Below are 115,343 nucleotides of genomic sequence, written 5' to 3'. Positions count from 1 at the left end.
CCGAGTACGCCCGGCAGATGGCAGAGCTTCTCCTCCAGGTCGACTTGATGGCGGACGACCTCGCGGCGCAGCTCGATTCACAGACGGCCGTCGCGAAGGGCGCCGTCGTCGAACCGGTCCCGAGGGACTCGGCCATCATCTCTGCTCGAGTCACCCGTACCGGTCCGAGGTATGCGTTGGCCGTCGGACCGGACGGTCGCCGGGGACTCATCCCCGCGCGTTCGGTCAAGGCGGTGATCGGCGCCAAGGACCGCATTGCCGTCGACGACTATCTCGAAGTCGGTGACGTCGTGGAGGTCGTCGTGGAGGACACCGCCGACGCTCTGTACTACCACTTGTCCTCTCAACCCCCGTCGAATCGTCCGCGCAAACGGCGAGTGTGACCGAACGACCGTGCCCGAGCGCTGTCACCTGCACTTCTCAGGTTGATCCAAGAAATGTCGGGTAGACAGCATTTCCTGTGACTGCAACCGAGATCTCCCCGCCCACTGCGGCCGAATCGGTCGAGGAACCCCGGGACACGCGAATCCGGCGTGCACGGCCCACAGCCGACGTCGTCGTCCCGGTGACGGCGTTCGCGGTACTCGCGACGCTGTACTCGCTGTTGTCCGTGCTCGGCCACCGACAGCTCCGCACGTCCGGATTCGATCTCGGAATCTTCGTGCAACAGATCTCGTCGTACGCCGAGTTTCGGGCGCCGACGTCCGATCTCCTGGGCACCGGTTACAACACCCTGGGCGACCACTTCTCCCCGATCACCGCACTGCTGGCACCGGTCTATCGCCTGTTCCCGTCGCCGGAGACGTTGCTGATCGCGCAGGCGGTTCTGTTCGCGCTGGCAGTCGTTCCGCTGTCCAGGTGGGCGGTCCGTGAGTTCGGCACGGCGACAGGCATCGCGGTGGCGTTCGCCTACGGCCTGTCCTGGGGTGTGCAGGCCGCCCTGAACTTCGACTTCCACGAAATCGCGTTCGCCGTGCCACTGATGGCCATGTCTCTCGTCGCCCTGGGCAATCGTCGATGGCTACCGGCCTTGGCGTGGGCGCTCCCGCTGGTGTTCGTCAAGGAGGACATGGGTCTGACGGTTGCCGTCATCGGCAGTCTGGTCGCATTCTGGACCACCGGACGCACCCGCGCGCTCGGAGCTCTCACAGCCGTCTGGGGCCTCGGCTGGGTCGTCCTCGCCGTCAAGGTGATCATCCCGCTGCTCAGTGCCGACGACTCGTACGGTCAGGGATCGAAGTTGCCTCCCCTCGGGTCGGGCATTGCCGATACCGCCCACGGTGTCGTCGCAGGTGACTCACGCGCAGCGACTGCCTTCCTCCTCCTTGCCGTGACCGCGTTCGTTGCGCTGCGCTCGCCGCTCCTGCTGGTCGCGGTCCCCACCGTCGCGTGGCGATTCCTCAGCGACAACACCAACTTCTGGAAGCCGATATTCCATTACAACGCGATCCTGATGGTCGTCGTCTTCGCGGCCCTGATCGACGCCGTCGTGCGGTGCCGCAGGCACGAGCAACTCACCGAGCGCGGGCAACGCACGATCTTCACGGCCGTGGCTGCGTTCGCGATCGTCGCCCTTCCGTTTCTTCCCATGGCTCGCCTGGCGACAGCCGACGGGTGGTCGACCGATCCACAGGTGACCGCGTCCCACGCCATCTCCGACGCCATTCCCGCAGATCGGACGATCGCGGCGTCGAACAATCTGGTTCCACAGTTCGTCGCCACGCACGACGTCTCCGTGTTTCCGCAACGCGCGACGAACACCGAGGCACCGGACTGGATCGTCGTCAACCGCAGCGATCCTGCCGGATGGCCGACGGACGGTGCGGGCGACGACAAGGCGGTCGCCGACGCGGTGGCGTCGGGCTACGTGCTTCGATTCGTCGACGCCGGAATCGAAGCGTTCGAGCGGCCGTGATGATCGAGCTGTCCAGGCGAATTGACAAAGGCTAGCCTTATCTTAGTAGTCTGACCTCTCCGGGTGCCGCTTCATCGAAGCAGCGACGCCCTGCCCTGACGGCGTCACGCCGTCGATTCTGCGCACGGCGGATCCGACTCTTCGCCCGCCTGCGCCCGGACAGGGAGAGGGTCGATAGATGCACGAGAAGTCCATCGGTCTGTACGATCCGTCGCTGGATTCCGACAGCTGCGGGGTCGGCTTCATCACGCGCAAGGACGGCGTTCAGTCCCACGACGTGCTGATCAAGGCCCGTGAGGCGCTGTGCTCGGTGCCGCACCGAGGTGGCATGTCCGCCGAGGGTGTCGGCGACGGTGGCGGTGTGTCCCTCGACTTGTCCGTCGACTTCTTTCGACGCGTCACCGACCGTCCGACTCTCGAACTCGGCCGATTCGCTGTGGGCAACTTCTTTCTCCCCGACGACGAGTCGCAGCATGCACGAGCGGTCGAACTGATCCACCGCGCCATGATCGATCGCGGATTCACCCCGCTCACTGTCCGCGATGTTCCGGTGAACAACGACGCCATTCGTCCCGCGGCCGTGAAATATCAACGCCCCGTTCGTCAGTGGATCTGGGAGGTACCTCGGCCCCGGCCCGAACCCGCAGCCATCGATCGGCTGATTCACGAGGCACTGCTGCACATCGAATCGATCGCGTACACCACCCCGACACTGGCCGGGCTGTATCCGCTGTCGCTCAGCGCCCGGACGCAGGTACTCAAAGGTCGGCTGAACTCCGACGAGGTCATTCCTTATTTCTGCGACCTCGTCGACCCGGAGCATTCGGTCCACACGATCTTCTTCCACACCCGGTTCTCCACCAACACCGATCCACATCCGACCATGGCGCAGCCGTTCCGGTTCATGGCGCACAACGGAGAGTTGAACACCGACAAGAAGAATCGCCTCGCGGAAGCAGCGGTGGCAAGCGCCAAGCGTCGCGCCATCGTGCGCCCGCCCGGCCAGTCCGACAGTTGCCGCCTGGACCAGACCGTGCAGGCCCGCGTCGTCGAGGACAACGTGGAACTGGTCACGGCCGTCGTGTCGATGATGCCTCCGGCGTGGGAGAACGACTACACGCTCTCGCCTCGGGTCCGAGCGATGTTCGAGTACTTCTCGCTGTACGAGGAGAAGAACGACGGACCGGCTGCGGTGGTGTTCGGCGACGGCACGGTGATCGGCGCACGTCTGGACCGCTTGGGACTTCGTCCCCTCCGGACGGTGGAAACGAACGACTACCTGTGCGCCTTCTCCGAAGCCGGCCAGGTTCGGTTCCCACCCGAGACCATCACGCATCGTGGTCGCGTCGAAGCCGGCGGAATGATCTACTTCGATCACCGCGACAAGCACACCTACTACACCCGCGAAGCCTTCGAAAAGCTCGCTGCCGATCGCGATTACACCGCCCTGCTCGCAGCCGCGCGCGTCGGCATCGACGATCTGGACGCCGCCGACTCCGTCGCCGACGCCTATGCGGGCGATCTGGAACGTCATCAGCGTTACGTCGCGTATTCGCTGGATCAGGAAAGCTTCAAGTTCCTGATGGATCCGATGCTGGCGAGCGGCGTCGAACGCGTCTCGGCGATGGGATACGGCAACGCGATCAACGCTCTCACCGACCGCGAAGGCGGGATGGCGAAGTACTTCTCGCAGCGATTCGCGCAGGTGACCAACCCTCCGCTCGACAGCATTCGCGAGGCCGACGGAATGACGCTTCGGGTGTCGCTGGGGCCGAAACCTAATGTCGGCGGCCCCGTTTCCCGCCAGGTCGTCGTGCCCAGTCCCCTGCTCTCGCACACGGATCTGCGCCGGATCACCGAACAGCCGCACACCCCGGTCGCACGGTTCGACCTGACGTACCGGTCGATCGACACCGACAGCGAGGCCAACGAACGCGCGCTCGTGGAGGCCGTGAACTCGCTGGCCGATTCGGTCGTTCGGTTCGCCCGTGACGGCGGTATCGCCGTGCTCAGCGACCGAGACATCACTCGGGACAACGCTGCACTCCCGGTGATTGCCGTCGTGGCGTTCGTCAACGAACGGTTGATCGCAGCGGGTGTCCGATTACGGGTGTCGCTGGTGGTGGAGAGCGGCCAGATCTCCTCGTCTCACCATGTCGCACTCGTGCTGGGGTTCGGCGCTGCCGCGGTTCATCCACTGACGGTGCGGTTGCGAGCCGAGGACAAGTTCGGTGCCGACCCGGACGTGGCGTTCGCCAAGTTCGTGAAGGCGGCCGAGAAGTCGTTGATGAAGACGATGGGACGCGTCGGACTGTGCACCGTGGAGAGCTACATCGGCGGTGAGTTCTTCGAACCGAACTTCCTCGACACATCGGATCCCGTTCTGTCGCAGTGGTTCCCGAACATGAAGTCCCCGGTGGGCGGCGTCGGGTTCCGCGCGATCGCCGCGGGTGTCGCGCACTGGCATGCCCACGCCCGTAGCGCGGCGAGCGAGAGCGACCTGCCGAACCTGGGGTTGTTCAAGGAACGCGCCGACGGCGCAGGCCATTCGTTCGGGGCCACGTCGGTTCGTGGGTTCGTCGACATGACCAAGGAGAAGATCGCCTTCGCCGGTACCGAAGCCGATGCGACGCAGACCGATGCACTGCGGCTGCTGACCATCACCAGGCTGGGTGACGCGTTCGGTCTCGGCGCCGAGGCGTACGCGTCGACGAGTTTCGACCGGTTGACCGACGAACAGATCGACGCGTTCGAGGTGACGGGCGACTACCGGTCGTTCGTACGGTCGATGCACGACGAGCGCTCGCGTCGACCGGCAGCACTGCGCGACGTGTTGGCCACGCCGGCCGACGTGTCGGACTGTTCGTCGGCGCAGGAGTTCGCGCTCGAGCTCGGCCGCTTCGACATCGAGGGCAACACGGGCATTGCCGTCCGCGGCCTGCAGGTCGACGCCGTGTCGGACACCGAGTTCGCACTGACGCTGCGGACCGACCCTGCGTGCACCGACCCTGCGCGTGCGCATCTGCTCGGTGATGGTCTCGGTCTTCTCTTCGGCGACGAGGCCACGAGTCGCATCGACGGGGACACGGTGATCGTGACCTCCCGCGGCCGAGCGTCGCTGTTCCTCGGAAAACTGGGTGCGGCGCCTGCGTCGATCCCCTTGTCCGAGGTGCAGAAGGCAAGTGCGATCACACCGTTGCTCGCGTCGGGCGCGATGAGTCACGGGGCTCTCAACGCCAATGCGCACGAAGCCGTCGCGCACGGAACCAACATGGTCGGCGCGATGTCCAACAGCGGCGAAGGCGGAGAGCATCTGTCGCGCTACGGGACCGTCCGCGCCTCTCGCATCAAACAATTCGCCTCGGGACGCTTCGGCATCTGGGCCGGCTATCTGGCCGATCCGATGCTCGAGGAAATCGAGATCAAGATCGGTCAGGGCGCCAAACCCGGCGAGGGCGGACAGCTGCCTGCCCCCAAGGTCACCGTCGACATCGCCGCGGCCCGCAGCGGCACACCCGGCGTCGAACTTGTGTCTCCCCCACCGCATCACGACACGTATTCGATCGAGGACCTCGCGCAGTTGATCCACGACTGCAAGGCCGCGCGCGTACGCGTGATCGTGAAGCTCGTCTCGTCCGAGGGGATCGGCACCATCGCCGTCGGCGTGGCGAAAGCAGGTGCGGACGTCATCAACATCGCCGGCAACACCGGCGGAACCGGGGCGGCATCCGTCACGAGCCTGAAGTACGCCGGACGCGCCGCGGAGATCGGCCTCGCGGAAGTGCACCAGGCTCTGTGCGCCAACGGACTTCGCCAGAAAGTGATCCTCCGATGTTCGGGAGCCCACCAGACCGGTCGTGACGTCGTCACCTCGGCGCTGCTCGGTGGCGACAGCTTCGAGTTCGGCACCACGGCGCTGATGATGATGGGCTGCGTCATGGCGAAGAATTGCAACGTCAAGTGCCCAGCAGGATTGACGACCAATCCCGAGGTGTTCGACGGTGACCCTCGATCGATGGCGCAGTACCTGCTCAACATCGCGCACGAAGTCCGAGAGTTGCTCGCCGAGCTGGGTATGCCGTCGTTGCGGCACGCCCGCGGCCGCACCGATCTTCTGCACCTCGTCGACCATGCGGCAACGGTGGGTGAGCTGGACCTGCACTCGATGCTGACCGTCGTTCCCGAATCCGTCGTCACCGACCCCGTCTACCTCGAACGCGAATACGGCATCGACGACATGCTGATGGCCGAAGTCCGCACCGCCCTGATCGACGACCGCGCACGCACGGTCGCGCCCGGCGGCCGAACGCACCTGGGCAACCTGAACAAGAGCGTCGGCGGGCAACTGTCCATCGACATCGAACGCCTTCTCAACCACGAACTCCCGACGTCGGTGACCGACGCCATGCCGTCGGTGCTCGTCGACGACCGCGGCCGGCGATACCTGGCGCCGGGCACGGCCCTGGTGTCCACGTACGGCGCGGCGGGCCTCTCCTTCGCCGCCTTCTGCAACGACGGAGTCGTCATGGATCACACCGGCACCTGCAACGACGGAGTCGGCAAGTCCATGAACGGCGGCACGGTGATCGTCCGCTCGCCCGGCGGCGGATCACCCGAAGCGGGCGGCAACGTTCTCATCGGAAACTTCGCGCTCTTCGGCGCGACCGGTGGACGCGCATTCGTGGAAGGTGAATCGGGCGACCGCTTCGGCGTGCGGAACTCCGGAGCCACCGCCGTCGTCGAAGGCGTGGGTGACTTCGCGGCCGAGTACATGACCGGCGGCGCCATTCTGAATCTCGGCGGGTTCGGCAAGGGTGTCTGCAACGGCATGAGCGGCGGATTCTTCTATCAGTACGACCCGAACCGTCTGTTGCCTCTCCGTGCGAGTGCCGACTCGGTGATCCTCGGATCCATCACGGCGGACGACGAGCAGGCAGCCATTCACACCGTCGCCGTTCGAATGCTGCTCGAGTGGCACGTCGAGGCCACCGGGTCGGCTTCCGCGACACGGTTGCTGCAGAACTGGGAGGTGGAGCAGCATCGCTTCGTCTACGCGATGCCGCGGGCGCTGTTGCTCTACCAGGACAGCGACGCGATCCTTGCCGCGAAAACCCGGAAGGAGCTGCTCGACGAGCTCGCGGGCTCGCTGGCAACCCAGCAGGTCCGGTCCTACAAGCTCAGCCTGCGAGAGGGCACTCCGGTGCTCGGCGGATCGGTGCCGGGATACGGCGAAACCGATACCGACACCGTGTACGCGCTGTTGAACCAGTACACGGTGATGCACTACGCGCACGAGGTCGCGCTCACCCGAGTGCCCGGTTCCAGCGCGATCGACGACCCGGCCGTGCACAAGGCAGCACGAAACCTCGTGCTGACCGAGGACTTCGCGCTCGTTCACCGGCTGACCGCCTACGCGAAGGACGTGCTGGGTGGGTACGAGGACGAGCAGTTGGCTGCCCTCGTCGGTCACAAGCGCGTCGACGACTACAAGCAGGCCCTGACCGCGAGAAACGTGCGCGGTTCCGACAGCCCGGCCACCTACGGCTGGATCATCTACCAGGACGCCAAGAACCGCGCCAAGCTCGGATCGCTACCGAACTTCGACGAATTGTTCGCCGTGCGATCCGTCCCCGACCTGGTGTCCTGACGAGAGAGACGGAAAGTTCAGTGCTCATTCCCTACATTCCCGAGGACGCGCCGTTCACCGGAGATCAGCGCGCCTGGTTGTCCGGTTTTCTGGCGGGACTCCACTCACGACTGGCGATGCCCACCGGTTCCGCCGTGCAGCCGGACACTGGCTCGGTAGCCGCTGCGGTCCCGCTGCAGATTCTGTACGGCAGCCAGACCGGAAACGCCGAAGCGCTCGCTCAGGACGCCGCCGACCTGGCCCGACAGCACGGGCTCGACCCTCATGTCGCGTCGCTGGACGCGGTGGACATGAACGCGTTGGCGGCCATGCGTCGCCTGATCGTTGTGACATCTACATACGGCGAAGGCGAGATGCCGGACAACGCCCAGCTATTCTGGGATGCTGTTGCCGCCGACAGTGCACCTAGACTGGAAGGGCTGTACTTCGCGGTCCTCGCACTGGGCGACACGAGCTACGACGGATACTGTAAGGCGGGACGAGACATCGACTCACGACTGGAAGCACTCGGGGCGACCCGGACGGCCGACCGTCTGGATTGCGACGTCGACTACGAGGACGCGGCCGCAGCATGGCTGGCCGGCGCAGTCCCCTCCATCGCATCGGTCGACGGCGGCGGAGCTCCTGCATCTGCACCGCCCGAAGCACCTGCAGCGAAGCCCGCGAAAAGTGCCTCCAAGCGGTCACCGTGGAACCGGAAGAACCCGTACCGCGCCACCGTCCTCGCCAATCGCGTTCTCTCCGGGCCGCAGTCGTCGAAGGAAGTCCGTCACTACGCGTTCTCGTTGGGTGACAGCGGCCTGACGTACGAGGCAGGCGACGGACTGGGCGTCAAGCCGGTCAACCACCCGGAACTCGTCGACGCACTGATCGGGCGGCTCAGCGTGGACCCGGACACGACGGTCACGGTCAAGGGCTCCGAGCAGCGTCTCGACGAACTCTTGACGCATTCCTACGAGATCGGCGTGCCGTCGATGGACCTCATCGAGGCCATCGCCGAACGATCGGGCGACGACGAACTCCAGCACGTCCTCCAGACGGGTGACCGCGAGTCTCTCGACGCCTGGACCTGGGGCAAAGATGTCCTCGACGTTCTCGCGCTCGATCCGGCGCTGACGATCGAGCCCGCCGAGCTGCTCGAACTGCTCCGCCCGTTGCAGCATCGTGTCTACTCGATCTCGTCGTCGCCGCTGGCGCACGAGGGCACCGTCCACCTGACGGTCGCCAGCGTTCGGTACCGCTCCGCAGAACGTGACCGCGGCGGTGTGTGCTCGACGTTCCTCGCGGACCGTGTCGGAGAGGGCGACGGCGCGGGGGTGTTTCTCTCTGCGAACAAATCGTTCCGGCTACCGTCGGACGACGACGCGCCGGTCATCATGGTCGGACCCGGTACCGGTATCGCGCCGTTCCGTGCGTTCCTTCACGAACGGCGCGCGCGCAACGCATCGGGCCGCAACTGGCTCTTCTTCGGTGATCAGCACCGCGCGTCGGATTTCATCTACGAGGACGAATTGAACGCGCTGTCTCGCGACGGCGTGTTGTCCCGTCTCGACCTGGCTTTCTCGCGCGATCAGACCGAGAAGGTCTACGTGCAGAACCGCATGCGAGAGAACGGCAAGGAGCTGTACGCGTGGCTGGAGGAGGGCGGTCACTTCTACGTGTGCGGTGACGCCACTCGTATGGCCAAGGACGTCGACGCCGCGCTGCACGACGTCATTGCCGAACACGGGGGACGCTCCGCGGATCAGGCCGAGGACTACGTGTCCGAGCTCAAGCGCGCCAAGCGCTACCTGCGCGACGTCTACTGACCCCTCGCGGGCCGAAAAAATCGTCACAGCAGTACTTCCTCAGGAGTATCACCATGTCCGCGCCATCCAGTTCGGATGGGGATCGGTCCGACGATCCCACATCCACCCCCGGCCCGCCGGCTCTGCCAAGCGGCTCACGCAGACCCTGCGGCCGCCACAGTGAATGCCGTTGCGCGGCTGCAGCACCCACCGACGCGGGTGACTCGGCCGCCATCAGTGACCTTGACGCACTGCTGACCAAGCCGGACTTCTCGGGCGAGCAGATCGGCGGCGGCGCCGCAGGAGTTGCCGAGTTCTTGCCCCTGCTCGACGAGACCGTGGCCATCACGGTCTCGGGACCGGCGGTGATGAACGACGTCGGTCATTACGACGTCCCCACCGAGATCGGCGGACCGATCCGAACTGCGAAAAATCGAATCTCGCTGCGTATGAACATGTCTCGCCTCCACGCCGCGGTTGCCACCGACCCCGATCAGTACCTCCCTCCGACCTTGAGGATGTTCGACACCACCGGGTTCGCGGCGCACGCAAGCTATCTGACGCCCCGATCGGACAGGTTGGCGTTCGAGGCACTGAGATCGGTGCGCACGCGGCCGTCGTACGCGGTGGTGCCACGACCCCGCACCCCTGTCTCCGACGCGGACGCTCTCGCCGAGTGGGAGGGCGCCGACCAGATTCAACAGTTCGACTCGATCCTCGCCGACGGCGGCGTGGCTCGGCAGGCTGCGCTTCCGGCGTTGGCCTCGCTCGGCACGCGGCAGATCGATCCGACGGCAATCGCGGGCGCGCTCGAGCACCTCGCCTACCTCGAACTTCCCATGACGATGGTCACCGCGGGCGCGGGATGCATGCAGATACATCACGATCATCTCATCGCCGCACGCATGACCGGCGGCAACCTGACACTCGCGTCCGGACTGTGCCGCATGATGGTGGACCTGACCCACGTCACCGAATGCTGGGCCACCGTCACCTCCGGCGTACGCGGCCCGACAGCGTCCATCGAACTCTACGACCGACGAGGCCACTGCCCCGTGCTGTTCACCCAGACCGGCGCGACGGACTCCGTGGTAGCAGGCGTGTGGCAGGAGATCGTTCACTCTCTCTGACTCGTGCCTCACCAACTTTGTCGGACCCAGCCGATATCTTTCGAGGGCGGCGGTTACAGCCGGGTGAAACTTCGAGAATCCGGTTCGACGAAGGAGCGCATGTGTCTACCGAGCAGGGTGGTATCGAGCACGGTCCGTTCGATGCCGGTGCTTTCGATGCCGGGGTGTTCGATGCCTGGGTGTTCGATGCCGATGTCGCGGGTGCGTGGCAGCGGTTCGAGAAGAACCTCACCGCTCATGTCGCGGCGATGCCCACGGGAAGCTACGTCACCATCACCTCGGCCCAGGCATCTCATGGACAACGAGGCCAGCGGCCGTATGTGGACCTCGTGGCGATCGACGGAGACGTCATCGTCGGCGTCGCGTCGTTGCCGTCCTACCTGTACCCCGACGACGTCGACATGACGGCCGCCGATCGGCGCCTGCACGGTCTCGGCTGGTCGGAGGCCGGGAAGCCGATGCTCGACGGCACGGTGATGGACTTCACCGTCGACGGACCGCGGGACGAGGCGGATCTGCTCGCCACGGTCGCGGTTGCCACGTTCCGCGAAGTGTGGGACGTGCCCCATCCGTCGTTCCTCAGTGCGTGGACGGTCGGTCTGGCCGACGGCGCCGGCGGACCGGTAGCGCTTGCTCACGAGCCACACCCCGTCGCGGCAGCATCCACCGAACGGCAGGCGTCCACCGAAGTGCCAGAGGGCCTCCGATCACTGCACACGTTCTGCGAGCTCGCCGGCGGTCCGTTGGACAGTGTGACGGTGGCGTCCCTCTGCGGCGCCGACCGGTTGGACGAACTGGCTGCCACTGCGGGCGTGCACGCCGACCGGGCAACCGCTCGGGCGTTCGAGCTCCGTCGCCGGGGTACGCCGGCTCGGGCGCGCGTCTGGGAACAACAGGCGCGGTCGTGGTCGGACACCGCAGTCAGTCTGCGTCGCCACCTCGGCTCCGCGTCGTCACTCGACGATCGTCCGGCGAAGTCCGCTGGCTCGTAGCACCTGACGTTCCACGCCGGCGCGCAATGCGTCCTCGGTACCGATGATCCGCACATGTTTCCGTGCTCGCGTGATGGCCGTGTACAGCAGTTCACGCGTCAGCAGTGACGAGGCTTCCGCGGGCAACAGCACGGACACGGTGTCGTACTGGCTGCCCTGGCTGCGGTGAATGGTCATCGCGTACACCGTTTGCACCGACGACAGCACATTCGGATGCACCAACAGAGGCGTGCGTCCCCGCTGGAACGCGGCCATCAACGCGCCCCCTCCGGTATCGATCACCACTCCCGTGTCGCCGTTGTAGATGCGTGCGTCGTGGTCGTTCGCGGTGACGAGCAACGGCTGGCCCGGGTACCAGCGCGAAGGATCGAGAAAGGTGCCGGACGACTCGCCCACCCAGTCCATTGCTCGGCGCGCCCACGTCTGCACCCCGTACGGGCCCTGACGGTGTGCGCACAGAAGCCGATGCGATTCCAGCTCCGCCAAGGCCGTGGATGCGTCACCGGCGCGGACTGCGTCCGTCACCGACGCGGCGGTGGACAGAACATCCGCCTGAAGTTCGGACAGCTCCGACGGTGAATGAAAGGAGAGCTCGTCCGGTCTGTCCTTCAGCAACGCGATTGCGTCGTCCGCTCGCCCGTCGCGAACAGCGACGGCAAGTTCCGCGATGGCACCGCCGAACCGTCGGCCTCGGCTCAACCGCACGACCCCGCCTGCCAGACGGGCCCGTTCCTTCGCCGACAACGCGGCCTCGTGCGGATCGCTGACGGCGTCGAGGTCGTCCTCGATCAACGCGGTCAGCGGCGAGGCGTGCCGTCCGTCCGAATGTCCGCCGTCGGCAGCAGCAATGCTTCGGATCGGACGCGCCACCAGGTCCGCGAGGACGGCACCGGCATCGACGGACGTCAGCTGATCCGGGTCACCGACGAGCACGAGCCGGGTCTCCGGACGAACGGCTTCGAGCAGCCTGCACATCATGGTCAGCGACACCATCGACGTCTCGTCGACGACGATGACGTCGTACGGCAGGCGATTGGTTGCGTTGTGACGAAACCTGCTCTTGCTCCCCCGCTGCCAACCCAGCAACCGGTGCACCGTCATGGCAGTGATTCCCGGCGGAAGCCCGAGGGCTGCAGACTGTTCGGTCACCGATTCCTGGAGCCGCGCCGCCGCTTTGCCGGTGGGAGCAGCGAGGCCGATCCGAATCCCCGGACCGAACTGTCGAGAGAACATCGCCAGCACCCGGGCCACCGTGTGCGTCTTGCCCGTGCCGGGGCCACCCGCGATGACTGTTGTCCACTGTGTGGCAGCCAGTGCCGCCGCGATCCTCTGCCGATCCGGGGCCATCGTCGGCTGCCCGTTCTCGTCGAGGAACAGCTCGTGCAGCAGCGACCTCACCTCGTCGACGTCCACATCGGGCCTCGACGATTCGCGTGTCTCCAGAACCGTCCGAATCGTGCGCTCCTGCAGGTGATACCGATCCAGGTACAGCAGTTCACCGTCGTCGGTGTCGACGAGACGCAGTGGGACCAACGGCCCGCGATCTCCTCCCGTCACCAACGGACTGGCCCGCAACGCAGCCAACACATCCCCGAGCTCCGGCCACGGCAACGAACCGAGGTCGACGTCGGACTCCTCGTCGACGGTCACGTCCCTCAACCTCCGCAGATCCAGACACACCGACCCCGACCGCACAGCCCGGACCGCAAGAGCAGCGGCGAACAGAACATTCGGATCGGATTCTCCGCCGAGCGCACCGAGCCGGAGGGCGACGTGAACATCGGCCGGAGCCAGAACGCCGACCTCGTTGAACGTCTTCAGCAGCCCGTCCGCTCGCTTCACCAACGACGCATCGGTCACGACGAACCTCCTGTTCGACCTGGTCGCTCCGCCGGCTCCGCTCCTGCCCCATCTGGTCGACCGGATCTCGAATCGTGTCCCGCGAGGAGATCGGACACGTCGGTGACCAGTGCCGGTGGCGGGTACCAGTCGAAGACTCCGCAGCCGGCCGGTGTGTGCGGGCCTGCCATGCCGCGCACGAAAAGATACTGCACACCGCCGAGGTGGGTGCGGGGGTCGTAGTTCGGTTGACGCCAGCGCAAATACCGGTGCAGCGCAACGGCATACAACAATGCCTGCAGCGGGTAGTGCGAGCGCATCATCTCCTGGGCCATGCGCTCGCGAGTGAAGTGTTCGACGGTGAGGTCACCACTGGTGATTCTGTTTGTCTTGTAGTCGACGACGACGTAGCGCGTCCGGCCTGCTTCGTGAACACGCAGGACCGAGTCGATGCTTCCGGTCAGATACCCCCGCAGCGGCGGTGATTCGAGGGCTTCGAGACGGTCGGCATACGAGGCCAGGACGTCGTCCGCGGGCAGATGGCTGCGAAGAAGCCGAGCGATGCCCCGGATGGTCACGACCTGCGCGGTCGGGTTGTCACCGCCCGCGAGAGGAAGTTCGAAGTTCAGCTCCGCCAAGTGATCCGACGGTGCGATGTCCTCCAGCGTTCCGAACCCCAGGGGCGTGCGCAGCACCGGTAGCAACGCGCCGGCCAGCGCCTGCGGCTCGATGTCCGCAACGTTCTCCTCGATCGCGTCGGTGCATCGGCTCAGCAGCTCGGCCTCCACGTCATCGGCGGACGTGTCCAGGTGCTCGAGAATCTCGTGCACCAGGGTTCCGAACGCCGCTCCGGCGGGCAAACCGTTCATCGGGGACGGGATGCTCTGCATGTCGTCGTCGGGTCCGACCACCGGACCCGACGCAGGCTCGTCGGGTTCGTCTTCGATCCCCGGTTGCTCGGGCTCGCTGCGCACTCCTGGCCCCTCGTGGGCCGCCGCGGTCATGGCGGAGTAGGACGTACGACGCCAGAGCATGTCGAGCGAGCGTCCGAAGACCGCCGCGCCGAGCGCCGGCTGCACACGGGGCGTCGAGTCGACCGGCGCACGCGCATCGCGGCGTTCGGCCGGTTCGACCGCGACTGTCCCGTTCGCGGCCCCTGCCCATGATTCCAGCCTGTTCACGGAGGCAGCGTCGTCGAGCACCTTCGGTCTCGGCTCCAGTTCCGCCGTACCCGGCATCCGGCCGAACAGCACTCGGTGCAGCGGTGACCCGGCCGTCGTGATCGCAGGCGCCCACCACAGGACGACTCGGCACTGGGCTCTCGTGAGCGCCACGTACAGCAGGCGTAGCTCCTCGCCTGCCTGTTCCTTGTCGGACAGTGCTTTTCTCGCACCCCACCCCTGACCGCGCCCACCACCGACGTCGAGGATTCGTCTGTGTTCGTCGTCGTGGTAGACCAGCGTCGCGGGCTTCTGCGGCGATGTCGCGTGCCACGCGAACGGCAGGTACACGACCGGAAACTCCAGTCCCTTGGTCGCGTGGATCGTTGCGATCTGCACTGCTGCAGCCTCGCTGTCCAGTCGGCGGCTGCGTTCTCCGGTGTTCACCGCATGCGGATGGCTGATGCGCTCGGTCAGCCACCGGACGAGTTCGGTTGCGCCGAGCAGGTCTTCGACGGCCGCCTTGTTCAACAGCTGTGCGACGTGGCGAATGTCGGTCAGCGCGCGCTCCCCCGAATCGAGTGCCAGGAGGCGCGCCTCCAATGCCGTGTCTCCGCTCAGCTTCTCGAACATGGCCGCGAATCCCGCTCGACCGAAGAGGTTTCCGTATTCTCGCAAGCTGCTGCTCAGCCCGGCGACGATGTCGTCGGCACCGGCGTCGAGCTGCTCTGCCGTACGACCCAGCAACGGTGTGAGCGCAGCCATCCGGACGCGATCGGCTCGGTGAGGTTGTTCCATCGCTTGAAGCAGCCACAGCCACTGCGTTGCCGCGGGCGTTTCGAACACCGAGGATCCCCCGGTCAGCACCGACGGAACGCCTACCCGATCGAGAGCGTCACGAACGAGCGGAACTTGCGCGTTGTATCGGACGAGGACCGCGATGTCTCCTGGTTCGACCTGCCGTTCCACGCCGTTCAGTCGAATGGTCGTGCCGCCGGCGATCAACTCGGCGATGTCCGCGGCGAGATCGGCGGCGACGATGCCTCGCACTCTGTCGACAGCAGGGAATCCGGACCGGTTCAACGGGCCCGCACCCGTGCGTGGGAGGTACCTCACCTGGAGCGGCTCGCCGTGGCTGAGCCTGGAGTACTCGTGCGTGGCGCCGACCCGGTGAGCGACGATGCCCTCGTGGCCCAGCGCAGCGCCGCCGTACACGTGTTCCAGTGCCGCGAGCAGGCCCGCGTCGCTTCGCCAGTTGGTGGTCAGCTTGAGCCGGTGATCGGCAACGGACACCGCGTCCAGGTAACTGAACACCTCGGCGCCGCGGAACGCATAGATCGCTTGTTTCGGGTCTCCGACGAGAAGCAGCGTCGAGTTTCCGTGGAAGGCGCGGGCCAGGATTCCCCACTGCCACGGGTCGGTGTCCTGGAATTCGTCCACGAGGACGACCTGAAACTGTTCACGGACACGTGCGCACGCGAATTCGCCGAGCTCAGGATCCGCCAAGACCCCGTGCAGTAGCTCCAGCAGATCGTCGAAGTCTCGGATTCCTGCGATCCGCTTGCGTCGGCCGACCTCGGTGCGTACCTCCTCGGCGAACGACACTCGATGTCCGACGGCAGGATCGACATCCGTCTCGGGTGCCAGGACAGACTGCCTGTCGGCGATGGCCTTTCGCGCAAGCTCGCGTGCCTCCGTGAGCGTCATCGGCGGATCACGGTCCGCGACCTTGGCGTAGCGACGAAGGAAGGTGTCGTCGACGACCTCCATCGTCAGGTCCTCGACGTTCTCCACCAGCACGGCGTCCGGCTCGTTCTCCCCCGCGATGCCCAGACTGTCGAGCATCCGCTGGCAGAAGCTGTGCGTCGTCGCAATGGTGCCGGAGTCGAACTCGGACAGTGCCTGCAGCAGACGCTGCCGTCTCGCCAGAACTTCCTCGTCGGTGGTGTCGGCCAGAAAGGCCACCAGGCCGTCGTCGTGCGGACCGGGCAACGCGAGTTGTGCTGCCACCGAGGCGAACCGCGCGCGGGTTCGATCACGCAGTTCCCGCGTGGCGGCTCGGGAGAACGTGACGAGTAGCAGTTGCGAGATGTCGCACAAGCCCTCGGCGACGTAGCGCGTGGCCAATCCGACTATCGCGTAGGTCTTTCCGGTGCCCGCACTGGCTTCCAGCACTGTGGTGCCGGTGGGGAGCGGACCGTAGAGGTCGAAGTCCGTCATGGTCGCCGTACCTCCTCGTTCGCCAGCAGTGGGCGCCAGACCACCCCGGCGAGCGATTCGAACACCGTCTTCTCGGCACCTGCTCCGGAGGGGAACTCGTTCCAGTGGCCTCGGGTCAGAGCCGCGAGGGGCGCGGAGGGGCCCAGTACGTACGCGATACTGCGGTCGGTGTGGTCACCGAACCTGTCGGACCATTTGTCGCTCGCGTCCTTCCACGCGTCCTCGGCAGGCAGTCCCGCCGTTCTCCTCTCCGCGTAGACCGACGACGCGATGGGCCCGATCGGCAGTGGTGCGTCGAGGCCCGTGTCGCGCAGCGCAACCAACTCCGCCAACACCGCGAGAGCGTCGGTCGGCGCGTTCATCGTCGATCGCATCGGGTGATATCCCATCCCGCGGCCTGTCGTCACGGCCAGCCAGGGACGCGAACCGTCCTGCGCAGCAACGGCCAGAAGTCTGATCCACGCAGCGATCCGGTGCTTGGGAGCGAGCTTGGAGTACGACGTGCGCGCGATGACGTCACCGTGAATTCCGGTGACCGTCCCGGTGAGCCTGCGTCCACCGCCGAGGTCCACCGAGATGTCCACCACGCGGGGAGGAACGAGGTGTATCTCTCGCGAGGCCTCGTAGAGAGTGTCGACGCCGGTGACGATGTCTCTCAGGGACCGGGCTCCGAATTCGAAGGGCGGCAACGTTCCACGACGCATTTCCGCCGCACGGAAGTCGTCCAGCTCGGTACCGGAGAGCATCTCGTTCAACATCCGGTCCCCGACTTCCCACCGCTGAAGGCCGTCGAGGGTGATGTCGAGCGAATCGGCGATGTCGTCGTCGGTCTCGGGAATCCGCACACCGAGGCGTTGCTTCAGGAAACCCGCAATCGGGTTCTCGAAGAACGACACCAGGTCGGCGAGCGCGACATCGGTCGGCGTGCGGGCCGGCAGGCGACTCGGCAGGAACTCGTCGGCGGGGACGCTGTCCTTCTGGGCGGCGAGCGCACCCTTCAACGACACGGCGTCGAAGCTGAACGGATTCTCGGCATCGAAGTTTCGCGCATCGAACGGCTGCAACGGATGTCGGCGGACCACGTCGGCGCCTGCGGTGGTGCGTACGACGTCGAGCAGCTCGCTCAGCGGTATCGCCGGAGGTTTGGTGGATCCGTTCACGGGGTCGGCGCCGGTGTAGAACAGCAACAATTTCTGCCCGGCGGACATCACCGCGTCGAGCAGCAACTGACGGTCCTCGCTGCGGACGTCCCGTTCACCAGGTGCTGGATCCCTGGCGAGCACGTCGTCCCCGTCCATGCCGCCCGTGCGGGGGAACACTTCGTCGTCGAGGCCGAGAAGTACTACCACCCGATGCGGAACCGAACGCATCGGAACCATGGTGCACACCGTCAGCTCGCCCGTCCTGAAATTCGTTCGAGACGGGCGGCCTGCGAGCGCTCGGGCGAGCATGGCCCGGACGTCGGCGAGCCGGAGCGGTGCCGCATCGCCGTGACGTGTGGCGGCCGCAATCTCACGCAGTGCCTGCGCTCGCTGCCACGCGTCGGCCGGTGCCACGTCGGCGAGGAGGTCGAGTGCTCGAACCAGGGCACGACGCCACTCGGACGTGGTGGAGGTTCCCTGCATGTCGCGTACGACGCTGGCAAGGCGGTCGATGAATTCCGCCAGACGCCCGGTCAGATCGATGTCGCTGCCGTCGACGTCGTCGACGGGCAGGGCACGTCCGAGCCAGTGGTGCGCGGTTTCGTCGGCCGATACTCCCAGAAGCAGTCGATCGACGGCGGCGAAGAACGTGTTCTCGGTGAAGTCGTCCAAGCCGACATCGCGTCGCTGCCGGGAGTTCAGGCCCCAACGTGCGCCAGCCACCTGCGTCCACTCGCGGAGTCGTTCCAGATCGTCGTCGGTGAGCGAGAACTGCCGTCGAACGGGTTCGGCGGCAAGCAAGTCGAGAACTTCGCTCGCGGTGATCCGCCCGACGGCGAGATCGAGCACTGTCGCCACGACGGACAGCATCGGGTTGGTCTGACGGAGACTGCGGTCGGCGAGGCGCACCCTGAGCGAGTGCCCGGGATGATCCAGCGAACCCAGTCCGAAAGTCGCTCTGATCAACGGTGCGTAGGTCTCGACGTCCGGACACATCACCACCACGTCACGCGGTTCGAGAGTCGGATCCTCCTCGAAGGTGTGGAGCAACACCTCGCGGAGGACCTCCACCTGCCGGGCCGCGCCATGGCACGCGTGCACGGCGATGGTTCCGTCGGGTGTCGCCGAATGCACCGGCGCGCGTGCAGCTTCGATATCGGCTTGGACACGTCCGAGCAGGGTGGGTACTTCGAAGGATTCTTCCTCGGCGCGATCGACGATCCTGGCGTCCAGAGCAAGGAGTCTCGACTGGAGCTCTCGGACGTCCCGGGACAGGCTGGCGAGCAGCGGGTGATCGATCGTCAGGATCGATCGGTCGTCCGCACGCTTGACGATGGAATTCGACCGCGCCCTCTCGTCCCACAGCGCACGGCTGGGATGCGGAAGCCAGAAGTGCACGTCTCGATGCTCGGAAATGGCTGCGACCACCTGCAGTTGATCGGTCGTCAGACGAGTAGCGCCGAAGATCGACAATCGGTCCGGAAGCCGGAGAAGATCGGGACGGCGCCGCACGACGTCACAGCTTTCCGAGAGCCGTTCCGCCGGACTCGGCGTGCCGATACGTTCACGGACCGCGCGCCACAGCTCGGCTTGCCAGCGCAGATCCTCCGGCAGGTCGCCACCGAGTCCGTCACTGTCGACGCCGCGCTGCCAGTCGACGAGCATGAGCGGCCGGTCCGCTCCGTAGGTGCGAAACAGACCCGCCAGATGGGCCGCCGTGGACCACCGACGTCCGGCGCGATGGTCCTCGGCACCGTGCCCGAGGTGGTGCGCCACCACCGCGCACCACGGCTGGTCCAGCGACTCGTCGAGGACCGCGAGGGTCGCCCAGAGAACTCGATCCGTCGACCACGCGTCGTCCACCGGGTCGAAGCCCGCAGCATCTGCCAGGGCTTCGTCGACGAGCTTTGCCGGAGAGGGGAACTCGATGTTGGCGGCAACGCCGTCGCCCCCGTCACCGCCGAGGGAAACCGACAGCCGCTGCGTCAACCACCGCTCGACACCACGTGCGGGGACGGAAACGACCTCGGCCGCGAACGGATCCGACAACGGCGTGGCCAGAACATCGGCCAGAGCGGACGCGAGAACACTCGTGCGTGTCGCACGATGGATCAGCAGCGTCAACGTCACTCCCCTTGCTCGTCGCCGGCGGCGGAAATCTGACTTGACCCTACTCGAGCGACCGACATACTCTCGCGACTACGAATCGCACATTATGTGCGTTTATCGCACGGCTGAGGGAGCTTCATGATCGACGCGGAGACTGCTACTGCGATACAACTTCTCTACGGCCGCCAAAGTCATGCGATCGACTCGGGACGCGCGGACGAATGGGCGCGCACGTTCACCCAGGACGGGGTATTCGATTCACCGAGCTACCCGCAGCCCGCAGTCGGCACGGCCGCGCTGACGGCGTTTGCGGAGCAGTTCTTCGCCGATGCCACTGCCGCACGGGAAAAGCGCCGCCATGTGATCACGAATCTCTCCGTCGACGATCGCCAGGACGGCTCACTGGACGTGGACTGCTATCTGCAGATCATGGCGACTCCTCGAGGTGGCGCCACTCGACTCGTACGCTTCACCGTGGTCCACGACCGAGTAGTCCACGAGAACGGCAGTTGGCGTGTCGCCTGCCGAACGGTGTCCCGCGACGATATTTGATACATACATTTATTTTCTAGCACGGTCGTTAGGGTTACTGACGTGACCGATTCCGACGAACCCGACTTCTGGTCGTTCATCGCCGCAGCCAACTCCAAGCTCGCGGGCGAGTACGGCTTCGAACATCAACTGGCAACCGAAGTACTCCTGACGCTCAACCGCGCGTCGAACATCGTCACCTACGACCTCGAATCCTCGATCCATCGGCCGCGCGGCTGGTCGTGGTCCTCGTTCCGCCTGCTCTTCGTCACCTGGCTCGCCGGACCGATCGAACCGAAGCGCGCGGCCGAACTGAGCGGAATGAGCCGAGCCGCGGTATCCAACCTGTCCAAGACACTCATTGCCGACGGGTTGCTCGTCAGGACACCCGACCAGGTCGACGGCCGATCGGTCCGACTCGCCCTCACCGACGACGGACACACCCGCATGGTCGAGTCCTTCGCCGAACAGAACGAGCGCGAACAGGCGTGGGCAAGCGTCCTCACCGAACCCGAGCAGCGGATTCTCGTCATGCTGCTGAACAAGCTGATCACCAACCGCAGCCAGTTCGACGTTCGCGGGCGCAATTGACGGCCAGGGTTGCACAGATCACTCCAAACTAGTTAATGTGTTTACTATCAGCTAAGGACACATCTAGGAGATCTCGTGGCCTACTACCGGCAACTCGGCTCGGTACCGCCGAAGCGTCACACTCAGCACCGGACACCCGACGGAGGCTTGTACTACGAAGAGTTGATGGGCGAGGAGGGCTTCTCCTCGGATTCGTCGCTGCTCTATCACCGCCACATCCCATCGGCGATCGTCGACGCGACCGTCTGGGAGTTACCCGACCAGTCGACGACGCCGAATCACCCACTAAAACCACGACACCTGAAGCTGCACGATCTGTTCCCGCCGGACGTCGTCGCAGAGACCGACGTGGTCGACGGCCGCCGACTGATCCTCGGAAACGGTGACGTCCGAATCTCGTACGTCGTCGCCACGAAGCCGTCGCCGCTGTACCGTAATTCGACCGGCGACGAGATGGTCTATGTCGAATCCGGCAGCGCTACAGTCGAAACCGTGTTCGGCGCACTGCAGGCACGCCAAGGCGACTACGTACTGATCCCCCGCGCGACGACGCATCGCTGGGTCCCCGACGGCGAGATACGCGCTTACGCGATGGAGGCGAACAGCCACATCGTCCCGCCCAAGCGGTACCTGTCGAAGTTCGGCCAGCTCCTGGAGAACGCACCGTTCTGCGAGCGTGACCTTCACGGTCCGGCCGCCCCTTTGCTTGCCGAGGGCACAGATGTCGAGGTCCTCGTCAAACACCGTGGATCCACTGGAATCGTCGGCACCCGCTACGTGTATCCGAACCACCCGTTCGACGTCGTCGGCTGGGACGGATGCCTGTATCCGTACACGTTCAACATCTCCGACTACGAACCCATCACCGGTCGTGTGCACCAGCCCCCGCCTGCGCATCAGGCGTTCGAGGGCGACAATTTCGTCATCTGCAGCTTCGTGCCGCGCAAGGTCGACTACCACCCGCTGTCGATTCCGGTGCCGTACTACCACTCCAATGTCGACTCCGACGAGATCATGTTCTACGTCGGCGGCGACTACGAAGCCCGTAAGGGCTCGGGCATCGGGCAGGGCTCGATCTCCATCCATCCTGGCGGACATGCTCATGGTCCCCAGCCCGGCGCGTACGAACGTAGTATCGGCGCCGAGTTCTTCGACGAACTCGCCGTCATGGTCGACACGTTCCGCCCCCTCGAACTCGGCGAGGGCGCGCTCGCCTGCGAAGACCCGGCTTATGCCTGGAGCTGGGCTGGGCGAGGACCTGCGTCGTGACCGCATCCTCGATACCGGAGCTCTTCCACGGACTGTGCGACGACGCAGCCCTGTTCCCGCCCGGCAACGCACCTCTGGGCCACGCGGTGCCGCAGCACCTCGGCTACCGCGACGCAGCCTACGCACATCTCGTCGGGCCGTTCGTCTTCCCGATCCCGCGACTACATGAGCTGACGCCCACGAAGATCGACCTGTCGTTGACCGCTCCTGGAGGCCCGTCGAGCGTCGCTGCAGGACTCGAAGCAGCGCAGTCGATCCCAGGCGTTTCGGTCGTAGCCGTCGAGGTCGCAATTCCGGACGGCACCGACCTGACGGCACTGCGCGCCGTCGGCGACAACGTCGACGTCTACGTCGAGATCCCCCGCGACGATCGCCGACACGACATCTTCGACGCCGTCGAGCGGCGCGGTTACCGGGCGAAGTTCCGCACGGGAGGCGTCACAGCGGACCTGTATCCGGACGAGGCGGAACTGGCGGCGGGCATTGCCGAGGCCTCCCGTCGCGGTGTTCGGTTCAAAGCCACCGCAGGGCTTCATCACGCGATCCGGAACACCGCCGCGGACAACGGTTTCGAGCAGCACGGCTATCTGAATGTGCTGCTTGCAGCTCAGGCCGCGGCCGACGGTAGTTCAGTTCGTGATCTCGAACGCATCCTCGCGATCCGGGATCCCGATGTCGTGGCGAAAGAAGTCGCCGCGATCGACACCGACCGCGCATTCCTGTCGTTCGGGACCTGCAGTATCAGTGAACCGCTCGACGACCTGATTTCGCTAGGACTCATCAACCCCTTGTGAGTAGAAATGTGCACCAGGGTGCACATTTCTGCTCACAGCTCCGAAGGAGCCCCACGTGACACATATCGACGTCCCTTTCAATTCCGAGTTCGGGATCGACAACCTCCCGTACGGCATCTTTTCGACCGGTACGACCGACAAGCGCGTCGGAGTCCGGCTCGGCAACAACGTCGTCGACCTCGTGCAAGCTTTGCACGACGACGTGTTCGACCACGCGTCTCTCAACCCCTTCATGGCTCAGGGCCGCGCGCGCTGGATCGAGGTCCGCACCACGCTCACCGAGGCCGTCACGACAGACTCCGTCCCAACCGACGCAATTCACCCGCTCGACACCGTCACGATGCACATGCCGTTCGACGTGGCCGATTACGTGGACTTCTACGCCTCGGAACATCACGCCACCAATCTCGGTCGTCTGTTTCGTCCCGACGCAGAACCGTTGCTGCCCAACTGGAAACACCTTCCGGTCGGATACCACGGTCGCTCAGGTACCGTCGTCGTCTCCGGAACGGACATCGCGCGACCGAACGGTCAACGCAAGGCGCCCGATCAGGCGATGCCGTCCTTCGGGCCGAGCACTCGACTCGACATCGAGGCAGAGATGGGCTTCGTCGTCGGAATCCCGTCGAACGACCCGATCACACCGGACCGATTCGCAGAACACGTTTTCGGTGCCGTAGTCGTCAACGACTGGTCGGCCCGCGACATCCAAGCCTGGGAATACGTGCCCCTCGGCCCCAATCTCGGCAAGAGCTTCGCGACGTCGATCTCGCCGTGGGTAGTGCCGCTGCTCGCCCTCGAGTCAGCGCGAACCATCACCCCGATCCAAGAGCCGCAACCCCTCGAATATCTGCGTGAAACTCAGTCCTGGGCACTCGATATCGACCTGACCGTCTCCTGGAACGGCCACGACGTCTCGTACCCGCCGTACCGCGAGATGTACTGGTCACCCGCTCAGATGCTCGCTCACCAGACCATCAACGGAGCCACCTCGCGCACCGGTGATCTGTTCGCGTCGGGAACGATCTCCGGGCCGGAGAAGCACCAGCGCGGGGCGTTCATCGAACTGACCTGGGGCGGAACGGAACCCGCGATACTGGGCGACGAGACTCGAACTTTCCTCGAAGACGGCGATGAGGTAGTCATCGCTGCCAACGCACCAGGACCGAACGGCACCCGCATCGGTTTCGGCGACGTCCGCGGCCGCATCGTCCCGGCAAAGAACGACTAACGCAACAGCCGACCCAATTGTGCCGCCGCGGCGACCACCGCTGCGCCGAGGCGCTTTTCGTCGTCGATCTCGAAGACCGACGCGCCGAGACTTGCCAGCGCATCACCGCGGCGGCCTGGAATCACCGCTGACACACCACCTACAGACGGAATGACCTCACCCTGGGTGACCGCATAGCCGACGGCGCGGGCCCGGGTCACTTCTGCGCGCTCGCCTTCCACCTCGGGCAGAGCGGCGAGCATTGCAAGTCCGGCGGATCCGCGGTCGATAGGATCCACCTGTCCGCCGCGAAAGGCGACGTGTACCTTCGCGCCGCGGGGTTCGACGACCATCAAAGCTCGCACCTCGTGGTCGTTCTCGCGTACGACGAGATGCACCGTCGCACCCAGCTGATCAGCGAGCTCCTCCAACACCGGACGCGCCACGGTTCGGAGATCTTGCTCGACGGGCTCGGCAAGCGCTACGAGTCCTGCCCCGAGTGCAATTCGTTTGAAGTCGTCCCGACGGCACAGGTGATGCGCCTCCAGGGTCCGCACCAGTCGGTGCGCGACAGTGCGATGCACGCCGATGCCTTCGGCGATCTCGGTTATGGACAGTCCGTTCGGACACTCGGCCAGAAGCTCCAGAACCACCAGGCCGTGATGAAGGGTTTTCGACATGCCCGAATCGAGCTGAACAGCATCTTTACTCGAGAAACCATGAGTCACTTGTCGCCCCTGTTGACGTTTGTGAGGTGGACCACCTACAGTTCGATATGTATCGCACACTGCGTGCGATTATCGCACATCTCCCGGGCCACCGCAAGCTCTGCTCCGGTCAGCCCGATCGAGAGACTTTTTCGCAAGGAGAGATTTCATGACCACCACCAATCCTGGACGCGTCGTAGACCGCACGATGACCGCGGTCTACCCGGAACTCGCGGGCAAGGTCGCCGTCATCACCGGTGCCGCGCGCGGAATGGGCTCGGTGTTCGCCAAAGGTCTTGCGGCTCGCGGTGTGAACGTCATCGGCGCCGACATCAACGACGCGCAGATGAAGGAAACAGCCGAGCAGCTGAACCGCGAGCTGGCCACCGACAAGCTCGTCGCCCAGCCCGGAAAGGTCGTCGGCGCGCGCATCGACGTCACCGTCGCCGACGATCACGAAGCCCTGGCGCAGACCGCTCTTTCAGAGTTCGGCCGAATCGACTTCTGGATCAACAACGCGGGCATCTTCCCGTTCGCCCTTGCTGCCGACATCACGCCGGAGCAGATCAATGCGACGCTGAGCGTCAACGTAGAGGGAGTCCTGTTCGGTTCTCAGGCGGCAGGCAGGCACATGAGCGAGGGCGGCGCCATCGTCAACATGTCCTCGGTGTCCGCACTGCGTGTCCGCAAGGGCCGTGGCGCCTACTGCACCTCGAAGGCGGCCGTCGCACATCTGACGGAGTCCCTCGCTGTGGAATTCGGCGACATCGGCATTCGCGTCAACTCCATCGCACCCGGCTACATCGACACCGAGATGACCCGTTGGGTCCAAGAAGACCCCGAAGCCCTCGCAAAGGCGCTCGACGCCGTACCGCTGCACCGCCTCGGCGCACCCGAGGAGGTCTTCGGTCCACTCCTGTTCCTGTTGTCGGACAGCGCACGCTACGTGACCGGGCACAGCATCGCCGTCGACGGTGGCTCGCGCCATGTCTGACAACGATTACGACGTCGTGGTGATCGGTGGTGGCGGTGCAGGACTCGCGGCAGCTGTAACCGCAGCCGAGAACGGCGCGTCGGTGATTCTGTTCGAGGCGTTGAAGGAACTCGGCGGTTCGACGGCTCTGTCCGCCGGCCTGTTCACTGCGGCGGGGACGTCCGTCCAGCGCGGTCTCGGCATCGAGGACAGCGCCGAGAAGTACTTCCAGCACTACATGGACCTGAACCAGTGGATGCTGGAGCCCGGACTCGTTCGCGCGTTCTGCGAGAACGCCGGACCGACACTCGAATGGCTCATCGAGCTCGGTGTCGAGATTCCCGTCAGGATCTCCGGCAACGCTCATCAGCCGGGGCTGAGTCAGGCGGGAGTCGAAGACGTATGGCGCGGACACGTACCGAAGGATCAGGGATACGGACTGGTGCAGGTTCTCGACGCCGCTCGCCGTAAGCACGGCATCGACGTCGTCCTCGATACCCGCGTTCAGTCCCTGCTCTCCGAGAACGGACGCGTCGTCGGTGTCGTCGCCGACGACGTCGAGCTCAGTGCAGGCGCTGTCGTCGTCGCGTCGGGAGGCTTCGCTCAGGACCCGACGTTCGTCGATCGCCACTATCCCGTCGCGAACAAGGCAGGCGACTCGCTGTTCGTCGTTGCCGCCGAAGGCAGTCGCGGTGACCATCTTCGCTTCGCCGAGGCGGTGGACGCGTCGATCGCCGGTGACGGATGGGGCCTGATGCTTCCCACTGTCTACTTCCAGCGGTACCACCACTGGCAGTCCGGATTCCCGCCGAAGTCACGCATCTACGTCAACGCCGCAGGACGACGATTCATGGACGAGGACGCTTCCTACGCCGTCTCTACCGGCATCATCGATCACCAGGGCGGTTCGGCGTGGATCGTCTTCGACGAGAACGCACGGGTGAATCTGCCCGTGGGGTATGCGGATTGGGCAGCCGATCGTGTCACCGAGGAGGCCGACGCCGGCCGCACCCTGCGGGCCGACACCCTCGATCAGCTTGCCGACCTGATGCAGGTCCCCGTGACGGCCTTGAACGCTACCGTCGCGCGATGGAATGCGAACCTGCCGCGCGGCGAGGACCCCGACTTCCTGCGTCATCGGACGTTGTCGAACAAGGGGAGCACCGAGAATCCCGACCCGGTCGACCAGGGCCCGTTCTACGCAGCACGGATCCTCCCCGCGGAACTGGTCTGCACACACGCAGGACTGCAGATCGACCGGAACTCGGCCGTACTGAACACCGACGGCGTTCCGATTCCCGGACTCTATGCCGCCGGTGAGGCAGGTGCCGGTGTTCTCGGCCTGCGCTACGTGGGCGGCGGTAACGCAGTAGCCAACGCGTTGACGATGGGTCGCATCGCCGGCCGAAACGCCGCGCACGCAACAGCGAGCGCCGAGGCGCTGGCGATCTGACCTCTCCACTCCCCTACCCTTGACCACTGAGGAACAATGATGACTACCAACGAGAGCGCCGTGCACTCCGAGCCCGGCCGCGAGGCCGATGAGTCGACCACGGTGAAGCAATCCCCCTTGACGGTGATACGCGCCGCCGTCGTCGGAACCGTCGTCGAGTACTACGATTTCGGCATCTACGGCTACATGGCCACGACCATTGCAGCCCTGTTCTTCGTATCGGAAGATCCGACCGCCGCGTTGCTCGGAACCTTCGCGGCATTCGCTGTTGCCTTCTTCCTTCGCGTTCCCGGTGGAATCTTCTTCGGACACATCGGTGACAAGTACGGACGAAAGAACGCGCTGTCCTGGACCATCCTGCTGATGGTCATCGCGACAGCCGGAATCGGACTGCTGCCGACGTACGTCACCCTCGGAGTGTGGGCGACCTCGGTCCTGGTGCTGTGTCGATGCCTTCAAGGATTCGCCGCAGGCGGCGAACTCGGCGGAGCGAACGCCTTCGTCTCGGAATCCGCACCGACTCGGTGGCGTGCGACTCAGACCTCGATGGTCAACACCGGCACCTACATCGGTTCGTTGTTGGCGTCACTGTGCGCACTGGCGTTGAACACCGTCTTCACCGAGGACCAGGTCCTGTCGTGGGCGTGGCGAATCCCATTCCTGCTCAGCCTCGTCATCGGCGGAGTCGGCATCTGGATCCGTAGCAAGCTCGACGACACACCGGAGTTCAAGGAGCTCGAGGACAAGGGCGAGACCAAGAAGCTGCCCATCTCGGAGCTCCTGAGCACCTCCCGCGGAAGCGTCGTCAAGATCATTTTTCTCGGCGCACTCATCACCGGCGGCTACTACATCGCTTCGGTCTACGCGGCGACGTACCTCAGGACCGAAGGCGGCCAGACTGCCCAGGCAGCATTCCTCTCCACCTCCCTGGCCCTGGTCCTGGGCGTCATCACCCTTCCGATCGCGGGCTACATGGCCGACAAGTACGGTCGCAAGCCGGTGCTGTTCGGCGGCAGCTTCGCATCCATCGTCCTCGGCGTGCCGATGTTCATGATGATGGCGGGCGGCAGTTTGTGGCAGGCCGTCGTCGGCCAGTCCGTCCTGTTCATCGCGGTCTCGGTGGTCAACGGCGCTTCGTACGTCACCTACGTCGAGATGCTCAAGACATCGGTGCGCTACAGCGGTCTCGCACTCGGAAACAACACCACCAACATGCTCCTCGGTGGTACCGCGCCGTTCATCGCGACGTGGCTGATCTCGATGACCGGCAACGCACTGGCTCCGGCCGGTTACTTCGTGTTCTGCGCCATCCTCACGTTCGTCACGGTCTTCTTCGTCGCCGAGACCAAGGGCACCGAGCTGAAGACCGGATAGGGAACGCAGACATGAGTTTTCAAGGAAAAGTCGTTCTCGTGACCGGCGCGGGCAGCGGTATGGGCAAAGTCGAATCGCAGTTGCTCGCGCAGCGCGGCGCGAAGGTGTGGGTCACCGACATCTCGTCCACCTCGGCCCAACAGGTGGCGGGAGAGATCGTCGCCGACGGTGGCCTCGCAGAGTTTCACGCTCTCGATGTGACGTCGCCGGACTCCTGGCAGCAACTCGTGGAACGCATCGAAGACGTGGACAACGGCTTGGACGGACTCGTCAACAATGCAGGCGTCAGCCACCGAGCGGGGATCGTCGAGACGACCGTCGAAGATTGGCACCGCGTCATGGACATCAATCTGAGTTCGGTGTTCTACGGCATGAAGTTCTGCGCGCCCTTGCTCGTGCGAGGAGGTGGGTCCATCGTCAACGTCTCGTCCATCGCCGGCATGCTCGGCTACTTCGCGGCCGGATACGGCGCCAGCAAGTGGGGAGTACGTGGTCTGTCGAAGGTCGGTGCACTCGAATTCGCCGAGCACGATGTCCGCGTCAATTCGATCCATCCCGGCCTTGTCGACACCCCACTGCTGCACTCGGGCTCTTCGGAGTTCGTCGACACCAGCCTGAAGTCCGTTCCAGCAGGTCGTGTCGCCGACTCGGAGGAGATCGCCGAGTCCGTCGCATTCCTGTTGTCCGACGCCGCTCGCTACATCACCGGGACCGAGATAGTCGTCGACGGTGGCTTGACGTCCGGCGGGATCTACCACCGAATCACCCGCGAGCTGAAGGGATGATCGTCGCAGTCATCCGCCAAGCATGAGATCGATCCGAGTATGGGCCGCAGCATGTCGCTGCGGCCCATACTCGTCCTCGTTCGATCATGCGACGGAGGTGGCGTACACGTGAGTGCAGATGTGCTGATTGCCGGAGCGGGACCGATCGGGCTGACCGCGGCGATAGAGCTGCGTAGGCGAGGTATCGACTGCCGCATCGTCGATTCCGCGTCGACTCCGCCGCAGTACGCGAAAGCCGTTGGTATTCAGCCGCGCACGCTGGAGGTGTTCGAGAACATGGGCGTTTCCGGTGCGATCCTCGATGCTTCGGTGCCGATGCGGGGTCAGATCGCGTTCGACGGAGGTGTCGAGGTCGGCCGAATCGAGCTGACGTTGCCGCCGGATGTTCCGTACTGGTTCGCCGGACTCCCCCAGTACGAAACCGAACGCATTCTCGCCGAGCATCTCGCCGGGCTGGGGACTGTGGTCGAGCGGGGCGTCGGGCTGGCGTCGTTCGAGCAGGACGAGCAGCGCGTCGCTGCGACCCTGACCGACGGATCGACGGCGGACGTGCAGTACTTGATCGGCTGCGACGGGGCCCACAGCGCGGTGCGCAAGCAGCTGGGACTGACGTTCGAGGGTGGGGCGTTCGCGGAGGGCTACATGCTGGGCGACATCGAGGTCGACTGGTCGCTACCACCGGGATACGGGGTCAGGAGCTCACACCGGACCGAGGACGGAACCGTCGACGATCTGCTGGTGGCGATCCCACTTCCCGGCCACGGTCGTTACCGGATGTCGATGTTCGTGCCGGAGGAGCTCACGGCCGCGCCCAGTGCCGGCGACGGCATCGTGCACGGCTTCACCGGTGGGCCGGCGCCCGAACTCCACCACATCCAGGCGGTGTTGGACCGGTTGTCACCAGAACCGACGACGGCACGGAATCTGCGGTGGTCTTCCGTGTTCAAGATCAGCCACCGCATCGTCGACGTGTACGGCAGGGGACGCGTCTTCGTCGCCGGGGACGCTGCGCACATTCACCCTCCGACCGGCGCTCAGGGCATGAACACCGGCATACAGGACGCGCACAATCTGGCGTGGAAGGTGGCCCTCTCGGTGCGGGGCATCGCCGCGGACGGCCTGACGGACACCTACGACGCGGAGCGCAGGCCTGTCGGTGAGGACGTCGTCGGGATGACCGTCCGCAGCGCCCGCGAGGGCATCGGCGCCGGTGAGAACTCCTTCGAGACGGCGATGCGTCGGCAAGCGCAGTTGTTGATCTCCTACCCGCCGGGTCCTCTCGTGTCGGCAGTCGACGACGCGTCGACCGCGGTGCAACCGGGAGAACGCGCTCCGGATGCTCGGGAGTTGCGTCGGGACATCGTCGCGTTCTCCTTCCGGTTGTTCGATCTGTTCGCCGGGGTGTCGCACACGCTGCTGCTGTGGTCGGACGTCTCGGGGGGCTCGGGGGGCTCGGGGGGCTCGGGGGGCTGGGTGGCGGAGTACGAGGAACTGGCAGCTGACGCCGTCTCTGCGGCACACGGCCTGCTCGACGCCTACCTGGTGGTCGCCGAGCGGGTCGACTCGACGTTGCCGGTGATCGTCGACGCGCAGGGGCAGTTTCGCGACGCGTATTCGATTGCCGGTCCCGAGGTGTTCGTCGTGCGGCCCGACGGGTACCTGGGCCACCGGGGATCTCCCGATACCGCGGCGGTCGTCGGCTATCTGAAAGGCACCTTCGCCTGAGATCGATGACTTCGCACGCCGGCGCGGGTCTTCATAGGTGTACGAAGCACAGTTCTCCTGACGAACGGACACCTCATGGCCATCGAACACGTACTCGCCGTCGTACCGGTGACGGACATCGACGCAGCCGAAACGTGGTACTCGTCGTTCTTCGGGGCGCCTGCCACCAACAACCCGATGCCGACCCTCGTCGAATGGAAGGTGACCGATGTCGGGTGGGTGCAGGTCACCGTCGACGACGTACGCGCAGGCACCGGTCTGCTGAATTTCGGGATCGACGATCTCGACGCTCACCGCGCGGAACTCGCATCCCGAGGTATCGACGCCGGTGACGTCGTCGACGCGAACAAAGGCGTTCGGTTGTCGACGGTTCTCGACCCCGACGGCAACACCATCACCCTCATCGGCGGGTTCCGGGTCGACTACTGAACCTGGGCGCACGTTCGAGGTCGAATCAACTGGGAGTAATCTCCAGTAAGTGATGCCGCTCCTGACCAGTCGACGCTACGTCGACCTGCGCCTACAAGCGAGCTCTCTCTGTCTGTGACCGAGTCGTCTCGGCGTCGCATTCTCTGATTCGAAGGGCTTCTCCGCCCTCACCTCTTTTCCTGTCGAAAGGCATCTTCATGTCTGCGCCCAGTACTACGCGCGCGTCCCGCATACCCACGTGGGCAAAATCCTTCGGGCCTCAGATCGTCGCCGGGTTGATCCTCGGCGTCGTTCTCGGTCTCATCGCACGATCGATGCCCGACGCGGCCGACGGTAACGAGAACTGGCTGGTCGGCACCGTCGCCACCATCGGGTCGAGTTACGTCAAGCTGCTCACCGTCGCAGTCGTGCCGCTGGTGTTCACCGCCATCGTGTCCTCGATCGCGAATCTTCGCCAGGTAGCCAACGCTGCCCGGTTGGCGGTCCAGACTTTGTTGTGGTTCGCGATCACCGCGTTCATCGCCGTGATCATCGGAATCGTCATCGGTCTGGTCGCTCAACCGGGTTCACGCACCGGCGTCGAAGCGACGTCCGCGAAGGACCCGAGCAGTGTCGGTTCCTGGTGGTCGTTTCTGACCGGGCTGGTACCGAACAACTTCTTCGCGCTCGGGTCGAAGACATCGGTCACCACCGAAGCTGCCGGTGACGGAATCGCCAGCACAGCAACCACTTCGCTGAGCTTCAACATTCTCCAGCTTCTCGTGATCGCAGTCGCCATCGGCATCGCGGCGTTGAAGATCGGCGAGAAAGCGGAGCCGTTCCTGAACTTCAACGCATCGTTGCTCGCGATCGTGCAGAAGGTGTTGTGGTGGATCATCCGGCTCGCCCCAATCGGCACGGCCGCACTCATCGCGAACGCGGTCGCGACCTACGGGTGGGATGCGATCGGTTCCCTCGGCGTGTTCACCGTCGCCATCTACGTCGGCCTGGCCATCGTCTTCTTCGTCGTGTACCCCGTCATCGTTCGTGCGCACGGACTTTCGGTTCGCCAGTTCTTCTCCGGCGTGTGGCCCGCCACGCAGCTGGGCTTCGTCTCGCGCTCGTCGATCGGCACGCTGCCCCTCACCGAGCGCGTCACCGAACGCAATCTCGGTGTGCCGCGTGAGTACGCATCCTTCGCAGTACCGCTGGGCGCCACCACCAAGATGGACGGTTGCGCGGCAATCTATCCCGCCATCGCCGCCATCTTCGTCGCCCAGTTCTACGGCGTCTCCCTCACGTTCACCGATTACCTGTTGATCGTCGTGGTCTCCGTCATCGGATCCGCCGCGACCGCGGGAACCACCGGTGCGACGGTGATGTTGACTCTGACACTGTCGACGCTCGGATTGCCACTCGCCGGCGTCGGATTGCTGCTGGCGGTCGAGCCGATCGTCGACATGGGCCGCACGGCCGTCAACGTGACCGGACAGGCGCTCGTCCCGGCGATCGTCGCCAAGCGCGAGGGCATCCTCGACGAAGCCCGGTACAACAGCCCGCGTAACGGCGACCCGTTCAGCGACGACGACGTCACGCCGCCGACGGACCGCCAGCCGCAGCTGTCGTCCTAGTGACAATGGCTGCGGCGGTGCGCCGAGCGCGCCGTCGCAGCCATTAAACTAGGCGCTCATGGGATCCAAAGGACCGGCAAGCCGGGGGCAGAAGCGCGCAGCGAAAACGAAGGCGCGTGCCCGACGGCAACAATCCGCAGGCTCCGCTGCCCGCACATCCACGATCTCCCATGCCCTGCTGGAACATTTCCACTCCTGGCTCACCGATCGCGACATGGGTGAGCACGCCGACCGCGTGGTCAGCCTGGTGAAGACGACGCTGGGTCAGGTCGACCGGGCCAACCCGGGATTCGTCGTGACCTCCTGGACTCCGAACGACGCCCACTTCATCGTCGACGCCGTCGAGCGGATCGAGGACTCCGATCCGGACAACGGTGCTGCCGCAGCAACGAACATCGTCGTGACGCTGCTCGAATTCCTCACCTTCCTCGACGAGACCGACGCATGGACCGGTAGCGACGAGGACTTCGCGCACTGCATGGAAGACCTCACCGACTTCATCGACAACGATCCGGACGTCCTCGCCCCGGACGACATCGAGTTGCCGCTCGTCGCGCCGGCCGACGAGTCGGCAGCGCTGGCCGCACTTCCCGTCGTGGCCGGTGTCGCAGCCTTGGTCGACCGGGTGGGATCCGGCGCCTCGGTGAACGACATTCCCGAACTGTCGACGGCGCTGTCCGAGGAAGGCGAGCACGACCACTCGGACCACGAACCGCAGCCCGAGAACATCACGGCCCTCGACCACTGGGCAGTCGCCTTCGCCACCGACATTCTGGAGACGGACGGCACCCGAGTCGTGCCGGGCTCGGCGGTGGACAGTTTCTCCTCGCGATCCGTCGACGTGCTTCGAGACGTCCTCACCCAGCACATCCGCCACCAACTCAGCATGAGCGAGACCGACGTCTCGATGTCCCTGTCGAACACCTTTGCCATCCAGACCTTGCTCGCGGCTATGACCGAGGACCTGCCCCTCGACAACGCGGACGAGGACTACGAGGGCCTCGAAGGCGAGGACCTGCGGACGGCGCAGTTGATCGACTACCGGATCCGCGCCTTGCAGGAGCAAACCGTACTGGTCTCCGCCGACGACGCATTGACGGTTCCCGAGGCACTGCGACCTGCCGTTCTTGCGGGTGTGTCGCTGGCGGAACCGTTCGGAGATCAGGATCCGGACGACCTGTAACGAACTACGCGGTACGTACGACATGGTGCTCGGAATACAGCACACGGCCCCGTGAAACAGTCCGCGGCAGCCGGATTCTCGCTTCGAGCCCCACCGTCGTACGACAAAGCGATCCGTCGACATGATCGATCGGCCGTCTCGACTGGTCACGGTGCTCACGCGCCACTTCTCCATCACTCGAGGACTCCCCCCATGACCGATCCTTTCTCCCAGCCCTACGTCTTCCCCGGCGCTGAACGACCCGAGCGACCCCGACCGTTGATCGGCCGGATCATCGCGTGGTGCGCCGCAGTACTCGGCGCGCTGGTCCTCCTCGCGTCCATCGCGGACTTCTCGCTCCCCGGCATCGTGTTCGGACTGTGTGTCGCCGCGGCTGGTGCGCTGTACTTGATCGTCAAGCCCTCCCATGGCCGAGTCGTCTGGGCAACTCCTGCCTTGGCAGCCATTCCCGCGCTCGTCGCCGTCGGCATCGTTGCTCCCACAGCACACTCCGAGGACGTACCCGCCCCGGCGGCGTTCGCTGCACCGGCTATCGCCGAGGTGTCCCCGACGACGACCCGCCCGACGACCACACGACCGACGACGACCACTTCCACGGCAACGGTCGCGCCGACTACCACCGCACCGACGACCACCCTCGCGCCGGCTCCCGAGACCGTCACCGTCTATGCCCCTCCGCCCACCACTACCGTGCCGTACGTTCCCGAGCCCGCACCGGTCTACATCGCCGAGCCCGAGCCGGAGTACGTGCCACCGGCCCCCGCGGCAGCGGCGGTTCCGTCGTACGTCTCCTACGCCAACTGCGCCGCGGTTCGGGCTGCCGGTGCCGCACCGATCTACGCAGGCGATCCCGGCTACAGCTCCAAACTCGATCGTGACGGCGACGGCGTCGGCTGCGAGAACTGAGCTCGCCGAACTTGTCGGACCCCACCGATACAGTTCTTGTCGCAGGCCGATTCGGCTGCCGCGCAAGCAATGACGTCAGTGGCAAGGGGTGCGCAGTGAACGACAGAAACTTCGATCTCATCGACTTCATCGAGGGTGCGTGGCGCACCTACCAGGCGGATCTCGCCGCGTTCGTCGCGGAGATGCCCGACGGTGAGGAACTGACGTTGAGTGCGGAGTCTGGGGTGGACCGGACAGGCGGGGACTCGCCGTGGATCCGAGTGTCCTCGGGTCCGGATGGAGAGATTCTGTCGGACGCTGCGCTAGGAAGCTACCTCTACGACGGGATCGAGCCGCCGGTGGGCGACGACGAGAAGCTCGGCGAACTGGGGTGGACCACGCCGGGTGAACGTGACGTCTTCGGAGTGAAAAGCTGCTCCCTGCAGTGCAACCGCACCGACGCGGCTGATCTCGCGGAGCGAATCGTCACTGCGTTCCGGTCCGTCTGGCACGTCACCCACCCGGCGTTCCTGTCCGCAGACGCGGAGGGCGGCAGCGGACGCCAGTTTCGCACCGCCGCCGATCCTCGCCGCACCGATTCCACCGCACTGGTACCGCTGGACATCGATCATCTTCGCGCTCTGATGATCGACACCCTTCGCGCAGCCGGTATCGACATCTCACAGGAAGACAACGGCGACATAGCAATCGGTGGATTCGCATTACCGGTCCACGTGTGTCTCGGTCCGGATGCCACGGCCGTCCGACTGCACGCTCCTCTCGTGACCGGTATTCGGCACTCCACTGCTCTGTCACGCAAGATGGCCTGGCTCGGCACACGGTGGAAGGAGATCAACTTCGTCGTTGCGGGTGGGCAGTTGTTCGCAGGTGTCGACGTCACGACGCGCACCTTCGTCCCTCGGCACCTCACTGCCGCCATCTATTCGCTCGGTCTGTTCGCGGACCGCATCGACACCGGGTTCGCGTCCGAGCTGGGCGGCACCGTGTTCGATCCGGACCACACACATCCCGATGCTCTTGCACAGGTCACGTGGTCCGACGACAGTGGAACGCTCGGCACTCTGCGGGCCGCGTGCGAGCTGACGGGCGGTCCCGTGGACGCGGCGACTGTCGATGCGTTGTGCCGTCGCCAGGACCTGGCCGAACTCACCGAGCGCGCACTGTGGTCGGCCGAGCGCTTTCGTGGGCACGCCCACCGGCTGGGCGACGAACGCCGTCTCCGAGCCGCGGTCCTGTGCGACAAATTCGCGGCAGCCTGGGAGGACGTCGCTGCGAGCCTGAAGCGCGCCGCCCGGCCTGCACCTGCGCCGGTTCCCCGCGGCGAACAGACCCAGCTGTTCCTCCAGTTCGACCAGCCCTCGTTGTTCGATGTCCGAGTGGATAACTCACCAGCGCGCTAACAGCAGTGGGTGCGCTAACATCGACGAATGACCGAGGGCGCGGGCACGACACTGACGGATTACCCACGTCCGTCGGTAGCCGTCGACGTCGCAGTGCTGACCGTGCACGAGTCCGCCTTGTTCGTGGTCACCGTCGACTCACCTCGTGGCCTTGCACTGCCCGGTACCTTCCTTCATCCCGGTGAACGCCTGTCCGATGCAGCGCATCGAGTGCTGCAATCGAAGGCCGGTATCGCGGCACTGCAGTTTCACCAGATCGGCATGTTCGACGCCCCCGACCGCGACGACCGCGGTTGGGTCCTGTCGATGGCGCACGGCGCTGCAGTTCCGTACGGCTCGCTACCCATCGGTGTGGAAGTGGTTCGCGTCGAGGATGATCGGCCATCACAGCCGTTGGCGTTCGACCACAGCGACATGGTCGTTCTCGCCGTCGAGGACCTGCGCCGGCGGTATGCGTCGAACATCGATCCGTCGCTTCTGCTCGGTGAGGAGTTCACGCTGCTCGAGCTGAAGCAGTTGTACGAGGTGGTGTTCGGGAATCGATTCCCGAAGGACACGTTCAGACGCCACGTGTCACCGGCCCTCGACGGGACCGGTGCGACGTCCGTCGCGGCGGGTGGCCGTCCGGCAGAACTGTATCGACGGAAGGTCGGCGCGGTCCTGCCGGAAACGGCGTCCGCGCTGTTGCGGTCCTAGCCGCAGGATGCGGCCTGTCCGCTGAATCAGCCCAGCAGACGCGTCGTCGTTCGCGCAATGCTGTCGCTGAAGGCGACGAGCGTCACCACGTCCACGGACGTTCGAGCGCCCGTGACGGCGGCGACCTGCTGCGCTACTGCATCGTCCACCGGCCATCCGTACGACCCGCCCGACACGAGCGGAAACGCCACCGTCGACGCGCCGAGCGAATCTGCGACGGCCAAACTGCGCACGTATGCCGATCGCAGGATTGCCGATCGATCCTCGTGTGCCGAATACCGTGGTCCGACAGTGTGAATCACCCACCGAGACGGCAATCGGCCTCCGGTGGTCGCGACGGCAGCGCCCGCGGCCAAGCCGTCGGGCAGGCTCGTGCGGCGCAGCTCCTTGCACGCTGCGAGGATGTCGGGCCCTCCTGCTCGGTGGATCGCGCCGTCGACACCCCCTCCTCCCAGAAGCGTCGAATTGGCCGCGTTGACGATCGCGTCGACCCGTAGCGTGGTGATGTCGCCGCGAACGACGTCGATGATGGCCATGTCAGACCCCTCCTGTTAGTTCGGCGGCAAGCGTGTGGAGATCCCCGCCCGTCAGGTTCGGGTACCCGTGCAGCATCATCTGCCACTTCTCCGGAACAGCCGATGCACCCCAACGGGCTCCGACGAGTCCTCCGGCGATCGCCGCAGTGGTGTCGGTGTCACCGCCCGCGAGAACACAGAGCTCGAGCGTTCTCACCAGGTGTTTCGGTCCTACCTGCTCGGCTTTCGTTACTGCCCACCATGCCGTCTGCAGCGCGTGGACGACCCACCCGTTGTTCGGGAAGTCCGTCGGGCTCCCGTTCTCGGCCTCGTCGAGCAGTGGCGCCCAGAAGTCGGCCGCGTGTCCGGCGACGTCCAGCCATCCGCGCACGCCGTCGAAGTCTCCGTGCCGGACGGCGTGTGCGATCGCGAACGTCCAGAGCTGGCACGCCTCGCCTGCCCGCGGATCGGAATGCGTGAGTTCACTGATCGATCGGGCTGCGTTCATCAGGTCGTCGGTGGTGTCGTTCAGGTACGCGAGCGCGACGGGGGCCGTGCGCATCAGCGAACCGTTTCCTCCCGTGCGGCCGGTGAGAGCTCCCGCTCGACGTGTCATGTCCGCGGCGGATTCGCTTCGGTACCCGAGTACCGACCGCGTCTGATGTCCGATGTCGGCCGGATCGGTGTCGTACCAGGCGACGAAGTTGGCGGCCACGGCATCGAGTCCGGCGCCCTCTCCTGGTTTCGCATCGCGGGCTGCGAGGGCCACTGCAACAGCCATGGATGTGTCGTCGGTCCACTCACCTGGTGCCCAGTCGAACGGGCCGCCGCCGATCATGTCGACGACTGTGCCCGGTGCTGGATGGGTGAACTCGTAGCCGGCACCGAGGGCATCCCCCGTTGCCGTACCGATTAGCACTCCGGCTGCGCGATCGCTTCGACCGGTATTCGATGTCACTGCCGAATCTCCTTAGCTCGTTTGTGCGCTTAGATTAGCGCATATTTGAGCTAAACTGCAACAGCTCACCCGATCCTCGCGAGACCACCCGCCAGCAGGTCCCGCGCTCTCGTCCACCGACGAGCAGTTGCGCACGAACCAGCCAACGACGACGCGCGCGAGATCCGGTACGCCCGGCGGCGTCGAGCAGCGTCGTACCTACGCAGAGCGCCGGCGACCGTCTCCTCCTCGACGAGGGAAGAGGCCAGAGCGACCGCATCCAGCAGGGACTCACACGCACCACGGCCCAGATTGGGCGCCATTGCGTGCGCGGCGTCACCGACGAGCGCGACATTCCCACGCACCCACGACTTCATCGACGGGATCATCGCGAGCTCACGGAAATCGCTGCGCTGCTGATCGATTCGCGCAACCACGCCGGACACACCGCCGTGCCACGACGCGAAATGCTCCGCCATCGACTCACCCTCGCCCAGCTCCGTTCGCCTCACAGACGCGAACCAATTCGTGCGACGGCTGTCGTGGGGCGTCGTTCCGAACAGCTTGCCTCGGCCCCACGTCTCCGTCATGGACACACATGGGCCGTCGACGGTCCCCCGCCACGCAACAGCGCCCAACGGAATCGGCGCCCCCTCGGGCCCGAAGACTTCCGACCGGATGGCGCTGTTGATCCCGTCGGCGGCGATGATCACGTCGCACTCGGACACGTCGGACAACGCCTCGACCCGGCGGCCGAACTCCACGACACCTGTCGGACTCGCCGCAGCCAACGCCTCCAGCAGATCCGGTCGAGGAACGAGACGAGCTGAATGCTTCGCGCCCAGACGAGCGATGCACGAACCGTCAGGGCGTAGAAATCGCGCGCCGGTCACTTCGACCGACGCGGATCGAACAGCGTCGCCGACCCCGACTGCATCCAGGGCCCGCAGCGCTTCCGGCCACATCCCCAGAGCCGTACCACCCGCGGACACCTCGTCCGACTTCTCGAGCACACGGACATCCCACCCCGCACCGACCAGAATCGGCGCGGCGGCGAGTCCTGCAATTCCACCCCCGACGATCACCGCTGACTTCATCTTCCGGACACTACTACGATCGTAGTGCCATGGCACTACTTTTATAGTGAGCCATGACCACCCAGCGTCGACACACCGCCGCAGCAGCTCTCGTACAGGTAGGCGAACACGGGCTCCACGGCCTCACGCATCGCAAGGTCGACGCTCGCGCAGGCGTGCCGGCGGGGACCACCTCGAACTACTTCCGCACTCGGTCCGCCTTGATCGCAGGCGTGCTCGAACATCTCGAAGAACTCGACCGGGAGGCGTGGGAGAACGCGTCCGCCACACCCCGACCTCGGTCTCGCGGGGAACTGACGGCAGCGCTGGTCGCATTCGTGGACGACGCGATCGGCCCGCGGCGAACGCATACGACCGCGCGATTCGCACTCTTCGCCGCAGCGGCCGCGGATCCCGAGTTGGCGACAAGGCTCGGCGCGATCCGCGCCCGGATCGTCGAGTGGGCAGAGAGCGTTCTGATCCACATCTCGACCGAGGACACGGCGTCGTGCGCCCGCGCGCTGTGCCACTACCTGGACGGCCTGATCCTTCACAAAATCGCCACTGCGACAAGTTCGAGCACCCTGTCACACACAGATTCCGTGGATATCGGCGTGGCCGTCGACCGAATAACTGCAGGTCGAACCCGTTCTTGAAAGTTACTCGCTAGTAAACTGGATTTTGCTGATACTACGAGTTACATTAAAAACACGTTCGCACCATGTAGGAGGAAGCGATGACACTGACGTCAGAAGACGGCACGATCTCGATCGACCCGGACGCAGAGACCGAGAAGTACAACGAGACTCTGCGCCTTCTGTCCGAGGGCTCGGTGCACAAGCATTTCGACCCGTACGTGGACATCGACTGGGAGTCCCCCGAGTTCGCGGTGACCGAGAACGATCGCCGGTGGATTCTCCCGACCAAGACCGACCCGATCGGTGGGCACGCCTGGTACCAGGCTCTGCCGGAGGACAAGAAGATCGCGATCGGCATGTGGCGCCAAGCCAACGTGGCCAAGGTCGGACTGCAGTTCGAGAACATCCTCATTCGCGGGATGATGCAGTACGTCTTCTCCCTGCCCAACGGTTCGGCCGAGGCGCGGTACTGCACTCACGAGTCGATCGAAGAGTGCAACCACACGCTGATGTTCCAGGAAATGGTCAACCGGGTCGACAACGACGCACCCGGCATGAGTCGGCCGATGAAGATGCTGTCGCCGATCATCCCGTTGTTCGCGTCGATCGCCCCCGAACTGTTCTTCGTCGGCGTCCTCGCAGGCGAGGAGCCGATCGACCACATCCAGAAGAGCGTGCTGCGGTCGGGCGAGGAAATCCACCCGATCATGCAGGGCGTCATGGCCATTCACGTTGCCGAGGAAGCACGCCACATCTCCTTCGCGCACCAGCTGCTGCGTCGTCGCGTACCCAAGATGTCCAAGGTGGGTCGCTTCTTCCTGTCGCTCGCTTTCCCGATCGTCATGCGGGTGCTGTGCGACGCGATCGTCATTCCCCCGAAGCGGTTCTGGAAGAAGTTCGACATCCCGGCGTCGGTCAAGAAGGACCTGTTCTGGGAGAGCGAGGAAGCCCAGCACACGCTGCAGGACTACTTCGGTGACGTGCGCATGCTCGCCAAGGACACCAAGATGATGAGCCGCCCGGCCAAGCTCATGTGGAAGCTGTGCGGAATCGACGGCAAGGCCTCGCGTTTCCGCAGCGAGCCGGACCGTAGCTCCAGCCAGTTCGCCGCCTGATTCTCCCCGTCCTTCACAGCGCCAGTTCTCTCCACAGCAGCGCCTGCCGTCAGGAATACTCATGCCCCACGTTGTCACCCAATCGTGTTGCAGCGACGCATCGTGCGTCTACGCATGCCCCGTCAACTGCATTCACCCGACACCCGACGAGCCTGATTTCCTGACGGCAGAGATGCTGCACATCGACCCGGCGTCGTGCGTCGACTGCGGGGCGTGCGTGTCGGCGTGCCCCGTCGACGCGATCGTTCCCAAGTCGAAGCTCACCGAGAGTCAGCTTCCGTTCCTCACGATCAACTCCGATTTCTACAAGCAGGAACGGCCGCCGCGTCCGATCCTCGCCCCGGTATCGCCTGCACCAGCAGTCACCAAGGAACGCGAGCCGCTCCGTGTGGCGATCGTCGGCTCCGGCCCGTCGGCCATGTACGCGGCAGACGAGTTGCTGACGCAGCCCGGCGTGAAGGTCGACGTGTACGACAGACTCCCCCAGCCCCACGGTCTCGCTCGCCTCGGCGTGGCACCCGATCACGAGAAGACCCGTCAGGTGTCGCGTCTGTTCGACCAGATTGCCGCGCAGTCCGGTTTCGAGTTCCACCTCGATACCGAGATCGGCAAGGACATCACCCACGACCAGCTGCTCGAGACTCACCACGCGGTGATCTACGCCGTGGGCGCCTCACGCGACCGCGAGTTGACGATCGACGGCGCGAACCTCCCGGGACGGACGTCCGCTACCGACTTCGTCGCCTGGTACAACGGGCACCCGGACCACTCGCACCGCCGGTACGACCTGTCGCACAAGCGCGCCGTCATCGTCGGCAACGGCAACGTCGCTCTCGACGTCGCGCGCATTCTCACCATCGATCCCGAGCGACTCGTGGGCACCAACGTGCCGGATCACGTGGTCAAGACCCTGCGCGAGTCCAAGATCGAGGAAGTGCTCGTCGTGGGCCGACGCGGTGTCGCTCAGTCGGCGTTCACCGTTCCCGAGTTCGCCGGCCTCCTCTCGACCCCGGGCATCGACATCTCGCTGCACCACGACGAGATCCAACTCGATGCCACCACGGCCGCGCTGGCCGACGCCGACGACCTTCCCCACGCCGTCGCGCAGAAGCTGCAGTTGCTGCGTCGCGTCGAGGACACCCCCGGCGGCGACAACAGGCGCATCGTGCTGCGCTACCTGCTCTCCCCTACCCGCATCCTCGGCGAAACCTCGGTCACCGGAGTCGAATTCGATCGGATGACGCTCGAGACGGACGACGACGGAGGCGTGCGCAGCGTAGCGACGGGCGAGAAGGAAACCGTCGACGCCGGACTCGTGCTCACCTCGATCGGCTACCGAGGCGTCGCGCTTCCCGGTGTGCCCTTCGACGACCGTCGCGGAATCATCCCCAACGACGACGGCCGGGTGCTCGACTCCCCCGATGGTGAGGTCGTTCCCGGAACCTACGTGACCGGCTGGATCAAGCGCGGCCCGTCGGGATTCATCGGAACCAACAAGTCCTGCGCGCAAGGGACCGTTCTGAACCTGGTCGAGGACTTCAACAACGGACTGCTCCCCGATCTCGGCGTCGCAGCCCCACCCCGCCGACAGTGGCGACTCCGTCGCACGTGAGTGGATTCGATGTCGTAGTGCCCTGATAGAACTTTCGTCGACAGCGTTGCCAGCCCCTCACTGGCGTCGACGACTCTTTCGACGAGGGGAACATTCATGGGCACTTCGGATCTGACTCGCGCCCCGCAGTGGTGGCTCGGGCACAGCAACATCGATATCGACATTCACACTCTGATGACCGCCGGAATCGATCTGGCGTCGAGTCTGCTGACCGACGAGACGGCACTGCACGCCTTCGTCGGTCGGCTCATGGACATCGAGAATCGGCTTTCGGCGGCCCGGTTGTGCATCGAGAGCTCGGTGTTCTCCGCGTCGCTGCTGGAGACGGCGTTCGAGCGTGGGTGGATGCCTGCAGAACTCGTGCACGTCATCGGCCAGGGCGCGGACAAGGCAGCCGCACCGATGCTGGTGGTCCTTCTCGGCGAGCACGCACGGCGCAGTCATGCGTTCTCGCGTGCTCCCCAGGAGTGGATCGGGCAATTGCGCACGCTCGGTGTCGATCCGGGTGCGGAGCTCGCCGGCCTCCGCACCAACCGCCGAGTCACGCCGCGTGCATTCTGGACCACCTTCCTGCACCTGAATGCCACCGTCCGCAGGTTGCCCATCATGGAAATGACCGGGCCACCGCCGTCTCGTTGGGGTGAGAAGTCGCCATCCGGTCGCGTCAGGTCGGACGAGAAAGTGCTCAACAAGATTCGCGGATTGTTGGCCAAGGCGGAATCGTCGTCGTTCTCGGGAGAACGAGAATCGTTCTCCGCCAAGGCGCAGGAACTGATGACGCGCTACGCGATCGATACCGCCATGGTCGACGCGCGGTCGAGCGACCCCATCGACACCCGTGTCGCCGTCAGAAGATTCACCGTCGACAACCCTTACGTCGATGCGAAGATGCGGTTGTTCTCCTCCGTCGCTCGTCCCAACGGCGTCAGAACCGTTCACTACCGGAGTTTTCAGCTCGTCGCCGCGGTAGGCATGCCCGTCGATATCGACTTGTGCGACTTGCTCTACACGTCGTTGTTGGTGCAGTCATCGATGGAACTGGACGCGGTGGGTGTGGATCCGAGCAAGCGCGGCAGAGGTTTTCGCCGGTCGTTCCTGTTCGCCTATGCCCAGCGAGTCGAGGAGCGCATCACCGAGGCATTCCTCCGAGCTCGCACCGAGGCCGGCGAACACTACGGCACCGCCCTGGTCCCGGTCTTCGCCGAACGCGACCGAGCCGTCACGGCGCTGTTCGACGAGATGTTCCCGAAGCTGAAGTCGAGGAAGACCAGCTTTTCCAATCACAGTGGCTGGCAACATGGTCGGGTTGCTGCCGACCGCGCCGATATCACCGGAGGGCGAGAGAAGATCGAGGACTGACCCTCAGTACGCCGAGCCCGGACCGGTCGCCGTGATGCCGTGGTGGATCTCGGCGACATCCGGGTGGGCTCGTGTTCGCGACTTCCATGCGTTCTCGCCGTAGGTCGCGAAGATGGGATTGGTGGGATCGTCCTCGACGCCCCGGCTTCGAGCGGCGAGTTCGTCCGGCAGTTCGACAATGGGAATCACGGCGTCGAGGGCTGGATTGAGGAAGAACGGAATGGATACTCGGTCGGTGCCCTCGCTGGGCGCGACGACGCGGTGGCGGGTGGCACGCAGATATCCCTGCGTTGCCACTTCGAGGAGCTCTCCGATGTTGACGATGAACGCGTCCTGGACGGGCGGAACGTCGATCCACTTGTCCGGCGAGAGCTCCACCTGTAGGCCTCGGGAGTCCGGCTCGACGAGCAGCAACGTCAACACTCCCGAATCCTTGTGCGCACCCACTCCCTGCGGATTCTCGGAGCTTCCGGGGTACCGCACCACCTTGATCAGGGTTGCCGGGTTGTGTGCGAATGCGTCGTCGAACACGCCGGGTTCGGCACCGAGGGCCGTTGCCCATTGTCGTAGCAGCCGCAGGCCTACGTCGGACAGTTCCTGTTCCCATGCTTCGAACGCGGGACGCAGTTTCGGCAGCGCCGACGGCCAGAGGTTCGGACCTTGCAAGTGCCAGTACCCTTCTGCCCCGTCGACGAGGGCACGTTCGGGGCCGATGTCGATCTGTTCGCGCCAGTCGGTTCGTCCGTTGGTGAGCTCTCCACCGAGACGCGAGTATCCACGGAACTGCGGACTTTTCAGTTGCGAGATCTCGTCCTTGGCGCCGTCGTCCAGGGCGAAGAACTCCCGTGCCAGGCGCAACACCTCTGCGATTCGGGATCCGGACACCCCGTGGCCGGTCAGGTAGAAGAACCCGGATTCGTGGGCGGCGGCGAGCAGATCGGCGCGAAAGCGCACCGGGTCGGAGTCCGCGTGTGTGAGGTCGAGAACCGGAAGCATGCTGTCCAGTATCGAACTCCGCATCGACATCCGCTAATGGTTAGCCCTTGCGCTAACCATTAGGCGTTGATAGTTTGCCTTATGGCTCAGTTTTCGCCGACGCTCGATCTCGTCTTCCACGCACTGTCCGATCCCACCCGACGGGCCGTTCTCGCACGCCTCGGACGAGGGCCGGCAAGCGTCGGAGAGTTGGCCGAGCCGTTCTCCATGGCCCTACCGTCCTTCCTGAAACACATCCGCCTGCTGGAGGACAGCGGGTGCATTCTGACCCACAAGACCGGGCGAACACGTATCTGCACGCTCGTCGCGGATCCATTCTCCGCGGTCGAAATGTGGCTCGAGAAGCAGCGTTCCACCTGGGAAGCGCACACCGACCGTCTCGAACAGTTCGTCACCGAAACACAGGAGCCGTCATGACACACACGCAATCCGACCTCGATCTGACCGTCTCTCGGATCATTCGCGCACCACGCACACGAGTGTGGGAAGCCTGGACGACACCCTCCCAGCTGGAACAGTGGTGGGTGCCGAAGCCCGCTACGGCACGTGTCGTCGACCTCGACCTGCGACCGGGTGGATCGTTCGTCACCGAGATCAGTGAGACAGAAGAGACGTTCGGGCCGCACATCGCGGGATGCTTCCTCGACGTCGTCGACGGGGAACGATTGGTGTTCACGAATGCACTCACTGCAGGCTGGCGACCGGCTACCGACCCGTTCATCACTGCCGTCATCACGTTCGCCGACCACCCGGACGGGACCGAGTATCTCGCGACGGTCATGCACAAGGATGCAGCCACGGCTGCGCAGCACGTCGAGCTCGGTTTTCACGACGGGTGGGGAACCGTCACCCGGCAGCTCGCCGAACTGACCGAGGCCTGACAGGAAGTCCTCGACCCTTGACCGATGCCGACCGACCGCCTAACGTACAACCAAATGGTTGTAGATGAAGTGAGCGATGCCGATCTCGACCGCCTCTTCCAGGCGTTCGCGGACACCACTCGGCGCGACATCGTGTCCAGGCTTCTACGGAACGAGCATTCGGTGTCCTCGCTCGCCGCTCACTACTCCATGAGTTTCGCGGCCGTGCAGAAGCACGTTGCGATTTTGGAACGCGCTTCGGTCGTGAGCAAAGAGAAGCGCGGACGGGAGCAGATCGTGCGAATTCATTTGGTAGGCATCGAAAGAGCACGAGCACTGCTGGCCGAGTACGAAACGATCTGGCGCCGACGCGTCGACCGGATCGCCGATATCCTCGCCGAAGACCAGGGAGAACCCTCATGAGCGTCATCAGCACAACACAGAACCCCGACCGACTGAACTTCACGATCGTCGCCGAGTTCGACGCGACAGTCGACCGGGTGTGGCAGATCTGGGCCGACCCTCGTCAGCTCGAACGCTGGTGGGGCCCACCGACCTGGCCCGCGACCTTCGACACCCACGAGTTCGTCGAAGGTGGCAAGGCGCTCTATTACATGACCGGTCCCGACGGCGAGAAGGCCCGCGGTTGGTGGCGCATCACGTCACTGGACGCTCCGTCGAGCCTGTCGTTCGACGACGGTTTCGCCGACGACGACTGGAACCCCATCGACAACTTGGGCGTCACGAAGACCGCCGTCACGCTCGAGGACGTCGACGGACGTACCCGCATGACGACGGTCGCGACCTTCGTGAGTGCCGAGCAGATGAACACGCTCATCGAGATGGGCATGGAGGAAGGCATGAGCCTCGCCATGGGGCAGATCGACGCCGTGCTTGCTGGGTAGCGGCCGGAAACTACTGCGCCGCCCAGATTCCCAGTTCGTTTCCGCTCGGGTCGGTGAAGTGAAAGCGTCGACCTCCGGGGAATTCGTACGGCCCGTTGACCACTTCACCGCCGGCTGCGGTCACTGCGTCCAGTGACGCTTCCAGGTCGTCGGAGTAGAGCAGAACGAACGGGCCACCGGTCGGGCGTGGTTCGGTGGAGAGCGCGAGACCACCGACCTCGTCCCCGTCGGCGCCTTGGATTCCGGCGTACTCGGGCCCGTAATTGTTGAACCCCCAGCCGAATGCGCCGGAATAGAAGGCCTGAGCTGCGGCCAGGTCTGTCACTGTCAGTTCGATGTAGTTCAGTCGATGGTGCATGTTCTCGGCCATGTCGGCAGCCTACTTTCCATCACGAACCTGCGATGTTGACCAGCCAGTTGATGCCGAATCTGTCGGTGAGCATGCCGAAGGTGTCACCCCACGGGGCCTTGTTCAGACCCATCGTGTTCTGTGCCCCGTCGGCCAGTGTGTTCCAGTATCCGGTCAATTCGGCCTCGTCTTCGCCACTGAGCGAGACGGAGATGTTGTCGCCGACGTTCAGGTTCATGCTCGACGGCGTGTCCGCACCCATCAGAGTCAGACCGCTGGGCGAGACGAGTTGGCCGTGCATGATCTGGTCTTTCTCGGCCGGGTCGTCGCTCGCACCGAAGTCTGCGAACGTGTTGAGAGTGAGCTCGCCTCCGAACACGGAGTGGTAGAACTGCAGTGCCTCACGGGCGTCGCCGCGAAAGTTGAGATACGGATTCAGGCGGGTCGTCATGATGTCTCCTCGCGCTCGGTGCCGGCCACTTCGGGGTTCGACGACAATCCTAGGAGCCTGACCGCCGGCGGGGGCGTGTTCGGATATGTGCGGCATTCACGGGTTACGCGGCTCACCCAGCTTGACCACGATGACTCCGATCAGGATGAGAACGCCGCCCGAGATCTGAACGAGCCGTGGCGTTTCACCGAGAAGCAGCCAGGCGAAGAGCAGAGCCGACACCACTTCCGTGAGCCCGACGAACGACGCGAGTCTCGACCCCAGCCTGCGAATGGCGGCAATTCCGCAGACGTAGGCCAGCGCTGCCGTCACGATTCCCAGCCCGAGGACAGACCCCCACCAGGGCATGGTCGCGCCGGCGAGGACGACATCGTCGGTGTTCGCCGCGAAGGGAACCACTCCGAGCGCGCCTGCGACGAGCAGAATCGTTCCGCCGCACAGCAATCCGGCAGCGGCCAGCGTCAACGGGGGCAGCCCGTTTCCCTCGTCGGCGGACATGATCCAGTACACGGCCGCGCCCGCCATTGCTGCCAGCGCCCACAGGACCCCGAGGAGATCCAACGAAGCACCGGACACGAGATCGAGCACCAGGAACAGGCCGACGGCGGCGACGGCAGCGCCACCGACCGTCACCAGCGTCGGGCGCTGCCCTCGCCGCAACCACATCCACCCGATGACTGCCACCGGAGAGGTGAATTCGATGAGCAGCGCCACCCCGACCGGCATGTAGTTCACCGCGTTGAAGAATGCCAACTGGCAACCGGCGACGGCGAACACGCCGTAGGCGAGGATGGTGCGCAGATTCTTCGACAGCAGTGCCCACCGTCCCCGTAGCGCGAACATGCCGGGAACCAGAAGGACGGCGGCAGCGATCATGATCCTGGCCGTGACGGCGGACCCAGCCGTCCACCCGGCGTCGAGCAGGCTCTTCGCCAGCGGCCCGGACAGCCCGAACGCAGCCGATGAGACAACCGCCAATCCCAGACCCGAGGCCAGCCTGGATGGAGTGGCTGCCATCCCACCCAAAGGAGTTCCGTCATTGGTCAACGCCGTCATGGCTCATTACAGTAGGAACCGATTGGTAAGGTGTCAACATGGTCTTCACCGATGACACCGCAGGTGCGCTGGTGTCCGCCGTAGCCTTGGCCAACTCGGGCGAGGATCCCGACACACTCGTGACCCGGGACCAGCTGAAGGAGTTCTTCGCCCGACACCACTACACGGGACGTTTCGACGGCGACGCAGCCGAGCTCGATGCCGTCCGCGCCCTACGTCCGTCGTTGCGGACCTTGCTGACGAGCGACCGTGACACTGCGGTGGAGCTCGTCAACACGATCCTGGCCGACGCCTGCGCCTTGCCCCGACTGGTCCGCCACGGCGAGACCGACTGGCACCTGCACGCGGTCAGCGACGACAGTCCCCTTGCGCGACGCATCGCCGTCGAGACCGCGATGGCGATGATCGACGTCATCCGCGCCGACGAACTCTCTCGTCTGACCATCTGTGCAGCCGACTGCGAGGGCATCGTGCTCGACCTCTCGCGTAATCGATCGCGCAAGTTCTGCAGCACAGCGTGCGGTAACCGCACCGCCGTCGCGGCGTACCGGACGAGGCAGGCCGGAACTTAACGCTCGCGCGCCCTGTTCGCCGACGCCGCCCGAACCCAGAGGGCCAGCGAGATGAGCGCCAGCACCTCGGCGACCACCAGGGCGCGCTCGGCGTAACCCAGCGTGACGACCCGGTACCAGGGAGTCGTCGTGGTCGCGCCGACGACGAGCGCGTACAGGATGGGGAGCAACGTGGCCACCGACAGGAATGCCAGGCCGAGCGTCGACCGCGCTCGAACACCCCACCGCCCGTCGCGTAACCACGGCAGAGCGAAGGCGATCACGGCAATCGGCACGCTCACGAACGCCATTGCCGCACCGGCCCGGTGGATGGCACCGCCGAGCCCGAGTGTGGCGTCGTTGCTCCAATCCTGTTTGGGGACGGCGACAACGGCGACGAGGCCGACGGTCCACAGCGTCAGGGCGACCGCCGCTGTCGATCGTGGCCTGACCAACCCGGTGCGAACCGCAGCCACCAGCGTCGCGGCGGATCCCAGCGCAAGAAGCAGCACTCCTGCGGTGAAGACCCACTGCTGGGCGCCGAGGCCGTACTCACTGATGGTTCGACGCAGGTGGCTGGCATTGCTCGCCGCGGTGTGAATGTCCAGCACGAGCACGAGGATGGAACCGAGGATGATGGCGACGGCACCGGCCGAGGCGGGTCGCACGAGGCGCGGTATATCGATCGTCACCCGATCCACTGTGCCCGAAGAATCCGACTTCAGGCTCGTCACCGACGTGGAAGTCACAGAACCGCGCAGGCCGCTTCAGCGAAGCACGCGGTACCAGTTCTCGACTTCACCGGGGATGCGTTCGAGGGTCACCCGTTCACCACCGGGGCGGTCGAAGAGACGCACACCGTCGCCGAGGAGAACCGGCGCCGTGAAGACCAGGATCTCGTCGAGCAGCCCTTCGTCGATGCACTGCCGGGCGACATCGGCACCCAGCACGTTGACATACTGCTCCCCCGCCGCAGCGGCAGCGCGTTCGACGGCTGCGTGCAGGTCGGTGGCGACCGAGACCCCGGGAATGGGATTCACCGGAGGTCGATGCGTCAGCAGCACGGTGGGGCCGTCGTACTGGCCACCGAACGCACCCTCGGCATCCGTGCCTCGATTGGGGTCGTCGCCGAAGAAGGTGACGGCTCCACACAGAATGGCCCCGATTCGGGACAGCAATCGATCCGCAGCCTCGTTCGGCTCCCCCACGTACTCGCTCAGCCAGGACATGTCCCCGCCTCTACCTGCGATGAATCCGTCGAGCGACATCGTCGCCGAATACAGCAGAGTTGCCATGACGTCGTACCTCTCTGGTCGGTTACATGGTGAGACTCGCCCCGAGCGGCGAAATCATCGGCCGGTCTCGACCGGAAATCCTCGGGCGCGCATCTCGTCGACCAGCTTCTCGCGCGAGGACAGGAAGTCGCGATTCATCACTGTGTCGTTCGTCCGGAACAGCGAGGGCAGGAACGTCTCACCGGTGTCGTTACGAAGACCGGCGTCGGCTCCGGCTTTCACGAGCCGCAGGCACATGTCGACGTTGTTCACGGCCGCCGCCGAGAACAACGGAGTCTGGCGACTCTCAGTCTGACGGGTGTCGAGTGACGCCCCCGCGTCGATCATCACGTCGAGCATGTCCTCGCGGCCGTACAGCGCGATGCCGTGAACGGCGTTGCCGCCGAAGCGGTCCGGTGAGTCGACGAGGGTTGCGTCCCAGTTCAGCAGCGCCTCCACGGATTCGATGTTGTCTCGCAGCACTGCATAGTTGAGGGCGTTGTAGCCACCGACGGTCTGGGCGCGGGCGTCGGCTCCGGCCTCCAGGAGAGTGGTCACCGTCGACGCCGAACCGAACTCGACCGCCCACAGCAAAGGTGTGATCGCTGCGCGTTTGGGGTCGTGGTCGTTGCTCGGCGACTCGATGTCTACGCCGTCCTCGACGAGGGAACGCACCTCGTCCAGGTTTCCCTTCTGCGCGGCGTCCAGCAGTGCGATGACCCGCGGATCGTCGAAGTACTTGTCCGCGTCCGCTCCGAAGAACCTGGACAGCGGCTCGAACGCACAACCGGAGAGGCAGAGAGCCACCAGCAGCGGGAGCGCCCATTTCGTGACCTTCGGCATGACCGGTCCTTTCGTTCGATGTCGAACGACTGTATGCGCGAGGGAACAGTGGGCGGATCGGTGAAACTACTCGAGTCCGGTACTATGACGCGCAGCATAGAACCGCCGATCAGAGCAGGGGAACGATGTCCGACGATCATCAGTTCGACGAGGCGCTTGCGCTCGAGAGCATCAGTCCCGGGGTGTTCCTGGGCCGCACCTCGGCGCCATACAACAACATGGTCGGCCCGTTCGGTGGCGTGACGGCAGCAGCCTTCGTGCGCGCTGTCCGTCTGCATCCGGATCGTCTCGGCGACCCGATCTCGCTCACGATCAACTTCGCCGGCCCCATCGCCGAGGGCGAATTCGAGATCTCGACGCGCGCAATGCGCACCAATCGATCGAACCAGCACTGGTACCTGGAATTGACCCAGGACGGCGTCGTTGCGACGACGGCAACCGCCGTCTTCGGCACTCGACGCGACACATGGGACGACGACGAAGCGACTCCCCCGGCCGTGCCTGCGCCGTCGGAGCTCGAGTCCGGCGGTTTCCCGGAGTTCATCGCGTGGGCGCGAAACTACGAAATGCGCTTCGCCGCAGGACCGTTGAGCGAGAACGAAGCCGCGGACTCCGCCATCGCCCTGTGGGTGAGGGACACCCCGGCACGCGCATTGGATTTCGAGTCACTGACGTCCATGTGCGACGTGTTCTACCCTCGAGTCTTCCAGCGCCGCGGCAAGTACGTGCCCGCCGGCACCATCTCGCTCACCATCCACTACTTCGCGACGGCCGACGATCTTGCTGTGCAGTCGGATTCGTTCGTTCTCGCCAACGCCGCAGCCCGACGGTTCCACAAGGGGTACTTCGATCAGTCGGCCGAACTGTGGAGCAGCGACGAGAAGCTACTGGCGACAAGCCATCAGGTGGTCTACTACAAGGACTGAGCGCCTATTCTCGAATGGAGCTGACGGTGAAGGGCTCCACCGGATCTCCTCCCCGCTTGTCGAACTGACTGTTCACCACGAGCAGGCGATCGTCCGTGGCAGCGACGGTCGTCGGGTAGGCGAAGGATCCGTCGGTGATCTCTCCGACGACTCGGCCGGACCTACCGTCGTCGGACAGATCCACCCGTGAGATGAGTCCGTCGCGATTGCGGACGACGTAGAGCGTGTCGTCGTCGAGCTCGAGTCCGTCGGCGTTCACGAGAGTCCGACCGCCGAGATCGACCTGGGTGACTTCCTTCGACCGTCCGTCGACTCGGTACAGGTTTCCGGTGGACGACTGCGCGACGACCAGCGCGCCGTCGTCGACCTCCACAATGCCGTTGGCGTTGAAACCCTCGCCGTACTGGAACGGGGTGCCGTCGAAGTCGACGAAGGTTTCGAGCGGACCGTCCTGAGCTCCGTCGCGCACCTGCACTGCCGGAATGCGGAACAGCGCGGGGCTGCGCGAATCGGTGACGAACACGTCGCCGTTGTCGGCGATCGCGACGTCGTTCAAGAATGTCGCGTCCTCGCCGAGGCCGTTGGTGAACGTGCCGACGAGGGCACCGGACACACTGTCGTAGACCCAGACCTTGCCGGTGGGTCCCCCTGCGATGACGAGCCGGTTCACGTCGTCGACGTCGTTGTCGTTGTTGTTGTTGTCGTCGTCGCCGTCGGAGACGTCGAGGCCCGCCGCGGCGGTTCGCCCGTCTGCACCGCCGGGCAGGAACACCTGCAGCTCAGGGGTGCCGAGCGTTCCCCGGAACACCGTTCCGTCACCCGTCGACGTCACGTAGAACGTCTCGTCGTCGGCGGCGATGCCTTCGGGAAACACATCCGTTCCCGGCAGGGTGTAGATATCGGCGTTCGACGGAGAAGGTGTCGATGCCGACGACGCCGGCGCCTGAGACGAGGACGTGGTGTCAGGCGCTGCGGCCGGTGTCGGATCGGAGGATCCGCAAGCCGCCGCAAGCGCGGTGACGGCAGCAAGGGCAGGAATCACGAAGGGGGCGCGTTTCACCCTCCCGAGTGTTCCATATGTCCGAAATATTGGCTGCCGTCCCACGTCACAGCGGCATCTGCACCCCGGCAGTTTCGGCGACGCCGCCCTGGCCGTCGAAGGACAGTTGCCGCACGGCCACTTTTTCGACGAAGAACCGGTCGTGGCTGACGAGGATCACGGCGCCGGGGAAGGCGATGAGGGCGCGTTCGAGCACCTGTGTACTGGCCAGGTCCAGGTGGTTGGTGGGCTCGTCGAGGACGATGACGCCTGCTCCGAACAACAGGCACTGCGCCAAAGCGACACGTGCTTTCTGCCCGCCGGACAGGACGCCGATGCGCGTCTTGAGATCGAGTTCCGAGAATTGGAGCAAGGTCAGGAAGCGATTGACTTCCTTCTTCGTGGCGGTGAATGCCAGGCTGCCGGGCATGGCGTTCACTGCGTGCGTGACGGTGTCGTCGGGGTCCAGGTCCGCGAGTACCTTGTTGTAGTAGATGAACGACGGCGCTTTGGTCTTCCACTTGACCTTGCCGGCGTCGGGTTGCTGTGCGCCGGTGAGGATGTCGACGAGAGTTGTCTTTCCGCATCCGTTGGGGCCGGTGATCGCGATCCGGTCTCCTCGGTGAATCTCGAAGGACACGTCGGAGAAAAGATCCTGATCACCATGGCTTTTGGAGATCCCGGTTATTTCCGCCAGGTTGTCGTGGACGTGCAGGCCCCCGTAGATGGCGGTGACCACGGTGTCGACGGGTCGAGGATTCTTGGCCTTCTTGATGTTCGCGAGCCTGCGCTTGAGGACGCCGCTCGGGTTCTTCAGTGCTTCTTTTCTATCGGAGATGGCTTCCTGCTCGTACGCCAGCAACTGCTGTTCGCTACTGAATTCTCGTTCGAGGTTCTTCAGCCGGAACTGCTTCTGCACAACGTATTCCGAGTACGAACCGTCGTACGTCTGCAGGTGATGATTCTCGATCTCGACGATGCTGGTGACCACCTGCTCGAGAAAGTGCCGGTCGTGCGACACCACGAGCAGGGCTCCGCGGAAGTCTCGCAGCCAGCGTTCGAGCCACGCGATGCCTGCGACGTCGAGGAAGTTGGTGGGCTCGTCGAGCAACAGTACGTCCGGCGCTTCGAGCAGAATCTTCGCGAGCGCGGCGCGGTTTCTCCAGCCGCCGGACAACTTGCCGACGGGAAGATCTCGACGGTCGGCGTTGAACCCGAGCATGGACAGCACGGTGTCGATCTGTTGGTGGTAGGTCCAGCCGCCGCTGCTGTCCATCGCCTCGAGCAACTCGGCCTGGCGATCGACCAGCTTGTACATCTGCTTCTCGTCCAGATCGCCACCCAACGCTGCCTCGACCTCGGCGAGGTCGGATTCGATCGCATGCACTGCCGTGAAGAGCGACTCCAGCTCGGCTTGGATGCTGCGCTCACCGTCGAGTTCCGAGAACTGGGAGAAGTACCCGATGCGGGCACCGTCGGTGACGTCGACGATTCCGGAATCCGGCTGCTCACGCCCCAACAGCAGCTGCAGCAGGGTCGTCTTGCCGGTGCCGTTGCGTCCGATCAGGCCGATCCTGTCGCCGTCGGCGAGCTTGAAGAACACCTCGCGAAGCATCACCTTGCCGTCGTATCCCTTGGCGACGTCGTTCATGCGGATCCAACTCAAACGAAACAGCTCCTACTAGGGATGTGACCGGGTACCGCCGACAACTGTAGGCCAGGTTGCGGCGATCCCCGTCCACGCTCATCCCACGAGAGCCGGCAGCACCAGGTCGCGGTAGCGCTGTTTCATCGTGTCGACGACCAGGTCGCAGTCGGTGTCCCAGACTGCGGTGTTGAAGATCTCGACTTCGACGTCGCCGCGATAGCCTGCCTCGCGTACCCAGGTGCCGATGGTCGTGAAGTCGATGACGCCGTCCCCCATCATTCCGCGGGAGAGCAGTGGGTCGGCTTCCATCGGAACCAGCCAGTCGCACACCTGGTAGGAGCTGATGCGGCCGCGTCGTCCCGCGGTGCGGATCAGCTCTTCCAGGTTTGGATCCCACCAGATGTGGAAGGTGTCGACGACGACGCCGACGGTCTCGGCCGGGTGGGGTTCGGCCATAAACAGTGCCTGTCCCAGAGTGGAGATGACGGCGCGGTCGGCAACGTACATCGGATGCAGCGGTTCGAGTGCGATTCGTACTCCCCGCTCGCGGGCGTAGGGAACCAACTGGGCCAAGCGATCTTCGACGCGGGCGCGGGCGCCGATCAGGTCCTTGTCCGGGATTCCTCCCATCACCATGACCAGTTCCGGCGCTCCGAGTTCTGCAGCCTCGTCGAGTGCACGGCGGTTGTCGTCGAGCCCGTCGTCGTCGAGGGCGGTCAGAAATCCGCCTCGGCACAGGCTCGATACGCGCAGGCCTGCGTCGGACACCAGCTTTGCAGCCTGCGCCACACCGACTTCGTGTACGCGGTCTCGCCATGGGCCGACGGCGCCGAGCCCGGCGCGGGCGGCGCCGTCGACTGCTTCCTTCAAGGTCCACCTGTTGACCGTCTTGGTGTTCAACGACAATGCAGCGTAGGGGTTGTCGAGGTCGTAGCAGGCAAGCGTCACGACGTGACTCCGTTCAGTTCCAGGAACAGCTCCATTCGGTGCACGGCCAACGAGGGATCGTCGAGCAGACCTGCTCTGTCGGCCAGGACGAACAACTGCGTCAGATGTTCGACGCTTCGGCCCGACGCCAAGCCCCCGACCATCGAGAACCCCGGTTGTTTTCCGCGCAGCCAGGACAGGAAGGCGATACCGGTCTTGTAGTAATAGGTGGGCGCGGAGAAGATGTGGCGTCCCAGCTCTTGCGTCGAGCGCAGGATCTCCTCTGCACGTACGGTATTGCCGCGGTCGAGTTCCTGCAGGGCCGTCGACGCCGCGGGGTAGATGCCGGCGAAGATGCCGAGCAAAGCGTCGGAGTGGCCGTGCTCGTCGCCGATGATCAACTCCGGGTAGTTGAAGTCGTCTCCGGTGTACAACCGCACGCCCGACGGTAGTGCTCGGCGCAAGGCGATCTCGTGCTGTGCGTCGAGCAGGGAGACCTTGACGCCGTCGACCTTGTCCGCGTGCTCGTCGACGAGTCCGCGGAACACCGAGGTGGCCTCGTCGATGTCGGTGCTTCCCCAGTAACCGGCGAGTGCCGGGTCGAACATGGTGCCCAGCCAGTGCAGGATGACGGGCCGATCGACTTCGCGAAGCAACGTCGAGTAGACGTAGCGGTAGTCGTCCGGTGACGCCGCGACCTTGGCGAGAGCGCGCGAGGCCATGACGATGACGTCGGCACCTGCTTCGGTGACGACGGCGATTTGCTCACGGTAGGCGCCCAGGACTATCTCGAGCCCGGCTGGACCCGTCGGGACGGCGTCGAGGTCCAGTTGGTCCGTTCCGGCACCACAGGCCAGCAGTCCCCCGACCTGTGCTGCTTCCGCACCCGAACGCCTGATCAGCTCCGCGGTCGCGGCCCAGTCCAACCCCATCCCGCGCTGGGCTGTGTCCATGGCGTCGGCGACGCCGAGGCCGTAGGACCAGAGTTCGCGACGGTAGGCAAGCGTTGCGTCCCAGTCGATGTCCGCGAGTGCGCCGGGCGTGTTGTCTCCGGTCGCACGCGGGACGACGTGCGCGGCGGCGTAGACGATGCGCGAGGTGATCGGGCTCGTCGGCCGTGTCCACTCCCCTGGCTCTCCCAGCGTGTGAATGCCTCTGCCCGGCAATGCTATCGCCACACGCTGATCGACCGCGGTCACAGCGTGATCTCCGGAACGTCGAGTCGGCGGCCTTCGGCAGAGCTGCGGAGACCGAGCTCGGCCAGTTGCACTCCCCGAGCGGCGGAGAGCAATCCGTACCGGTGTGGTCGCTCGGCGATCACGTCACGGAGGAATTCTTCCCACTGCAGCTTGAAGCCGTTGTCGAGCTCCGCGTTCGCGGGTACGTCGAGCCACTGCTCGCGGAACGGTTCCGTCACCGGGAGATCCGGGTTCCACACGGGCTTCGGTGTGTGGGATCGGTGCTGGGCGACGCATGTGCGCAGCCCGGCGACTGCGGATCCGTGCGTGCCGTCGACCTGGAATTCGACGAGTTCGTCGCGGAACACCCGCACCGCCCACGACGAATTGATCTGGGCGACGACGCCGTTCTCGAGCTCGAAGATGCCGTAGGCGGAATCGTCGGCGGTGGCCGTGTATTCGCGCCCCTGCTCGTCCCAGCGTGTCGGGATGTGGGTCGACGCTTTGGCGGTGACGGTCTCGACCTTGCCGAGGATGCCTTCGAGAACGTAGTTCCAGTGGCAGAACATGTCGATGATGATGCCGCCGCCGTCCTCGGAGCGGTAGTTCCAGCTGGGACGCTGCGCCGGCTGACCGTCGCCTTCGAAGACCCAGTAGCCGAATTCGCCTCGCAGCGAGAGAATTCGACCGAAGAATCCCTCGTCGACCAGTCTCTTGAGCTTCACCAACCCTGGCAGGTAGAGCTTGTCGTGCACGACTCCTGCGGTGACGGAGGCGTTCTCGGCGATGCGGGCCAGTTCGATCGCTTCGGTGAGGGTCTCTGCGGTCGGCTTCTCGGTGAAGATGTGCTTGCCCGCCTTCATCGCCGACGCCAGTGCTTCGGCCCGTCGCGAGGTCACCTGGGCGTCGAAGTAGATGTCGATGCTCTGGTCGTCGATGACGGATGCGGCGTCGGTGCTGTATTCCGTGATGCCGTGCAGTGCGGCGAGTTCCTGCAGCTTGGCTTCGTTGCGACCGACGAGGATCGGCTCGACCTGGACGCGTGAGCCGTCGGCGAGAAGGACGCCGCCTTCCTCGCGAATGGGGAGGATCGAACGCAGGAGGTGCTGACGGTAACCCATGCGGCCGGTGACACCGTTCATGGCGATACGCAGGGTACGAGTGGGGTTGGGCATAGCAGTTGCCTGTTCTTCAGGAGGGACGTCGAGGTGTTCACGGACGTTCAGGGCTGGGGACGGGCTGAGCCGTCGGGAAGGGTTCCAGAAACGGTGTGGCGGAAAGTTCCACACGCGTCGAGCGAACAAGTCAGCTTCGGAATGCGCTTTCCAAGCTATGCTGTCCACGTCGGTTGGTCAAGCGGCAACTCGAGGAGAATCGATCATGGCGGCAGTCAGACTGCAGGACGTGGCCGCGGCGGCCGGGGTTTCCCAGGCCACTGCGTCGAGAGTCCTCAACGGTTCCTCGCGAATCCCGGGAGAAGGCGTCGCAGACCGGGTTCGCGCAGCCGCGGCAGACCTCGGCTATGTGGCGAATGCCCAGGCCCAGGCGCTCGCGCGGTCCTCCACCGGCCTGATCGGGCTGGTGGTCCACGACGTCGCGGATCCGTACTTCTCCTCGATCGTGCGCGGAGTGCAGAACGAGGCGCGCGCAGCCGGCAAGCTGGTCCTCCTGGCCAGCACCGAGCGCGATTTCGACATCGAACGCCAGTCGGTCAGCACCTTCATCTCGCACCGCGCCGACGCCATCATTCTGGCCGGCTCGCGTCAGAGCGGTGACCTGGATCGAGATCTGGAGAAGGAGTTCGCTGCGTATCGGAAGAACGACGGAAAAGTGGTGGTCATCGGGCAACCTCTACCGTTCGGCGCGGCCGTCGAACCGGAGAACTTCGTGGCGTCGGCGGCACTCGCCGAGGCATTGATCGGCGAGGGTCACCGACGGTTCGCGATCATCGGCGGGCCCGGCAACATCCGCACGTCGGTGGACCGGCGAAACGGTTTCGTCGACGCCCTGGCCAGGCACGGCTTTGCCCCGGAAATCGAAGTGGCGGGCGACTTCTCACGGGACGGCGGATTCAGCGCTGCCCGACGCCTCGCCGCGGCGCTGGAACTGCATCCCGGCTCCGAGACCGCGCCACCCTGCGTCTTTGCCGTCACGGACGTGATGGCGATCGGCGCCATTGCGGCGTGGCGCAGCCAGGGCCTTCGCGTGCCCGACGATATCTGCATCGCGGGTTTCGACGACATCCCGACGCTGCGGGATCACTTTCCGAGCCTGACGACCGTCGCCCTGTCACTCGTGGAGATCGGTGAGCGTGCGGTGAAGCTCGCTCTCGACGGGGAGCAGGACACGCACGAGTACGCCCCCGGCACCGTCGTGTTGCGTGCGAGCAGCGCTCTGACCAGGTGAACTTTAAGAACTCTTGACAGTGTGGGCGCGGTCACACTACATTCGCTTCAGCTTCGGAAAGCGCATTCCAGCGGGAGCGTCGTAGCCCGCCCACTACTAGCTCGAGGACTTCTCATGGCGGTAACAACGTCGGTCGAGATCCGTTCCGCTGAGCCGTCGGCAACACACCCTGCGCCGACGGATCATCGACGGAGCTTCAAGAACATTCTGCCCTCCTTCCGAAACACGTGGTCCGGACTGTGGCGCCCGCTCGCGCTCGTGGCCGTACTGGTAGCAGCATGGTGGGCGGTGACCGAGTCGGAACTCGTCGCGCCCTACATCCTCCCGTCGCCCAGCGACACCTGGTCGACGATGGCGGACAACGCCTCGTACCTCGCCGGGCACACCTGGGTCACCACGTACGAGACCATCGCCGGATTCGTGATCGCCGCGCTCGTCGGCGAAGCTGTTGCGGTGCTGATGATCTACTCGTCGAGCATCGAGAAGACGATGTATCCACTCATCCTCTTCGCTCAGGTCATTCCCAAGATCGCCATCGCACCACTGTTCGTCGTGTGGCTCGGATTCGGAGCCAGCCCCAAGATCCTCGTCGCCGTGTTGATGGCGTTCTTCCCCATCGTCATCGCCGGGATGGCCGGACTGCGTTCGGTGGACCCCGAGATCCTCGAACTCACCTCCACGATGGGCGCCAGCAAATGGAAGACCTTCGCCAAGGTCCGGTTCCCGGCGTCGTTGCCGCAGTTGATGTCCGGACTGAAGATCGCCGCGACACTCGCCGTCACCGGAGCGGTCGTCGGTGAATTCGTCGGAGCCAACGAAGGACTCGGCTACGTCATCCTCCAGGCGAACGGAAACATCGACACCGCAATGTTGTTCGCGGCGCTGATCATCATGTCCGCCCTCGGCATCATCCTCTTCATGATCATCGAGATCGCAGAGAAGTTCCTCATCCCCTGGCACGCGTCGCGTCGATCCACTGCATCCGCGTCCGCCGTCTGACACATCGGAGAAATCGAATGAAACTCGGAAAACTCGTCATCGCGGCGGCCGCCGCATCGTCCCTCGTACTCGCCGGTTGCAGCGGAGGCGGCGCCGAGGAGAAGGCTCCCGGCACCGACGGTGAAACCACGGCGACATCACTGATGCTCAACTGGTACCCCTACGGCGAGCACGCCCCGTTCTACTACGGCGTCCAGGAGGGGATCTTCGCCAAGCACGGCATCGATCTGACCATCACCGCCGGCCAGGGCTCGACCAAGACCGCGCAGGCAGCGGGATCCAACCAGACCGACTTCGGCTGGGCCGACTCCGCGGCCGTCCTGTCCAACATCGACAAGGGTGTACAGATCAAGAGCGTGGGCGTCTTCCTGCAGACCACCCCCTCGGCCGTCCAGGTCTACGCCGACGGCCCCATCCAGACCACGGCCGACCTCGCCGGCAAGACCATCGCAGTCTCCGCGGGCGATGCGCCGACGACCACGTTCCCCATCTATCTCGATGCCGTCGGCGTCGAGGAGAGTTCGGTGTCCCAGCAGAGCCTCGACTCCGCAGGCAAGGTTGCCGCCATGTTGTCCGGCCAGGTGGACGGTTTGATCGGCTTCGCACACGATCAGGGCCCCAACATCGCGAACAAGAGTGGCCGCGAGATGCGGTACCTGAAGTACTCCGACGCGGGCCTGAACTTCTTCAGCAACGGTCTCATCGCCAACGAGTCGACCATCGAACGCTCCCCTGAGTTGGTCCAGGCCATGGTCGACGCCACCACCGAGTCCTTCGAAGCCGCCATCGCCAACCCCGAGGCGGCAGTGGCCTCCATGGTCGGCAAGGACCCGCAGACCCCGCCCGAGTCGGTATTGCTGCAGCAGTGGCAGGAAACCATCCCGCTGCTCACCACCCCCAACACCGAAGGCAACGCGCCGGGCGTCAACTCCGAAGAGGACTGGCTGTCCACGATCACCGTTCTCTCCGACGCCGGCCTCCTCGAGAGCGCCGACGAGCCGTCGAAGTACTGGGATTCCACCTTCACCACGACCACCGAGCAGTGAGGTAAGGACATGACCGCCACATTCGATCGACCGAAAACCGTCCTGACCGACACCGCAGTGGCCGTCGACGACCTGAGCGTCCGCTTCTCCTCCAAACGAGGTGACGTGACAGCGCTCAGCGATGTCGACCTCACGGTAGGAGAAGGAGAGTTCGTCTCCATCGCCGGACCGTCGGGATGCGGCAAATCGACGCTGCTCAAAGTTGTTGCCGGACTGACCAATGCGAGTTCCGGCAGTGCGAGCCTGCGCGGCAAGCAGGTGAAGGGGCCGCAGCGGGGCATCGGTTACGTGTTCCAGCGCGCCGCACTTCTGGAATGGCGGACCGTCCGCAAGAACATCCTGCTGCAGGGCGAGATGCGCGGCATGAACCGCAAGCAGACAGCCGCGAAAGCCGACCAGCTGATCGAGATGACCGGCCTCAGTGGTTTCGAGAACGCACTCCCCCACGAACTGTCCGGCGGTATGCAGCAACGAGTCTCGCTGTGCCGCGCCCTGCTGCACGAGCCCGAAGTGTTGCTGATGGACGAACCGTTCGGCGCTCTCGACGCTCTCACCCGAGAGAAGATGAACGTCGAGTTGCATCGCATCTGGCGCGAAACCGGAACGACGGTGATGCTGGTGACGCACTCCGTGGCCGAGGCCGTGTACCTGGCCAATCGGGTCGTCGTGATGAGCCCGCGACCCGGCCGGATCGTCGAAATCCTCGACGTCGACCTCCCTGTCGAGCGAGATTACAGCTCCACCATGGAACAGCCGGAGTTCATCACCGTCGCCAATCGGGTTCGCGACCTCCTGGGCGCGACGACGAACGCCGACTGACCCTAGGTGAGTGGAAATGTGTCCTGGAGGACACATTTCCACTCACACAAGGCGCTAGCGGCGAGGATCGACCAAGACCTTCGCGTGGGTGCTCTGTCCCGAATCCAGCTCGACGAACATGTCGGTCAACTCCCCGAGCCCGATCGTGCCGGTGTGCAGAGACGCGACATCGAGTCGCTTCTCGGCGATCGCGGTCATCGACCCGACGAAGTCCTCGTGGGAGTACGCCAGCGATCCGATGACCGTGAGCTCGCGACTCTGCCAGTCGCCGTAGCTCACCTGCGAGTCCGTTCCCGGGTAGCCCAGCAGCGACAGCACTCCACCCCGACGAACCAACTGTGCCGACGGCTGGAGAAGACTTGCCACTCCGGTGCATTCGAAGAGAACGTCGGCACCGAGTCCGTTGGTTGCTCCGCGCAGCACGCGATCGAGGTCGGCCGGTTCCACCACGTCGGTGAACCCGAGCCGCGTCGCCTGCTCGCGGCGATGCGGTGACGGTTCGGAGACGATCACCCGGCCGGCACCGGCGTTGCGGGCGTGCTGCGCCGTGAGCAAGCCGATGGGCCCGGCTCCCTGCACCACCACGGTCGATCCGAGCGTCATGGCGGTCCGCTTCACTGCATGGAAAGTCACGGTCGCCGGTTCCACGAGTGCGGCTTCCTCGTCCGTGAGCGCGTCGGGCACCGCGACCACGCGACGGGCCGAGACGGTCAGCGTGGTGCCGAATCCGCCGTGCACCGGTGCGTCGTCGGTGATTCCGTTGGCCTCGGCGAACGCCAAATCACAGTGCGCTGCGTGTCCTGCCGTGCACTGAGGGCACCGCCCGCATGCTGGGCCCACTCCGCCGACGACCCGCTGCCCGACAGCAACGGTCGTGACGTCCTTGCCGATCGCGGAGACCGTTCCGGTCCACTCGTGGCCGAACACAGCCGGGGGCAGGGCAGCCGACGAGTACCCGTGGGTGTCGGTCGCGCAGATCCCGCAGTACCTGATGTCCACGACCACGCCGTCGTCCGCCGGCTCGGGTGCGCGTGCCTCGTCCACGGTCTCCGCTTGGTGCGGAGCAACGACATGGACGTAACGCTGGGCTTCCAACACGGACATGATGGTTACTTCCTTTGTAGATACTTCATAAAGTATCTACAACCATACGCTCCAGCTCACCCAGGTGAGTGGGTGTGCCAGTCCGTCGCCGCCTGATAGCGCGAACCCATGTCGAACAGCTGCTGTTCGTGGTGGGCGGCGGCGGTGAGTTGCATTCCCACCGGCATACCCGAGCCGGAGTGGAATCCGACGGGAACAGCAAGAGTGGGACCGTCGTGCAGTGACCAGGGGTAACTGAACTGACCCATCCGGCGAGACTGGGCGACGACGTCGTCTCCCCCGTCGATGCGGGGAACGTCCACCGGCATCGTGGGGGTGAGCACCACGTCCACGTCCGTGAACACCTTCTTCAGTCCGGTGCGATACTCCGTTCGACCGCGGACGGCTGCCGCCCGTTGGGCATCGGAGATGCTCAGCCCGAGGGAGATTCTTTCGAGAGTTGCGGGCTGGAACAGTTCCGGTTGTCGGTCCACGCGGATTCGGTGCCGGTGCGCCAGGTCCGAGTAGACGATGGTGTAGACGATGTCCTGAGCGTCGGCGACGCCCGGGATCTCGATCGGCACGATGTCGTAGCCGAGGGTTTCCAGTACTCGGGTTGCAACGTGGACGGCGTCGGCGACACCGTTGTCGACGTCGTCGGTGAAGAACGTAGTGGGAACACCTATCCGCCGGGTTGTCGGTGCAGCCGATCCCGGGTGGTCGGCAAGGACGGTGAACAGTCGGGCAACACCGTCGACCGTCCGTGCCATCGGCCCGACTGTGTCGAACTCCTCGCTGACCGGGAACACACCGTCGTTGCTGATCGCTCCCCAGGTCGGCCGGAGTCCGACGACACCGCACGCCGACGCCGGCAGCCGGACCGAACCTCCGGTGTCGGTTCCCAGTGATGCGTCGACGAGTCCCGCGGATACCGCGGATCCCGATCCCCCGCTGGAGCCACCGGGTACCCGGCTCGTGTCCCACGGATTTCGAGGGACGGCGGCCGCGGTGTTCTGCGAAGTGACGCCGACCGCGAACTCGGCCATGTTCAGCTTCGCAGTGATCCGAGCGCCCGCGTCGAGCAGTCGAGTGACGACCTCCGCGTCGCGATTCGCCACGTGCCCGTCGAAGAATCTCGATGCACACGTGGTGGCCACACCGTCGACGTCGATGTTGTCCTTGACGCCGATTCTCATCCCGGCCACGGGGCCGGTGCCTGACCCGGCGCGGTCACACCAGGTGATGACCGCGCCGAGATCGGTCAGGCCACGCTCCCGGCGCGCAGGCCCGCAGTTGCTTCCTCGTCGACGGTCCAGTCCTCGGTGTTCACGACCACACCGTAGTCACGTCGCGCGTCTTCCTCGGTCAGGTACTCGTCCCACACGTCGCTGAGCACCTGGAACGGGTCACGCTCGAAGGGATTTCCGAAACCGCCGCCCGACGGAAGTTTGATCTCCAGGGTGTCGCCGGCCCGGATGGTTTCCTGAGTGACCTTGGAGTACAGCACTTCCTCGCGATCGGTCCCGGCGTTGCGGGTGAAGGATCCGGACACACCGTTGTGCCCGCCCAGCGCGCCGGCCGGGGCGTCGGAGCGATTGTCTGCTTCCGAGCCGAGGAACGTGTCGGTCTCCATGAGCCACTTGCGTACGCTGCCGATGCCGCCGCGCCACTGCCCGGGAGCGGGGGCCTCGTCACGCAGTTCGTATCGCAGAGCCCGCATCGCGTGATTGAGCTCGAGTTCCTCGATCGGATTGTTTCGGGTGTTGGCCATCAACGCGTCGACGGCATCCATCCCGTCCTTGCCGTTCCGGCCGCCGTAGGATCCCTCGTTGATTTCGATGTAGACCCAATAGGATTCGCCGTCCGGCGCGATCCCGGAGTACGCGATCGCGCACAGCGCGGCGGACGAACCGGCGACGGCGTGATCGGGAAGTACTGGTGCAAGCGCCAGGTTGATCGAGTCGAACACTCGATTGACCTGGGAGAAACGAGCGAAGCACGACGCTGGGAAGTCCGGGTTGAAGATGGTTCCCTCGGGTGCGTATGCCTTGACGGGCCGGAAGCACCCGTCGTTCTGCGGCACGAATTCCTCGGTGACGTCCTCGTCGAGCAGAATCGTGCGGATGGCCGAGACCGCAACCGGCAGAACGGAACCCTCGAATGGAACGTTGAACGCCGTCGGCACCTGACTGTTGGACCCGGTGAGATCGATGAGGATGTCCTCGCCGTCGACCTGGACTCGCACGGCCACCGCAAGCGGTTCACCGCGATTCTTGCCGTCGTCGTCGAGGTAGCCGATGGGCGCGGAGTAGCTGCCGTCGGGTATCTCCCGAATCTTGTTGCGCAGCATCCTCTCCGAGTAGTCCATCCACCGCTCACCGGCACACATGACGGTGTCGAGGCCGTACTTCTCCAGTAGCTCGGTGAATCGCTTCTCCCCGATCCGCGAACAGGCGATGAGGGCTTCGAGGTCGCCGCGGTTCTGCTCCGGCGTGCGCACGTTGTCGAGGATGTGCTGGATCAGGTAGTCGTTGCGAACTCCGGCCTCGTAGATCTTCATGGAGTCCATGAGTTTGCCTTCGGCCCAGACGTCGACGACATCCATGCACAGTCCCGGGAAGTTTCCCCCGACATCCGATACGTGACCTGTACAGCCAGCGAAGCCGATGTGTTCGCCCTGCCAGAAGATGGGGATGATCACGCCGTAGTCCGGCGAGTGCGCCGCCCCGTGGTAGGGATGATTGTGCAGGATGACATCGCCCGGCTTGTACGTTCCCGCGAGCCGACGGTTGACTCCGCGGATGTAGGCGGGAATCGAACCGCAGTGCATGGGTGTGGAATCCGATTCGCAGAGCTCTCGTCCGTTGACGTCGAAGATGCCCGCGCCGAGGTCCTCGGACTCGCGGATGAGGCTCGAATAGGCCATTCGGTAGAGGACCTGCGCCATTTCCTTGGCCATGGACTGCAGTGCACCACCGATGACACGCAACGTGATCGGGTCGACCTCGACGTCGTTCCACGTTCGTGTTGCCTCACCGGCGAGTGACACTCCGGTCTTGGGCATCAGCGCCTTGCTCATGCGGATTTCCTCTCGATGATGATGTGGCCGACGGCGTCGACTTCTGCGCGCTGATTCATACCGACGATGGTGGTCGAGTCGAACTGTTCGACGATGGCGGGCCCGTCGAACGTGTTGCCGGCGAGCAGCAGCGATCGCTCGTAGACCGGCGTCTCCACCCATTCGGGTTTGGCCGCTTCGTCGGCCCAGAAGAGAGCCTGCGTCGTGGTCTTGATCGCGGCCGACGCGTCGGCGCCGCCTTTCTCGATGTCGGCGATGCGGACGTGAGGAACCGCGCCGACGCCGGTGACCCTGATGTTGATGAGTTGCACAGGCTTGTCGTCGAAGCGTTGTGAGTAGGTTCGGCCGTGGGCTTCGTGGAACGCCTCGGCGGTGGTCTTGATCCACACGTCGTCGATGGCGCCGTCGGGTGCCTGGACGCGAAGTTCGTAACCCTGGCCGACGTACCGACAGTCGACGCTACGTTCGAGCGAGATGTTCTCGGCGGCAACGCCGTCGGCTTCGAGCTGCGCGATCGCCTGTTGGGACAACCGTTCCATCTGCGACGCGACCAGTTCGATGTCCGGGTCGGCCGACGACGTCCACACCGTCGTGGGCACCTCGTAACGGATGTCGGTGGTCAGGAGCCCGACGGCCGAGGTGATGCCGGGGTGGCCCGGCACGATCACGCGAGGGATACCGAGTTGGTCGGCGATCTGCCATGCGAACAGAGGCCCGGCGCCGCCCTCGGCGATCAGCGAGAAGTCTCGTGGGTCATACCCTTTGCGCACGGAGTGCAGGCTGATGGCCTCGGTCATCGAGTGCGCCAGAATCTTGAAGATGCCCATTGCCGCTTCGTCGAGCGGGGTGCCGAGCTTGTCCGCGATGTGGGACTGAATGGCCTCACGGGCGAGTTCGGGCTTCACTTCCATGGTGCCGGACAGGAAACTGTTCTCCCGCAGCCAGCCCATCGAGACCATGGCGTCGGTCGAGGTGGGTTCGGTGCCGCCGCGGTCGTAACAGGCAGGACCCGGCACTGCTCCCGCACTGCGCGGCCCGACGCGGAACATGCCACCGTCGTCGACGACAGCGATGGATCCACCACCGGCACCGATGGTGTCGACCTCGGCCATCGGCACCATGGCGTGGTAGTCACCGATGCGGGTGTCGAGCAGGTGTTTCATGCGCAGTGCGCCGTCGGGTGCCACGCCGACGTCGGCGGAGGTGCCACCGACGTCGAGGGTGATGACGCTCGGATATCCCGACGCCTTGCCGATTGCGCATCCGCCGAGCAGACCGGCGATGACACCACTTGTCAGCAGCGACACCGGGATCTCGCTTGCGCTGCGCGATGTCACGAGGCCGCCCGCCGAGGTCATCAGGTGAACGTCCTCGCCGACCTGGGCATCCCGCGCCTTGTCTGCCAGGTTCGCGATGTACTTGGAGGTCTTCGGGCCGATGAATGCGTTCAGCGCAGCCGTCGAAAAGCGTTCGTACTCACGGTATTGCGGTGCGACCTCGCTGGAAAGGGAGACGAACACATCGGGGAATTCCTCGGCGATGATCGCCTTGACACGTTGCTCGTGCGTCGGGTTGCGGTAGGAGTGCAGGAACGCGACAGCGATCGCCTGCACTCCGCGCTGCTTCAGCAGGCGCACCTGCTCGCGTACGGCGTCCTCGTCGAGCGGAGTCAGGACGGTGCCCGCGGCATCGATGCGTTCCGGCACGACGCGTCGGTTACGGCGTGGCACCAATTGCCACTTCTGCCACGGAAGGTCCTGGTAGTTCGAGTAATTGAATGGGCGCTTCTTGCGGGCGATGTGAAGAAGGTCGCGGAAACCTTCGGTGGTGATCATGCCGACGTCGCATCCGTTGTGCTCGAGCACGATGTTCGTGGCCACCGTCGTACCGTGGAAGAACATGTCGATCTCCGACGGATCGATCCCCGCTCGTTCGGCGAGAACGGCGATGCCGTTCATGGTGCCGATGGAGGGATCGTGATTGGTCGACGGCGTCTTGTGCACCACGACGGTGCCGTCGTCGTCCCACAGCACGAGGTCGGTGAACGTTCCTCCGACATCGACTCCAATTCGTTTCATCAAAGCTTCCGTTTCTGCCGGCGCCCACGGTGGAGCGGAGAGGTGCTGAGTAGGCTCTTTCGGCCTTGCGAGTGTCGTGGATCACTGATGCAAGGTGACACGAGTCATAGTGCCCGCCGATCCCGGCGAACGCAATACCTCTGATGTTTCTGCTTTACAGAGACCCTGGCGAGCGTCCTCCACTGGTTCGGCTAGGGCATGTCACTGCAAAAGAACCGATGATTCGACCAGCGGTCCGCGTTCCAGAGGTTAGGCTCATCGGCAACCGGACTCTGCTACCGGACTGTGTGACCGAACTATGCGACGAACGGACAGTGAGGACCTCGACGTGACCGATACGGTGCCGAAAAGCGGACCTGCGTATGCAGTCCTGGCCACGCATTTGCGTGAGCGCATCCTGTCGGGAGAACTTCAACCAGGTCAACGGCTGCCCGGGGATGCCGAGCTGACCGCAGAGTTCGGGGTCGGCAGGAGCACCATTCGCGAAGCACTCAGGTCTTTGGCCAGCCAGAATCTCATTCAGACGACGCGCGGAGTCACCGGCGGCAGCTTCGTCTCGGCCCCCACCGTCGGGCACATCAGTGCCCACCTGGAAACGGGCGTCGCCTTGATGGCAGCCGCGGAGACCGTGACCGTGGATCAGCTCATGGAGGTGCGCAACCTTATGGAGGTGCCGGCCGCGGGAATCGCCGCGTTCCGTCGCACCGACGAGCACATCGCGCAGCTACGCCAGACGATCTTCGACCCCACCGACGCCCAGGGTCCGGAAACGTTCACCAAGAATCAGGAGTTCCACCTGGTCCTGCTCCGCGCGGCCCAGAACCCGCTGCTCGAGTTGATCACTGCACCCGTCTTCCGGGTGTTGTCGGGCAGATTCGGCCGCGACCACGCCCCGGACGGCTTCTGGACGTGCGTCGACCACGACCATCGCGCGATTCTCGACGTCGTCGCCGACGGCGATTCCATGGGCGCGATGGACCTGATGCGAAAGCACCTCGACCACCTGGGGGATTCCTACCGCCAGATGGACACTCTGCGGTAATCATCTGCTGATTGCGCGAGTGGGCGTGTGGCGAGCTCGAGCAAAACTCTGATATTTCGTCGCGATACGCGGTGGCTCAGTCGAGTGCGGAACGGTCCGGCTCGCCGCGGAATCGGGAGACCGAGCCGTCGATGCGGAGCTTCTTCCACAGGTACTTGGCCGTGCGGTTGGTCATGCCGATCTCGTCGACCAGCATTCGGACGTCGCCGAAGTAGGACTGCAGTTGGTTGCTGCCCACCGGGCCACCCCAGTACGCCTCTTTGACGACCGAACGTGGAATGTCCAGGTCTGCGGCCAGTCTGCGCGGCGGCGCCATGATCACGCCGGCGAGCCAGCGCATGATGATCGGCGTCGACACCGAGACGAGCCACTTGTTGATTCTGCCGAGATTCGGGTAGTGCTGACGGAGGAAGTGGTGCGCGAACGAGATGTGGCGCGCTTCCTCAGCGATGTGAATCTCCATGGTGCGCAACATCGCCGGGGGAACATCCTTGCCCTGCCGGATGACTTCCTTCTGCCAGTGGTCGATCGGCTCTTCGCCCGCGAGGATTCCGATGAAGAACACGACGGGAAACGCCGCGCCCAACATGCCCATCGTCGGTGAAGCGAGGCGGAAGTCGGTGCGCATTCCCGGCACGTCGGCCCCGGATCGGTTGACCAACTCCTGGAACATCTGAATGTGGTTGCACTCCTCGGTGATCTCGTGGAGGCAGTACCGAAACTCGAGCGAGTTGTTCGGCATCTTCATGATGAACTGCATCATTCCGCGGATGAGGATGCTCTCGAACGCGGCGCCGACCTTGACCGAGTTGATCTGGATGTGGTGTCCGACCTCGATCTGCCGTCCGCGCGGCAGTTGCTGATACCACGCAGTCCCGCCGAGCGGATGGTAGTTCGGCAGTATCCACCGCGGATCGTGCGAGAACATCTGGAACTCTTCGCTGTCCCAGTCGATGTCTCGGTAGGGGTCGAAGTTCCGGCGCACCGAACCTTCGGACAGGACATCGAGCATCTCGCGGTACGTCTCGACCGGAAGCCTGGTAGACCCGCCTGCACGTGACGTGCTCTTGCCGGTAACTGTAACCATGCGATCCTCTTCCCGTCCGTCACCGGCGATACGCCTGGTGGCAGCCCATCCACTCGGAAACAATCATGCTTGCTGGTAACCAAAGTTACACACACTTCGTCCGGATGGGAAGGGTCCTTCGACAACGAACAAGCCCGGTGTCGGTGATTTATCACCGACACCGGGCATGGTTCGTCCGATGTTGCGCCTGCAAGGATCTAGCCGGTCACACCCGTCAGCTCGTTGGGTGTGTGGGCGAGCTCGCCCGTCTGGGTGACCTCACCCGTGGACAGGTCCACGGCGTGGACCGAGTTCTTCGCCGGGTCCGAGACGAAGGCGGTTCCCTCGTGGACGAACAACGCCGGGCGCGGCTCCTGCCACTTGACCGGCTCTTCCCACGCGTCGACGACGGGGATGGTCTGCGTGACGGACTTGCTGTTCACATCGATGACGTGGAGCGCACCGTCGGTGCCGAGTACGATTGCTTCGCCTGCCGGTCCGCGTCCGAGCGAGCGGAAGGTGTAGCTGGTTCCGAGATCGACGAGCGTGAGTTCACCACTCACGGTGTCGGTCAGCGAAACACGAGTCGGACGCTCGAGCTCAGCGTCGGGATCGACCTTGTAGTCGCCGAGCAGAACCGGCGAGTCCTCGTCGCCGGCCTGGTTGCCGATGCGGCCGTATGCATCCGGGCTCTGGACCTTGGTGATCGCACCGTCACGGTAGATGAGCAGCCCGTCCTGGCAGCCGACCACGACGGTCTCGTCGGCTGCAACAGCCTCACCGTGCACACCCGGGCACTCTTCGTTGCGGACGACTTCCTTGCGGTCGGCGTCCAGGACGACGATGCCGGTGCGCTCGTCCTCGTTTCCGAGGGTGGTGAGCAGTGCACCATCCGAGAGTTCCACCGCGACACCGTGATGCGCCTCGGGTGTGGTGTAGGTGTCGGTCTCGGGCTTCTCACCCTCGAGCAGCGCAGCGGATTCGAAGATCTCGACCTTGCCGGTACCGTCGTCGAACAGAACGGTCTTGCCGTCGTGCCGGACGACATGCCCCGGTGTGGTGGCGTCGAACTTGACGTCGGTGAGCGCCGGCGTCGACGTGAAGTGTTCCGAACCCGAGGTCCAGGTACCGGCATCGAGCGCAGTGAAAGCACCTGAGCCACTGACGAAGACGTGACGGCCGTCGCCGGCGGGGTTGAGCCGCGTGAAGCCGTCGATACCGGTGACGTCGTCGACGGTCTCGAGCGTGGCAGCGTCGAGGACCAGGACGCCGCCGTCGTAGCTGACCGTCAAGCGCGGCGTCGCAGCGGAATTGGACACGGGTGCAGCTGCGGCCGAGCTTCCGCTGGTTGCACTGTCGGTCGAATCGGAAGAAGAGGAGCAGGCTGCCAACAAGGCAACCGAGGTGCCCAGCGCAACGACGGCGCCGAGCGATCGAGTGGTGCGGTTGTTCATCATGTTCCAAAGAAGTACAGGTACATGCAAATGATTGTCAAAGCCTATAGTGCGCACAAATGCATGTGTGACAAGCACTTTCACCTGCGTGCGCGCACCGTGGCACGCACACGCAGGTGTGGGTCAGCGCAGTCCCGCAGCGATGGCGGTGGAGTTGAAGTCCATCATGTCGAGATACGTCGGTGCATCCGAATTCTCGTCCCCCAGCGACTCGGTGAACAGCTTCACGACGTCGACGTCGACTCCTGCTTCCGACGCCATGACCTGCGCCAGCCTGTCGGGCTGGGACGAGTCGACGAAGATGGTGGGCACGCCCGCGTCGCGCACGGTGCCCGCGAGATCCGACAGGTCGGACGCACTCGGAGATGCCAGCGTCGTGCCACTCGGGATGACTGCACCGATGACCTCGAAGTCGTAACGGTCTGCGAGGTAACCGAACACGTGGTGGTTCGTCACCAACTTACGATTGACGATCGGCGCGAACCGCTCCTGCATGCGCCCGTCCAACTCGACGAGCTGGGCGTCGTAGTCCTGTGCGGCAGCCTCGACGTCCACACCGTCCAGCGACTCGGTCACCGCATCCTTGATCAGCCCGACAGCCGTGCGCATACGCTCCGGATCCGTCCAGATGTGGGGATCCGCGGCGCCCGACGACTGCCCGGAGACGTAGTCGATGGGGTCGACGCCGGGGCCGACCTCGAGAATGTCGGTGCCGTTCGCCCGCGCTGCGTCGATCGTCTTGGCGACGCCTTCCTCCAGCCCGAGCCCGTTGGCGATCAACAGATCCGCCGATTCCACCCGCGCAGCCTCCGCTGCGGAGATCTCGAACGAATGCGGATCCGAGTTGGGCGGCATGAGCACCAGCACGTCGGCCTGGTCTCCGACGATGCTGGAGGTGATGTCGCCCAGAATGTTGGTGGTCACCACGATCGTCGGTGTGCCCGACGAGTCCGCACCCGAGCAGCCCGCCAGAATCAGCGCGGCCGGGAGGACCGCCAGCAGAAGCTTTTTCATGCGCCTATCACACCGATCGATGCGGGCGCGAAGTCGAAGTCGAAGGTTCGCGCGACGCGACCGCCGTCGCGGTAGTCGATCTCGGTGACTGTCCTGGCCACGGGATCGGACACGTAGGCGCGGGTACCGCCGACCTGAAGTTCGGGCGCGTCGCCGTCGTCGGCCGTCGGTCGAACCACGGGCGTCGACGACGTTTCGGCGCCGGTCACCGCGTCGAACACACGGAACGTACCGTCCGCCTGCACGGAGAACACGGTCTTGCCGTCGCTGGACACTCCCGCCGACAGCGCCTCGTCGGCGGTCCTGGCCTGCACCCACTCCCCCGACCTCGTGTCGAGTACGAGCACCCCGGTCTCCGTCGGTGCGGCAACGAGGGCGCCCCGCGAACCATGAGCGAACGACCATGCCCGAGCGTCGGGCGACGGGTACGGGAACTTCGTCGTCGCGAAGTCCGCCGATGCATCCACCTTCAGCACACCGTCCTCGCAGGCGACGACGAAGTAGTTGGAGAACACCGCTTCCCCGTGCATCTCCGGGCACGCCGCGTCCAGCGGACGAACGACGTCACCCGAGCTGTCACGCAATTCGAGACCCGTCGGCAGGTCCTCCTCCGTCCCACCGGTGGAGACCACGAAGTGATCGGACAGCGGAACCGCGATGCCGTGATGAGCGTTGGACTCGATCGTCGTCGCAACCGTCGACTCGGCCTTGCTCAACGAATCGAAGTCGACGACATCCGCACGCCCGGCGCCGTCGAAGAACACCGACACCTTCCGGTCGCCGGCGATGACATGCGCGGGCTCGGCGCCGTCGAGCGAGCCGATGTCGACGGGATCCTTGACGTACGAATGCGTGTGGTCGCCGTGGTCGATCGTCCACGAGCCAGGATCGAGCAGATGCGCATGCTCGTCATCGGTCGCGACGGCATAGCGACCGTTGATGGTCGTGATGCTCGACGCGTTTCCGACATCGAACGTGTGAACGGACTCCTCGGTGGCGAGATCGACAACCTCGATGCGCCCGGAGTCGGCGTCGGCGACAACGAGCCGAGGCTCCGGACCCTCGACCTCGGTCGACCCAGCCTCCGCAGCCAGGTCACTACCCGCCCGAGCAGTGCCGGTTTCCTCCACAACAGGTGCAGCATCATCGCTGCTACCGCACCCCGCAGCAGTCAGGGCAACAATGCCAATGGTCAGAACGGTTTTACGGGCGAACACAGAACTCCTCGGAGCAGAAATGATAACGATTGTCGTTTATGTTAAACCATTCCCCAAGCCGAGCCCATAGCGCCCCGTTTGGCACCCCCGCTCGGACCGAACGTGGCGTTCAGTCACTCTGAGTGACCGAACGGTTCATTCGGTCCGCGAAAGTGCGCCCTCGGACACGTTCGGGATTTCCGAGGGACGGGTGCGCGAGAGTGCGGATTTGCCCATGGCGACGAGGAAGAATTGGAGTACGGCCAGGCCGGCGATGGTGGCGCCGGCGGCGGTGTTGGCGTGCCAGGAGACGAGGAGCCCGGTGATGGTGGCGGACCAGCCGAGGAGGGTGGCGATGATCATCGACTGCACGATGGATCGCCCGAAGAGGTAGGCCGTGGCGGAGGGTGCGACGAGTAGGCCGAAGACGAGGAGTGTTCCGACGATTCGGAAGGATGCGACGACGGCCAGGACGACCAGGGCCAGGAGTACGACGTGTGCGAGGCGGGGCCGAAATCCGAAGGTGTGGGCTTTGCGTTCGTCGAAGACCATGGCGACGAAGGGGCGGTAGGCGACGACGGAGACGACGAGTGCGACGGCGGCTGCGATGACGAGGAACACCAGGTCCGCGTAGGTGGCGGAGAGGACGTCGCCGAAGAGGAAGGATGTCAGGTCGACGGCGAAGGATCTCGCGCGGGAGACGATCACCACGCCGAGTGCGAGCATGCCGACGAAGAGCAGTCCGATTCCGGTGTCCTCGGACAGTCGGGAGTTGCGGGAGACCCAGGCGACGCCGCCGATCATGACGACGGCACTCACTGCCGCTCCGATGAGCAGGTTCGCGCTGAGGAGGTACGCGATCGCGACGCCGGGCAGCATTCCGTGCGACACGGCATCGCTCAGGAATGCCATGCCGCGCAACACGACCCATGTTCCGACGAGCGCGCACAGTATCGATACGAGCATGCCTGCCCAGAGGGCGCGCTGTACGAACGAGACAGCGAAGGGGTCGAGTAGCCAGTCCACGGCCTGGAACCCTATGCGATAATGGTTGTCGTGAGCGAATCCGTGTCTGTTCGATCCCTGACCGTCCGGTACGGCAACACCGTTGCCCTCCACGACGTCAGTGCGTCGTTCGAGCCGGGCACCGTCACCGCTCTCGTCGGTCACAACGGTTCCGGCAAATCGACCGTGTTGCAATCTCTTGCAGGCATCGTCGAGCCCGCGTCGGGTGCGGTCGACATTCGACACCGACGTATCAGTTACGTTCCGCAGCGCAGTGACGTCAACGATCGGATGGCTGTCACCGTCGGCGAGGTCGTTGCGATGGGGACGTGGCCACGTCGCGGAATCCTCGGTCGGGCCAGTGCTGCGGATCGCCGTGCCGTCGACGAGGCCATCGATCGATTGAAACTGACCGATCTCCGGTCGCGACGGTTGGCGGAGTTGTCCGGGGGGCAGCGTCAGCGGGCGCTGCTGGCGCAGGCGCTCGTCGAGCATGGAGATCTGGTTCTTCTGGACGAGCCGACGACGGGTCTCGACGCGGAGGCCCGCGAGATCATCAACAGCGTCGTCGACGACGAGGCGGCCCGCGGCGCCGTGGTGGTCATGGCCACTCACGACGCCGACGATGCGGATCGCGCGGATGTCACCATCACTCTCGGGCGCGGGGAGATTTTGTCGTCAACGCGTCGTGACCGTCAATTCGTCGGTGGCGGGGCTCACGACGGCAGGCTCGCGTCCGGACAGTAGGTCCAGCACGGCTTTGGGCCGTGCGAGCCACTCGCGACCGAAGTTCCGTAGCACCGCGAGTCGGTTGCATTCGCATTCTGCGTCCACCCCGTCGACGTCGATGCCTGCGTCCCGGCACAGCGCGATAGCTCTGGACACGTGCAAGCCTTGACTGACGACGAGTGCCTTCTCGACCCCGAAGGTCGTCGCGGCGCGCCAGCAAGTGTCGTAGGTGTCAAGGCCGTAGTCGTCGCCGACAATCCTGTCGGACGGGATTCCGGCGTCGACGAGATATTCGGTCATGGCAGCGATTTCGTTGCCGGACCGACCGTTCGCATCACCGGAGACCAGAACCGCGCGGGCTCGACCGGACTCGAACAGCGACACAGCAGCGTCGAGCCGACCTTCCAGGTACTTCATCGGCTTGCCGTCGCGCACCTGGGATCCGAGGACGATGACCACCGGCGCGGCGGGTGCGTCGGCGGCGTCGTGCACCCGCCCGAAGGACACGGTCGCCACCCATGCCGCCGACGCGAGGACAGCGGCGAGCACGCCGACGACGAGGCCGACCGACACTCGCCACAACTTCTTTCTCAACGAACTCCCGATCTCCGCCCGACGCTACCGGGCGTCACCGTACCGGCCGAGATTGAGGGATCTCTGAGGCAGTCGCCCGCTGTTCAGAGCAGGGCCAGCGCGGCGTCGATCGGCGCACGGTCGCCGAGAGGCGAGATGGCGCCGACGTAGCCGTCGGGCCGCACAAGAACGACACCGTCGGGTGTCTTGAGCCCGTACCGCTGCGCGATCTTGCGCTCGGGATCGTCGACGACGACGGGAGTCGTGCCGGGCACCGACATCGAGGGGGTGCCGGCGACCAGCAGGTGGTCGTTCGGGTGCTCCCGATGTGCCCGAGCGAGGCTGTGCCACAACTCGGTTCCGGCGACCGGCGGCGCCGCGTCACCAGGTGCCACGTGCCCGTGCACGCCTTGCCGGACGATCGGGCTGCCGTGGTAGGCGACGGTGAATTCCTCCATCTCGTCGGCGATGCGGTGCTGTGCGAACTCGGTCCCCGCAACGATACGCAGCACCTTGTTGCGCACGGTCCGAACGACTTTGGATTCGACGGTGGCAGCGGTGGTCAAGGTCGTCGTCTCGGCGATGACGTGAGCGGCGACGGGATGCCGCTCGTCGTGGTAGCTGTCGAGGAGCAGTTCCGACGCGTTCCCCCTCGTCGCCGCTGCGAGCTTCCAGCCGAGGTTGAACGCGTCCTGCATCCCGGTGTTCATACCCTGCCCGCCCGCGGGACTGTGCACGTGGGCGGCGTCGCCGGCGAGGAAAACCCTGCCGGTCCGGTACCTCGGCACCTGAGCGTGATGGATCTCGAACGTCGTCAGCCACCGGGGCGAGCGCAGGCGCACGCCGAGTCCTCGCTGAGTGCACACGCGCTGCAACCAGTCCAACGACGGCGCCCGCCCGGACTCGGATGCGTCGATCGCTGCGATGACGCGGACACGGTCGCCGACCATCGGAAACAGCATCGCCGGGCCCGACCCGGCGGACGCGAAGATGTGCATCGCGCTCGTATCGAACGGGTAGGTGGCGTCGACGTCGCCCATCAGGAAACGCTCACCCACGAACGAGCCCTGCAGCTTCAGACCGAGGTGATGACGAACGGTGCTCGACGCCCCGTCGCATCCCACGAGGTATCGGCACGTCACGGTGTCGCCTCCTACAGTTGCCCGCACCCCGTCGTCGTCCTGGACGAAGTCGGTCAGCTCTTCCCCGCGCTGGATCTCGACCCCCAGGTCGAGCAGCCGCCTCGTCAAGACGGCTTCGGTTTCCGTCTGTGCCGTGGTCACCGTGAACGGGTAGGCGCTGTCGACGGTGTCCAGCGGAATCTGCGCCAACAACTTTCCGTCGGCGTGAAAGTGCACGCCCACTGTCGTACGTCCCGACCCCACGATGTCGTCGACGACGCCCAGTGCATCCATCATTTCCAGGCTTCGAGAATGAACGACGACGGCGCGGGATTCATCGGTGGGTTCGGTGCGGCGGTCGATGACGCGCACTCGTGTGCCGCGGCGAGCGAGGTCGACGGCGAGAACCAGCCCGACTGGGCCCGCTCCCACCACCAGGACGTCGGTATCGAAGATCGTCATGCTGGAGATGGTGTCTCGAAACCAGTCCCGTGCGCGACGAGTTCGGTGAGAATTCACCCGCCGTCGATGGCAAGAATCACCCGGGGCTTGCGTCCACGCGCGACCACCCGCTCGATCAGCATCACGATCCGAAATTCGACGCCGTACTTCCTTCGAATCAGTTCGGCTGCACGGCGCGCGGGCTCGTCGGTGACGATGCGCGCGGTACCAGCGTGCGCGACGGCGTCGTCGGCTACCTTTCCTCGCCGGTTGCACGGGCGGAGTTCGACGCGTCCCGAGTTCCTGATTCGTTTGACCTTGCCGCTGTCGGTCGGGGTGAGCACGATCAGTTCATCCCCGTCGCGGCCGATCCACACCGGCGTCGAGACCGGCTCGCCGGATCTGCGGAACGTGGTGAGCGAGACGAACGGCTGGTCGCCGAGCGCGAGGAACGAAGCGGTCATGGATGCCAACGTACGCGCTGATCGGTTCATTGCCGACGGCTCGAGTCCCTGCCGATTCCGCGGGTGCACTCGGCGGTAGTCCGTATTGTGCAAGTGTGACGCGCGGCACACAGCGCACGGAATGATTGGGAGTGGAACGTTCATGAAGAGCACCATGCAGGACACCCCGTTGTCGATCGGCCAGCTCGTTCGGTTCGGGACGTCGATTCACCCGACCGCGGAGGTCACGACCTGGAGCGAGCACGGTCCGTCGACCGTCACGTTCGAGCATCTGGGCAAGCGGGCGGCGCAGCTCGCTCATGGTCTCCGGTCGATCGGGATCGACGACGACCAGAGGGTCGCCACGTTCATGTGGAACAACGCGCCTCACATGGAGGCGTACATGGCCGTTCCCGCGATGGGCTCGGTGCTGCACACGCTGAACATTCGTCTCTTCCCCGAGCAGCTCACCTACATCGTGAACCACGCCGAGGACCAGGTGATCATCGCCGACGCCAGCCTCCTGCCGCTCCTGACGCCTTTGCTTCCGACGATGCCGACGGTGCGTCACCTCGTCGTCGTCGGCGTCGATCCTGGTGATGTCGACGCACCCGACGGGATCGAAGTGCTCGCCTACGAGGCCCTCCTCGAAGGCCGCCCGGAGGAGTTCGACTGGCCGGAGCTCGACGAACGATCAGCTGCGGCAATGTGTTACACGTCCGGAACCACCGGTGATCCGAAGGGGGTGGTGTACTCGCACCGTTCCATCTGGCTGCATTCCATGCAGGCGTGCATGTCCGACGCAATGGGCCTCGCGCAGTCCGACAAGGTGCTGGCGATCGTGCCGATGTTCCACGCGATGTCGTGGGGGTTGCCGTACGCCGCGTTGATGGTCGGGGCGTCGTTGATCATGCCGGACAGGTTTCTGCAGCCCGCTCCCCTTGCCGAGATGATGTCGACGTTGCGTCCGACGGCTGCTGCTGCCGTCCCGACGATCTGGCAGGCACTGCTTGTTCATCTCGACGAGCATCCGGCCGACCTGTCGAGCCTGCGAGATGTCCTCGTCGGCGGAAGTGCCTGCCCGCCTTCGCTGATGCGCGCATTCCACGAGAAGTACGGGATTCACATCACGCAGGCGTGGGGCATGACGGAGACCTCGCCCGTAGGCACCTCGGGACGACCCGATGTCGGACTGTCGGCGGAGGAAGAATTCGATCTCCGTTGCACGCAGGGGCGTTTCGTCGCTGCGGTTCGCGCTCGCCTCGTCGACGACAGCGGAAAGGAACTGCCCTGGGACGGCAAGCAGGTAGGCGAACTGGAAGTGCGGGGGCCGTGGATCACCGGCAGTTACTACCGCAACGACGCGCACGACAAGTTCGACGACGGTTGGCTCCGGACCGGTGATGTCGGCACCATCTCCCCCGGCGGTTACCTGACGCTGACGGACAGGTCCAAGGACATCATCAAGTCCGGCGGCGAATGGATCTCGTCGGTGGAACTGGAGAACCACGTGATGGAGCATCCGGCCGTGCGCGAGGCCGCGGTCATCGGAGTTCCCGACCAGAAGTGGGACGAGCGTCCTCTGGTCGCCGTGGTGGTGCGCGACGGCGAAAAAGTCGCGGCCGAGGAGTTGCGTAACTTCCTCGATGGCCGAGTTGCTCACTGGCAGTTGCCCGAACGCTGGACCTTCATCGACGAAGTTCCCAAGACCAGCGTGGGCAAGTACGACAAGAAGCGTCTGCGAAGCTCCCACGCCGACGGCGCTTTGAACGTGATCGAACTGGGCTGAACCTTTTCACCGCACTTTCTCCGGAGCGAACGGGCCGCTCGGTCAGTCTGACTGACTGAACGCCACTTTCGCTCGAAGCTGATCGTGGGTGCAGGCGACGAAGGTGTCGACTGAGGCACTTTCTCCGGAGCGAACGGCCCGTTCGGTCAGTCTGACTGACTGAACGCCACTTTCGCTCGGAACTGGTGGTGGGCGCGGATGGACGAAGGTGTCGATCGAGTTTCGAGGCTCCGCCGCTACCGGGGTCCCTCCAAACTCGACGCGGTCTCCTCGTCCCGAGCAACCGTGTCGGTGAAGAACTTCTTGAACACCGCCTGCATCTGGCAGACGACCTCGATATGGCCCTGCAGAACATCGACCATATTGTTCTCCCCTCCAACAGCCTTCTGCGAAAACACCTGCTCGATCTGTTTGCCCATGTCGAAATCACCCCAGCCGGTGACATCGGCGAGTTGTTTGGCTGCGTTCTGATGCTTTACAAGTTTCTTGATGTACTCATCGCAGGACGCACTGCATGCCCGCGCCGCGTCCTGGTCGAGATACAGATGCCCGTTGTCGGCGGCCATCGCAAGGGACTGCCAATACGTGAGGGACTCACCTTCATTACTCATTTCGCTCCTGTTCGCTAAGCGCTCGGTAGCGCAACTTTCAGATCGTCAACGTGACGGTGCAGTATCGGGCAAGGGTCCACACCATCGCCGACATGCCGATAGTCAACCGAGAAGACAACTATCCCCGATGGCAGATCGACAGCCAGATTGCAGTCGATGATCGAGCGCGCGACATCGGTCCTGTACTGAAAAGCGTCTCGTCCATCCAATTCGGTATCGAGTCCATCGAGATTCCCCGAGTCGCTGCGCGCCTCATCGACAGTGCGGTTCAGGGACGACTTCACAACGAACACGTAAGGCACATCGACACCAACTGGCCGGAACCGGCAAATATCCCAATCCGGCACGACGATGCCTCGCCCCCAGCCGACGTCGCGGTGGTCCGGATCCAAGCCGGTATCCCCGATCTGCTCAGGGGTGATGCTGCACGGATCCCACCGAGTCGGCTCGGCCACCGCCTGCGGCGACACCTCCCTCGCACAACCCCCAAGCAGGGCAGACACCGCAATTAAGGCCACGATCCACCTGCGCACACGGTCCCCCTCCGTCGAGTACGGCTACCAGATTAGACGCAGCGCTTCCTTGATCGGTTCCACTTCGTCCGACAGCTGTAACGGACCTGACAGCAAAACCGACCAACTGTGTCGTACCCGTCTGGCACAGTGCACAGCACTTGACCCCCCTGCCTCTCGAGAAGAGAAACCCATGAACAATCAATTCCACAACAGCCCCAACTACGGCACCATCAACATCCACCAGACCACTCACGTCGGCTACGTCGTTCCGCAGCGGTCCTGGCCTCGTCGCCATCCGATTCTGACGGCGATTCTGGTGCTGTTCGGCATCGGTTTCATCGGTGCCAATCCGTGGATTCTGATCGTCGTGGCTGCGGTGTGGATCGGCATCAAGGTCTACCGGAATCAGGAAGCGAAGAAGCTCGCCGCGCGTCAGGAACAGCAGCGTCTGATCGACAGCGCGAACGCCCAGAACCAGGCCTACCTCAACGGCCACCAGTTCGGCACGCACGGGCACTTCCCCACCCAGCCGGGCCAGTACCCCGCCCCTCAGCCCAATCAGCCCTACCCATTCCAGGGTTGAGCTGTCGCGGCGGACGGAAGTGGCTGACTACGAGGTAGGTTCGGCACTATGACGGTTCCTTCCTTCGACACCATTGCGTTCGTTCAGCGTTTGGTCGAGTTGGTGGATACCGGTCGGCGTGAATCGACGTACAAGCTCGCGACGCTCATGGCGTTGATCGACGTGTGCGTCGAGAACGAAGCTGCGCATAACGGAACGCTCGCAGTCCCTGTCCAAGAATTGGCGCACCGCATCATTGCCTATTACTGGCCACAGGTACGGGCGTACGACGAACGGATTGTCCTCAGTCAGAACAAGTCTTCCGGCCGGACTATCCCGGTGCTGGTCGCTCGGTACAAAGCCTCGACCGCGTTCACCACGGCCGAGGCTGCGCGGGAAGTCGAGGACGAGCATAACGTCGCGCTTGTCCGCGACGTGGAGCTCACGGTCGCTCGGCAACCGTTGACGCACTTTCACACTCCGGCCGGCCGCAACAATGACTTTGCGAACGACGATTTCGTGTTCGACGCGCGCGGGTTTCACAAGAAGATGAGCAGGACGCACCTCGTGGAACGCGGTCATGTCGTTCTACGGAGCGGGGTCCCCCGCGCGCTTCGCGACACATCGGTTCTGCTCCGATCGTTCGTGAAGAACGCGTGGGTGGCCGATGTCGTTCGTATGAACAAAGTTTCGCTGGACGTCGAGGCGATCGACGGGTTCTTGTTCGGCACGTCGCGGGAAGCACTGACCACACTGAACGGCCCTTTGCGTGACCTCCAAGACAACCGCTGCTTTTACTGCGATAGCAAGCTCGGGCCCGGAGCACATATAGACCATGTGCTCCCGTGGTCGCGAATTCCCATCGACGGCGTCGCGAATCTCGTCGCAGCGGATTCTGCCTGCAACCTCGCCGAGTCGGCGAGCGTACCCGTTCGCGCACATGTAGATCGAGCGCTGCGCCGACCACGATCGGATCTGCTCGCCATCGCGGACAGGACCCGCGTGCCGCTTCTTCATGATCGAACGCGGTCTGCCGCGGAGGGCGTTTACGCTTCGCTGCCCGCCGGCGTTCCCCTCTGGATTCGGTCTCGTGAGTATGAACCGTTCGTACCTGTCTGATTCGAGCGCTCAGACCCGGCGATCCAATTGCTCGACGGCGTCGCGGAGCTGGGCGCCGATGCGGTCGGTGGTCTCGTCGAACATGTCCCGAGCGGCGTTGAGGTGTAGCGAGCCCAGTTCATCGCCTTCTCGGGTTTCGTATTCGTTGTCGTCGGGGGTGCCGTGGTGCTCGATCCAGCGGACTTTCTGAAGCTCTCGGTCGATTTCGACGAGCCCGTCGAGGTAGGACCGTAAAGCCGTGAGTCGGGCGATCAGTGTTCGCTGACGATCCGCCAAAGCGTCACTTCGCTCTTGGTAGATCTTCTGCACTTCGGCGTCGTCGGCAAGGTGGTTTGCCGGTTTGGGGCCGAGCCGCACGAATGCGGCCTCGAGCTTGCCTGCACTCCAAGCGACCGAAGTCACCTCCGAGACCAAGTCGATGCGGACGATGCGGTGGGCGGTGTCCAGCGACGTCCACGCGCTCAACGACGAAATCTCGGCTGCGAGAACGACCACCGCGTGGACTACTCTGCCGCGGGTGGCCGACCGGAGAGAAAGCAACTCGGCGTGCTCGGCCCCGAGGTGATCGACACCGCGACCTCGATCGACGATCTTGCGAACTTTCTCCCGTCGCGGGGAACTCGGATCCGCTACCGCCGATCCACGCCACGCCTTCAGTGCCTCGCGCACAAGGTCAGGTTGTTTTGCGGCAGCCTTGGCGTCGAGACCGACCAAGGTGTCGTCGATGGCGCGAATGTCTGCCGACCGTCTATCGAACGGGTTCCACCTCATCGTCGCAAGGTACCTCAGGACTCGGACACTCGTCGCGCTCGTGGCGTGCTACGCCCACTGGTCACGGCGTTATGGAAGCCAGTCGCTGCGCCGCAGCATCGGTCCCGAGCTCGAACCGCATCTTGGGATTTTGCAGATAGAAGGCGATCCATGCCTGCAGGACTACTGGGTGGACGTCGAAACGCCGGCAGTCGAGATCCATCGTTATGATCGGTCGTTTCTCGATTCGCCAGAACCAAGCGGTATCTCGTTTGTATCCCGAGAGAACAATGTCCGGTTTGAGCGATACACACTGGTGGGTGATAGTGACCCACCCTTGTGACGTCATCGAAATGCGGTCTTCTATCCGTACGGTGTGCAGGGAGTCCCACGATGCCCTCATGTCGAACGACCATCCTCGGTGTCGTACTCCGTCGGCATCCAGTTCCACCCACCCGTTGCGGACCGAACGCCATGCCAAGGCCCCATAGAAGGTAAGGAACAGCGGAGTCAGAAACCACAGGCTAAGCCACATCAAGAGCGCGAACGCGCCGATGAGAGCGCTTCTCCAGAACAATCCCCACCGCTCGTACCGGATGGTGGAGCCGTGGACGCGGTGTAGTACAGCCGGTCCGACCTTCGACGAGTTCTGGTTGAACCACGGGCTGGTAGTACCTAGGACAAGGCAAAGCGCAGCGGCCAGGGCGAATTGGGCTGCAGCTCGGCCATCACCCGACGAAATCGACAGTGCGCCGTATACGAGAAGTGCAGCAGCCGACAAGCCCACGGCACTGGACACAATCATTTTTGTTCGCGGTTTCCGTTTGTAGACAAACGGTTGCACGGTGGAATCAGAAGAGGGCGTCCCACGCTCCGGTTGCCAGTTCACCGATCGACCTTCCTGTCTCCGCCAATGCCTCTTCGCCACCTGTAATGGCCTGATCGACACTTCCAATTCCGGTCTCGTACATCGAATCAACGGCACCAGATGCGTAGATTCCGGCGATTGCGCCTGCCGCTGCACCCGTCAGCGTCCCGAGTACAGGGACCGGAATGAAAGAACCGATCACCGCGCCGGCAGCAGCCGAAGCAGCGATGCCGGCGCCAGCGGAGACGATTGCCTGATCGGCCGGTTTCCCGTTGTGGATGTCCCATGCGACGCCGGCAACAGCGAGAGCGCCGCCGATACGCCCCGAAAGTTTGTCGGCGGATTTGGTGAGGTCTTCTGCTGCCTCGGTCAGCACTGCCGCTCGCGCCGCAGTGGTACGCGCGTAATCCACGTCTCGATAGATCACCGATGACGGGGTTCCTTCGGACGCGTTGCGTGCCAGGTCGAAATATTTGGTCGACTCCGCATCCAGCCAAGCTGCTTTGTTCTTCATCGCCCACGTCTGGACGTCGACGACAGACATCGCGGCCGCGTCGACCACTTCGGTTGCCAGAAAGAACCAATCGACATAGGGGTTGGTCCAGACTCCAACGAGCGCTTCTGCTGCTTCACGCTCGACCGAGCGAGACTCCTCGGCATCTCTGGTCGCCTGACCGTACGCAGCAGACAGGTCCCCCGACAGCGGATCGTCGATCGCGTCGCTGCTGATCGTCAGGCCGGCTGCTGCGGCATCACGGCGCGCATCCGCCATCATGGACTGCGCTTTCTGCAAGCCGGCCGCGAAATTGTCGATCTGCTGGGCGTGATCACGAGCCGCCACAGCGATCTTCTCCGCGCCTTCGGCGGCTCGAGTCAGCTTCGGCATCGCCGCGTCGGAGGCAGGGCCGTCCCAGGCGCCGTCGATTCGGTTGCGCGCGGCGAACACCTTATCTGCCGCATCGTCCAGGACGGGCGCTAGCTGTTCACGCAGCCAGCGAGCAACCTGCCGAACCGATTCCGGGTCACCGTCGATGTGGGTGTCTATGCTCATGTTCTATTCCGCCCATGCCGCGACGTTGATTTCGTCGGCTGCGACGATGTCCTGCTCGGCGTACCTGGTGGCGCACTCGTTCAGAGTCACGTTCAGGCCTGCTAGTCCCGAGACCAGCTCACCGGCGGAGGCAACGAAGTTGCTCAGAATACCGAGTATCGCAGCGGTGCCCACACCGCCGTCGACGGCACCGGGAATCGACGGTGCGACCTCGTCGACTCTCGTCGCAGCGTCCCGCACGTACCCCGCCTGCAGACGAATTTCCTCGTGATCGACGACGATGCTCATGATGCACGCGCCTTATCCGGCACGACGACGTCGAGCAGCACCAGATCGAAGTGGGCAACTTCTTCGATCGCAGGCAAAAAGGTGATCGGAACCACGATCCACGGCTGGTCCCTGCCCATGCACGTGTGCAAACGATCGAGTGCCGAGTAGACCAGAAGCGCAGACCTGCCGTCGCGCGTGTCATTGATCAACACACGTGCATCCGACGGGTCCGAAACTTGTTCTGCGCACGGCACATACAACACCGGTGGATAATCTGACGGAATTTTCACGAAACGTCCTCCCCTGCTCCGGTGTGAAAACCGGTCCTACAGATTCAGACGCAACGAGTTGTGAATCGGTTCCACTGTCCGACGGATACCATCGGTGGGTATGGAACCTCAGAGTTACTCGTCCGGCGAGCGAGTGTTCGGGCCACCCCGCGGGACGTTCGACGCGGACTGGGCCGCCACCGCCCTTCGATCGAACGTGCCGGGTCTGGACTTCGCGACGTCGGTTCGGGTGATGGAGTATGCGTGGGAGCTAGTGCAGTCGCGTGACCTGCGCGGAGCCACGCTCGCCGACGCACTGAGTGACTCGACTGCCGTGAGTGTCGATTCCGACCTCGCTCGCTCAGCCGCGGCGGTGGCAACCGAAATTGCGGAGTTCTACCTCGACAGAGACTGATCGGCCGGGACATACCGCGACGCGACGACGCCGTGACTGAACTCCTCCCGCCCGACGAGCTCGAGTTCGACGCGCTCCGCCAGCCCGGCGAACAGGGTCGGCCCTCGACCGACCACAACAGGGTGAACGACGAACTCGTATTCGTCGATCAGTCCCATGTCGGCGAGTGCGAGTGGCAGTTGCACCCCGCCGGTGAAGATGCCGTTACCCGGCTCGTTCTTGAGTCGCCGGACGGTTTTCTCGATGTCACCGTCGACTATCTCAGCGTTCCAGTCCACCGATGCCAGCGTGCTCGTGACGACGTACTTTCTGCTTTCGCTGATGCTCTGCGCAAACGGCGCTGTCCACTCCGGCATGTCGGGTGAGGGTCGTCTCCACGCCGATTCCATCATTTCGTACGTCGTCCTCCCGAACAGCAATGCATCAGCACGAGCGATGCTCTGCGCCGCGTGCAGGTGCAGATCCTCGCACGGGCGTGCGAAGTTGTGGTCGACGCAGCCGTCGAGCGAGACGTTGATGGAGTACCGCAGAGGTCGCATTCGGTGAATCTACCGGCTCACATGCCACGCTGCCGCACAATCGCTTTCGCTCGTGACAGGACCGGGCGGTCGTTCTCGATCTGAGGTGAAACCCCGCGACAAGGGCACCGGTGATCGGTCGCGGACGCCATTCAGTGCTGCTGCCAACCCCCGATTGAACAGACGTAGGGCAGACCGTCTCTCGCACACGTTGTAGCTTTTCGCACACGTTGCATCCTGTGCGAGGAGCTGGAAGATGTGCGGGAACGCAGAACAGCAGACGCGGGGGCAGGTTTGTCGCGGCGTCTGCCCACCACCCCCGCTACCTGGGCCCCTCGACTTGAATCCCTGCGGCGTTTGCCTCGTCCACGTCACTTGTCGAAGTGAAGAACTTGTTGAAGACAACCTTCATTTCCTCGACGACGTCGATATGACTCTGCAACACGTCGACCATGTTGTTCTCTCCGCCTACAGCCTTTTTGGCGAAGATGTCCTGCAGTTGAAGGCCCATGTCGAAGTCACCCCAACCGCTGACGGCGGCAAGGTCGGTAGCTTTCCGCTGATGGTGTTTGAGCTTGCGAAGGTATTCATCACACGCTGTGGAACATGCCATCGCGGCTTCCGGATTTAGGTAGAGCTGCCCGTTGTCCGCTGCAGCGGCGAGCGCGTTCCAGTAGGTCGACGAATTACGCGGATCTGCCATTTGAACTCCTACTTCGCTGCTGCTGGAACCGCGCTGAGTAGATCTCGTACGTGGCGGAGCACTATTTCGCACGGGTCGACACCGTCGTCGGTTTGATAAAGCGCCGCGAACACCACGACTCCGCCGGCCACATCGAGTGCGATTCGGCAGTCCCTGATCGCGAAGCCGACCTCGGTCTTGTACTCGTACGCATCACGACCGTCGATCTCTAGATCGCGACCCTCCAAATTTCCGGGATTTGCACGAGCTTCGAGGATTGTGTGGTCCACGGAAGACAACACACTTAAGGCGTAGGCAGCGTCCGAGCCCCGCGGCATGAACTCACACCTCGCCCAATCCGGAACCTCGATCCCCTTGCCCCACCCCTCATCGCGATATTCCGGATCCAAGCCCGTTGCGGCGATTGCTTCTGGCGTGATGCTGCACGGATCCCAACGTTCAGCAGCCACGGGACTGCCCTCGACACCCCCACTGCATCCGGCAAGCAAAGCCAACAAAGCCACCAGCGTCGCTATTCGTATACGCACCCGACCCCCTCGATCACGTCGATCAACAGATTAGACGCAGCGACCATCGAAATGGTTCCAGTCGGGCTCCACCAACAGGCCAGGTGTCACGCACTCAACGACTAATTCGCCGACGGTGGTTTCACGAGCCGGCTCTGCCCTCGAGCCACCCCCTGTCAATGGAGACGTGGTCGCCAGAGCATCTCTCGCACACGTTGTTGCTTCTCGCACACGTTGCATCCTGTGCGAGGAACTAGAGCCTGTGCGAGAACTCAGATCAGCCGACGCGGAGCCGCGCTTTCGCTGCATGGTCTCAACCGGTCGGCGCATTACCCGGCCAAGTCGCCGAGGCAAGGCTGGCGAGTTCGAAACCTTCATCGCAGACGAATGCGGAGAGGACCGCTCCGGGGTGTCGCGTTGTCAGCGACGTGCAAACGGTGCTGCACCTCGGTGTAGTTCGGTCACCAGTGCAGCGGGGTCGTCGACATACATGCTGATACGTCTGATGGACGAGGCCTTGCGATGCTTTGGGAGCAAGGCTGGTAACCGAACTGAAATCGATTGGGCAAGCACAATATCGACGTTCGTACCGTCGACGTTGGGAAGATGCAATCGGCTCTCTGTGGCAATGGGGGTGGTTTCGCAGAACCGCCGCGACAGGGCTGCGGACGCGATGGAGCAACGCTCGATCGCGGCGATAGTCGAACCGGATTGCCGCACAACGAAATGAGTGTCGGTCAAATAGTGCGGACGGACTCGGTGGATTGCTAGATAGCCGAACACCGCGAACAAGGACCACACTGACAGCACCGCGAGTGCGATACGCAGCCACATCCATGGAAGAACGACATGAAGCACACAGATCTCTACGACGGTGACCACGCCGAAGGCAGCCGGTAGCGTCATGGTCCCGCGGTTCGACCGGAACACCAGCGCACCCGGCTCGACGTCAGCTACGCGGCCCCTGATCCACAACCACAGAGACGTGTAGGCGCGAACCTCCGCCAGAATCATCGGCCAGAATGACGAGTTCTCGGCCGTAGCGACCACCGCCGCTCTTGCATCCTCCCCGTCGCGACGGCGGGCCCGGTAGGTCGTCATCAGACCGAGCATCACGATAATGGCCAAGGGAAGTTCGACGGTGGCGAACAACAGCACGGCCTGCCCTGGCCCGAGGACTCCGGTCGCCAGGAGGATCGCATCGACAGCCAAGACAGTTGCTGCAAGCGCTTGCATGGATCGGTGGAAACTCTTCGAGGCTAATACCTTCATGAGGCGCCCTTTACAGAGCTTGACTTGCTCACGAGCGCACGTTGGACTCGGGAGACCACCTCGCGTTGAGCCGGGTCGGGGATGATCGCGTCGAGTGGGATCGGCATGCCTGTTTCACCCGACTGTGTGGTGTCGAATTCTCTGCTTGAGAATGGATCTGCCTCCTCGAACCAGGCCATCAACGTACGCGACAAACGTTCGATCATCGGTTCCGCCGAATTCAGTGACTTCCCCTCCAGACTCGACCATTCGGACAGAAGTTCGGCGTACCGGGAACGCTGCTCGTCGTCGGCGATCGACGCCGCGTAGAACGACAGAAATTCCTGCGGTGCCTTACCCGAGATGGCGAGTACCTCGAGCAAGTCACGCTCTCGCTCGAGCGCTGTGCGGACCGCAGGCGTCGGGGCGGATTCGAGAGCGCCGGCCAACAGTCCGGCGACCTTCGGAGGGAGCGCGGAGAGCGGCCGACCGCTCTCGACGTCGTCGACCATCGAGGAGAGCTTGATCAGCCGCTGTGTCAGTTTGGCGCGTTCGGCCTCGAGTGCTGCGACGAGTGCGCGTAGATCAGCGATTGTGTCGTCAGCACCCTCGATGTCAGAGGCGTCGCGCGCGAGAACCGCGGCAACCGATCCGAGCGGGACGCCGTTGGTCGCGAGCCAGCGAATGCGCATGAGCCGAACGACATCGTTCATCGTGTACTCGCGGTAGCCGTTCCCGCGCCGTTGAGGCTCGGCGAGGAGACCGAGGCGGTGGTAGTGACGCACCGTTCTCGGTGTGGTGTCGGCCGCGGTAGCGAGTTGCCCTATCTGCATGCCTTCAGTCTCAACCATGACCTAGCGTCAAGGTCAATGCCTGAATTCTGCCGCCCTACCCTGAGCCCACACACCACAACGCCCACCGGAGCTCACGTAGTTTCAACCGAGCCGACGCGTTGACCGGTTGAGACCAGCTGCGCGTCCGCGCCAACTGCCGCTATCTCGGCCCTTCGACCTCAATTCCTGCGGCATTTGCCTTGTCGACGTCATGGGTCGAAGTGAAGAACTTGTTGAAGACAACCTTCATTTCTTCGACGACGTCGATATGACTCTGCAACACGTCGACCATGTTGTTCTCCCCACCCACAGCCTTTTTGGCAAAAATGTCCTGCAGTTGAAGGCCCATATCGAAGTCACCCCAGCCGCTGACGTTGCTTAGCACACGTGCTCTCTCCTGGTGGATTCTCAACCTCTGAATGTATGTGTCGCAGGCCGTGTGACATTGCTGTGCCGCTTCTTCGTTCAGAAACAAATGCCCTTGATCGGCCGCGACCGCAAGTGCCTGCCAGTACGTTGTCGGTTCGCCAGAACCACTCACGATGACCCCCTATTTTGCTGCGGCCGGAACCGCAGACTCCAAATCGTTGACGTGCTGCAGGACGACTTCGCATGCATCCACCCCGTCGTCCTTGTTGTACAGAGCGTTGAAGACAACTACCCCGCGGGGCACCTCGATGGCAATCTGGCAATCTCGGATCGCGTCACCGAACTCAGTCCTGAACATGTAGGCGTCGCGCCCGCCGATGAACAGATCGCGGCCATCCAAGTTGGTCGATTTTGCCCGAGCCTCAGCGATCGTATGGTCCGTCGAAGACAGCACGCTCAACCCATATGGCGAGTTGACCCCTCCTAATGCGTGAAAAGTACAACTAGACCAATCCGGAACCTCGATCCCCTTGCCCCACCCCTCATCGCGATACTCCGGATCCAAGCCCGTTGCAGCGATTGCTTCTGGCGTGATGCTGCAAGGATCCCAACGCTCAGCCGCCACGGGACTGCCCTCGACACCCCCACCACATCCGCCAAGCAGCGTAACCAAAGCCACCAGCGCCGCTATCCGTCTACGCACCCGACCCCCTCGATCACGTCGATCACCAGGTTAGACGCAACAACCATCGAAATGGTTCCAGTCAGGCTCCACCAACAGGTCGGCCGGGGGTTCTCTCTCATCGATTACTTCGCCGACGACCGTTGACGAGCCGGTTCTGCCCTTGGGGCACCCCAGTCGATGGAGAAGGCAATGCCGGTAGGTCGACACAGATCGTCTCTCGCACACCCTGTCGCTACTCGCTCACGTTGCATCCTGTGCGAGAAATCGGAGTACGAGCGTTAGGCCACGATCATCTCTGCGCGTCCGCGCCAACTGCCGCTATCTCGGCCCTTCGACCTCAATTCCTGCGGCATTTGCCTTGTCGACGTCATGGGTCGAAGTGAAGAACTTGTTGAAGACAACCTTCATTTCTTCGACGACGTCGATATGACTCTGCAACACGTCGACCATGTTGTTCTCCCCACCCACAGCCTTTTTGGCAAAAATGTCCTGCAGTTGAAGGCCCATATCGAAGTCACCCCAGCCGGTAACGAACTGTAGGTTTCGCGCAGCGGTCTGATGGGCCCTCAATCTCTCGATGTATTCGTTGCAGGACTCAAAGCACGCCTGTGCCGCCTCTTCATTCAGAAACAATTCGCTTCTGTCGGCCGCGACTGCAAGTGCCTTCCAGTAGGTGATTGGCTCACCATTACTCATCTGTCCCCCTAATTGGGTGCGGCAGGAACCGCGGACTCCAAATCATCGACGTGCATTGCTACCACTGCACACGCGTCTACTCCGTCTGCTTTGTTGTACAGCGCGTTGAAGACCACCACTCCTCGCGGCACCTCGACAGCGATCTGGCAGTCACGGATCGCGTCACCGAACTCAGTCCTGAACATGTAGGCGTCGCGCCCACCGATGAACAGATCGCGGCCATCCAAGTTGGTCGATTTTGCCCGAGCCTCAGCGATCGTGTGGTCCGTCGAAGACAGCACGCTCAATCCGTAGGGCGAGTCGGCGCCACCTGGCGCCCGGAATACACATCTACCCCAGTCCGGGACTTCGATCCCCCTGCCCCACCCTTCTTCGCGGTACTCAGGATCCAAGCCCGTTGCCGCGACTGCCGTCTGTTCGATGCTGCACGGATCCCAACGCTCAGCAGCCACGGGACTGCCCTCGACACCCCCACCGCATCCGGCAAGGAGAGCCAACAAAGCCACCAGCGCCGCTATCCGTCTACGCACCCGACCCCCTCGATCACGTCGATCAACAGGTTAGACGCATCGACCATCGAAACGGTTCCACTTGACCGCAGTGCGGTGACCTACAGGTCGGCCGGTCGTGCGAGGGATCTGACTGTCGACTCGGATGCTCGATACCCTGCCTCGTACATCCATGGCCAGTCGGCGAAATCCTCCGGGTCGACGACGAGGGACTCGATCCCGCCGTTGCCGAGCCGTTTCGGCCGGTTCGCCGGGTGGGACGGGAAGTCCTCGATTAGATACTCACGCTGAAGACTTTGCCGAAAGATCAGCCACGTCTCGGGAGTGAAGCCAACAGCTTCCGCCCTCTTGGCAAGATCGATCCACGCGTCGATGTTGGTGTAGCCACCGTCGAGGATGTGTTGCCTCGTCGCGATCATCGCGAAGGTCCCATACCAGATCGGCGGGTAGTCGAGCAGGGTTCGGCACCACCGTCGCCTGCGTTCCGGCGGGATCGGGTTCCACTTCGCTTGTGCCTCAGCAAGTCCGTATGGATCAGACATGATTCACCTCGTCCCGGAGGTTCGGTACCTCCATCGACTTGCTCGCCGACTGTCGTCGGTCGAGCCGGTTCTTCCCCTGGGGCACCCCTGTCGATGGAGACGGGGTTGCCGGACAGTCGGCCAGGTACCGCGTGACTGCCACTCTTGAACCTGCATCCGACGATACTCGCCTTGGTCGTCGACCGACCAGCACTACCTCGTCGTCCGACGCGTGCGCTGAATGAACCGTCTCGAACCGGTCATGTGCGACGTCGACCTACAACAGAAGGAGAACACCGTTCCGCAACAGGAGTACGAACCGACCTTGCGCGACGATGCATGACTCGAGCCACGCCCGAACGGTTCCTCCCTGCCGTGTGACACGCAGCGAAGGGCCGCATCCCCGTAGAGGTGAATGAGGATGCGGCCCTTCGTTGGACAGAACTTCAGATCAGCCCAGCAGTTGCTGCATGGTGTCGATTTCTTGCTGCTGCGTGTCGACGATCGTGCGGGCCATCTGCTGCGCGTCCTGGTTGGATCCGTTCGCGATCTCAGCTTGCGCCATCTCGATCGCACCGGTGTGGTGAGCGATCATCATCGTCGACCACTGCCGATCGAACTCCGCACCCGTCAGGCCGGCCAACGTATCCATGTCCTGTTGGGTCATCATGCCCATGCCCGAGCCGTGATCCATCCCGCCCATGGTGCCCATGTCCCCCGAGGGTGCGGGCTGACCCCACTCGGCCAGCCAGCTCGTCAGCTGGTCCATCTCGGGCTGCTGCGCGGCAGCGATCGCCGACGCCAACGCCTGCACGTCCGGGTTGTCGCTACGGCCTTGCACCATCTCCGCCATCTCGACTGCCTGTTCGTGGTGTGGGTACATCATCCGCGCGAACATCACGTCGGCATCGTTGAACTGAGCCGACGCACTCGACGACGTCATCTCCGTCGACTGCCCGTCCATCGACGAATCGGTCGAGGTGTCACTACAGCCGCTCAGCAGGAACGCGCCGACGGTGGCAGCGGCGATCGAGGCGGCAATCTTGGTATGCATGTGAAACTCCTTGCAAGAGTGAGTAGAACAGGGAATCAGATCCGCCGGTAGACGCTCGTCGACCGGGCTCCCTGTCACACTCGCAAGGTCACCGATTTGTCCAACTCCCACAATGTCCACGGTGGAGCTCGCTCCTGAGTCGAGTCGACGCGCATGTGGCGCCACTCGGTCGATATCGGCGACAGGTCGATCTCACCGCTCGTCGCCGGGTCGGTCAGCGCAGACCACGACACCGTGGTGCCCATGCAGGGGTGCATCATCTGATGCGCCGACGGGCAGTCATGCTCGCCGAATGCGACAGGAACCGAGCCGTCGACGGCGTCCGACGCCACCATCGAGCCATGATCGCCGATCATCGATCCAGACGCCGACAGAACCGGCGTCACAGAATGCATCAGCAGCACCCCGAACACCACCAGGGCAATCAGAAGTCCAGTCGAGGCTGCGCCCCGTCCACGGATGCCGACTGACTGCATGCCATCGACGATAGCAACATATACCCCCAGGGGGTAGCGTCGCTGGTCTCGTGGTGCTCCCCACGGATCGGCAGCTGGTTAGTCTCGAACCCATGACACCTGCCGACAACTCCGCGAAGGTTGTCGAAGCGCTGACCGACGACATCGGTGACACCGAGCTCGACGCGCGCCTCGCCGAGCTCGGTGTCGATGCCGCAACCCGAGCTTCAGCACTGCTGCGCTCCCGTGCGATGCGAGAGGAGGTCAGTCGGCTTCGCCGGCGAGAGCACGAGCTGGGCACCCTGTTCGCCAGCGCCCGCGACTTGGCAGAGGTGCGCGACATCGACGGACTGCTCGAACGCCTGGTCTCGCGTGCGCACGACATGATGGGTAGCGACGTCACGTACCTGTCCGAGTTCGACTCGGGCACTCGGGACCTCCACGTTCGCAAGACGATCGGATCCGTCACCCCTCAGTTTCGACGCCTCAGAGTTCCGGCCGGCATGGGGCTCGCCAGCCGGATCGCCGATTCGCGCAGCGCGCAATGGGTTCAGCGTTACAGCGAGTACGACGAGGGTACGCACGACACCGACATCGACGACGCCGTTCACGGCGAAGGCATCGTGTCGATCCTCGGCGTGCCGATGCTCTCCGACGGCCGTGTTCTCGGCGTGTTGTTCTCCGCTACACGTCAGGAACATGTCTTCGCGCCGGAGCAGATCGCGATGCTGTCCGCGCTGGCCGACCACGCGTCGATCGTGCTGCAGACCGCGAACACGCTGGCGCAGCTTCGAGCGTCGGAAGAGGAGGCCCGCACTGCACTTCGCACGTTGACCGAGCACGTCGCCGTGCGCGACCGTTCCAACACCGTGCATCAAGAATTGGTGCAGGCTGTGCTCGTCGGCGGCGGATTCAGCCAAGTGGCAACCACATTGGCGCGGGCGCTGGGACGCTACGTCACCATCGTCGATGCCGATCTGCGCATTTTGGCGTCGTCGGAGGAGTCAGCGCACATCTCGGCCATCGTCAGCATGGGAAGCGCCGCCCACCGGGCGGTGGAACAGAGCCGCGCGACCGGTCATTGCTCCTACGTCGACAGTACGTCGTCGGACATCCAGGTCGTCGCTGCGGTCACGGCCGGCGAGTTGTATTTCGGCGCGGTCCTACTCAGCCCGGGTGAGCTGGAACTCGGTCCTGTCGACGACCGCACCATCGAACGCGCCGCCCAGGTGGCGGCTTTGCTCACCCTGCAGCAGAACGCCGTCGCCGACGCCGACCAACGTGTTCGACACGAGATCATCGCCGACGTTCTGGACCCGTCGCCCGAACGTCGCCGCGATCTCGACCGTCGTGCTCGCGCTCATGGCGTCGACTCCTCCACCCTGGACACGGTTCTCGTCATCACCACGTCTCGATCGCGTAGTACCGCAACGTCACTCGTTGCCCAGCACTTTCGGAACGGATTGGTCAGCGAGTACTCGGATGTACTGGTCGCGGTGATCCACAGTTCCGACCGCATCGCCAGCGCGACCGAGGTGCGACGCATCCTCCTCAGCGGCGGTGTGCCGGATGTGCGTGTCATCGTGCCCCCGCCCGCACCGTCGGTCGATGTCCTGTCGGACAGATTCGACGTCGCACACCGAACTGCTCGACTGCTCGACGCACTCGGCATCGACGACGGTGTCGTCACAACCGAGTCGTTCCACCCCTACATGGTGATGTTCGGGTCGGATCCGGAGGCCGTGCACTCGTTCATCGACCACACGATCGGGTCGGTGATCACCTACGACGCCGAACACGGGACGGACCTCGTCGCGACGCTGCGCGCATTCGTGCGCAACGAGTCGAGTCCGACCAAGACCGCTCGTGCGTTGAGCTATCACACGAACACGATCCTGCAGAGACTGGAGCGACTCCGTCTGCTGTTGGGCGACGGCTGGCGGGACGACGAAGCGCTGTTCCGTATTTCCACTGCAGTCCGGCTGGACGCCCTGAGAGCCGCGCGCCTGCGATAGCTGTGTGCTTTCAGCACACTGATGGTCCGGATCGATGGGTCAATGACACATATCGCACGTCACACCATGCCCCGTAGCGTTCGAGTTCGATACATCAGAGACGAACGCGTGGAGGATGAAGTGCCCGTCAGCAGCCGAATTCCAGGTTTCAAGGACTTGTCGCCGCTGGAGCGTCGTCGCGTCGTCGCCGAGCGCACCGACTTGCCGAAGACCGCGCTCGAGCCGCTGGATCCTGCAGCAGGCCTGTCGGTCGAGCAGGCCGATCACATGGTCGAGAACGTCGTCGGTGTCCTCGGCATCCCCGTCGGCATCGCCACGAACGTCATGGTGAACGACAGTGAATACCTCGTTCCGATGGCCACCGAGGAGCCGTCCGTCGTCGCGGCCGCCAGCAATGCCTCCCGCATGACCCGTCCGCACGGTGGATTCTTCGTCTCCCACACCGGGCCGGTCATGCAGGCGCAGATTCAGTTGCTCGACGTGCAGGACCCCGAGGCAGCTCGTCTGCGCATCCTCGAAGCGCGCGAGGAGATCCTCGAACTGTCCAACGCTCAGGATCCGACGCTGGTGAAGTTCGGCGGTGGTGCTCGCGATCTCACCGTCCGTGTCCTGCCCACCCGTACCGGAGTGCACGTCGTCGTGCACATCGTCGTCGACGTTCGAGATGCCATGGGCGCCAACGCCGTCAACACGATGGCCGAGGCGATTGCACCACGCGTGGCCACCATTGCGGGCGGTAGGCCACTGCTGCGCATCCTGACCAACAAGGCCGACCAGCGCATCGTGCGGGCTCGCGCAGTCTTCGACCGCGACCTACTGGGCGGCGAGGAGGTCGTGGACAATATCGTTCATGCGTCGGCCTTCGCCGAGGCGGATCCCTACCGAGCAGCAACACACAACAAAGGCATCATGAACGGCATCAGCGCCGTCGTACTCGCGACGGGCAACGACACCCGCGCCGTCGAGGCGGGCTGCCACTCCCACGCGGTCGGTGCCGACGGCCGCTACACCGCCCTGTCCCACTTCGAGAAGACAGCCGACGGGCACCTGTCCGGAACGCTGGAGGTTCCCATGGCGGTCGGCCTCGTCGGCGGCGCGACGAAAGCGCATCCGGTGGCCAGGACCTCGATCGAGATCCTGGGCGTCACGTCTGCGACCGAGTTGGCCGAAGTCATCGTCGCGGTAGGGCTGGCTCAGAACCTCGGCGCGTGCCGCGCATTGTCGGCCGAGGGAATCCAGCAGGGCCACATGCGGCTTCACGCCCGCACCATTGCCGTCACCGCGGGGGCGACCGCCGCCGAGCTGGACAACGTCGTCCAGCGGCTCATCGGAGACCGCTCGATCCGCGTCGAGCACGCCGAGAAGGTGCTGGGCGAGCTCCGAAACGGCAGCTTGGTATGAGCCTCCCCCGTCCCGACGTGCACCGCGACCCGGCACTGCCGAACTCGGTCCGCGTCTACGAAGTCGGCCCACGTGACGGTCTCCAAGCCGAGACGACGATGGTCCCGACGGCAACGAAGGCCGAGTTCTGTCGTCGACTCGTCGCGGCAGGGATCACCAACCTCGAGCTGACGAGCTTCGTCTCCCCGCGCTGGGTGCCGCAACTCGCCGACGCCGAGGAATTGATGGCGAGTCTGGAATTACCGTCGTCGATCCGGCAGATCGTGCTGGCGCCCAACGCACGCGGCCTCGATCGCGCTCTGTCCGCCGGTGCAACCGAGATCGCCGTCTTCGTCAGCGCCACCGAAACTTTCGCGGCCAAGAACCTCGGAACAACTGTCGCCGACGCCTTGTCGTCGGCCGCCACCGTCGTCAAGGGTGCTACTGCAGGTGGTGCCGCGACGCGCGGTTACATCTCGATGTGTTTCGGTGATCCGTGGGAAGGCGCCGTCGCCGTCGAACGCGTCGCCGATATCGCGGAAAGCCTGATTCAGATGGGCGTCGGGACGCTGTCACTCGGTGACACCATCGGTGTCGCGACACCCGGCCACGTCCATGCAGTCCTGAATGCTGTTCTTGCACGGGGTATCTCCGTAGACCGAGTGGCGATGCATCTGCACGACACCTACGGTCAAGCCCTCGCCAACGTCTACGCGTCGCTGACGGCCGGTGTCACCGAGTTCGACTCGTCGGCCGGGGGCCTCGGCCGGTGCCCCTACGCCAAGGGCGCTACCGGCAACCTCGCCACCGAGGACCTGCTCTGGATGCTCGACGGCCTCGGCATCGAGACCGGCATCGATCTACATGCACTTGCCGAAGTTTCCGACTGGCTTGCCGCCACGATGGGGCGGCCCAGTGACTCTTCCGTCGTGCGAGCGTTGTCCGCAGCGCGCGCCGATCACGCACTCTCCCCCACCCGCTGATCTCAGCCCCCGAAGGAAGCAACATGTCCAACACACCGAACCTCCCCGAGGTCGACACCAAGACCAAGAAGGAACGTCGTCACGCCGTCATCGGCAGCTCGGTCGGCACCATCATCGAGTGGTACGACTTCACTCTTTACGGCCTCGCATCGGCTCTGGTGTTCGCACCGCTGTTCTTCCCCGGCGCGGGCAGTTTCGCCGGAATGCTCGGTGCCTTCGCGGCGTTCGCGGTCGGGTTCGGAGCTCGGCCCATCGGTGGTCTGATCTTCGCGCACTACGGCGATCGCGTCGGACGCAAGATGACATTGCTGGTCACACTGATGATGATGGGTATCGCGACGACGTTCATCGGTCTGCTACCCACCGCCGATTCGATCGGCATCTGGGCACCGATTCTGCTGATCGTGCTCCGCATCTTCCAGGGCGCAGGAGCCGGTGCGGAATTCGCCGGTGCCATGACGATGGCCAGCGAATCCTCCGATCCTCAGCGCCGCGCCTACACTGCGGGCTTCCCGGGTGCGTCGGTCTATCTCGGAATGGCTCTGGCTACCACCACGTTCGCACTACTGACATTGCTGCCGGACGAGCAATTCCTCGCCTGGGGCTGGCGAATCCCGTTCGTCGCGAGCGCAGTGATCGTCGCGTTCGCACTGTACTTCCGGCTGCGGGTCAGCGAGACAGCCGCATTCGAGGAAGCCGCCAAGGACGGCGCAGTGCAGAACTCGCCGCTCTCCGGTGCCGTGAAGAATCACTGGCGCATCCTCATCTGCGGTATGGCGCTGTTCACGTTCACCTTGCCGTGGGTCTACATCGTGCAGACCTTCTCGGTCTCCTACGTCACCGGCACACTGACCGTCGATCCCACAGCGGCTCTGGTCGCGCTGATCATCGCCGAGCTCCTCACCATCCCGACGACCCTGTACTTCGGTAAGCTCGCCGACCGCATCGGCCGCAAGCCGGTGCTTCTCGGTGCGGCAGTGTTCGGCATCGTGCTCGCGTTCCCGCTCTTCTGGCTGTACGGCACCGAGAACATCCTGCTCGTCGGTGTCGGCTTGGTCCTCGGCCTCGCCGTCATTCAGGGCGCCACCATCGGCGTTTCCGCTGCACTGCTCGCCGAGATCTTTCCGACGAACGCCCGGTGGAGTGGCATCGCCATCTCCCGTGAGATCCCCGCGGCTGCAGTCGGCGGCACGGCGCCTCTCGTCGCCACCGCACTCGTCGCTGCGTCGAGCGGAAGCCCCTGGCTCGTGGCCGCCTACCTGATGGGCCTGAGCATCATCGGTCTCGTCGGAATCGCCTTCCTCCCCGAAACTTTGCCGTCGAAGGTGCAGGACGACACACTGGATCCCATCATGGTGGCCGACGTCGAGACCGTCGCTTGATCTGTAGTACCGATATAGAAAGAGTAGCTCTATGACTTTCCCTCAGGTAGGCAACGCAGGATCACTGTCCGGCGTGGTGGTGCTCGATCTCTCGCACGTTCTCGCCGGTGCCTACGCAGCGCAGATGTTCGCAGACTTCGGTGCGACGGTCGTCAAGATCGAGAATCCGACGGGTCCCGACGTGGCCCGCGGGTTCCCGCCCTACATGAAGACCGAGGACGACGAATTCTCTGCGTACTACGCCCAGTACAACCGCGGCAAGCTGGGCTTGACGCTGAATCTCGGCGCTGACGAGGGCAAGGCGGTACTGAAGGACCTGGTCGCGAAGGCCGACGTGCTGATCGAGAACTTCCGGCCGGGTACCACCAAGAAGCTGGGCATCGACTACGACACTCTGGCCGAGATCAACCCGCGGCTGGTCTACCTGGCGATCTCCGGTTACGGCCAAACCGGTACGCGCAGTTCCTATCCTGCGTTCGACAACACCGCCCAGGCTGCAGGCGGTATGTGGTCGATGAACGGTCAGCTCGGCGAGGAACCGGTGCGCGTCGGGGTCACGATCGGTGATCTCTCCGCCACCATGTTCGGCGTGATCGGTGCACTCACCGCACTTCGGCACGCCGAGCGCACAGGCCAGGGCCAGCTCGTCGACGTCGCACAGGTGGACAGCATCTTCGCGATGACGGAAACTGCCGTCGTCGATTACACCGTGGACGGCAAGACCGCCGTGCCGTCGGGCAACAAGCATGCGTGGGTGCGTCCGTACGAGCTGTACCCCTGCGCCGATGGCCAGGTGTTCTTCGGCGGTTACACCGACAGATTGTGGAACGCGAGTTGCAAGCTGTTCGGCACGCCGGAGGCCGCGACGGATCCCGAGATCGACACCATGCGTAAACGTTTCGACCCCGAGGTCTACGAGCGTCGCGTCAAGCCGTTGATCATCAGTTGGTTCGACGGGCGCAAGCGCTCCGAACTGGAAGATCTTGCCGGTGCCGTCATTCCGCTGACCGCGATCAAGAACATCGGTGAGGTGGTGGAGGATCCGGGCACCGCCGAGCGGGACATGATCGTCGAGGCGGATTACGGCAAGTTCGGAACGCTGCGCATGTTCGGGCAGCCCATCAAACTCGGCGCGACGCCTGCCGATCCGGCCCGTCGGGCCAATTCGCTCGGTGAGCACACCGATCAGGTCCTCGCGGGTATGGCGGGGTACTCGGACGAGAGGATTTCCGAGTTGCGTGCGGGTGGGGTCGTCTGATGGCGGTGGTCCGAACCGAGTCCCTGCGAATCGCGCCCGCGGCCGCCTATCGCGGCACCTTCGCGCCTCTCGCCGCAGAACCGAAGCCGACGGGTGAGCTCCCTCCGGGCTGGGAGGGAATCTACTTTCCGTTCGACTCCGCTCTCGCCGATCTCCGCCCCGATGGCTCCCCCGCCGACGACGGCGTCCTACCTGTCATCGACCTGCCGCGACGGATGTACGCCGGTGAAGACACTGTCTTTCATCGATCGCTGGCGTACGACGACGTCGTCGAGCAGCGAGTTCAGGCCGGCGCAGTCGTCGAGAAGGAGGGGCGAGGCGGGCGGCTGGTGTTCGCCGATGTCGAGAGAAGCTACCTCGTCGCCGGTGAGCTTGCGATCTCGAGCGTCTGGCACGACGTGTTCCTCGAGGCTGCGAAGCCCGGTGCTGTCGCGAAGCCGCCGGCACCAGCACCCGATGCGGAGTGGGCGTGGACGGAGTCCTTGACGCTCGATTCCCGCCAGCTGTTCCGGTTCTCGGCACTGACGTTCAACACACATCTCGTGCACTACGACCGGGACTGGGCTCGCGGTGTCGAGGGTCTGCACGACCTCCTGGTCCACGGACCTTTGGTGCGGATGTTGTTGCTCGACTACGCTGTTCGATCGCAGCCGGGGATCAAGGTCGAGAGGTTCTCGGTCCAGATGCAGGCACCGGTCTTCGTGGATGCAGAGGTTCGATTGGTCGGGCGTGAAACCGAGTCGGGTAGCGAGGTTCTGGTCGTGGACGCCCAGAGCGGTGTCCTGGCCCGGGGATTGGTGACCGCGCGTTAGTGGGCATCTCCTTGGCCGCGTAGGATTGCAGCGCAGTTCATCACCGCCCCCGACGCGTGCGCTCGGCGAAACGGTCGAGTGCATCGAGGATCTCGTCCGCTTGCCAGACGCGGTTTCGTCGCCCCTTCGAGGTCTGATGGAGAACTTCCGCGCCGACGAGTCGATCGATAGCTCGCTGAGCAGCCATGTCGCTGACACCGAATGTCCTCTGCACGAAGGGGTTGTCGATCACCGGTTGTGCAATGAGAGCGTCGAGGAGGCTCCACACAACCGATTCGCGACGTGCAACGACGCTGGCGCCGAACCGGTCTCGCACATCGGCGAGTTCGTCGACCAGCATCCTTCCGTTGGATACAGCGGCGAACGCCGCGGCATTCAGCCGGCGAACGATCGGTTCGACATCGCCCTGTCGATATTCGTCGAGACTCGCAAAGTACGACGCAGTGTCGGCCAGCAGACCCGCGGACAGCGGGACTGTGACGCGTTCGACCACGTCTGCCCGACGAAGCATTGTATGTACCAACGACCTGCCGGTGCGTCCGTTGCCATCGGTGAACGGGTGGATGGTCTCGAACTGCGCGTGCGCGACGGCCACCTGAGGAAGGACGGGCAGATCAGCTCTCGACGCGAACACGAAGAGGTCGTCCAAACAGGCCTCGAGTCGATCGTGATGCGGCGGAACGAACGCGGCGTGGTGGGGTCCGAAATTCGAACCACCGATCCAGACCTGCTGGGTTCGCCATTGCCCGGCGTCGGGATCGCCCGCCGGCTCCATCAGTGCCCTGTGCATGGCGAGCACGGATTCGGCAGACACCGTCGAACTCGCTGCCAGTGCGGCCTCCATCGCACGCACGTTGCCGCTGATAATCGATGCGTTCCGACTGGTGGGTGAACCCAGCTCGGCCAGCGCGAGGGACCGCGCGCCGACCGTGAGGTTCTCGATCTGCGACGAGGCCGCGCTCTCGGACCTGAGCAAGATCGAACTCATCGGCGCCAACTCGGTCGACGAGCCGAGACGCTGCGATGCGTACTCGTCGAATCGGACAATTTCGCGTAGCGCGTCCTCGGATTCGGCCGCGACTTCATCGGTGAGTCGGAGTTCCAGATCGGCGATCCGCGGGGGCACTGCAGCCCGGTAGTCACCTGCATGCAGCTTGCGCTGCGTCCTGGAAACAGCAGCAGACGACGATTGCCATGGCCGATCTTCGTACTCCACGGCGGCCAGGCCACTGTTCGAATCGTTGGCCATCAAACAACCATACCAAACCTTAGGTAAATATCGTTTGGTATGGACTATGATAAACCTCCAACGCTTGACCTACTTCGGCCTCCTACGCCATGCGCCTCAGCAGCGGAACCACCTCTGCTGAGATGCGGTTGCAAACGGCCTGACGACGTGAAGAAACAATCGGGATGATCAGTACAGCATCCGCAACGGACGCGGCTTCGATATCGGCGACGAGGCCGGCCAGCCCGCTCGACGTTCCGACGTAACGAACCGTCTTGGTTGCGCCAGTCGAGGACGAGGCCAATTCCTTTCGTGCCGTGCGTGCGTCATCGGCGATGTGCGTTTCCAACTCGAGAACGACGGCAAAACTCGCCGCATCTTCTCCCTCGGTTCCGAGTTCACGTCGTATTCGCGTGCGCATCGACTGGGCTTGACCGAGGTCGTCGGCTCGAATGAACACGGTCTTGGCCGGCGGAGATCCAGTGAGCCACACGTGGTCTTCAGCGTCCGCCGTCGCGGACGCGTCGAGGCACACATGGATTGTCGATGACTCGTGCTCGTCCGACTCCACTCCCCACGAACTCGCCACTTGGCTGGTCATGGCTGTGACGCGGCAAACTCTGCTGCTGCAGCTACGACGTCGGTTGCGAACGTTCCGAGTGTCACCGTGGTTGCGCCGCCGTCGACCGGGATGACGGTGCCGTTGACGTAGGCCGCCATGTCGCTGGCGAGAAAGGTAGCGACCGAGGCAATGTCGTCGGGAAACCCGACTCGACGCGAGGGCTGTCCGGGTCCGAGTCGCGCGGCCAGGAAGTCCATGAATTGTTCGGATTTCGCGGGCTCGACGCCGAACGTGCGGGCCATGATGGGAGTCATGATGATTCCGGGCGCGATGGCGTTCGACCGAATCCCACTGGGGCCCAGTTCCGCGGCCGCCTGTCGCACCAGCCCTACGACGGCATGCTTGGCTGCGGTGTATCCGACAGTGCTCCACCCACCTTGAATTGCTGCAGCACTGGCCGTGGAGATGATGCTGCCTGGAGTTCCTTGGGCGATGAACCGGCGCGCAGCATGCTTGTGTCCGAGCAACACCGATCGTGTGAGGAGAGCTGAGGTGCGGTCGAATCCATCGGGATCCGCGTCGATGATCGATGATGGGTCACCCTGTGCACCAGCGTTGTTCACCATGATGTCCAGCGATCCGAAAGTATCTGCAGCCAAAGCGACTGCCGCTGCGATGTCGGACTCGGTGGTGACATCGACGTGCGCATAGACGGCGTGCTCGCCGAGCTCCGCAGCCAGCGCAGCTCCGGCATCGTCGTCGATATCGGTGAGAACGATCTGCGCGCCCTCGTCGACGAACCGAGATGCGATACCCCGTCCGATGCCACTCGCGGCTCCGGTGATGACGGCGACTTTGCCTGAAAGAAGAGTAGACACCACGAATCCTTTGCCCGTCGAATAAGTTGCAGCACCTGACCGAGCTGACGCTAGCAACGGACGAGTGTGTCCAGTAGTCCTCGAAAGAGGACTACTGGACACACGGCCGGCCTGGTACGACGAACGGCCGGACACCGATGCGGTGCCCGGCCGAAGACGACTCAACCTATCTCAGCGCGATCTCGGCCCCACCGGAGAACATGGAGTCATGCACCTCGAGCGTCGCGGGTACCGCGTCAACGGGAATGTCGAATACGATCGTGATGTTCCGTGACAGACCGGGATTGATGTCGCCCCCGATTGCAGTTTCGGCCTCGAGATTGATCGCCGCCATTGTGTCGTTCTCGAACTCGCGTCCCTGCGTGTCGATCAGTTTCTGGTTCGAGCCGAAGTAAGTCTGCGATCGATCGGACACGTTGGTGACCGTGACGTTGACGAGAACGAACTGCCCAAGCGCATCCTTTTGCAGATACGGGTTGTCACCGAGTGTGGTTACACCTGTCTCGACGCCAGTCACGACAAACCCGAATTTGCCGTCACGCACTTCTTGGCCGATTCCTGGAGCCGACTGTTCCGGTGTCGGTGCGGAAGTAGCCGGTTCGACGGGTGCCGCCACTGCCTCGAGAGATGCGTTCGCGCCAGCGGGAGGTGCGACCGCGACCGACGACGTGGATTGTGCTGTCGTGCTCGACTTGTCGTCGTCACCCCCACCTGCCATCCCAGCCACGATGAGCACTACCACGACGCCACCGACAACCCACGGCCACTTACGCTTCTTCTTCCCGGGAGGCTGCGGCTGGCCGTACGGTTGCTGGGGGTAGGACTGGCCGTGCGGCGGCTGGGCACCGTAGGGAGCCTGGGGTTGTCCGTAAGGGGCCTGCGCGAAGGGCTGAGGCTGACCGTAAGGGGCCTGCCCGGAGGGCTGGGGCTGATTGGGGTCGTGCGGAAACGTCATGGCGTCCTGGTCTCTGGTCGAAGTGGTGCTTCGTAGTTATAGGACCGGTAGGTCGGAATGTTTCAACTCTGACTTCAGATTCACTCGATCGAATGACCATGCGGCGCTCTCACCTCAGCGAGGTTCCGCACATCGACTCCGATACGTCTATCACCCGCGAGGGACTGCCGGTTAGTTAGTCCAGGTCCGAGCCCGAGGCCCGAGTAACACACCCCTCACATGGGCTGCGAAAACCAGTAATGGTCTACCCATACCGTCGACCTAACAGACGACGGGATGGGAGTGGACGAGGGTGTGGATCAACCGGATAGCCGCAGCTCTGGCCCTGGTGTCGGCCGTTCTACACGTGGCCATGGGCGTCACCGATGTCTTCGTGATGCCGAGGTGATTCTGACCAAGTACCGGCAGGTGAAGTCAGCGATGCTGGCGTCCGGCTTGGATCTGGTTGCGTTCCATAACGACCCGCCGCCCGGCAACATTCTCATCGGTGACGGGTTGCCGATGAAGTTGGTGGACTATGAGTTCGCGTCGAACAACGACCGGGCCTACGAGCTAGCTGTGTTGGTCACCGAGATGTTCTACGGCGAGCAGCAGGTCATGAAGTTGTGACAATCAACGTTCGGCGACGAGTCTGTCTTCTGCTGCGCGCGCTCCGAGTTCGATACGTGCAGCGGGGTTGCCGTTGTGGAAGCGGATCCATCTGGTCAGAACCATTGGATGAATATTTACCCGTCGACAGTCGAACTCGATGAGAGGTCCGGCCGATATCTTCTCGATCCTCTAGAACGGTGTCGAGTCACGCCGGAGGACGGAACTCGCCGAATCGACACGAATGGCGATGGCGGCGTAGCGCATGACCGAAAAGGACACGTCGACTACGGCGTCCCACATCACCTCGGCCTCGTACGACCAACCGCGTTGACGAATCCCCTGCGGAGTGAGGCCGACCGTGCCGTTACGTATCGATCGAGTGGCCAGAGGAACGAAGAAAGTCGCAAGGAACGTACCCATCACACCGCAGATCAGCAGCTGCGGACCACCAGCAACGAAACCGCATCCCATCAGGACGACCATCGGCGACCCGACCACCGCGGTGAGCAGTGGCAGGCCACGAGAGTCGTATCGCACGGTCGACGCTGTGACCGTCCGACGCGCAGCCTCACCTACGTTGCGTGACGGTTGATTGCTTCATTCGAAAGTTGCTGTCGCAGTGCTGGACACCGAAAAGGACCCCGTCGCGACTGCGGACGCTGCCTGCCCGGTGATGACACTGGATCCAGCCACTATCAGGGCGATCAGCGCAATAACACCGGCGAACACACTGCCCAGAACCAACTGCACCCGCGGGACAGGGAAACGGAAAGCTCGCCAGCGTGTTGGTCAGAAAGTCGGATCCCATCCCCCCGTTGCCGATTCGCCGATCGCGGAACCCGTGTCAGCAATTGCTGCGGCGCCGTCGCCGATTGCATCGCCCACGCTACCCAATTCTTCACTGTAGAGAGTATCTACGGCACCCGACGTGAAGATCCCGACCGCGGCCCCACCAAGTGCGCCGACGGCGGTACCGACTATCGGTATCGGGATGGCAGTCTCTTATCAACCCATCTGCAGCCACCGCCGCACCGAAACCGAGTCCGCCCGACACGATAGCCTGATCGACCGGCTTGCCTGTGTAAATGTCGTAGGCAACACCGACGACTGCGAGCCCTCTTTTCTGGCCGACGTCGAATGGGGCCTGTGGGGTGTGTGAGCCAACAACTTCGTCGCAGGACCTCAGTCGCAGTTGGCGAGTCCTCCACCAGCCACACTCACGACTTTGAAACCACCAGGACCTGCGATGGTCCAGGCTTCGTAATCGGGTTGGAGGAGACCTCAAGGCTTGCACCCTCGCCGAAGCTGACGCTCAAATCACCCGAGTCCGACGCTTGTGCATCGCCCACCGTTCGACTCATGAGTCGGCCAAGAACAGAATTGTTCGAAAGCGATTCATCAGGTACGTCTACGAAGCGTTCACGACCGGACTCGGTCACCTGAAATGCCGACTCTATGCGTATTTCATAGCCTCTGATGGTCAGTAGCACGAGTGAAAACCCAAACTCTATCGACTCGATCGTTTGTCCTAAAATCGAAATCTCCATGTGTTACGAATCTTTCGGGACCGGAAAAGAGCCGCCCAGCGCTATCGGGAAGTGTGTCGTCGAGCTCGGTCCCGGTTTGCCGTTCATATCGATCGGCTGACCGTGCTCGTTGTAGTAGCGAACATACCCGTTGGGGTACCGGGCGCAGTGGGATCCGTGCTCCGCATCCGCGTTATTGGAAGACCCTTGCGACCGTGTCACTGCCCGATATCGACACGCACAGGAGTCAAGGTGGTCGGTCGTTGATCTCGGAGGATCGCTGTCGGGGCCTCACGGTATAAAGACGGCGTCGGCATTCCTTCTCGAGAAGGTCGTCTCACCGGCATTCACGGCGACTCGACAGAAATGAGCATTGTGGAACCACCCACCCCTGCCCGCACACCGACCGAACCACGCGCGTTCACGATCGCCATCGAGGTTGACGTCCGCTGGGTAGGCCTGGCATCCCACCGACGTGACGATCTGATCAGAAGCGTCTCCGACGATACAGCGCACATCCACGACACAGCGCATGTGGCCGCGTCCGCTCTCGGAAACATGGTTGTCTCCTTCGAGTCCGAGCACACCGACTAGACGCAGGCCGGACTGCAGGCACTCGATGCCGCCAGGGCGGTCGGGAACACCTGGCCGGTTGCCGGTGTCGAAGTCTGCCGATCGGATCTGTGGTTGTACAAACTGTTCTTCGACTATGAACCGGACGGGCTCGTCGAGTTGCCGACGTGGTCTTTCGAGGCAGATCCTCATCTCTGCTCGACGGTGATTGTCGAGGTCGAGCTCGAGAAAGCCACGACGCGCTCCCTTCACGACAACCAGCTGACGCAGGTGCTGAACGAACGTCGCAACGTGCGTCTCAGTCGCTCGTCGAACGGTCGCCCACAACTCATTTTCGAAACCAAAGGATCGCCGACGACAGCCGGGTTCTCGATCGCTAATCCGTCAATCACCCTTGACCGACAGCGCACGATTACCCGTGCCCGATCAGTGCGCGCGGACATCTACCGATCCGAAGTGGCTCTACACGAAATGGTTGTTCCCAAGGTAGGACAACCACGACTTCCCGAGTGGCGATATATGACCGACGAAGGTGATCGAACCGTTGTCGTGACCGATCTCCGGGTGAGGCTTGAGGGTGGAGAATCATCCACACATCAGTCGACGGAATCACCGACACGAGCAATTTCGGCTTCGGGTCCGTATGGCGGGACGACGATGGCAACCTGAACTCCGTCTGGGACGGCGACATACTGGATGCGTGGGAAGCACCCATCCCGCAGGGCTCGAACCTCGACACATTCGTCCTCGATGGCACACGGCGGTCTGGCCGTTCGACGAGCAGCCAAGCCTGATCATTAAAGCGACCACAGCGACTCGCACAACGCGCGGAATCTCATGGGAACCTCCGAGGGTCTGGCTCGGCCGACGCCAAGGAGTGCCGTCGGCGAATGGCTTGTTTGGAGCAGGCTTCGATCCCGGCAGTCGTCCAGCGTTGCCGAGGCAGTTGATGACGGTTCCGCCCCTGCGCGAGCTCGCAGGCCCACGCGTCACCGTTAAAGGTGGCAGACTACAAACTCGCGTCGAACAACAACCAGGCCCAAAAACCGACCGTCGTGGTCACCGACAGTTCGAATCGGCAGTCGCAGCCGATAGAACCGGTTTCCTGCGCCACAGATTCGAGGACATGCGCACATCCTGCTACAGGCTCGCAACATTCTCGGAACGCGGGCCGAGCTCGCCAAACCTACTCGGCGCGTACCATCGTCCGCGCAGGTAGACGGGTATCTCAATCTCCTCGGCGCAGAACGTCTACTATAAGGCGGTGCTGAATACAGACATCCGACTGGACGAACCCAGCGCGGCATCAGCCACAAGAAAGCGCCTCGGACAGTACATGACGCCCACAGACGTCGCGTTCTTCCTCGTAGACCTCATGCCAGAACAGGACGACACCGATATTACCCTTCTTGATCCCGGCGCTGGACAGGGAGCGCTTACGACCGCCTTCATAAAAAAATGGACTTCCCAGCGCCCTCGCCGTCACCTTGCAGTGGACGCAGTCGAAATCGATAAACGGCAACATGGGATGCTGGTAAAGAATTTATCATCGCTGCCGCAAGATCAGCTACTAACCTTGGGGACGCGACGCGAGGACTTCATCCTTAGCGCACTAAAGTCAGATAAGAAATACAGCCACATTATCTTGAACCCACCCTACGCAAGAATTGATTCGAAGAGTCCGCAAGCAAAACTCTTACGACAACAAGGACTACCTTCTACAAATCTATATAGCGCGTTTTTGTCGATCTCCATAAAATCTCTCGCTGCCAACGGTAGCCTTGTAGCCCTTGTACCTCGAAGCTTTTGCAACGGTAAATACTACAAACCTCTGCGGGACTTGATTCTGCACGAGACCTCAATCCATCATATTCACCTTTTTGAGTCGCGCACAGACACCTTCAAGAGCGATGGTGTGATCCAAGAGAATATAGCCATCGTACTGAGGAAAAGAACACAGGCGCAAAATGTCTCCTTATCAACGTCCAAAGCGAAGAATCTCAGCTTATCCAGCCTTACCGTGAGGCCTTTCCAGGAGATAGTGCGCAAAGGCGATGATATGCGGGTCATACGCCTACCTCTTCATCAAGATTGCGAGACCAGCCGGCTTGAGCCACTGATCGTGAAACATCGACTGTCGGACCTCGGGCTCAGCGCGAGCACTGGTCCGATAGTTGACTTTCGCAACAGACGTCAACTACGGCTCACACCGACGCAGGCTTCTGTGCCGCTTATACATAGCTATCACATACAGTCGCATAATCTTTGCTGGCCTTTAATAACGAACGGAAAAAAGAACGCGCTAGTTCTCACCAATAAAAATGCAAAAAACGTGTTAAAACCTGGCTACTATATAGCGATTCGGCGGTTTTCTTCAAAGGAGCAGTATCATCGCATTGTAGCCAATCCAGTGGAAGCCATCGGCCCTCCGTTTTTGAATGGTGTCAGCTTCGAAAACCATGTCAATTACATCACTACCGCGCTGACCGAGATGGACCGCGAATTATGCTGGGGCCTTACAGCATACCTCAATACCGATCACGCTGACCGAGCATTCCGGGACATAAGCGGGAGCACCCAAGTCAACGTGAGCGACCTCAAGATCCTCGACTTTCCGCCGCTAGAAGACCTACGCCGATTTGGCATCGAACTGCTGAAACTTGGCTCGGTCAGCCCTGTCAATTCAGAGCTCGCAGTCAAGAATGTACTCAGCACAATTCACGGCCATCCGATAAATTAAAGGAGAAGTAATGCAACGAAGACTAACTTCACAAGATGTAACATGGTTTCTGGACCTTTCGGGCTTGAACCGCTTGGATCTTGATCCTGCATATCAGCGACGTAGCGTTTGGACCAGAAGAGACCGCCAGTTCTTCTTAGACACAGTATTTAAGAACTACCCAAGCCCCGCGATCTTTCTTCACAAAGACTTAGATGAACAAGGAAACGCCACTTATCATGTCGTGGATGGAAAGCAACGACTGGAAACCATACTACTTTTTGTCGACAATAAAATTCCCATCCGTGACGACTTTGGCGACACGCGTCTTGACAACAAAAAGTGGCGCGATTTAATACAACATACCGACCTTAGGAAAAGCCTGCTTGATTATCAGATAACCGTCGAGATGCTTGATTCCATCGAGCCAACTGTCGTAAACGAGGTCTTCGGCAGATTGAATAGGAATTCCAGAAAACTAACGGCACAAGAGGTTCGTCATGCTCGTTACGATGGTTGGTTTATCTCCAAAGCGGAAGATGAATCGGAAGATCCGTTCTGGAAAAGAATGAAAATTTCTACCTCCGGACGATACAAGCGAATGCAGGACACCCAGTTTATCTCCGAGCTCATGGCCGCAACAATCGAGGGCGGCGTGGTTGGGTTCGATCAAGGTGCGTTGGACACATTTTACGCCGAGTACGATACCCCGGATGAGAATGAACCGCCCTTTAGCACCGAAGAGTTTAGCGAGAAGTTCGACAACACTAAGCATTTTCTCGAATCCGCCGAGAACAATTACGACAATATCGTAACCACCTACGCAAACAATCTAGCTCATTTCTACTCGTTATGGTGCTATTTGGTTTCAAAAAATACCTTGCCGGACCTCAATACCTTCGCGGAAAGGTACCTTGCGGTGATGAAAATGATCTCTAGATACCTGGCAGATGGCGAGTTTTCGGATGAAGTTGGTGCCGAACGAGAATCTATAGTCCAATACGGTAATAACATTCGTGGTGCAACCACAGATTCTGCGCCCCGCAACGCTAGGCACCATGCGTTGACTCAACTCATGGATCCTGCTCTCCACGACGTACGATGAAGGTTTCCGCATCAGTTCGGGCCGAGTTCGAAAAACAGCTCGAAATAAACTCGATCATACGAGACCGCGTTGATAAGTTGCTTAGACCCGCCGTTCAGGAGCGATGGCATTACGAGTCACGCCTCAAACAAGAGACGAGCTTTGCGCTGAAGTTAGAAACTGGCCGCTTCAGCACTCGCGACATGAACGATGTGTTTGCTTGCACTATTGTTGTGCCAACGTTGCAGGAAATTCCAGACGCGGAGAACCTGGTATTGAGCCGATTCTCACAGGTCGATCGTAAGCCCGCCTCGGACGCTGTTGCGAATATCGCACCCACGAGTTTTACCTTTGACCATATACGGTTATACGTCCAGCTGCTACCGCCCCCAGGATTGCCGCCGCAGCCAATAAATTCGATCACATTCGAAGTGCAGGTAAAAACATTTTTGCAGCACGCTTGGTCTATTGCCACGCACGATCTGACTTACAAAACGTCAAAAGTGAGCTGGGGGAAGGAACGCATTGCTTCGCAGGTGAAAGCTGCGCTTGAATCAGCTGAATTAGCCATCGCCGAAGCTGAATATCTTGGTGCGCGCTCCAATCCGATTGTGAATAAAGAGAGTAAACAAACATCAGAACTTCTTCACATCGTTGAATCTCTACAGAGGGAATTTGATCAACCTTATCTACCCGACAATATCAAGAGTCTAGCCTCTTCTATCTTACGTCTTTTTTTCCTCAGCGAAGTCGCCGTGATAGAGATCGACGATATAGCCAGCGCTGGAAAAGCTGCGCGTGGAGGCTTGCATCCCAGTGACTACTCGCCTTACGGTGTGTTTCTCCAATACTTTTTTGAACAAAAATCGGACCAACTGAAGTTAGGATTGAAAAGGCGAAGAAAAGAAAGAATTTTTGTCCCTCCCGAAATCACTGTCCCTGACAACCTTATGAATTCCTGCCCTAGTTCCTTCACTACTATATAAGCTAAACGCACAATGCAGCCTGTTTTTCGAAGACTAACGAACGTTGATTTTTTTAACCAGAAGTCGTCGCTCAATCCAGAGCGAGGATGTCGCAGAGATCTAATTAATTTCGATGTAAGCGACACAAATGGAGGGTATATCAATTTCGATTCCCAAATAATTTGATCTACAGCCATCGTCCTGAAGTCCCCTGCCCCCTCTGAATTCTATTCGAGGCACGCCGCGGCCTGGTGACGGCCCTTTCTTCGCAGACGCCGACGTCGACGCGATCGTCGACACGCTCCGACTCATCAAACTGACCGCCGTCCCCACCCAAGTCGCTTGATCCTTCGTCCAGGGACGCTATTGCAGATTGGATGGGTCTCCGCTGGACAAGTTGACGAGGCTCAGCGAAGTTCCCCAACCACGCTCACCGAAATTCCCCACTCGTGAGCGGTGTTCACTGTAGCGGTTGGCGCGTTCCTGTGGCGGCTTTGCGGAGTTTCTCCGATCGTGCGTTGTGGTCGCGGAGTCGGTAGGAATCTCCGTCGAGGTTGAGCACAACGGAGCGGTGCAGGAGTCGGTCGAGCATGGCTGCGGCGACGGTGTTGTCGCCGAGAACTTCACCCCACGATCCGACGCCGCGGTTGGTGGTCATCACGATCGAGGTCTTCATATACCGTTGCG

General features: G+C 63.5%; 111 protein-coding genes and 1 riboswitch (1 of these 112 running past the window's edge). Of the genes, 54 read left to right on the top strand and 57 right to left on the bottom strand.

All coding sequences use genetic code 11. The features are described from left to right. The 6 genes from H292_RS0123510 to H292_RS0123485 all read left to right on the top strand — a co-directional run. Positions 1-383, top strand: partial view of a GTP pyrophosphokinase gene (locus H292_RS0123510; RefSeq protein WP_019666676.1) — the 3' portion only. The gene continues 586 nt to the left of window position 1, outside the view; 383 of the gene's 969 nt are visible here — the last part of the coding sequence; the start codon falls outside the window, past its left edge; its stop codon occupies positions 381-383. A gap of 77 nt (positions 384-460) precedes the next feature. Then, positions 461-1,915, top strand: a complete 1,455-nt coding sequence (locus tag H292_RS0123505) for a DUF2079 domain-containing protein (protein WP_020113033.1) — start codon at positions 461-463, stop codon at positions 1,913-1,915. 178 nt (positions 1,916-2,093) lie between these two features. Then, positions 2,094-7,562 carry a glutamate synthase-related protein gene (locus H292_RS0123500; RefSeq protein WP_020113032.1) on the top strand — a complete coding sequence of 1,823 codons (5,469 nt, stop codon included), beginning with the start codon at positions 2,094-2,096 and terminating at the stop codon, positions 7,560-7,562. Positions 7,563-7,582: 20 nt separating this feature from the next. Beyond that, positions 7,583-9,370, top strand: a complete 1,788-nt coding sequence (locus tag H292_RS0123495) for a sulfite reductase subunit alpha (protein ID WP_020113031.1) — start codon at positions 7,583-7,585, stop codon at positions 9,368-9,370. Positions 9,371-9,423: 53 nt separating this feature from the next. Then, positions 9,424-10,479 (top strand): hypothetical protein, encoded by a 1,056-nt coding sequence (locus H292_RS0123490; protein WP_020113030.1) that lies wholly within the window; start codon positions 9,424-9,426, stop codon positions 10,477-10,479. Between the two features lie 101 nt (positions 10,480-10,580). Further along, the gene (locus tag H292_RS0123485; RefSeq protein WP_020113029.1) at positions 10,581-11,471 is read left to right on the top strand and encodes a TY-Chap domain-containing protein; all 891 of its coding nucleotides are present in this window, start codon (positions 10,581-10,583) and stop codon (positions 11,469-11,471) included. On the opposite strand, the gene recD is transcribed toward H292_RS0123485, so the two are convergent. The 3 genes from recD to recC are packed head-to-tail and all read right to left on the bottom strand — an operon-like array spanning position 11,433 to position 19,962. Then, the gene (gene recD / locus H292_RS0123480) at positions 11,433-13,331 is read right to left on the bottom strand and encodes an exodeoxyribonuclease V subunit alpha (RefSeq protein ID WP_020113028.1); all 1,899 of its coding nucleotides are present in this window, start codon (positions 13,329-13,331) and stop codon (positions 11,433-11,435) included. The two genes, H292_RS0123485 and recD, sit on opposite strands and share 39 nt — an antisense overlap. After that, on the bottom strand, positions 13,328-16,690 hold the full coding sequence (locus H292_RS27470) for a UvrD-helicase domain-containing protein (protein ID WP_020113027.1): 3,363 nt from the start codon (positions 16,688-16,690) through the stop codon (positions 13,328-13,330). Before H292_RS27470 ends, recD begins: the two co-directional genes overlap by 4 nt. Then, the gene (gene recC, locus H292_RS0123470; RefSeq protein WP_020113026.1) at positions 16,687-19,962 is read right to left on the bottom strand and encodes an exodeoxyribonuclease V subunit gamma; all 3,276 of its coding nucleotides are present in this window, start codon (positions 19,960-19,962) and stop codon (positions 16,687-16,689) included. Before recC ends, H292_RS27470 begins: the two co-directional genes overlap by 4 nt. Positions 19,963-20,079: 117 nt before the next feature. Between recC and H292_RS0123465 the strand changes: the two genes are divergently transcribed. The 5 genes from H292_RS0123465 (at position 20,080) to fahA (ending at position 24,357) form a co-directional block, all read left to right on the top strand. After that, a complete protein-coding gene (locus H292_RS0123465; RefSeq protein ID WP_020113025.1) occupies positions 20,080-20,493 on the top strand; it encodes a nuclear transport factor 2 family protein in 414 nt (137 codons plus the stop codon). A 42-nt stretch (positions 20,494-20,535) separates the two neighbouring features. Next, positions 20,536-21,063 carry a MarR family winged helix-turn-helix transcriptional regulator gene (locus H292_RS0123460; protein ID WP_020113024.1) on the top strand — a complete coding sequence of 176 codons (528 nt, stop codon included), beginning with the start codon at positions 20,536-20,538 and terminating at the stop codon, positions 21,061-21,063. A 75-nt stretch (positions 21,064-21,138) separates the two neighbouring features. Further along, complete coding sequence (locus tag H292_RS0123455; protein ID WP_027499036.1) at positions 21,139-22,332, top strand: homogentisate 1,2-dioxygenase; 1,194 nt, start codon at positions 21,139-21,141, stop codon at positions 22,330-22,332. Then, positions 22,329-23,126 (top strand): hypothetical protein, encoded by a 798-nt coding sequence (locus tag H292_RS0123450; protein WP_020113022.1) that lies wholly within the window; start codon positions 22,329-22,331, stop codon positions 23,124-23,126. Before H292_RS0123455 ends, H292_RS0123450 begins: the two co-directional genes overlap by 4 nt. Positions 23,127-23,181: 55 nt before the next feature. Next, positions 23,182-24,357, top strand: a complete 1,176-nt coding sequence (gene fahA / locus H292_RS0123445; RefSeq protein ID WP_020113021.1) for a fumarylacetoacetase — start codon at positions 23,182-23,184, stop codon at positions 24,355-24,357. Here the strand turns inward: fahA and H292_RS0123440 are convergent. Further along, positions 24,354-25,016, bottom strand: a complete 663-nt coding sequence (locus tag H292_RS0123440) for an IclR family transcriptional regulator (RefSeq protein ID WP_020113020.1) — start codon at positions 25,014-25,016, stop codon at positions 24,354-24,356. The two genes, fahA and H292_RS0123440, sit on opposite strands and share 4 nt — an antisense overlap. Positions 25,017-25,212: 196 nt before the next feature. On the opposite strand from H292_RS0123440, the gene H292_RS0123435 reads away from it, so the two are divergent. From H292_RS0123435 to H292_RS0123385, 11 genes are all read left to right on the top strand, one after another. After that, complete coding sequence (locus tag H292_RS0123435; RefSeq protein WP_020113019.1) at positions 25,213-26,037, top strand: SDR family NAD(P)-dependent oxidoreductase; 825 nt, start codon at positions 25,213-25,215, stop codon at positions 26,035-26,037. Beyond that, a complete protein-coding gene (locus H292_RS0123430; protein WP_027499035.1) occupies positions 26,030-27,469 on the top strand; it encodes an FAD-dependent oxidoreductase in 1,440 nt (479 codons plus the stop codon). The genes H292_RS0123435 and H292_RS0123430 overlap by 8 nt, the downstream gene beginning before the upstream one ends. A gap of 39 nt (positions 27,470-27,508) precedes the next feature. Then, positions 27,509-28,843 carry an MFS transporter gene (locus H292_RS0123425; protein ID WP_027499034.1) on the top strand — a complete coding sequence of 445 codons (1,335 nt, stop codon included), beginning with the start codon at positions 27,509-27,511 and terminating at the stop codon, positions 28,841-28,843. Between the two features lie 11 nt (positions 28,844-28,854). Further along, entirely contained in the window at positions 28,855-29,628 is a 774-nt protein-coding gene (locus H292_RS0123420; protein WP_020113016.1) for an SDR family NAD(P)-dependent oxidoreductase, read from the top strand. 51 nt (positions 29,629-29,679) lie between these two features. After that, on the top strand, positions 29,680-31,353 hold the full coding sequence (locus H292_RS0123415; RefSeq protein ID WP_442978582.1) for an FAD-dependent monooxygenase: 1,674 nt from the start codon (positions 29,680-29,682) through the stop codon (positions 31,351-31,353). A 75-nt stretch (positions 31,354-31,428) separates the two neighbouring features. Then, positions 31,429-31,782 (top strand): VOC family protein, encoded by a 354-nt coding sequence (locus H292_RS0123410; protein WP_020113014.1) that lies wholly within the window; start codon positions 31,429-31,431, stop codon positions 31,780-31,782. A 197-nt stretch (positions 31,783-31,979) separates the two neighbouring features. After that, complete coding sequence (locus H292_RS0123405) at positions 31,980-33,392, top strand: dicarboxylate/amino acid:cation symporter (protein WP_020113013.1); 1,413 nt, start codon at positions 31,980-31,982, stop codon at positions 33,390-33,392. 58 nt (positions 33,393-33,450) lie between these two features. Next, complete coding sequence (locus tag H292_RS0123400; RefSeq protein WP_230595473.1) at positions 33,451-34,575, top strand: hypothetical protein; 1,125 nt, start codon at positions 33,451-33,453, stop codon at positions 34,573-34,575. A 192-nt stretch (positions 34,576-34,767) separates the two neighbouring features. Continuing rightward, positions 34,768-35,481 (top strand): excalibur calcium-binding domain-containing protein, encoded by a 714-nt coding sequence (locus H292_RS28910; protein WP_020113011.1) that lies wholly within the window; start codon positions 34,768-34,770, stop codon positions 35,479-35,481. Between the two features lie 95 nt (positions 35,482-35,576). Continuing rightward, the gene (locus H292_RS0123390) at positions 35,577-36,881 is read left to right on the top strand and encodes a T3SS (YopN, CesT) and YbjN peptide-binding chaperone 1 (protein ID WP_020113010.1); all 1,305 of its coding nucleotides are present in this window, start codon (positions 35,577-35,579) and stop codon (positions 36,879-36,881) included. Between the two features lie 27 nt (positions 36,882-36,908). Further along, positions 36,909-37,577 (top strand): NUDIX hydrolase, encoded by a 669-nt coding sequence (locus H292_RS0123385; protein WP_020113009.1) that lies wholly within the window; start codon positions 36,909-36,911, stop codon positions 37,575-37,577. Between the two features lie 26 nt (positions 37,578-37,603). Here H292_RS0123385 and H292_RS0123380 read toward each other — a convergent pair whose 3' ends face one another. The 3 genes from H292_RS0123380 to H292_RS0123370 form a co-directional block, all read right to left on the bottom strand. Further along, positions 37,604-38,113 carry an O-acetyl-ADP-ribose deacetylase gene (locus H292_RS0123380; protein ID WP_020113008.1) on the bottom strand — a complete coding sequence of 170 codons (510 nt, stop codon included), beginning with the start codon at positions 38,111-38,113 and terminating at the stop codon, positions 37,604-37,606. Between the two features lies 1 nt (position 38,114). Beyond that, positions 38,115-39,050 (bottom strand): ADP-ribosylglycohydrolase family protein, encoded by a 936-nt coding sequence (locus H292_RS0123375; protein ID WP_027499031.1) that lies wholly within the window; start codon positions 39,048-39,050, stop codon positions 38,115-38,117. 65 nt (positions 39,051-39,115) lie between these two features. Beyond that, positions 39,116-40,126 (bottom strand): FAD-dependent monooxygenase, encoded by a 1,011-nt coding sequence (locus H292_RS0123370; RefSeq protein ID WP_019666694.1) that lies wholly within the window; start codon positions 40,124-40,126, stop codon positions 39,116-39,118. 53 nt (positions 40,127-40,179) lie between these two features. Between H292_RS0123370 and H292_RS0123365 the strand changes: the two genes are divergently transcribed. From H292_RS0123365 to H292_RS0123350, 4 genes are all read left to right on the top strand, one after another. After that, complete coding sequence (locus H292_RS0123365; RefSeq protein WP_019666695.1) at positions 40,180-40,761, top strand: TetR/AcrR family transcriptional regulator; 582 nt, start codon at positions 40,180-40,182, stop codon at positions 40,759-40,761. Positions 40,762-40,841: 80 nt separating this feature from the next. Further along, positions 40,842-41,858 (top strand): AurF N-oxygenase family protein, encoded by a 1,017-nt coding sequence (locus H292_RS0123360; protein WP_020113006.1) that lies wholly within the window; start codon positions 40,842-40,844, stop codon positions 41,856-41,858. A gap of 61 nt (positions 41,859-41,919) precedes the next feature. Further along, positions 41,920-43,470, top strand: a complete 1,551-nt coding sequence (locus tag H292_RS0123355) for an FAD-dependent oxidoreductase (RefSeq protein ID WP_179277954.1) — start codon at positions 41,920-41,922, stop codon at positions 43,468-43,470. A 96-nt stretch (positions 43,471-43,566) separates the two neighbouring features. Continuing rightward, complete coding sequence (locus H292_RS0123350) at positions 43,567-44,829, top strand: DUF2786 domain-containing protein (protein ID WP_020113004.1); 1,263 nt, start codon at positions 43,567-43,569, stop codon at positions 44,827-44,829. Between the two features lie 3 nt (positions 44,830-44,832). Here H292_RS0123350 and H292_RS0123345 read toward each other — a convergent pair whose 3' ends face one another. Beyond that, the gene (locus tag H292_RS0123345) at positions 44,833-45,825 is read right to left on the bottom strand and encodes an isopenicillin N synthase family dioxygenase (RefSeq protein WP_020113003.1); all 993 of its coding nucleotides are present in this window, start codon (positions 45,823-45,825) and stop codon (positions 44,833-44,835) included. A gap of 81 nt (positions 45,826-45,906) precedes the next feature. Between H292_RS0123345 and H292_RS0123340 the strand changes: the two genes are divergently transcribed. Genes H292_RS0123340 through H292_RS0123325 form a run of 4 tightly spaced genes read left to right on the top strand, consistent with a single transcriptional unit; the run spans position 45,907 to position 47,590 of the window. Further along, positions 45,907-46,242, top strand: a complete 336-nt coding sequence (locus tag H292_RS0123340; RefSeq protein WP_019666700.1) for an ArsR/SmtB family transcription factor — start codon at positions 45,907-45,909, stop codon at positions 46,240-46,242. Then, positions 46,239-46,706 (top strand): SRPBCC family protein, encoded by a 468-nt coding sequence (locus H292_RS0123335; protein ID WP_020113002.1) that lies wholly within the window; start codon positions 46,239-46,241, stop codon positions 46,704-46,706. The genes H292_RS0123340 and H292_RS0123335 overlap by 4 nt, the downstream gene beginning before the upstream one ends. A gap of 24 nt (positions 46,707-46,730) precedes the next feature. After that, positions 46,731-47,108, top strand: coding sequence for an ArsR/SmtB family transcription factor (locus tag H292_RS0123330; RefSeq protein ID WP_230594070.1), 378 nt, complete (start codon positions 46,731-46,733; stop codon positions 47,106-47,108). Further along, positions 47,105-47,590 carry an SRPBCC family protein gene (locus H292_RS0123325; RefSeq protein WP_020113001.1) on the top strand — a complete coding sequence of 162 codons (486 nt, stop codon included), beginning with the start codon at positions 47,105-47,107 and terminating at the stop codon, positions 47,588-47,590. Before H292_RS0123330 ends, H292_RS0123325 begins: the two co-directional genes overlap by 4 nt. A 10-nt stretch (positions 47,591-47,600) precedes the next feature. Here the strand turns inward: H292_RS0123325 and H292_RS0123320 are convergent, their stop codons facing one another. From H292_RS0123320 to H292_RS0123310, 3 genes are all read right to left on the bottom strand, one after another. Continuing rightward, positions 47,601-47,960, bottom strand: a complete 360-nt coding sequence (locus tag H292_RS0123320) for a VOC family protein (protein ID WP_019666704.1) — start codon at positions 47,958-47,960, stop codon at positions 47,601-47,603. A gap of 19 nt (positions 47,961-47,979) precedes the next feature. Further along, positions 47,980-48,390, bottom strand: a complete 411-nt coding sequence (locus H292_RS0123315; RefSeq protein ID WP_019666705.1) for a VOC family protein — start codon at positions 48,388-48,390, stop codon at positions 47,980-47,982. 96 nt (positions 48,391-48,486) lie between these two features. After that, entirely contained in the window at positions 48,487-49,446 is a 960-nt protein-coding gene (locus H292_RS0123310) for an EamA family transporter (RefSeq protein ID WP_020113000.1), read from the bottom strand. Between the two features lie 38 nt (positions 49,447-49,484). Here H292_RS0123310 and H292_RS0123305 point away from each other — a divergent pair, with 38 nt between their 5' ends. Next, on the top strand, positions 49,485-50,018 hold the full coding sequence (locus tag H292_RS0123305; protein WP_019666707.1) for a CGNR zinc finger domain-containing protein: 534 nt from the start codon (positions 49,485-49,487) through the stop codon (positions 50,016-50,018). On the opposite strand, the gene H292_RS0123300 is transcribed toward H292_RS0123305, so the two are convergent. The 3 genes from H292_RS0123300 to H292_RS0123290 form a co-directional block, all read right to left on the bottom strand. Next, positions 50,015-50,689 carry a DUF998 domain-containing protein gene (locus tag H292_RS0123300; RefSeq protein WP_230594071.1) on the bottom strand — a complete coding sequence of 225 codons (675 nt, stop codon included), beginning with the start codon at positions 50,687-50,689 and terminating at the stop codon, positions 50,015-50,017. The two genes, H292_RS0123305 and H292_RS0123300, sit on opposite strands and share 4 nt — an antisense overlap. 75 nt (positions 50,690-50,764) lie before the next feature. Then, positions 50,765-51,292 (bottom strand): dihydrofolate reductase family protein, encoded by a 528-nt coding sequence (locus tag H292_RS0123295; RefSeq protein ID WP_020112998.1) that lies wholly within the window; start codon positions 51,290-51,292, stop codon positions 50,765-50,767. A 54-nt stretch (positions 51,293-51,346) separates the two neighbouring features. Next, positions 51,347-52,114: an ankyrin repeat domain-containing protein gene (locus H292_RS0123290; protein WP_020112997.1), complete on the bottom strand. Its 768-nt coding sequence runs from the start codon at positions 52,112-52,114 to the stop codon at positions 51,347-51,349. Positions 52,115-52,239: 125 nt separating this feature from the next. Here H292_RS0123290 and H292_RS0123285 point away from each other — a divergent pair, with 125 nt between their 5' ends. Next, positions 52,240-53,040 carry an acyl-CoA thioesterase gene (locus H292_RS0123285; protein ID WP_020112996.1) on the top strand — a complete coding sequence of 267 codons (801 nt, stop codon included), beginning with the start codon at positions 52,240-52,242 and terminating at the stop codon, positions 53,038-53,040. Between the two features lie 4 nt (positions 53,041-53,044). Here H292_RS0123285 and H292_RS0123280 read toward each other — a convergent pair whose 3' ends face one another. The 5 genes from H292_RS0123280 to H292_RS0123260 form a co-directional block, all read right to left on the bottom strand. Next, a complete protein-coding gene (locus tag H292_RS0123280) occupies positions 53,045-54,100 on the bottom strand; it encodes an SMP-30/gluconolactonase/LRE family protein (RefSeq protein WP_020112995.1) in 1,056 nt (351 codons plus the stop codon). A gap of 46 nt (positions 54,101-54,146) precedes the next feature. Next, positions 54,147-55,745, bottom strand: coding sequence for an ABC-F family ATP-binding cassette domain-containing protein (locus H292_RS0123275; RefSeq protein ID WP_027499028.1), 1,599 nt, complete (start codon positions 55,743-55,745; stop codon positions 54,147-54,149). 78 nt (positions 55,746-55,823) lie between these two features. Further along, entirely contained in the window at positions 55,824-56,675 is an 852-nt protein-coding gene (locus H292_RS0123270) for a sugar phosphate isomerase/epimerase family protein (RefSeq protein WP_020112993.1), read from the bottom strand. Next, entirely contained in the window at positions 56,672-57,853 is a 1,182-nt protein-coding gene (locus tag H292_RS0123265; protein WP_020112992.1) for a dihydrodipicolinate synthase family protein, read from the bottom strand. The genes H292_RS0123270 and H292_RS0123265 overlap by 4 nt, the downstream gene beginning before the upstream one ends. Further along, positions 57,850-59,007 carry a Gfo/Idh/MocA family protein gene (locus tag H292_RS0123260; protein ID WP_019666716.1) on the bottom strand — a complete coding sequence of 386 codons (1,158 nt, stop codon included), beginning with the start codon at positions 59,005-59,007 and terminating at the stop codon, positions 57,850-57,852. Before H292_RS0123260 ends, H292_RS0123265 begins: the two co-directional genes overlap by 4 nt. A gap of 205 nt (positions 59,008-59,212) precedes the next feature. Between H292_RS0123260 and H292_RS0123255 the strand changes: the two genes are divergently transcribed. The 4 genes from H292_RS0123255 to H292_RS0123240 all read left to right on the top strand — a co-directional run bounded on the left by H292_RS0123255 (position 59,213) and on the right by H292_RS0123240 (position 63,102). Further along, positions 59,213-60,238 (top strand): LacI family DNA-binding transcriptional regulator, encoded by a 1,026-nt coding sequence (locus H292_RS0123255; protein WP_020112991.1) that lies wholly within the window; start codon positions 59,213-59,215, stop codon positions 60,236-60,238. Between the two features lie 114 nt (positions 60,239-60,352). After that, positions 60,353-61,237: an ABC transporter permease gene (locus H292_RS0123250; RefSeq protein ID WP_019666718.1), complete on the top strand. Its 885-nt coding sequence runs from the start codon at positions 60,353-60,355 to the stop codon at positions 61,235-61,237. Positions 61,238-61,254: 17 nt separating this feature from the next. Continuing rightward, positions 61,255-62,283, top strand: coding sequence for an ABC transporter substrate-binding protein (locus H292_RS0123245; RefSeq protein ID WP_020112990.1), 1,029 nt, complete (start codon positions 61,255-61,257; stop codon positions 62,281-62,283). A 9-nt stretch (positions 62,284-62,292) separates the two neighbouring features. Continuing rightward, positions 62,293-63,102, top strand: a complete 810-nt coding sequence (locus tag H292_RS0123240; RefSeq protein ID WP_020112989.1) for an ABC transporter ATP-binding protein — start codon at positions 62,293-62,295, stop codon at positions 63,100-63,102. A gap of 54 nt (positions 63,103-63,156) precedes the next feature. Here H292_RS0123240 and H292_RS0123235 read toward each other — a convergent pair whose 3' ends face one another. From H292_RS0123235 to H292_RS0123220, 4 genes are read right to left on the bottom strand one after another with little or no spacing between them, the layout of a single operon-like run. Then, positions 63,157-64,206 (bottom strand): zinc-dependent alcohol dehydrogenase, encoded by a 1,050-nt coding sequence (locus H292_RS0123235; protein ID WP_020112988.1) that lies wholly within the window; start codon positions 64,204-64,206, stop codon positions 63,157-63,159. Positions 64,207-64,262: 56 nt separating this feature from the next. Next, positions 64,263-65,429: an amidase gene (locus H292_RS0123230; protein WP_269210586.1), complete on the bottom strand. Its 1,167-nt coding sequence runs from the start codon at positions 65,427-65,429 to the stop codon at positions 64,263-64,265. 17 nt (positions 65,430-65,446) lie between these two features. Further along, positions 65,447-67,264, bottom strand: coding sequence for a hydantoinase B/oxoprolinase family protein (locus H292_RS0123225; RefSeq protein ID WP_020112986.1), 1,818 nt, complete (start codon positions 67,262-67,264; stop codon positions 65,447-65,449). Beyond that, a complete protein-coding gene (locus H292_RS0123220) occupies positions 67,261-69,342 on the bottom strand; it encodes a hydantoinase/oxoprolinase family protein (protein WP_020112985.1) in 2,082 nt (693 codons plus the stop codon). Before H292_RS0123220 ends, H292_RS0123225 begins: the two co-directional genes overlap by 4 nt. A 298-nt stretch (positions 69,343-69,640) precedes the next feature. Between H292_RS0123220 and H292_RS0123215 the strand changes: the two genes are divergently transcribed. Continuing rightward, positions 69,641-70,384 (top strand): FadR/GntR family transcriptional regulator, encoded by a 744-nt coding sequence (locus H292_RS0123215; RefSeq protein ID WP_020112984.1) that lies wholly within the window; start codon positions 69,641-69,643, stop codon positions 70,382-70,384. 76 nt (positions 70,385-70,460) lie between these two features. Here H292_RS0123215 and H292_RS0123210 read toward each other — a convergent pair whose 3' ends face one another. The 5 genes from H292_RS0123210 to aztB all read right to left on the bottom strand — a co-directional run bounded on the left by H292_RS0123210 (position 70,461) and on the right by aztB (position 76,140). After that, positions 70,461-71,471: an AurF N-oxygenase family protein gene (locus H292_RS0123210; protein ID WP_196248666.1), complete on the bottom strand. Its 1,011-nt coding sequence runs from the start codon at positions 71,469-71,471 to the stop codon at positions 70,461-70,463. Between the two features lie 197 nt (positions 71,472-71,668). Further along, positions 71,669-72,907 carry a zinc metallochaperone AztD gene (gene aztD / locus H292_RS0123205; protein ID WP_020112982.1) on the bottom strand — a complete coding sequence of 413 codons (1,239 nt, stop codon included), beginning with the start codon at positions 72,905-72,907 and terminating at the stop codon, positions 71,669-71,671. Positions 72,908-73,027: 120 nt separating this feature from the next. Continuing rightward, the gene (aztC, locus tag H292_RS0123200) at positions 73,028-73,918 is read right to left on the bottom strand and encodes a zinc ABC transporter substrate-binding protein AztC (RefSeq protein WP_020112981.1); all 891 of its coding nucleotides are present in this window, start codon (positions 73,916-73,918) and stop codon (positions 73,028-73,030) included. After that, the gene (locus H292_RS0123195; RefSeq protein WP_231383912.1) at positions 73,915-75,135 is read right to left on the bottom strand and encodes a hypothetical protein; all 1,221 of its coding nucleotides are present in this window, start codon (positions 75,133-75,135) and stop codon (positions 73,915-73,917) included. Before H292_RS0123195 ends, aztC begins: the two co-directional genes overlap by 4 nt. 135 nt (positions 75,136-75,270) lie before the next feature. Further along, on the bottom strand, positions 75,271-76,140 hold the full coding sequence (aztB, locus tag H292_RS0123190; RefSeq protein WP_020112979.1) for a zinc ABC transporter permease AztB: 870 nt from the start codon (positions 76,138-76,140) through the stop codon (positions 75,271-75,273). 21 nt (positions 76,141-76,161) lie between these two features. Between aztB and aztA the strand changes: the two genes are divergently transcribed. Continuing rightward, positions 76,162-76,866 carry a zinc ABC transporter ATP-binding protein AztA gene (aztA, locus tag H292_RS0123185; RefSeq protein ID WP_020112978.1) on the top strand — a complete coding sequence of 235 codons (705 nt, stop codon included), beginning with the start codon at positions 76,162-76,164 and terminating at the stop codon, positions 76,864-76,866. Here the strand turns inward: aztA and H292_RS0123180 are convergent. The 3 genes from H292_RS0123180 to H292_RS0123170 form a co-directional block, all read right to left on the bottom strand. Beyond that, positions 76,798-77,421 carry a SanA/YdcF family protein gene (locus H292_RS0123180; protein WP_020112977.1) on the bottom strand — a complete coding sequence of 208 codons (624 nt, stop codon included), beginning with the start codon at positions 77,419-77,421 and terminating at the stop codon, positions 76,798-76,800. The genes aztA and H292_RS0123180 overlap by 69 nt on opposite strands. A 104-nt stretch (positions 77,422-77,525) precedes the next feature. After that, positions 77,526-79,004 carry an FAD-dependent oxidoreductase gene (locus H292_RS0123175; RefSeq protein WP_231383911.1) on the bottom strand — a complete coding sequence of 493 codons (1,479 nt, stop codon included), beginning with the start codon at positions 79,002-79,004 and terminating at the stop codon, positions 77,526-77,528. 53 nt (positions 79,005-79,057) lie between these two features. Continuing rightward, positions 79,058-79,447 (bottom strand): PPOX class F420-dependent oxidoreductase, encoded by a 390-nt coding sequence (locus H292_RS0123170; protein ID WP_027499026.1) that lies wholly within the window; start codon positions 79,445-79,447, stop codon positions 79,058-79,060. A 142-nt stretch (positions 79,448-79,589) separates the two neighbouring features. Here H292_RS0123170 and H292_RS0123165 point away from each other — a divergent pair, with 142 nt between their 5' ends. After that, positions 79,590-81,215: a long-chain fatty acid--CoA ligase gene (locus tag H292_RS0123165; protein WP_020112974.1), complete on the top strand. Its 1,626-nt coding sequence runs from the start codon at positions 79,590-79,592 to the stop codon at positions 81,213-81,215. 236 nt (positions 81,216-81,451) lie between these two features. On the opposite strand, the gene H292_RS0123160 is transcribed toward H292_RS0123165, so the two are convergent. Beyond that, complete coding sequence (locus H292_RS0123160; RefSeq protein WP_231383910.1) at positions 81,452-81,781, bottom strand: hypothetical protein; 330 nt, start codon at positions 81,779-81,781, stop codon at positions 81,452-81,454. A 59-nt stretch (positions 81,782-81,840) separates the two neighbouring features. Beyond that, entirely contained in the window at positions 81,841-82,281 is a 441-nt protein-coding gene (locus tag H292_RS27980) for a DUF3558 family protein (RefSeq protein WP_080738267.1), read from the bottom strand. A gap of 250 nt (positions 82,282-82,531) precedes the next feature. Between H292_RS27980 and H292_RS0123150 the strand changes: the two genes are divergently transcribed. Then, positions 82,532-82,924, top strand: coding sequence for a hypothetical protein (locus H292_RS0123150; protein WP_020112971.1), 393 nt, complete (start codon positions 82,532-82,534; stop codon positions 82,922-82,924). A gap of 48 nt (positions 82,925-82,972) precedes the next feature. Beyond that, a complete protein-coding gene (locus H292_RS0123145; protein WP_020112970.1) occupies positions 82,973-84,022 on the top strand; it encodes an HNH endonuclease in 1,050 nt (349 codons plus the stop codon). Positions 84,023-84,031: 9 nt separating this feature from the next. Here the strand turns inward: H292_RS0123145 and H292_RS0123140 are convergent, their stop codons facing one another. The 5 genes from H292_RS0123140 to H292_RS0123120 all read right to left on the bottom strand — a co-directional run bounded on the left by H292_RS0123140 (position 84,032) and on the right by H292_RS0123120 (position 87,173). After that, positions 84,032-84,793: a hypothetical protein gene (locus H292_RS0123140; protein WP_020112969.1), complete on the bottom strand. Its 762-nt coding sequence runs from the start codon at positions 84,791-84,793 to the stop codon at positions 84,032-84,034. Between the two features lie 61 nt (positions 84,794-84,854). Next, positions 84,855-85,661: a hypothetical protein gene (locus H292_RS27465; protein WP_231383909.1), complete on the bottom strand. Its 807-nt coding sequence runs from the start codon at positions 85,659-85,661 to the stop codon at positions 84,855-84,857. After that, positions 85,624-86,691 carry a hypothetical protein gene (locus H292_RS0123130; protein WP_020112967.1) on the bottom strand — a complete coding sequence of 356 codons (1,068 nt, stop codon included), beginning with the start codon at positions 86,689-86,691 and terminating at the stop codon, positions 85,624-85,626. Before H292_RS0123130 ends, H292_RS27465 begins: the two co-directional genes overlap by 38 nt. A gap of 3 nt (positions 86,692-86,694) precedes the next feature. Further along, positions 86,695-86,979, bottom strand: coding sequence for a hypothetical protein (locus H292_RS0123125; RefSeq protein WP_020112966.1), 285 nt, complete (start codon positions 86,977-86,979; stop codon positions 86,695-86,697). Next, entirely contained in the window at positions 86,976-87,173 is a 198-nt protein-coding gene (locus H292_RS0123120) for an SAV_915 family protein (protein WP_020112965.1), read from the bottom strand. Before H292_RS0123120 ends, H292_RS0123125 begins: the two co-directional genes overlap by 4 nt. Before the next feature lie 178 nt (positions 87,174-87,351). On the opposite strand from H292_RS0123120, the gene H292_RS0123115 reads away from it, so the two are divergent. Beyond that, positions 87,352-87,645, top strand: a complete 294-nt coding sequence (locus H292_RS0123115; RefSeq protein WP_020112964.1) for a hypothetical protein — start codon at positions 87,352-87,354, stop codon at positions 87,643-87,645. Here the strand turns inward: H292_RS0123115 and H292_RS0123110 are convergent. The 12 genes from H292_RS0123110 to H292_RS0123050 all read right to left on the bottom strand — a co-directional run bounded on the left by H292_RS0123110 (position 87,627) and on the right by H292_RS0123050 (position 95,766). Continuing rightward, complete coding sequence (locus H292_RS0123110) at positions 87,627-88,184, bottom strand: dihydrofolate reductase family protein (RefSeq protein WP_020112963.1); 558 nt, start codon at positions 88,182-88,184, stop codon at positions 87,627-87,629. The two genes, H292_RS0123115 and H292_RS0123110, sit on opposite strands and share 19 nt — an antisense overlap. Positions 88,185-88,485: 301 nt before the next feature. After that, on the bottom strand, positions 88,486-88,866 hold the full coding sequence (locus tag H292_RS0123105) for a hypothetical protein (RefSeq protein WP_020112962.1): 381 nt from the start codon (positions 88,864-88,866) through the stop codon (positions 88,486-88,488). 8 nt (positions 88,867-88,874) lie between these two features. Next, positions 88,875-89,315, bottom strand: coding sequence for a DUF3558 family protein (locus H292_RS27975; protein WP_080732853.1), 441 nt, complete (start codon positions 89,313-89,315; stop codon positions 88,875-88,877). Positions 89,316-89,792: 477 nt separating this feature from the next. Beyond that, positions 89,793-90,644 (bottom strand): hypothetical protein, encoded by an 852-nt coding sequence (locus H292_RS27740; RefSeq protein WP_231383908.1) that lies wholly within the window; start codon positions 90,642-90,644, stop codon positions 89,793-89,795. Beyond that, positions 90,641-91,474: a MerR family transcriptional regulator gene (locus H292_RS0123090; protein ID WP_020112960.1), complete on the bottom strand. Its 834-nt coding sequence runs from the start codon at positions 91,472-91,474 to the stop codon at positions 90,641-90,643. The genes H292_RS27740 and H292_RS0123090 overlap by 4 nt, the downstream gene beginning before the upstream one ends. A gap of 142 nt (positions 91,475-91,616) precedes the next feature. Then, a complete protein-coding gene (locus tag H292_RS0123085) occupies positions 91,617-91,997 on the bottom strand; it encodes a hypothetical protein (protein WP_027499024.1) in 381 nt (126 codons plus the stop codon). A gap of 9 nt (positions 91,998-92,006) precedes the next feature. Further along, positions 92,007-92,450: a DUF3558 family protein gene (locus H292_RS27970; RefSeq protein ID WP_231383907.1), complete on the bottom strand. Its 444-nt coding sequence runs from the start codon at positions 92,448-92,450 to the stop codon at positions 92,007-92,009. A 378-nt stretch (positions 92,451-92,828) separates the two neighbouring features. Beyond that, positions 92,829-93,206: a hypothetical protein gene (locus H292_RS0123075; RefSeq protein WP_020112957.1), complete on the bottom strand. Its 378-nt coding sequence runs from the start codon at positions 93,204-93,206 to the stop codon at positions 92,829-92,831. 8 nt (positions 93,207-93,214) lie between these two features. After that, positions 93,215-93,736, bottom strand: a complete 522-nt coding sequence (locus H292_RS27965; RefSeq protein ID WP_231383906.1) for a DUF3558 family protein — start codon at positions 93,734-93,736, stop codon at positions 93,215-93,217. Positions 93,737-93,816: 80 nt separating this feature from the next. Continuing rightward, the gene (locus tag H292_RS0123065; protein ID WP_020112955.1) at positions 93,817-94,257 is read right to left on the bottom strand and encodes a hypothetical protein; all 441 of its coding nucleotides are present in this window, start codon (positions 94,255-94,257) and stop codon (positions 93,817-93,819) included. Between the two features lie 29 nt (positions 94,258-94,286). After that, positions 94,287-94,407: riboswitch (SAM riboswitch) on the bottom strand. A gap of 280 nt (positions 94,408-94,687) precedes the next feature. Then, entirely contained in the window at positions 94,688-95,290 is a 603-nt protein-coding gene (locus H292_RS0123055) for a DUF305 domain-containing protein (RefSeq protein ID WP_020112953.1), read from the bottom strand. Between the two features lie 74 nt (positions 95,291-95,364). After that, entirely contained in the window at positions 95,365-95,766 is a 402-nt protein-coding gene (locus H292_RS0123050; RefSeq protein ID WP_020112952.1) for a DUF6153 family protein, read from the bottom strand. Positions 95,767-95,858: 92 nt separating this feature from the next. Between H292_RS0123050 and H292_RS0123045 the strand changes: the two genes are divergently transcribed. From H292_RS0123045 to H292_RS0123020, 6 genes are all read left to right on the top strand, one after another. Next, a complete protein-coding gene (locus tag H292_RS0123045; RefSeq protein ID WP_020112951.1) occupies positions 95,859-97,760 on the top strand; it encodes a helix-turn-helix domain-containing protein in 1,902 nt (633 codons plus the stop codon). Positions 97,761-97,880: 120 nt separating this feature from the next. Next, on the top strand, positions 97,881-99,161 hold the full coding sequence (locus H292_RS0123040; RefSeq protein ID WP_027499022.1) for a hydroxymethylglutaryl-CoA reductase, degradative: 1,281 nt from the start codon (positions 97,881-97,883) through the stop codon (positions 99,159-99,161). Continuing rightward, positions 99,158-100,123, top strand: a complete 966-nt coding sequence (locus H292_RS0123035) for a hydroxymethylglutaryl-CoA lyase (RefSeq protein ID WP_020112949.1) — start codon at positions 99,158-99,160, stop codon at positions 100,121-100,123. Before H292_RS0123040 ends, H292_RS0123035 begins: the two co-directional genes overlap by 4 nt. Before the next feature lie 23 nt (positions 100,124-100,146). Then, on the top strand, positions 100,147-101,505 hold the full coding sequence (locus tag H292_RS0123030) for an MFS transporter (protein ID WP_020112948.1): 1,359 nt from the start codon (positions 100,147-100,149) through the stop codon (positions 101,503-101,505). A gap of 31 nt (positions 101,506-101,536) precedes the next feature. Further along, on the top strand, positions 101,537-102,763 hold the full coding sequence (locus tag H292_RS0123025; protein ID WP_020112947.1) for a CaiB/BaiF CoA transferase family protein: 1,227 nt from the start codon (positions 101,537-101,539) through the stop codon (positions 102,761-102,763). Further along, complete coding sequence (locus H292_RS0123020; protein ID WP_020112946.1) at positions 102,763-103,575, top strand: hypothetical protein; 813 nt, start codon at positions 102,763-102,765, stop codon at positions 103,573-103,575. Before H292_RS0123025 ends, H292_RS0123020 begins: the two co-directional genes overlap by 1 nt. Positions 103,576-103,615: 40 nt before the next feature. Here the strand turns inward: H292_RS0123020 and H292_RS0123015 are convergent, their stop codons facing one another. The 4 genes from H292_RS0123015 to H292_RS28665 form a co-directional block, all read right to left on the bottom strand. Beyond that, on the bottom strand, positions 103,616-104,824 hold the full coding sequence (locus H292_RS0123015; RefSeq protein WP_020112945.1) for a Fic family protein: 1,209 nt from the start codon (positions 104,822-104,824) through the stop codon (positions 103,616-103,618). Between the two features lie 82 nt (positions 104,825-104,906). Next, a complete protein-coding gene (locus H292_RS27455; protein WP_020112944.1) occupies positions 104,907-105,404 on the bottom strand; it encodes a hypothetical protein in 498 nt (165 codons plus the stop codon). Then, the gene (locus tag H292_RS0123005) at positions 105,401-106,243 is read right to left on the bottom strand and encodes an SDR family NAD(P)-dependent oxidoreductase (protein ID WP_027499021.1); all 843 of its coding nucleotides are present in this window, start codon (positions 106,241-106,243) and stop codon (positions 105,401-105,403) included. Before H292_RS0123005 ends, H292_RS27455 begins: the two co-directional genes overlap by 4 nt. A 166-nt stretch (positions 106,244-106,409) precedes the next feature. Next, positions 106,410-106,859 carry a DUF4352 domain-containing protein gene (locus H292_RS28665; RefSeq protein WP_231383905.1) on the bottom strand — a complete coding sequence of 150 codons (450 nt, stop codon included), beginning with the start codon at positions 106,857-106,859 and terminating at the stop codon, positions 106,410-106,412. A gap of 615 nt (positions 106,860-107,474) precedes the next feature. Between H292_RS28665 and H292_RS0122990 the strand changes: the two genes are divergently transcribed. Further along, complete coding sequence (locus tag H292_RS0122990) at positions 107,475-107,807, top strand: phosphotransferase family protein (RefSeq protein WP_081631900.1); 333 nt, start codon at positions 107,475-107,477, stop codon at positions 107,805-107,807. Positions 107,808-107,978: 171 nt separating this feature from the next. On the opposite strand, the gene H292_RS0122980 is transcribed toward H292_RS0122990, so the two are convergent. Both H292_RS0122980 and H292_RS28250 read right to left on the bottom strand, forming a co-directional pair. Beyond that, complete coding sequence (locus H292_RS0122980; RefSeq protein ID WP_020112938.1) at positions 107,979-108,326, bottom strand: hypothetical protein; 348 nt, start codon at positions 108,324-108,326, stop codon at positions 107,979-107,981. A 680-nt stretch (positions 108,327-109,006) separates the two neighbouring features. After that, on the bottom strand, positions 109,007-109,336 hold the full coding sequence (locus tag H292_RS28250; protein ID WP_155949831.1) for a DUF6188 family protein: 330 nt from the start codon (positions 109,334-109,336) through the stop codon (positions 109,007-109,009). Between the two features lie 345 nt (positions 109,337-109,681). Between H292_RS28250 and H292_RS0122975 the strand changes: the two genes are divergently transcribed. The 5 genes from H292_RS0122975 to H292_RS27950 all read left to right on the top strand — a co-directional run bounded on the left by H292_RS0122975 (position 109,682) and on the right by H292_RS27950 (position 114,677). Next, positions 109,682-109,909 carry a hypothetical protein gene (locus tag H292_RS0122975; protein WP_020112937.1) on the top strand — a complete coding sequence of 76 codons (228 nt, stop codon included), beginning with the start codon at positions 109,682-109,684 and terminating at the stop codon, positions 109,907-109,909. 93 nt (positions 109,910-110,002) lie between these two features. Further along, positions 110,003-110,557: a hypothetical protein gene (locus tag H292_RS0122970; protein ID WP_020112936.1), complete on the top strand. Its 555-nt coding sequence runs from the start codon at positions 110,003-110,005 to the stop codon at positions 110,555-110,557. Positions 110,558-111,152: 595 nt separating this feature from the next. Further along, on the top strand, positions 111,153-112,628 hold the full coding sequence (locus H292_RS27960; RefSeq protein WP_155949830.1) for an Eco57I restriction-modification methylase domain-containing protein: 1,476 nt from the start codon (positions 111,153-111,155) through the stop codon (positions 112,626-112,628). Between the two features lie 10 nt (positions 112,629-112,638). Next, on the top strand, positions 112,639-113,712 hold the full coding sequence (locus H292_RS27955; RefSeq protein WP_037189033.1) for a DUF262 domain-containing protein: 1,074 nt from the start codon (positions 112,639-112,641) through the stop codon (positions 113,710-113,712). Beyond that, positions 113,709-114,677, top strand: a complete 969-nt coding sequence (locus tag H292_RS27950) for a hypothetical protein (RefSeq protein ID WP_081631898.1) — start codon at positions 113,709-113,711, stop codon at positions 114,675-114,677. Before H292_RS27955 ends, H292_RS27950 begins: the two co-directional genes overlap by 4 nt. Positions 114,678-115,116: 439 nt before the next feature. Here H292_RS27950 and H292_RS0122950 read toward each other — a convergent pair. Next, positions 115,117-115,343 (bottom strand): ATP-binding protein (locus tag H292_RS0122950; protein WP_196806173.1); only part of this gene is annotated, 227 nt, incomplete at its 5' end.

The organism is Rhodococcus sp. 114MFTsu3.1, assembly GCF_000383555.1.
Taxonomy (GTDB): Bacteria; Actinomycetota; Actinomycetes; order Mycobacteriales; family Mycobacteriaceae; genus Rhodococcoides; species Rhodococcoides fascians_E.
Note: the sequence above shows the minus strand (reverse complement) of the source record. Positions and strands in the feature narration are given on the sequence as shown.

What these genes read in the sequence shown, in the direction of transcription:
- H292_RS0123500 (WP_020113032.1), top strand. Translation starts at nt 2,094, where the DNA reads ATGCACGAGAAGTCCATCGGTCTGTACGATCCGTCGCTGGATTCCGAC.
- H292_RS0123490 (WP_020113030.1), top strand. Translation starts at nt 9,424, where the DNA reads ATGTCCGCGCCATCCAGTTCGGATGGGGATCGGTCCGACGATCCCACA.
- H292_RS27470 (WP_020113027.1), bottom strand. Translation starts at nt 16,690, where the DNA reads ATGACGGACTTCGACCTCTACGGTCCGCTCCCCACCGGCACCACAGTG.
- H292_RS0123465 (WP_020113025.1), top strand. Translation starts at nt 20,080, where the DNA reads ATGATCGACGCGGAGACTGCTACTGCGATACAACTTCTCTACGGCCGC.
- H292_RS0123440 (WP_020113020.1), bottom strand. Translation starts at nt 25,016, where the DNA reads ATGTCGAAAACCCTTCATCACGGCCTGGTGGTTCTGGAGCTTCTGGCC.
- H292_RS0123435 (WP_020113019.1), top strand. Translation starts at nt 25,213, where the DNA reads ATGACCACCACCAATCCTGGACGCGTCGTAGACCGCACGATGACCGCG.
- H292_RS0123430 (WP_027499035.1), top strand. Translation starts at nt 26,030, where the DNA reads ATGTCTGACAACGATTACGACGTCGTGGTGATCGGTGGTGGCGGTGCA.
- H292_RS0123425 (WP_027499034.1), top strand. Translation starts at nt 27,509, where the DNA reads ATGACTACCAACGAGAGCGCCGTGCACTCCGAGCCCGGCCGCGAGGCC.
- H292_RS0123420 (WP_020113016.1), top strand. Translation starts at nt 28,855, where the DNA reads ATGAGTTTTCAAGGAAAAGTCGTTCTCGTGACCGGCGCGGGCAGCGGT.
- H292_RS0123415 (WP_442978582.1), top strand. Translation starts at nt 29,680, where the DNA reads ATGTCGCTGCGGCCCATACTCGTCCTCGTTCGATCATGCGACGGAGGT.
- H292_RS0123410 (WP_020113014.1), top strand. Translation starts at nt 31,429, where the DNA reads ATGGCCATCGAACACGTACTCGCCGTCGTACCGGTGACGGACATCGAC.
- H292_RS0123405 (WP_020113013.1), top strand. Translation starts at nt 31,980, where the DNA reads ATGTCTGCGCCCAGTACTACGCGCGCGTCCCGCATACCCACGTGGGCA.
- H292_RS0123400 (WP_230595473.1), top strand. Translation starts at nt 33,451, where the DNA reads ATGGGATCCAAAGGACCGGCAAGCCGGGGGCAGAAGCGCGCAGCGAAA.
- H292_RS28910 (WP_020113011.1), top strand. Translation starts at nt 34,768, where the DNA reads ATGACCGATCCTTTCTCCCAGCCCTACGTCTTCCCCGGCGCTGAACGA.
- H292_RS0123385 (WP_020113009.1), top strand. Translation starts at nt 36,909, where the DNA reads ATGACCGAGGGCGCGGGCACGACACTGACGGATTACCCACGTCCGTCG.
- H292_RS0123380 (WP_020113008.1), bottom strand. Translation starts at nt 38,113, where the DNA reads ATGGCCATCATCGACGTCGTTCGCGGCGACATCACCACGCTACGGGTC.
- H292_RS0123370 (WP_019666694.1), bottom strand. Translation starts at nt 40,126, where the DNA reads ATGAAGTCAGCGGTGATCGTCGGGGGTGGAATTGCAGGACTCGCCGCC.
- H292_RS0123365 (WP_019666695.1), top strand. Translation starts at nt 40,180, where the DNA reads ATGACCACCCAGCGTCGACACACCGCCGCAGCAGCTCTCGTACAGGTA.
- H292_RS0123360 (WP_020113006.1), top strand. Translation starts at nt 40,842, where the DNA reads ATGACACTGACGTCAGAAGACGGCACGATCTCGATCGACCCGGACGCA.
- H292_RS0123355 (WP_179277954.1), top strand. Translation starts at nt 41,920, where the DNA reads ATGCCCCACGTTGTCACCCAATCGTGTTGCAGCGACGCATCGTGCGTC.
- H292_RS0123350 (WP_020113004.1), top strand. Translation starts at nt 43,567, where the DNA reads ATGGGCACTTCGGATCTGACTCGCGCCCCGCAGTGGTGGCTCGGGCAC.
- H292_RS0123345 (WP_020113003.1), bottom strand. Translation starts at nt 45,825, where the DNA reads ATGCTTCCGGTTCTCGACCTCACACACGCGGACTCCGACCCGGTGCGC.
- H292_RS0123340 (WP_019666700.1), top strand. Translation starts at nt 45,907, where the DNA reads ATGGCTCAGTTTTCGCCGACGCTCGATCTCGTCTTCCACGCACTGTCC.
- H292_RS0123335 (WP_020113002.1), top strand. Translation starts at nt 46,239, where the DNA reads ATGACACACACGCAATCCGACCTCGATCTGACCGTCTCTCGGATCATT.
- H292_RS0123330 (WP_230594070.1), top strand. Translation starts at nt 46,731, where the DNA reads ATGCCGACCGACCGCCTAACGTACAACCAAATGGTTGTAGATGAAGTG.
- H292_RS0123325 (WP_020113001.1), top strand. Translation starts at nt 47,105, where the DNA reads ATGAGCGTCATCAGCACAACACAGAACCCCGACCGACTGAACTTCACG.
- H292_RS0123320 (WP_019666704.1), bottom strand. Translation starts at nt 47,960, where the DNA reads ATGGCCGAGAACATGCACCATCGACTGAACTACATCGAACTGACAGTG.
- H292_RS0123315 (WP_019666705.1), bottom strand. Translation starts at nt 48,390, where the DNA reads ATGACGACCCGCCTGAATCCGTATCTCAACTTTCGCGGCGACGCCCGT.
- H292_RS0123310 (WP_020113000.1), bottom strand. Translation starts at nt 49,446, where the DNA reads ATGACGGCGTTGACCAATGACGGAACTCCTTTGGGTGGGATGGCAGCC.
- H292_RS0123305 (WP_019666707.1), top strand. Translation starts at nt 49,485, where the DNA reads ATGGTCTTCACCGATGACACCGCAGGTGCGCTGGTGTCCGCCGTAGCC.
- H292_RS0123295 (WP_020112998.1), bottom strand. Translation starts at nt 51,292, where the DNA reads ATGGCAACTCTGCTGTATTCGGCGACGATGTCGCTCGACGGATTCATC.
- H292_RS0123290 (WP_020112997.1), bottom strand. Translation starts at nt 52,114, where the DNA reads ATGCCGAAGGTCACGAAATGGGCGCTCCCGCTGCTGGTGGCTCTCTGC.
- H292_RS0123285 (WP_020112996.1), top strand. Translation starts at nt 52,240, where the DNA reads ATGTCCGACGATCATCAGTTCGACGAGGCGCTTGCGCTCGAGAGCATC.
- H292_RS0123260 (WP_019666716.1), bottom strand. Translation starts at nt 59,007, where the DNA reads ATGCCCAACCCCACTCGTACCCTGCGTATCGCCATGAACGGTGTCACC.
- H292_RS0123255 (WP_020112991.1), top strand. Translation starts at nt 59,213, where the DNA reads ATGGCGGCAGTCAGACTGCAGGACGTGGCCGCGGCGGCCGGGGTTTCC.
- H292_RS0123250 (WP_019666718.1), top strand. Translation starts at nt 60,353, where the DNA reads ATGGCGGTAACAACGTCGGTCGAGATCCGTTCCGCTGAGCCGTCGGCA.
- H292_RS0123245 (WP_020112990.1), top strand. Translation starts at nt 61,255, where the DNA reads ATGAAACTCGGAAAACTCGTCATCGCGGCGGCCGCCGCATCGTCCCTC.
- H292_RS0123240 (WP_020112989.1), top strand. Translation starts at nt 62,293, where the DNA reads ATGACCGCCACATTCGATCGACCGAAAACCGTCCTGACCGACACCGCA.
- H292_RS0123235 (WP_020112988.1), bottom strand. Translation starts at nt 64,206, where the DNA reads ATGTCCGTGTTGGAAGCCCAGCGTTACGTCCATGTCGTTGCTCCGCAC.
- H292_RS0123225 (WP_020112986.1), bottom strand. Translation starts at nt 67,264, where the DNA reads ATGAGCAAGGCGCTGATGCCCAAGACCGGAGTGTCACTCGCCGGTGAG.
- H292_RS0123220 (WP_020112985.1), bottom strand. Translation starts at nt 69,342, where the DNA reads ATGAAACGAATTGGAGTCGATGTCGGAGGAACGTTCACCGACCTCGTG.
- H292_RS0123215 (WP_020112984.1), top strand. Translation starts at nt 69,641, where the DNA reads ATGCGACGAACGGACAGTGAGGACCTCGACGTGACCGATACGGTGCCG.
- H292_RS0123210 (WP_196248666.1), bottom strand. Translation starts at nt 71,471, where the DNA reads ATGGTTACAGTTACCGGCAAGAGCACGTCACGTGCAGGCGGGTCTACC.
- aztD (WP_020112982.1), bottom strand. Translation starts at nt 72,907, where the DNA reads ATGATGAACAACCGCACCACTCGATCGCTCGGCGCCGTCGTTGCGCTG.
- aztC (WP_020112981.1), bottom strand. Translation starts at nt 73,918, where the DNA reads ATGAAAAAGCTTCTGCTGGCGGTCCTCCCGGCCGCGCTGATTCTGGCG.
- aztA (WP_020112978.1), top strand. Translation starts at nt 76,162, where the DNA reads ATGGTTGTCGTGAGCGAATCCGTGTCTGTTCGATCCCTGACCGTCCGG.
- H292_RS0123175 (WP_231383911.1), bottom strand. Translation starts at nt 79,004, where the DNA reads ATGACGATCTTCGATACCGACGTCCTGGTGGTGGGAGCGGGCCCAGTC.
- H292_RS0123170 (WP_027499026.1), bottom strand. Translation starts at nt 79,447, where the DNA reads ATGACCGCTTCGTTCCTCGCGCTCGGCGACCAGCCGTTCGTCTCGCTC.
- H292_RS0123165 (WP_020112974.1), top strand. Translation starts at nt 79,590, where the DNA reads ATGAAGAGCACCATGCAGGACACCCCGTTGTCGATCGGCCAGCTCGTT.
- H292_RS0123160 (WP_231383910.1), bottom strand. Translation starts at nt 81,781, where the DNA reads ATGGCCGCCGACAACGGGCATCTGTATCTCGACCAGGACGCGGCGCGG.
- H292_RS0123150 (WP_020112971.1), top strand. Translation starts at nt 82,532, where the DNA reads ATGAACAATCAATTCCACAACAGCCCCAACTACGGCACCATCAACATC.
- H292_RS0123145 (WP_020112970.1), top strand. Translation starts at nt 82,973, where the DNA reads ATGACGGTTCCTTCCTTCGACACCATTGCGTTCGTTCAGCGTTTGGTC.
- H292_RS0123140 (WP_020112969.1), bottom strand. Translation starts at nt 84,793, where the DNA reads ATGAGGTGGAACCCGTTCGATAGACGGTCGGCAGACATTCGCGCCATC.
- H292_RS0123130 (WP_020112967.1), bottom strand. Translation starts at nt 86,691, where the DNA reads ATGAGCATAGACACCCACATCGACGGTGACCCGGAATCGGTTCGGCAG.
- H292_RS0123125 (WP_020112966.1), bottom strand. Translation starts at nt 86,979, where the DNA reads ATGAGCATCGTCGTCGATCACGAGGAAATTCGTCTGCAGGCGGGGTAC.
- H292_RS0123115 (WP_020112964.1), top strand. Translation starts at nt 87,352, where the DNA reads ATGGAACCTCAGAGTTACTCGTCCGGCGAGCGAGTGTTCGGGCCACCC.
- H292_RS0123110 (WP_020112963.1), bottom strand. Translation starts at nt 88,184, where the DNA reads ATGCGACCTCTGCGGTACTCCATCAACGTCTCGCTCGACGGCTGCGTC.
- H292_RS0123105 (WP_020112962.1), bottom strand. Translation starts at nt 88,866, where the DNA reads ATGGCAGATCCGCGTAATTCGTCGACCTACTGGAACGCGCTCGCCGCT.
- H292_RS27740 (WP_231383908.1), bottom strand. Translation starts at nt 90,644, where the DNA reads ATGAAGGTATTAGCCTCGAAGAGTTTCCACCGATCCATGCAAGCGCTT.
- H292_RS0123090 (WP_020112960.1), bottom strand. Translation starts at nt 91,474, where the DNA reads ATGGTTGAGACTGAAGGCATGCAGATAGGGCAACTCGCTACCGCGGCC.
- H292_RS0123075 (WP_020112957.1), bottom strand. Translation starts at nt 93,206, where the DNA reads ATGAGTAATGGTGAGCCAATCACCTACTGGAAGGCACTTGCAGTCGCG.
- H292_RS0123065 (WP_020112955.1), bottom strand. Translation starts at nt 94,257, where the DNA reads ATGTCTGATCCATACGGACTTGCTGAGGCACAAGCGAAGTGGAACCCG.
- H292_RS0123055 (WP_020112953.1), bottom strand. Translation starts at nt 95,290, where the DNA reads ATGCATACCAAGATTGCCGCCTCGATCGCCGCTGCCACCGTCGGCGCG.
- H292_RS0123050 (WP_020112952.1), bottom strand. Translation starts at nt 95,766, where the DNA reads ATGCAGTCAGTCGGCATCCGTGGACGGGGCGCAGCCTCGACTGGACTT.
- H292_RS0123045 (WP_020112951.1), top strand. Translation starts at nt 95,859, where the DNA reads ATGACACCTGCCGACAACTCCGCGAAGGTTGTCGAAGCGCTGACCGAC.
- H292_RS0123035 (WP_020112949.1), top strand. Translation starts at nt 99,158, where the DNA reads ATGAGCCTCCCCCGTCCCGACGTGCACCGCGACCCGGCACTGCCGAAC.
- H292_RS0123030 (WP_020112948.1), top strand. Translation starts at nt 100,147, where the DNA reads ATGTCCAACACACCGAACCTCCCCGAGGTCGACACCAAGACCAAGAAG.
- H292_RS0123025 (WP_020112947.1), top strand. Translation starts at nt 101,537, where the DNA reads ATGACTTTCCCTCAGGTAGGCAACGCAGGATCACTGTCCGGCGTGGTG.
- H292_RS0123020 (WP_020112946.1), top strand. Translation starts at nt 102,763, where the DNA reads ATGGCGGTGGTCCGAACCGAGTCCCTGCGAATCGCGCCCGCGGCCGCC.
- H292_RS0123015 (WP_020112945.1), bottom strand. Translation starts at nt 104,824, where the DNA reads ATGGCCAACGATTCGAACAGTGGCCTGGCCGCCGTGGAGTACGAAGAT.
- H292_RS27455 (WP_020112944.1), bottom strand. Translation starts at nt 105,404, where the DNA reads ATGACCAGCCAAGTGGCGAGTTCGTGGGGAGTGGAGTCGGACGAGCAC.
- H292_RS0122990 (WP_081631900.1), top strand. Translation starts at nt 107,475, where the DNA reads ATGGGAGTGGACGAGGGTGTGGATCAACCGGATAGCCGCAGCTCTGGC.
- H292_RS28250 (WP_155949831.1), bottom strand. Translation starts at nt 109,336, where the DNA reads ATGGAGATTTCGATTTTAGGACAAACGATCGAGTCGATAGAGTTTGGG.
- H292_RS0122975 (WP_020112937.1), top strand. Translation starts at nt 109,682, where the DNA reads ATGAGCATTGTGGAACCACCCACCCCTGCCCGCACACCGACCGAACCA.
- H292_RS27955 (WP_037189033.1), top strand. Translation starts at nt 112,639, where the DNA reads ATGCAACGAAGACTAACTTCACAAGATGTAACATGGTTTCTGGACCTT.
- H292_RS27950 (WP_081631898.1), top strand. Translation starts at nt 113,709, where the DNA reads ATGAAGGTTTCCGCATCAGTTCGGGCCGAGTTCGAAAAACAGCTCGAA.